The organism is Variovorax sp. 01N425, assembly GCF_056399465.1.
The window spans coordinates 110,492-216,844 of the sequence record NZ_JBFTRJ010000013.1 but is presented as its reverse complement, the minus strand read 5'-3'; the positions used below and the strand labels follow the sequence as shown (position 1 = coordinate 216,844).

The 106,353-nt window shown below is 68.1% G+C and carries 111 protein-coding genes and 4 tRNA genes (1 of these 115 running past the window's edge); 46 read left to right on the top strand and 69 right to left on the bottom strand.

Annotation, left to right across the window (positions count from 1 at the left end; genetic code table 11):
• The first annotated feature begins 220 nt into the window (after positions 1-220).
• Positions 221-892 carry an urease accessory protein UreF gene (locus AC1DSC_RS23450; protein ID WP_369663463.1) on the top strand — a complete coding sequence of 224 codons (672 nt, stop codon included), beginning with the start codon at positions 221-223 and terminating at the stop codon, positions 890-892.
• Positions 893-910: 18 nt separating this feature from the next.
• Entirely contained in the window at positions 911-1,561 is a 651-nt protein-coding gene (ureG, locus tag AC1DSC_RS23445) for an urease accessory protein UreG (RefSeq protein ID WP_015867022.1), read from the top strand.
• A gap of 9 nt (positions 1,562-1,570) precedes the next feature.
• Here ureG and AC1DSC_RS23440 read toward each other — a convergent pair whose 3' ends face one another.
• The 4 genes from AC1DSC_RS23440 to AC1DSC_RS23425 all read right to left on the bottom strand — a co-directional run bounded on the left by AC1DSC_RS23440 (position 1,571) and on the right by AC1DSC_RS23425 (position 4,407).
• Positions 1,571-2,110 (bottom strand): hypothetical protein, encoded by a 540-nt coding sequence (locus tag AC1DSC_RS23440; RefSeq protein ID WP_278877518.1) that lies wholly within the window; start codon positions 2,108-2,110, stop codon positions 1,571-1,573.
• Between the two features lie 140 nt (positions 2,111-2,250).
• The gene (locus AC1DSC_RS23435) at positions 2,251-2,874 is read right to left on the bottom strand and encodes an ATP-binding protein (RefSeq protein ID WP_015867024.1); all 624 of its coding nucleotides are present in this window, start codon (positions 2,872-2,874) and stop codon (positions 2,251-2,253) included.
• Between the two features lie 13 nt (positions 2,875-2,887).
• Positions 2,888-3,172: a hypothetical protein gene (locus AC1DSC_RS23430; protein WP_369663464.1), complete on the bottom strand. Its 285-nt coding sequence runs from the start codon at positions 3,170-3,172 to the stop codon at positions 2,888-2,890.
• Between the two features lie 77 nt (positions 3,173-3,249).
• Positions 3,250-4,407 (bottom strand): porin, encoded by a 1,158-nt coding sequence (locus AC1DSC_RS23425; RefSeq protein WP_278877522.1) that lies wholly within the window; start codon positions 4,405-4,407, stop codon positions 3,250-3,252.
• A 201-nt stretch (positions 4,408-4,608) separates the two neighbouring features.
• Here AC1DSC_RS23425 and AC1DSC_RS23420 point away from each other — a divergent pair, with 201 nt between their 5' ends.
• The 3 genes from AC1DSC_RS23420 (at position 4,609) to AC1DSC_RS23410 (ending at position 8,452) form a co-directional block, all read left to right on the top strand.
• Positions 4,609-5,277, top strand: a complete 669-nt coding sequence (locus AC1DSC_RS23420; RefSeq protein WP_369663465.1) for a nuclease-related domain-containing protein — start codon at positions 4,609-4,611, stop codon at positions 5,275-5,277.
• A 75-nt stretch (positions 5,278-5,352) separates the two neighbouring features.
• Positions 5,353-7,755, top strand: coding sequence for an outer membrane protein assembly factor BamA (gene bamA / locus AC1DSC_RS23415; protein WP_478131930.1), 2,403 nt, complete (start codon positions 5,353-5,355; stop codon positions 7,753-7,755).
• A gap of 16 nt (positions 7,756-7,771) precedes the next feature.
• Positions 7,772-8,452 (top strand): response regulator, encoded by a 681-nt coding sequence (locus AC1DSC_RS23410; protein ID WP_369663466.1) that lies wholly within the window; start codon positions 7,772-7,774, stop codon positions 8,450-8,452.
• On the opposite strand, the gene AC1DSC_RS23405 is transcribed toward AC1DSC_RS23410, so the two are convergent.
• Both AC1DSC_RS23405 and AC1DSC_RS23400 read right to left on the bottom strand, forming a co-directional pair.
• Complete coding sequence (locus tag AC1DSC_RS23405; protein ID WP_369663467.1) at positions 8,413-8,694, bottom strand: hypothetical protein; 282 nt, start codon at positions 8,692-8,694, stop codon at positions 8,413-8,415. The two genes, AC1DSC_RS23410 and AC1DSC_RS23405, sit on opposite strands and share 40 nt — an antisense overlap.
• Positions 8,691-9,026 (bottom strand): hypothetical protein, encoded by a 336-nt coding sequence (locus AC1DSC_RS23400; RefSeq protein ID WP_369663468.1) that lies wholly within the window; start codon positions 9,024-9,026, stop codon positions 8,691-8,693. The genes AC1DSC_RS23405 and AC1DSC_RS23400 overlap by 4 nt, the downstream gene beginning before the upstream one ends.
• A gap of 98 nt (positions 9,027-9,124) precedes the next feature.
• Between AC1DSC_RS23400 and AC1DSC_RS23395 the strand changes: the two genes are divergently transcribed.
• From AC1DSC_RS23395 to AC1DSC_RS23380, 4 genes are all read left to right on the top strand, one after another.
• Positions 9,125-10,714, top strand: coding sequence for an ATP-binding protein (locus AC1DSC_RS23395; RefSeq protein WP_369663469.1), 1,590 nt, complete (start codon positions 9,125-9,127; stop codon positions 10,712-10,714).
• Positions 10,711-11,403: a response regulator gene (locus AC1DSC_RS23390; protein WP_015867033.1), complete on the top strand. Its 693-nt coding sequence runs from the start codon at positions 10,711-10,713 to the stop codon at positions 11,401-11,403. Before AC1DSC_RS23395 ends, AC1DSC_RS23390 begins: the two co-directional genes overlap by 4 nt.
• A gap of 131 nt (positions 11,404-11,534) precedes the next feature.
• Positions 11,535-11,981: a universal stress protein gene (locus tag AC1DSC_RS23385; protein ID WP_015867034.1), complete on the top strand. Its 447-nt coding sequence runs from the start codon at positions 11,535-11,537 to the stop codon at positions 11,979-11,981.
• A gap of 209 nt (positions 11,982-12,190) precedes the next feature.
• Entirely contained in the window at positions 12,191-14,188 is a 1,998-nt protein-coding gene (locus tag AC1DSC_RS23380) for an AsmA family protein (protein ID WP_478131929.1), read from the top strand.
• 38 nt (positions 14,189-14,226) lie between these two features.
• Here AC1DSC_RS23380 and AC1DSC_RS23375 read toward each other — a convergent pair whose 3' ends face one another.
• Genes AC1DSC_RS23375 through AC1DSC_RS23360 form a run of 4 tightly spaced genes read right to left on the bottom strand, consistent with a single transcriptional unit; the run spans position 14,227 to position 15,357 of the window.
• Positions 14,227-14,484 (bottom strand): hypothetical protein, encoded by a 258-nt coding sequence (locus tag AC1DSC_RS23375; RefSeq protein ID WP_018906777.1) that lies wholly within the window; start codon positions 14,482-14,484, stop codon positions 14,227-14,229.
• Positions 14,485-14,512: 28 nt separating this feature from the next.
• Complete coding sequence (locus tag AC1DSC_RS23370) at positions 14,513-14,758, bottom strand: hypothetical protein (protein ID WP_015867037.1); 246 nt, start codon at positions 14,756-14,758, stop codon at positions 14,513-14,515.
• Positions 14,751-15,158, bottom strand: a complete 408-nt coding sequence (locus AC1DSC_RS23365) for a hypothetical protein (protein ID WP_015867038.1) — start codon at positions 15,156-15,158, stop codon at positions 14,751-14,753. The genes AC1DSC_RS23370 and AC1DSC_RS23365 overlap by 8 nt, the downstream gene beginning before the upstream one ends.
• A 58-nt stretch (positions 15,159-15,216) precedes the next feature.
• Positions 15,217-15,357: a hypothetical protein gene (locus AC1DSC_RS23360; protein ID WP_018906775.1), complete on the bottom strand. Its 141-nt coding sequence runs from the start codon at positions 15,355-15,357 to the stop codon at positions 15,217-15,219.
• A gap of 316 nt (positions 15,358-15,673) precedes the next feature.
• Between AC1DSC_RS23360 and AC1DSC_RS23355 the strand changes: the two genes are divergently transcribed.
• Positions 15,674-15,955, top strand: coding sequence for an HU family DNA-binding protein (locus AC1DSC_RS23355; RefSeq protein ID WP_015867040.1), 282 nt, complete (start codon positions 15,674-15,676; stop codon positions 15,953-15,955).
• Between the two features lie 21 nt (positions 15,956-15,976).
• On the opposite strand, the gene AC1DSC_RS23350 is transcribed toward AC1DSC_RS23355, so the two are convergent.
• From AC1DSC_RS23350 to AC1DSC_RS23285, 14 genes are all read right to left on the bottom strand, one after another.
• A complete protein-coding gene (locus AC1DSC_RS23350; protein ID WP_018906774.1) occupies positions 15,977-19,384 on the bottom strand; it encodes an efflux transporter outer membrane subunit in 3,408 nt (1,135 codons plus the stop codon).
• Positions 19,372-20,721: a hypothetical protein gene (locus tag AC1DSC_RS23345; RefSeq protein ID WP_369663472.1), complete on the bottom strand. Its 1,350-nt coding sequence runs from the start codon at positions 20,719-20,721 to the stop codon at positions 19,372-19,374. Before AC1DSC_RS23345 ends, AC1DSC_RS23350 begins: the two co-directional genes overlap by 13 nt.
• Before the next feature lie 43 nt (positions 20,722-20,764).
• Positions 20,765-22,066 (bottom strand): HlyD family secretion protein, encoded by a 1,302-nt coding sequence (locus AC1DSC_RS23340; RefSeq protein ID WP_278877538.1) that lies wholly within the window; start codon positions 22,064-22,066, stop codon positions 20,765-20,767.
• Positions 22,067-22,533: 467 nt separating this feature from the next.
• On the bottom strand, positions 22,534-23,433 hold the full coding sequence (locus AC1DSC_RS23335; RefSeq protein ID WP_436287909.1) for a class I SAM-dependent methyltransferase: 900 nt from the start codon (positions 23,431-23,433) through the stop codon (positions 22,534-22,536).
• Positions 23,434-23,602: 169 nt separating this feature from the next.
• Entirely contained in the window at positions 23,603-24,361 is a 759-nt protein-coding gene (locus AC1DSC_RS23330) for an enoyl-CoA hydratase (protein ID WP_369663474.1), read from the bottom strand.
• Complete coding sequence (locus tag AC1DSC_RS23325) at positions 24,358-25,539, bottom strand: CaiB/BaiF CoA transferase family protein (RefSeq protein ID WP_369663475.1); 1,182 nt, start codon at positions 25,537-25,539, stop codon at positions 24,358-24,360. Before AC1DSC_RS23325 ends, AC1DSC_RS23330 begins: the two co-directional genes overlap by 4 nt.
• Before the next feature lie 4 nt (positions 25,540-25,543).
• Positions 25,544-26,518: a Bug family tripartite tricarboxylate transporter substrate binding protein gene (locus AC1DSC_RS23320; RefSeq protein WP_369663476.1), complete on the bottom strand. Its 975-nt coding sequence runs from the start codon at positions 26,516-26,518 to the stop codon at positions 25,544-25,546.
• Between the two features lie 133 nt (positions 26,519-26,651).
• Positions 26,652-27,545 carry a LysR family transcriptional regulator gene (locus AC1DSC_RS23315; RefSeq protein ID WP_062365593.1) on the bottom strand — a complete coding sequence of 298 codons (894 nt, stop codon included), beginning with the start codon at positions 27,543-27,545 and terminating at the stop codon, positions 26,652-26,654.
• Positions 27,546-27,564: 19 nt separating this feature from the next.
• Complete coding sequence (locus AC1DSC_RS23310; RefSeq protein WP_018906766.1) at positions 27,565-28,272, bottom strand: GntR family transcriptional regulator; 708 nt, start codon at positions 28,270-28,272, stop codon at positions 27,565-27,567.
• Positions 28,273-28,335: 63 nt separating this feature from the next.
• Positions 28,336-29,091 carry an aspartate/glutamate racemase family protein gene (locus AC1DSC_RS23305; protein ID WP_018906765.1) on the bottom strand — a complete coding sequence of 252 codons (756 nt, stop codon included), beginning with the start codon at positions 29,089-29,091 and terminating at the stop codon, positions 28,336-28,338.
• A 22-nt stretch (positions 29,092-29,113) separates the two neighbouring features.
• Positions 29,114-30,541, bottom strand: coding sequence for a dihydropyrimidinase (gene hydA, locus AC1DSC_RS23300; protein WP_018906764.1), 1,428 nt, complete (start codon positions 30,539-30,541; stop codon positions 29,114-29,116).
• Positions 30,542-30,596: 55 nt separating this feature from the next.
• Positions 30,597-31,325, bottom strand: a complete 729-nt coding sequence (locus tag AC1DSC_RS23295; RefSeq protein ID WP_018906763.1) for a maleate cis-trans isomerase family protein — start codon at positions 31,323-31,325, stop codon at positions 30,597-30,599.
• An 8-nt stretch (positions 31,326-31,333) separates the two neighbouring features.
• Entirely contained in the window at positions 31,334-32,536 is a 1,203-nt protein-coding gene (locus AC1DSC_RS23290) for a serine hydrolase domain-containing protein (protein ID WP_369663478.1), read from the bottom strand.
• A 29-nt stretch (positions 32,537-32,565) separates the two neighbouring features.
• A complete protein-coding gene (locus tag AC1DSC_RS23285; protein WP_015867054.1) occupies positions 32,566-33,885 on the bottom strand; it encodes an MFS transporter in 1,320 nt (439 codons plus the stop codon).
• A gap of 570 nt (positions 33,886-34,455) precedes the next feature.
• Between AC1DSC_RS23285 and AC1DSC_RS23280 the strand changes: the two genes are divergently transcribed.
• Together AC1DSC_RS23280 and AC1DSC_RS23275 are read left to right on the top strand one after the other, a co-directional pair.
• Positions 34,456-35,067 carry a hypothetical protein gene (locus tag AC1DSC_RS23280; protein WP_478131928.1) on the top strand — a complete coding sequence of 204 codons (612 nt, stop codon included), beginning with the start codon at positions 34,456-34,458 and terminating at the stop codon, positions 35,065-35,067.
• Positions 35,064-35,369: a hypothetical protein gene (locus AC1DSC_RS23275; protein ID WP_369663481.1), complete on the top strand. Its 306-nt coding sequence runs from the start codon at positions 35,064-35,066 to the stop codon at positions 35,367-35,369. The genes AC1DSC_RS23280 and AC1DSC_RS23275 overlap by 4 nt, the downstream gene beginning before the upstream one ends.
• 69 nt (positions 35,370-35,438) lie before the next feature.
• Here AC1DSC_RS23275 and AC1DSC_RS23270 read toward each other — a convergent pair.
• The 6 genes from AC1DSC_RS23270 to AC1DSC_RS23245 form a co-directional block, all read right to left on the bottom strand.
• Positions 35,439-35,526: transfer RNA gene (locus AC1DSC_RS23270), tRNA-Ser, on the bottom strand.
• 32 nt (positions 35,527-35,558) lie between these two features.
• Positions 35,559-36,818 (bottom strand): radical SAM family heme chaperone HemW, encoded by a 1,260-nt coding sequence (gene hemW / locus AC1DSC_RS23265; protein WP_028256405.1) that lies wholly within the window; start codon positions 36,816-36,818, stop codon positions 35,559-35,561.
• Positions 36,819-36,821: 3 nt separating this feature from the next.
• Positions 36,822-37,421 carry a non-canonical purine NTP pyrophosphatase gene (locus tag AC1DSC_RS23260; protein WP_028256406.1) on the bottom strand — a complete coding sequence of 200 codons (600 nt, stop codon included), beginning with the start codon at positions 37,419-37,421 and terminating at the stop codon, positions 36,822-36,824.
• 17 nt (positions 37,422-37,438) lie between these two features.
• Positions 37,439-38,170: a ribonuclease PH gene (rph, locus tag AC1DSC_RS23255; protein ID WP_015867095.1), complete on the bottom strand. Its 732-nt coding sequence runs from the start codon at positions 38,168-38,170 to the stop codon at positions 37,439-37,441.
• A 64-nt stretch (positions 38,171-38,234) separates the two neighbouring features.
• A complete protein-coding gene (locus tag AC1DSC_RS23250; protein WP_015867096.1) occupies positions 38,235-39,149 on the bottom strand; it encodes a PP2C family protein-serine/threonine phosphatase in 915 nt (304 codons plus the stop codon).
• Complete coding sequence (locus AC1DSC_RS23245) at positions 39,146-40,153, bottom strand: serine/threonine protein kinase (protein ID WP_015867097.1); 1,008 nt, start codon at positions 40,151-40,153, stop codon at positions 39,146-39,148. Before AC1DSC_RS23245 ends, AC1DSC_RS23250 begins: the two co-directional genes overlap by 4 nt.
• Before the next feature lie 91 nt (positions 40,154-40,244).
• Here AC1DSC_RS23245 and AC1DSC_RS23240 point away from each other — a divergent pair, with 91 nt between their 5' ends.
• The 4 genes from AC1DSC_RS23240 (at position 40,245) to AC1DSC_RS23225 (ending at position 44,382) form a co-directional block, all read left to right on the top strand.
• Complete coding sequence (locus AC1DSC_RS23240) at positions 40,245-41,159, top strand: YicC/YloC family endoribonuclease (RefSeq protein WP_027730611.1); 915 nt, start codon at positions 40,245-40,247, stop codon at positions 41,157-41,159.
• Between the two features lie 8 nt (positions 41,160-41,167).
• The gene (gmk, locus tag AC1DSC_RS23235) at positions 41,168-41,788 is read left to right on the top strand and encodes a guanylate kinase (protein WP_015867099.1); all 621 of its coding nucleotides are present in this window, start codon (positions 41,168-41,170) and stop codon (positions 41,786-41,788) included.
• Positions 41,789-41,818: 30 nt separating this feature from the next.
• Positions 41,819-42,022, top strand: coding sequence for a DNA-directed RNA polymerase subunit omega (gene rpoZ, locus AC1DSC_RS23230; RefSeq protein WP_015867100.1), 204 nt, complete (start codon positions 41,819-41,821; stop codon positions 42,020-42,022).
• A gap of 101 nt (positions 42,023-42,123) precedes the next feature.
• Positions 42,124-44,382 (top strand): RelA/SpoT family protein, encoded by a 2,259-nt coding sequence (locus tag AC1DSC_RS23225; protein WP_018907216.1) that lies wholly within the window; start codon positions 42,124-42,126, stop codon positions 44,380-44,382.
• A gap of 16 nt (positions 44,383-44,398) precedes the next feature.
• On the opposite strand, the gene greB is transcribed toward AC1DSC_RS23225, so the two are convergent.
• From greB to cysC, 3 genes are read right to left on the bottom strand one after another with little or no spacing between them, the layout of a single operon-like run.
• Positions 44,399-44,971 (bottom strand): transcription elongation factor GreB, encoded by a 573-nt coding sequence (gene greB, locus AC1DSC_RS23220; RefSeq protein ID WP_319427543.1) that lies wholly within the window; start codon positions 44,969-44,971, stop codon positions 44,399-44,401.
• A 39-nt stretch (positions 44,972-45,010) separates the two neighbouring features.
• Positions 45,011-46,072, bottom strand: a complete 1,062-nt coding sequence (locus tag AC1DSC_RS23215) for a hypothetical protein (RefSeq protein ID WP_369663532.1) — start codon at positions 46,070-46,072, stop codon at positions 45,011-45,013.
• Positions 46,069-46,653 (bottom strand): adenylyl-sulfate kinase, encoded by a 585-nt coding sequence (cysC, locus tag AC1DSC_RS23210; protein WP_436288300.1) that lies wholly within the window; start codon positions 46,651-46,653, stop codon positions 46,069-46,071. Before cysC ends, AC1DSC_RS23215 begins: the two co-directional genes overlap by 4 nt.
• On the opposite strand from cysC, the gene AC1DSC_RS23205 reads away from it, so the two are divergent.
• Complete coding sequence (locus tag AC1DSC_RS23205) at positions 46,583-46,924, top strand: hypothetical protein (RefSeq protein ID WP_478131931.1); 342 nt, start codon at positions 46,583-46,585, stop codon at positions 46,922-46,924. The two genes, cysC and AC1DSC_RS23205, sit on opposite strands and share 71 nt — an antisense overlap.
• Positions 46,925-46,953: 29 nt before the next feature.
• Here AC1DSC_RS23205 and AC1DSC_RS23200 read toward each other — a convergent pair.
• From AC1DSC_RS23200 to hrcA, 3 genes are all read right to left on the bottom strand, one after another.
• Positions 46,954-47,030 (bottom strand) — tRNA-Arg (locus tag AC1DSC_RS23200).
• Between the two features lie 64 nt (positions 47,031-47,094).
• A tRNA-Ile gene (locus AC1DSC_RS23195) sits at positions 47,095-47,171 on the bottom strand.
• Positions 47,172-47,203: 32 nt separating this feature from the next.
• Entirely contained in the window at positions 47,204-48,214 is a 1,011-nt protein-coding gene (gene hrcA, locus AC1DSC_RS23190; protein WP_015867105.1) for a heat-inducible transcriptional repressor HrcA, read from the bottom strand.
• Positions 48,215-48,242: 28 nt separating this feature from the next.
• Here hrcA and AC1DSC_RS23185 point away from each other — a divergent pair, with 28 nt between their 5' ends.
• Genes AC1DSC_RS23185 through rapZ form a run of 3 tightly spaced genes read left to right on the top strand, consistent with a single transcriptional unit; the run spans position 48,243 to position 51,713 of the window.
• The gene (locus tag AC1DSC_RS23185) at positions 48,243-49,154 is read left to right on the top strand and encodes an NAD kinase (protein WP_028256299.1); all 912 of its coding nucleotides are present in this window, start codon (positions 48,243-48,245) and stop codon (positions 49,152-49,154) included.
• Position 49,155: 1 nt separating this feature from the next.
• Complete coding sequence (recN, locus tag AC1DSC_RS23180; RefSeq protein WP_028256298.1) at positions 49,156-50,835, top strand: DNA repair protein RecN; 1,680 nt, start codon at positions 49,156-49,158, stop codon at positions 50,833-50,835.
• The gene (gene rapZ / locus AC1DSC_RS23175; RefSeq protein ID WP_015867108.1) at positions 50,835-51,713 is read left to right on the top strand and encodes an RNase adapter RapZ; all 879 of its coding nucleotides are present in this window, start codon (positions 50,835-50,837) and stop codon (positions 51,711-51,713) included. The genes recN and rapZ overlap by 1 nt, the downstream gene beginning before the upstream one ends.
• Before the next feature lie 15 nt (positions 51,714-51,728).
• Here the strand turns inward: rapZ and mutY are convergent, their stop codons facing one another.
• From mutY to mutM, 3 genes are all read right to left on the bottom strand, one after another.
• Entirely contained in the window at positions 51,729-52,790 is a 1,062-nt protein-coding gene (gene mutY / locus AC1DSC_RS23170) for an A/G-specific adenine glycosylase (protein WP_028256297.1), read from the bottom strand.
• A 7-nt stretch (positions 52,791-52,797) separates the two neighbouring features.
• A complete protein-coding gene (locus AC1DSC_RS23165) occupies positions 52,798-54,762 on the bottom strand; it encodes a dynamin family protein (protein WP_028256296.1) in 1,965 nt (654 codons plus the stop codon).
• Positions 54,763-54,851: 89 nt separating this feature from the next.
• Positions 54,852-55,664 carry a bifunctional DNA-formamidopyrimidine glycosylase/DNA-(apurinic or apyrimidinic site) lyase gene (gene mutM / locus AC1DSC_RS23160; RefSeq protein WP_015867111.1) on the bottom strand — a complete coding sequence of 271 codons (813 nt, stop codon included), beginning with the start codon at positions 55,662-55,664 and terminating at the stop codon, positions 54,852-54,854.
• A 71-nt stretch (positions 55,665-55,735) separates the two neighbouring features.
• On the opposite strand from mutM, the gene AC1DSC_RS23155 reads away from it, so the two are divergent.
• The 8 genes from AC1DSC_RS23155 (at position 55,736) to AC1DSC_RS23120 (ending at position 62,274) form a co-directional block, all read left to right on the top strand.
• Complete coding sequence (locus AC1DSC_RS23155) at positions 55,736-57,586, top strand: tetratricopeptide repeat protein (RefSeq protein ID WP_015867112.1); 1,851 nt, start codon at positions 55,736-55,738, stop codon at positions 57,584-57,586.
• Positions 57,583-58,107 (top strand): lipoprotein insertase outer membrane protein LolB, encoded by a 525-nt coding sequence (locus AC1DSC_RS23150; RefSeq protein WP_015867113.1) that lies wholly within the window; start codon positions 57,583-57,585, stop codon positions 58,105-58,107. The genes AC1DSC_RS23155 and AC1DSC_RS23150 overlap by 4 nt, the downstream gene beginning before the upstream one ends.
• Positions 58,104-58,994, top strand: coding sequence for a 4-(cytidine 5'-diphospho)-2-C-methyl-D-erythritol kinase (gene ispE / locus AC1DSC_RS23145; protein ID WP_015867114.1), 891 nt, complete (start codon positions 58,104-58,106; stop codon positions 58,992-58,994). Before AC1DSC_RS23150 ends, ispE begins: the two co-directional genes overlap by 4 nt.
• Positions 58,995-59,060: 66 nt before the next feature.
• A tRNA-Gln gene (locus AC1DSC_RS23140) sits at positions 59,061-59,137 on the top strand.
• 139 nt (positions 59,138-59,276) lie between these two features.
• A complete protein-coding gene (locus AC1DSC_RS23135; RefSeq protein ID WP_015867115.1) occupies positions 59,277-60,248 on the top strand; it encodes a ribose-phosphate pyrophosphokinase in 972 nt (323 codons plus the stop codon).
• Between the two features lie 96 nt (positions 60,249-60,344).
• Entirely contained in the window at positions 60,345-61,019 is a 675-nt protein-coding gene (locus AC1DSC_RS23130) for a 50S ribosomal protein L25/general stress protein Ctc (protein ID WP_015867116.1), read from the top strand.
• Positions 61,020-61,092: 73 nt separating this feature from the next.
• Entirely contained in the window at positions 61,093-61,725 is a 633-nt protein-coding gene (gene pth, locus AC1DSC_RS23125) for an aminoacyl-tRNA hydrolase (protein ID WP_015867117.1), read from the top strand.
• A gap of 84 nt (positions 61,726-61,809) precedes the next feature.
• Positions 61,810-62,274, top strand: coding sequence for a hypothetical protein (locus AC1DSC_RS23120; RefSeq protein WP_436287911.1), 465 nt, complete (start codon positions 61,810-61,812; stop codon positions 62,272-62,274).
• On the opposite strand, the gene AC1DSC_RS23115 is transcribed toward AC1DSC_RS23120, so the two are convergent.
• Positions 62,260-62,556 carry a YfhL family 4Fe-4S dicluster ferredoxin gene (locus tag AC1DSC_RS23115; RefSeq protein ID WP_028256292.1) on the bottom strand — a complete coding sequence of 99 codons (297 nt, stop codon included), beginning with the start codon at positions 62,554-62,556 and terminating at the stop codon, positions 62,260-62,262. The genes AC1DSC_RS23120 and AC1DSC_RS23115 overlap by 15 nt on opposite strands.
• A 63-nt stretch (positions 62,557-62,619) precedes the next feature.
• On the opposite strand from AC1DSC_RS23115, the gene AC1DSC_RS23110 reads away from it, so the two are divergent.
• The 7 genes from AC1DSC_RS23110 to AC1DSC_RS23080 all read left to right on the top strand — a co-directional run bounded on the left by AC1DSC_RS23110 (position 62,620) and on the right by AC1DSC_RS23080 (position 70,974).
• On the top strand, positions 62,620-63,570 hold the full coding sequence (locus AC1DSC_RS23110; RefSeq protein ID WP_015867120.1) for an ABC transporter permease: 951 nt from the start codon (positions 62,620-62,622) through the stop codon (positions 63,568-63,570).
• Entirely contained in the window at positions 63,567-64,442 is an 876-nt protein-coding gene (locus AC1DSC_RS23105) for an ABC transporter permease (protein ID WP_015867121.1), read from the top strand. Before AC1DSC_RS23110 ends, AC1DSC_RS23105 begins: the two co-directional genes overlap by 4 nt.
• A 5-nt stretch (positions 64,443-64,447) precedes the next feature.
• On the top strand, positions 64,448-65,437 hold the full coding sequence (locus tag AC1DSC_RS23100; RefSeq protein ID WP_028256291.1) for an ABC transporter ATP-binding protein: 990 nt from the start codon (positions 64,448-64,450) through the stop codon (positions 65,435-65,437).
• Positions 65,434-66,264 carry an ATP-binding cassette domain-containing protein gene (locus tag AC1DSC_RS23095; RefSeq protein WP_436287912.1) on the top strand — a complete coding sequence of 277 codons (831 nt, stop codon included), beginning with the start codon at positions 65,434-65,436 and terminating at the stop codon, positions 66,262-66,264. The genes AC1DSC_RS23100 and AC1DSC_RS23095 overlap by 4 nt, the downstream gene beginning before the upstream one ends.
• Positions 66,265-66,373: 109 nt before the next feature.
• The gene (locus AC1DSC_RS23090) at positions 66,374-67,867 is read left to right on the top strand and encodes an ABC transporter substrate-binding protein (protein ID WP_436287913.1); all 1,494 of its coding nucleotides are present in this window, start codon (positions 66,374-66,376) and stop codon (positions 67,865-67,867) included.
• A 204-nt stretch (positions 67,868-68,071) separates the two neighbouring features.
• A complete protein-coding gene (locus AC1DSC_RS23085; protein WP_436287914.1) occupies positions 68,072-69,559 on the top strand; it encodes an ABC transporter substrate-binding protein in 1,488 nt (495 codons plus the stop codon).
• Positions 69,556-70,974, top strand: a complete 1,419-nt coding sequence (locus AC1DSC_RS23080; RefSeq protein ID WP_436287915.1) for an amidase — start codon at positions 69,556-69,558, stop codon at positions 70,972-70,974. Before AC1DSC_RS23085 ends, AC1DSC_RS23080 begins: the two co-directional genes overlap by 4 nt.
• Before the next feature lie 314 nt (positions 70,975-71,288).
• On the opposite strand, the gene AC1DSC_RS23075 is transcribed toward AC1DSC_RS23080, so the two are convergent.
• Together AC1DSC_RS23075 and AC1DSC_RS23070 are read right to left on the bottom strand one after the other, a co-directional pair.
• On the bottom strand, positions 71,289-71,918 hold the full coding sequence (locus AC1DSC_RS23075; RefSeq protein WP_018906731.1) for a YitT family protein: 630 nt from the start codon (positions 71,916-71,918) through the stop codon (positions 71,289-71,291).
• A gap of 37 nt (positions 71,919-71,955) precedes the next feature.
• Complete coding sequence (locus tag AC1DSC_RS23070) at positions 71,956-72,825, bottom strand: LysR family transcriptional regulator (RefSeq protein ID WP_436287916.1); 870 nt, start codon at positions 72,823-72,825, stop codon at positions 71,956-71,958.
• Positions 72,826-72,937: 112 nt separating this feature from the next.
• Here AC1DSC_RS23070 and AC1DSC_RS23065 point away from each other — a divergent pair, with 112 nt between their 5' ends.
• From AC1DSC_RS23065 to AC1DSC_RS23055, 3 genes are all read left to right on the top strand, one after another.
• A complete protein-coding gene (locus AC1DSC_RS23065) occupies positions 72,938-73,336 on the top strand; it encodes a tautomerase family protein (protein ID WP_015867129.1) in 399 nt (132 codons plus the stop codon).
• Between the two features lie 31 nt (positions 73,337-73,367).
• Positions 73,368-74,726, top strand: a complete 1,359-nt coding sequence (locus tag AC1DSC_RS23060; RefSeq protein WP_436287917.1) for a tetratricopeptide repeat protein — start codon at positions 73,368-73,370, stop codon at positions 74,724-74,726.
• A gap of 105 nt (positions 74,727-74,831) precedes the next feature.
• Complete coding sequence (locus AC1DSC_RS23055; protein WP_278879947.1) at positions 74,832-76,427, top strand: N-acyl-D-amino-acid deacylase family protein; 1,596 nt, start codon at positions 74,832-74,834, stop codon at positions 76,425-76,427.
• 6 nt (positions 76,428-76,433) lie between these two features.
• Here AC1DSC_RS23055 and AC1DSC_RS23050 read toward each other — a convergent pair whose 3' ends face one another.
• On the bottom strand, positions 76,434-77,126 hold the full coding sequence (locus AC1DSC_RS23050) for a histidine phosphatase family protein (protein WP_436287919.1): 693 nt from the start codon (positions 77,124-77,126) through the stop codon (positions 76,434-76,436).
• Positions 77,127-77,233: 107 nt separating this feature from the next.
• Here AC1DSC_RS23050 and AC1DSC_RS23045 point away from each other — a divergent pair, with 107 nt between their 5' ends.
• Positions 77,234-77,953, top strand: a complete 720-nt coding sequence (locus AC1DSC_RS23045) for an alpha/beta fold hydrolase (RefSeq protein WP_018906726.1) — start codon at positions 77,234-77,236, stop codon at positions 77,951-77,953.
• Here AC1DSC_RS23045 and pcp read toward each other — a convergent pair.
• From pcp to AC1DSC_RS23010, 7 genes are all read right to left on the bottom strand, one after another.
• Positions 77,941-78,600 (bottom strand): pyroglutamyl-peptidase I, encoded by a 660-nt coding sequence (pcp, locus tag AC1DSC_RS23040; RefSeq protein ID WP_412511789.1) that lies wholly within the window; start codon positions 78,598-78,600, stop codon positions 77,941-77,943. The two genes, AC1DSC_RS23045 and pcp, sit on opposite strands and share 13 nt — an antisense overlap.
• An 8-nt stretch (positions 78,601-78,608) precedes the next feature.
• Positions 78,609-79,349 carry a 5-oxoprolinase subunit PxpA gene (pxpA, locus tag AC1DSC_RS23035; protein ID WP_015867135.1) on the bottom strand — a complete coding sequence of 247 codons (741 nt, stop codon included), beginning with the start codon at positions 79,347-79,349 and terminating at the stop codon, positions 78,609-78,611.
• Positions 79,350-79,419: 70 nt separating this feature from the next.
• On the bottom strand, positions 79,420-80,418 hold the full coding sequence (locus AC1DSC_RS23030) for a 5-oxoprolinase subunit C family protein (RefSeq protein WP_015867136.1): 999 nt from the start codon (positions 80,416-80,418) through the stop codon (positions 79,420-79,422).
• Positions 80,415-81,062 carry a 5-oxoprolinase subunit PxpB gene (gene pxpB, locus AC1DSC_RS23025; RefSeq protein WP_436288301.1) on the bottom strand — a complete coding sequence of 216 codons (648 nt, stop codon included), beginning with the start codon at positions 81,060-81,062 and terminating at the stop codon, positions 80,415-80,417. The genes AC1DSC_RS23030 and pxpB overlap by 4 nt, the downstream gene beginning before the upstream one ends.
• A 10-nt stretch (positions 81,063-81,072) precedes the next feature.
• A complete protein-coding gene (gene coaD, locus AC1DSC_RS23020) occupies positions 81,073-81,576 on the bottom strand; it encodes a pantetheine-phosphate adenylyltransferase (protein WP_015867138.1) in 504 nt (167 codons plus the stop codon).
• Between the two features lie 43 nt (positions 81,577-81,619).
• Complete coding sequence (locus AC1DSC_RS23015) at positions 81,620-82,282, bottom strand: RsmD family RNA methyltransferase (RefSeq protein WP_015867139.1); 663 nt, start codon at positions 82,280-82,282, stop codon at positions 81,620-81,622.
• Positions 82,283-82,309: 27 nt separating this feature from the next.
• The gene (locus AC1DSC_RS23010; RefSeq protein WP_015867140.1) at positions 82,310-82,945 is read right to left on the bottom strand and encodes a LysE/ArgO family amino acid transporter; all 636 of its coding nucleotides are present in this window, start codon (positions 82,943-82,945) and stop codon (positions 82,310-82,312) included.
• Between the two features lie 81 nt (positions 82,946-83,026).
• On the opposite strand from AC1DSC_RS23010, the gene AC1DSC_RS23005 reads away from it, so the two are divergent.
• On the top strand, positions 83,027-83,944 hold the full coding sequence (locus tag AC1DSC_RS23005; RefSeq protein ID WP_436287920.1) for a LysR family transcriptional regulator ArgP: 918 nt from the start codon (positions 83,027-83,029) through the stop codon (positions 83,942-83,944).
• A gap of 11 nt (positions 83,945-83,955) precedes the next feature.
• Here AC1DSC_RS23005 and AC1DSC_RS23000 read toward each other — a convergent pair whose 3' ends face one another.
• Positions 83,956-85,302 (bottom strand): M16 family metallopeptidase, encoded by a 1,347-nt coding sequence (locus AC1DSC_RS23000; protein ID WP_436287921.1) that lies wholly within the window; start codon positions 85,300-85,302, stop codon positions 83,956-83,958.
• Positions 85,303-85,319: 17 nt separating this feature from the next.
• The gene (locus AC1DSC_RS22995; protein WP_436287922.1) at positions 85,320-86,777 is read right to left on the bottom strand and encodes a M16 family metallopeptidase; all 1,458 of its coding nucleotides are present in this window, start codon (positions 86,775-86,777) and stop codon (positions 85,320-85,322) included.
• Positions 86,778-86,806: 29 nt separating this feature from the next.
• On the opposite strand from AC1DSC_RS22995, the gene ftsY reads away from it, so the two are divergent.
• Positions 86,807-88,081 carry a signal recognition particle-docking protein FtsY gene (gene ftsY / locus AC1DSC_RS22990; protein WP_478131927.1) on the top strand — a complete coding sequence of 425 codons (1,275 nt, stop codon included), beginning with the start codon at positions 86,807-86,809 and terminating at the stop codon, positions 88,079-88,081.
• A gap of 24 nt (positions 88,082-88,105) precedes the next feature.
• On the opposite strand, the gene AC1DSC_RS22985 is transcribed toward ftsY, so the two are convergent.
• The 3 genes from AC1DSC_RS22985 to AC1DSC_RS22975 all read right to left on the bottom strand — a co-directional run bounded on the left by AC1DSC_RS22985 (position 88,106) and on the right by AC1DSC_RS22975 (position 91,795).
• Entirely contained in the window at positions 88,106-89,143 is a 1,038-nt protein-coding gene (locus AC1DSC_RS22985) for a hypothetical protein (RefSeq protein ID WP_436287924.1), read from the bottom strand.
• A 149-nt stretch (positions 89,144-89,292) separates the two neighbouring features.
• Positions 89,293-91,071 (bottom strand): hybrid sensor histidine kinase/response regulator, encoded by a 1,779-nt coding sequence (locus AC1DSC_RS22980; protein ID WP_412511795.1) that lies wholly within the window; start codon positions 91,069-91,071, stop codon positions 89,293-89,295.
• A gap of 10 nt (positions 91,072-91,081) precedes the next feature.
• Positions 91,082-91,795, bottom strand: coding sequence for a response regulator (locus AC1DSC_RS22975; protein ID WP_412511796.1), 714 nt, complete (start codon positions 91,793-91,795; stop codon positions 91,082-91,084).
• A gap of 167 nt (positions 91,796-91,962) precedes the next feature.
• Here AC1DSC_RS22975 and AC1DSC_RS22970 point away from each other — a divergent pair, with 167 nt between their 5' ends.
• The gene (locus AC1DSC_RS22970; protein ID WP_018906716.1) at positions 91,963-92,427 is read left to right on the top strand and encodes an Mpo1 family 2-hydroxy fatty acid dioxygenase; all 465 of its coding nucleotides are present in this window, start codon (positions 91,963-91,965) and stop codon (positions 92,425-92,427) included.
• A 147-nt stretch (positions 92,428-92,574) separates the two neighbouring features.
• The gene (gene rpoH, locus AC1DSC_RS22965) at positions 92,575-93,516 is read left to right on the top strand and encodes an RNA polymerase sigma factor RpoH (protein ID WP_018906715.1); all 942 of its coding nucleotides are present in this window, start codon (positions 92,575-92,577) and stop codon (positions 93,514-93,516) included.
• 51 nt (positions 93,517-93,567) lie between these two features.
• Here rpoH and AC1DSC_RS22960 read toward each other — a convergent pair whose 3' ends face one another.
• Genes AC1DSC_RS22960 through AC1DSC_RS22935 form a run of 6 tightly spaced genes read right to left on the bottom strand, consistent with a single transcriptional unit; the run spans position 93,568 to position 98,661 of the window.
• Positions 93,568-94,407 carry a DNA alkylation repair protein gene (locus AC1DSC_RS22960; RefSeq protein ID WP_436287925.1) on the bottom strand — a complete coding sequence of 280 codons (840 nt, stop codon included), beginning with the start codon at positions 94,405-94,407 and terminating at the stop codon, positions 93,568-93,570.
• A 10-nt stretch (positions 94,408-94,417) separates the two neighbouring features.
• Positions 94,418-95,035, bottom strand: coding sequence for an SCO family protein (locus AC1DSC_RS22955; RefSeq protein WP_208856269.1), 618 nt, complete (start codon positions 95,033-95,035; stop codon positions 94,418-94,420).
• A 20-nt stretch (positions 95,036-95,055) separates the two neighbouring features.
• Entirely contained in the window at positions 95,056-95,961 is a 906-nt protein-coding gene (gene cyoE / locus AC1DSC_RS22950) for a heme o synthase (protein WP_015867152.1), read from the bottom strand.
• The gene (locus AC1DSC_RS22945; RefSeq protein WP_278877744.1) at positions 95,958-97,178 is read right to left on the bottom strand and encodes a COX15/CtaA family protein; all 1,221 of its coding nucleotides are present in this window, start codon (positions 97,176-97,178) and stop codon (positions 95,958-95,960) included. The genes cyoE and AC1DSC_RS22945 overlap by 4 nt, the downstream gene beginning before the upstream one ends.
• Before the next feature lie 6 nt (positions 97,179-97,184).
• Entirely contained in the window at positions 97,185-97,868 is a 684-nt protein-coding gene (locus AC1DSC_RS22940) for a hypothetical protein (protein ID WP_018906711.1), read from the bottom strand.
• Positions 97,852-98,661: an SURF1 family protein gene (locus AC1DSC_RS22935; protein ID WP_062365519.1), complete on the bottom strand. Its 810-nt coding sequence runs from the start codon at positions 98,659-98,661 to the stop codon at positions 97,852-97,854. Before AC1DSC_RS22935 ends, AC1DSC_RS22940 begins: the two co-directional genes overlap by 17 nt.
• Positions 98,662-98,697: 36 nt before the next feature.
• On the opposite strand from AC1DSC_RS22935, the gene AC1DSC_RS22930 reads away from it, so the two are divergent.
• Positions 98,698-98,919: a twin transmembrane helix small protein gene (locus tag AC1DSC_RS22930; RefSeq protein WP_015867156.1), complete on the top strand. Its 222-nt coding sequence runs from the start codon at positions 98,698-98,700 to the stop codon at positions 98,917-98,919.
• A gap of 74 nt (positions 98,920-98,993) precedes the next feature.
• Here AC1DSC_RS22930 and AC1DSC_RS22925 read toward each other — a convergent pair whose 3' ends face one another.
• The 8 genes from AC1DSC_RS22925 to AC1DSC_RS22890 form a co-directional block, all read right to left on the bottom strand.
• A complete protein-coding gene (locus AC1DSC_RS22925; protein WP_062365518.1) occupies positions 98,994-99,875 on the bottom strand; it encodes a cytochrome c oxidase subunit 3 in 882 nt (293 codons plus the stop codon).
• A 70-nt stretch (positions 99,876-99,945) separates the two neighbouring features.
• Positions 99,946-100,155, bottom strand: a complete 210-nt coding sequence (locus AC1DSC_RS22920) for a DUF2970 domain-containing protein (RefSeq protein ID WP_015867158.1) — start codon at positions 100,153-100,155, stop codon at positions 99,946-99,948.
• Positions 100,152-100,778, bottom strand: coding sequence for a cytochrome c oxidase assembly protein (locus tag AC1DSC_RS22915; RefSeq protein WP_018906709.1), 627 nt, complete (start codon positions 100,776-100,778; stop codon positions 100,152-100,154). Before AC1DSC_RS22915 ends, AC1DSC_RS22920 begins: the two co-directional genes overlap by 4 nt.
• Positions 100,779-100,806: 28 nt before the next feature.
• A complete protein-coding gene (locus AC1DSC_RS22910) occupies positions 100,807-100,923 on the bottom strand; it encodes a cytochrome oxidase small assembly protein (protein WP_208856271.1) in 117 nt (38 codons plus the stop codon).
• A 31-nt stretch (positions 100,924-100,954) separates the two neighbouring features.
• On the bottom strand, positions 100,955-102,586 hold the full coding sequence (ctaD, locus tag AC1DSC_RS22905) for a cytochrome c oxidase subunit I (RefSeq protein ID WP_015867161.1): 1,632 nt from the start codon (positions 102,584-102,586) through the stop codon (positions 100,955-100,957).
• A 46-nt stretch (positions 102,587-102,632) separates the two neighbouring features.
• Positions 102,633-103,811, bottom strand: a complete 1,179-nt coding sequence (gene coxB, locus AC1DSC_RS22900; RefSeq protein WP_015867162.1) for a cytochrome c oxidase subunit II — start codon at positions 103,809-103,811, stop codon at positions 102,633-102,635.
• A 60-nt stretch (positions 103,812-103,871) separates the two neighbouring features.
• The gene (locus AC1DSC_RS22895; RefSeq protein WP_015867163.1) at positions 103,872-104,348 is read right to left on the bottom strand and encodes a DUF2244 domain-containing protein; all 477 of its coding nucleotides are present in this window, start codon (positions 104,346-104,348) and stop codon (positions 103,872-103,874) included.
• A 168-nt stretch (positions 104,349-104,516) separates the two neighbouring features.
• Positions 104,517-105,431 (bottom strand): class I SAM-dependent methyltransferase, encoded by a 915-nt coding sequence (locus AC1DSC_RS22890; RefSeq protein ID WP_436287927.1) that lies wholly within the window; start codon positions 105,429-105,431, stop codon positions 104,517-104,519.
• Between the two features lie 23 nt (positions 105,432-105,454).
• On the opposite strand from AC1DSC_RS22890, the gene AC1DSC_RS22885 reads away from it, so the two are divergent.
• Positions 105,455-106,171 (top strand): ComF family protein, encoded by a 717-nt coding sequence (locus AC1DSC_RS22885; RefSeq protein ID WP_278877748.1) that lies wholly within the window; start codon positions 105,455-105,457, stop codon positions 106,169-106,171.
• 19 nt (positions 106,172-106,190) lie between these two features.
• Positions 106,191-106,353: the 5' portion of a tRNA (uridine(34)/cytosine(34)/5-carboxymethylaminomethyluridine(34)-2'-O)-methyltransferase TrmL gene (gene trmL, locus AC1DSC_RS22880; protein WP_015867166.1), read on the top strand. Its footprint extends 299 nt past the window's final position; only the first 163 of its 462 coding nucleotides appear in the window; its start codon is at positions 106,191-106,193; its stop codon lies beyond the right edge, outside the window.

Below are 106,353 nucleotides of genomic sequence, written 5' to 3'. Positions count from 1 at the left end.
ATGCGCAGCGGTCGTTGATCAGCGAAGCACAACGAGCGTGCCCAAGTGCACAGGACATCGGGTGCTCCCCGCAGCGAAATAAAGGAGGAGCCGAAGGCGGGGGACATTCGCGGAGGGGAGTACCCGGTGGCCTGTGCACGCGCCCTGAACAACGGCGCCCTGAACAAGAGCGCCAAGAACACAAGCGCCCCCCAACACAACGCGCAGCAAAGAGCTGACCATGCCCGACCCCCACAGCCTCCTGCAGCTCATCTGGCTCGCCTCCCCCGCCCTGCCCGTCGGCGGTTTTTCCTATTCGGAAGGCATCGAGGCGGCCGTCGAATGGGCCGGCATCGATTCGGAGGCCAAGGCCATCGAGTGGCTCTCCGACCAGTTGCACCTGAGCTTCGCGCGCGGCGACCTCGCGCTGGTGGCGCAAGCCATCCCGGCCTGGCGCGCAGGCGACGCAGCGCGCATCCGAGAACTCAACACTTGGGTGATGGCCACCCGCGAATCGGCTGAATTCTTCCTGCAGACCGAACAGATGGGCCGCTCCTTCGTCGAATGGCTCAAGCTGCACCACGACGACACGGCCACCGTTTTTGCCGGCCTGCCCGCGAGCTATCCCGTCGCCTTTGCCTTTGCCGCGAGCCGCACCGGCGCCTCCGTGCACGACGGCTGCCTGGCCTTTGCCTTCGGCTGGGCCGAGAACATGGTGGCCGCGGCGGTCAAGGCCGTGCCGCTCGGCCAGAGCGCGGGCCAGCGCATCCTGGCCCGGCTCGCCAACGAGATTCCCGCCGCCGTCGAGCGCGCCATGCAGCTTGGCGACGACGAGCGCCAGGCCTTTGCGCCCCTCTTGGCCGTGCTGTCGGCACGGCATGAAACACAATACTCGCGCCTCTTTCGAAGCTGACCGAACCGGACAACGCCCATGACCTCCGCCCTGCACCACATTCCCCATCGCACCAAGAAACTGCCGCCGCTGCGCGTGGGCATCGGCGGCCCGGTCGGCTCGGGCAAGACCACACTGCTCGAGATGCTCTGCAAGGCCATGCGCGACAAGTACGACCTCGTCGCCATCACCAACGACATCTACACCAAGGAAGACCAGCGCCTGCTCACCGTGGCCGGCGCCCTGCCCGCCGAACGCATCATGGGCGTGGAGACCGGCGGCTGCCCGCACACCGCCATCCGCGAAGACGCGTCGATCAACCTCGAGGCCATCGACCGCATGCTCGAGGATTTTCCCGATGCCGACGTGGTGTTCGTCGAATCGGGCGGCGACAACCTCGCGGCCACCTTCAGCCCCGAGCTGTCGGACCTGACGATCTACGTGATCGACGTGGCGGCCGGCGAGAAGATTCCGCGCAAGGGCGGCCCCGGCATCACCAAGAGCGACCTGTTCGTCATCAACAAGACCGACCTCGCGCCCTACGTCGGCGCGAACCTCGACGTGATGGAGCAGGACACGCAGCGCATGCGCCGCCAGCGGCCCTACGTGATGACCAACCTCAAGACCCACACCGGCGTGGCCGAGGTGGTGGCGTTCATCGAGAAGCGCGGCATGCTGACCGCAGACTGAGGCACGCCCTCAGAGTTCGCTGCCGTCGCGCAGCTGCCGCGCCTTGTAGACCAGCCGCACGCCCCCGCGGCGCGCATCGCGCACGTGCTGCAGGTACACGTCGGCATCCTCGTGCGTCCACGCCGCGTAGGCACTGCCGGGATCGTTCGAGGCCAGCTCGGCGCCGAAGGCCGCGCGGCCCCATCGGAGCAGTTCGGCAAACGCGGCCGCGCCGCCGTCGGGCACCGCCGATGCGGACGCGAGGTACTCGACGCGCCGCAGCTGCGAATCGGCAAAGAAGAAGGTCGGTTCGAACACCAGCCCCGCCATCGAGACCGGCGCCCCCTGCCAGCCGCCGACCAGGCCGCCCGCGAGCCGCTGCGGCCGCGGCACGCGCTCGATCGTGGGCATTGCGGCCTGCAGCTCGACGGCCGTCATGCCGAGCCGCACGCCGGGCGGCAGCGCCTGCGCATGCAGCGCCCCGGCGGCAAAGACTGCGGCGCTCGCGGCGAGTGCGCGAACGAGAGGACCGAAAAAGAGCGGGGGAACGAGGGATCGCAGCTTCGACATCGGAACAGGAAAGAATCAATTTGCGGCCAGCACAGGCAGCGAGCAAGCCGCAAGTATCGTGCGAGCGAAGGCCCGGCATCCTCGGCCGTGCCGAATGACCCGCATCAACCGCTTTCGCGGCAGTGCGAAGCGCCCGGCACTCAGCCTCCCGCCGACGCCGCCCGCCCGGGCAGCGGCAGCCGCAGCGTCAAGCCCAGCGCGCCGCCCGCGTCCGGCGCCGCATAGATGCGCCCGCCGTGGCGGCTCGCGATGCGCTCGCACACGCGCGCACCGGCATGGCCGACGACCTGCGTCGCCTCGAGAAAACGCGCCAGCGGCGGGCTCGCATCGGAAGCATCGAGATCCCTCCAGTGGATGACGGCCTGGCCGCGTTCCACCCGCGCCGAGACCTGCAGCGTGGCGCCGGGGGACATGACCTTTGCCGCATAACGCGCGATCTTCGAAAGCAGTTCCTCGAGCTCGGCCTCGATGCCGAACACGGGCACCACCTCGTGCGGAACCCGGATGTCGAAGCGGATCGGCCAGCCGGACGCGCCTTCGGAATCTTCAAAACTCCGCAGCGACGCGACAAGCGGCCGCAGGTCCTGCATGCGGCTCTCGCGCATCTTCTGCTCGGCCTCGTGGCGGGCCTCGGCGGCCATTTCGCGCGCTTGCGCGCCGGCCTTGAGGTTGGCAACGAACAGGGAGGCGATGAAGGCCAGCACTGCGGCGAGGCCGAGTGCAACGACGATGGCAATGGCCAGGCCCAGGTTGCTTGAATACATGGCTCGTGCGCCTTCAGCGCCCCTGCGGCGGCCGGAACTCCAGCGCACCGCCAGGGCCGCGTTCGCAGGTTCCCGACAAGCTATCGGCGCGAGGACCCGGAAGCACCGGGCGCGCGCCTTCGGCCTGGCCGTCGCACACGTCCCATGCGGCCATGGGCGGCCCTGGCGGTGCTTCGCCGCGAAAACCCGCGTGCCAGCCGGGCAGCGGACCATGGGGCGGCGGCGGGGGAAGCATGATGCAGCCGGACAAGCCGGCCGCGGCGAGCAGGCCCGCCAAGTGATGATGGATTCTGGTCATTCGAACCTCATGAACAAGTTCACGGGCACATGCGGCGGGGCTGTGCATTGCAAGGCCCCGCCGCACATCGCCTGTCGTCAGAACGCGTGCCGGATGCCGAAGTCGTAGCCCGTGGACGAGCGCGGCAGGCCCGTGTAGCTGACGCCGGCGCTGCCGTAGCCCGTGGTGCTGGCGGCGCTCAGGCTGCCGGTGTAGGCCGCATCGTTGCGGTTGTTCACGCGGGCCACGGTCGCGTACAGGGCCGTGCGCTTCGAGAGGTTGTGCACATAGCCGATGGCCAGCTTCTGCGCGCGCGGATCCTCGCCCGTGATGCCCGCGGCGCCTTCGTCGTAGCGCACGGTCGAGTACGACGCGCGGATCACGCCCGCCCCCACCGGCATGCTCGCGCCGATCAGGTAGCCGTTGTAGCTGTCGTGGCTGTTGCCGACGGCCAGGTCGAACTTGTTCTTCACGTTCGACAGCTCGCCGAACAGCTTGACCGGGCCGAAGTCGTACGACGCGCCGAGGTTGATGGTCTGCACCTTGCGGGTCAGCGAGGTGGTGTCCACCGCAACGTTCTCGCCCACGGCCAGTGCCACGTCGAGCGGCCCGTTCGCATAGCCGAAGCGCCCGCCCGCGTAGCGGCCCGCGCTGCTGCTGGTGGCGGCCGTGAGGTCGGTGGCGCTGGTCCGGGTGTTCTCGTTCAGGCTGTATTGCAGCTGGCCGTAGAAGCCACCGAGGTTGGGCGGCAGGAAGTAGCCGACCATGTTGCTCGCACGCACGTAGTTGGTGTTGTTCAGGCCGGTGCTGCCGCTCACGGTATTGATCACGCTGGCGCCCGAGCCGTTGGTGCCGAACGGATCGAAGACCGTGTCGTTCCAGAAGGTGGCGGTGTAGTCGCGGCCCAGCCGCAGTTCGCCGAAGCCGCCCGACAGGCTCACGGTGGAGCGGCGGTTGAAGGTGGAGATGCCGGTGGCGCCGTCATCGTTGGTGATCGGCGCTTCGAGCCAGAAGCTGGCGGCCAGCCCGCCGCCCAGGTCTTCCGTGCCACGGAAACCGATGCGGCTGGAGTTGTAGCCGGAGTTGGCGAGGCTCCACTTGCTCTGTTTGGAGCTCAAGCCTGTGGCCGCGTCGCGCGAGGTGGCCGACTGGTAGGTCACGCCGGCATCGATGACGCCGAACAACGTGACGGACGATTGGGCAGAGGCCAGGCCGGCAACGGCCAGCGCGGCGAGTGCCGTGAGGGATTTCTTCATACAGGTTTCTCCGGTTTTCAGCAGCTCTTCATCGAGCAGCTGGACGGATGGTCCCGTTCAAATTTGGAGGAATCTGGTCGATGCAGCCGGCTTTGCATCGACTGTTGTTTGTGCGCACGCCCAAGCCCTTCGGCCCTGCAAGGCCTCGTACCAGAAATCTCCCAAATGGCGCGCAATGCTCGGCTTCCGAAGGAGCCCGACATGACCATTGCAATGCAGAACACCATCGCAGCCTCGCTGGGTGTGCAGCAGCTCGCCAGCGCATTCAGCCCGGCCTTTTCCCATTTGCGCATTCTTCGCAACCTGATCATCCCGATGCCCGAGGGCAGCGTGGTGCGCACCGCCATGATCGATGCGGTGCTGGTGTGCGAAACCGGCGTCTACCTGTTCGAGATCAAGGCCTGGCGCAATGCCTTCGTCTACCGCAAGAAATCGGAGGCGGCGCCGCCGCGCTGGTTCCTGCGGCTGCAGGGCTGCAGCCGGGCACGCGAGGTGAAGGACCCCGCCTGGCAGGGCGGCCGCAAGACCACGCAGCTGCGAAGCCTGCTGAGCGACGAGCTGCGGCTGCAGTATTTCGTGCTGCTGCCCTGCGAGGGCGTCGAACTCGAAGGCGTGATGCCCGCCGCCGTGATCACCCAGCAGGACCTGCCCTACATTGCGCGCCTGGTGCGCAACAACGGCCGCACCGCGCGCAGCTATCCGCTGCTGGATGCCGACGCCATCGACCGCACTGCGCAGCGCCTGCTCGACATCCAGGGCAGCCTTTCTCTCGACGACCACATGCAGAACTGCCGAGAAAGAAGCGAGCAGATCTCCACGCGCTGGAACGGCGCGGGCGCTACTGCAACGGCAGGCATCGGGCTGCAGTAGGCGGCGCCTGCGGCACGCCCCCGCGCAGCGCAGGGCATCCCAGATTTCTCCGACTTTGGCGGGGACCATGCGGCGATGAATCCTTCCAAGCCCGCCTGCGTCCTTGCCGCCATGTTTCTCTCGATCGCCTGCGCGCCCGCCTGGGCCGCCGATCCGTTCACCGTCAGGGACATCCGGCTCGAAGGCCTGCAGCGCGTGGAGTCCGGAACGGTGTTTGCCACGCTCGGCATCAAGGCGGGTGACACCTACAGCGACGAGCGCGGCAGCGCAGCCATCCGCTCGCTGTTCGAACTCGGCCTCTTCAAGGACGTGCGCATCGACATCAACGGCAGCGTGCTGGTGGTGATCGTCGAGGAACGCCCGTCGATTGCCGACGTCGACTTCGTCGGCACCAAGGAATTCGACAAGGCCGCGCTCCAGAAGGCACTGCGCAGCGTGGGCCTGGCCGAGGGCCAGCCCTACGACAAGGCGCTGGCCGACCGCGCGGAGCAGGAACTCAAGCGGCAGTACATCAGCCGGAGCCTCTACAGCGCGCAAGTCGTCACCACCGTGACGCCGCTGGAGCGCAACCGCGTCAACCTGACTTTCAGCGTGACCGAGGGCGAGTCCGCGCGCATCAAGGAAGTGCGCGTGGTCGGCAACCAGGCCTTCGGCGAAAGCACCCTGCTCGACCTGTTCGACCAGGACAGCGGCGGCTGGCTGAGCTGGTACACCAAGTCGAACCAGTATTCGCGCAGCAAGTTCAACGGCGACCTGGAGACGCTGCGCTCCTTCTACATCACGCGCGGCTACCTGGAGTTCCGCATCGATTCCACGCAGGTCGCCATCTCGCCGGACCGGGAGACGCTCACGCTCACGGTCAACATCACCGAAGGACAGAAGTTCGCGGTGGCCGGCGTCAAGCTCGCGGGCAACTACCTGGGCCGCGAAGACGAGTTCAAGTCGCTCGTGACGATCCGCCCCGGCCAGCCCTACAACGGCGAAGACGTGAACGCCACCACCCGGGCCTTCACCGACTATTTCGGCAGCTTCGGCTATGCCTTCGCACGCGTCAAGGCAGAGCCGGAGATCGACCGCGACAACAACCGCGTCACGCTGGTGCTGCGGGCCGAACCTTCGCGGCGCGCCTACGTGCGGCGCCTGAACATCGGGGGCAACGCAAGAACGCGCGACGAAGTCATCCGCCGCGAGTTCCGGCAGTACGAGGGCGCCTGGTACGACGGCAACAAGATCAAGCTCTCGCGCGACCGCGTGGACCGGCTCGGCTTCTTCACCGACGTGAACATCGAGACCACCGAGGTGCCGGGCTCGCCCGACCTGGTCGACCTGGCGATCAACGTGACCGAGAAGCCCACCGGTTCGCTGCAGCTCGGCGCGGGCTACTCGTCGACCGACAAGGTGTCGCTGAGCTTCGGCATCACGCAGGAGAACGTGTTCGGCACGGGCAACTACCTGGGCCTGCAGGTCAACACGAGCTCGTACAACCGCACCATCTCCCTTACGGCCACCGACCCGTACTTCACGCCGGGCGGCATCTCGCGCACCTTCAATGTGTTCCACACCACCACCCGCCCCTACTACCAGGCAGACGGCAACTACAAGCTCGCGAGCGATGGCGGCTCGGTGCGCTTCGGGCTGCCGCTCGGGGAGATGGACACGGTCTACCTGGGCATCGGCGTGGAGCGCTACAGCTTCACGCCGGGCACCAACGGCGCCTACACGCTGGTCGACGGCTCCTACGTCTACACCGGCACGCCGCAGGCCTACCTCGACTACTTCCAGTGCACGGGCACGGCGCCAAGCGTGGTGTGCGCATCGAGGAACATGGTGGGCATTCCCGCGACCATCGGCTGGGCGCGCGACGACCGCGACAGCGCGCTGGTGCCCACCACCGGCCGGCTGCAGAGCGCCAACCTGGAGGTGGGCGTGGGCAGCGAGCTGCGCTACCTGAAGAGCACCTACCAGTACCAGCAGTACTTCGCGCTGTCCAAGCAGTACACGCTCGCCCTCAACGGCCAGCTCGGCTATGCCAAGGCGCTGGGCGGCACCACGTACCCCATCTTCAAGAACTTCTATGCGGGCGGGCTCGGTTCGATCTGCGGCTTCGAGCAGAACTCGCTCGGGCCGGTCGATGCGGTCACGGGCGGTGCGCTCGGCGGCACGCGCAAGGCCATCTTCAACATGGAGTTCAGCACGCCCTTCCCGGGCGCGGGCAACGACCGGTCGCTGCGGCTGTACACCTTCTTCGATGCCGGCAACGTGTTTGCCGAGCGCACCGCGAGCATGACCGATGCGCAGTGGAAGGCGCAGAACCGCCTGCGCGCCTCGGCGGGGGTGGGCATCAGCTGGATTTCTCCGCTCGGCCCGCTGCGCCTGGCCTATGCGGTGCCGCTCGTGTACCAGAAGCTCGACGAAGCCAACGGCATTGCGGCGGACCGGACGCAGCGCTTCCAGTTCCAGATCGGCACCTCGTTCTGAAGCGGAGCACCCCTCCATGAGCCGCATCCTGCTGGCCGAAAAAGGCCGCGAGATGGCCGCCGCGCTGTGCGAAGAGCTGCAGCGCGCCGGCCACGACGTGGAGCACATCGCCGATGGCGCCGCGGTGCTCGACCGCATCCTCAGCTCGCCGCCGGCGCTCACGCTGCTCGACACCGCGCTGCCGCGCATCGGCGGCCTCCGGGTGCTGGAGCAGGTGCGCTCGCACAGCGACCATCCGATCATCGTTCTGACGGCCCGCACGCGCGAGGCCGACCGCCTGCGCGGCCTGGACCTGGGCGCCGACGACTACGTGTGCAAGCCCTTCTCGCCGCGCGAAGTGGTGGCGCGCGTGAACACGGTGCTGCGCCGCCATGCGCAGCGCCAGCGCATCGCCATGGCCTCGCCTTCGGTGGCCTTCGGCGGCAGCGCCCACAGCGTGAGGATCGAGGGGCGGCTGCTCGCGCTCACGGGCCGCGAGCTGAACCTGCTGCAGGCGCTGTCACGCGAGCCGGGCCGGGTGTTTTCGCGCTCCGCGCTGCTCGAGGCGGCGTTTGCAGATGCGCTCGACGTGAACGAGCGCGCAGTCGACGGGCACATCAAGAACCTGCGCAGGAAGCTCGCCGCCGCATCGCCCGCGCACGACTGGATCCGCTCGATCTACGGGGTCGGCTTTGCCTTCGAGGAGCGGCCGGCCTGAACGCGAGCGCAGAGCTCGCGCGGCGGCCGGGCGGCGCGGCTGTCGGTGGCCATGATCGGCGCCAGCGTGGAAAGCGCCGAACTGCCCGCGCGGACCCGGCCGGCCGCGACGCATCCGCCGCTCGCCGCCACCACGGCGCCGACCACCAGGCCGCAGGCGGCCAGCAACCCCAGGAGGCGCTCCGCCAGCATGGGCCCGTGGTCTTCCGCAGCCTCGGCGCGGACGTGCCAGACGGCGCTCATATGCGCGGAGGCTCGGTGGCGGTGCCGGTCCCGCCCGATCGGGTGGCGCGTGCTTCCGCCCACACCACCAGCAGCGCCCAGACATGGGCCACCGCCCAGAACAGCGCGGCCAGCAGCAGCAACAGCGCGTCCATCCCCGGATCGGACCAGAGTTCGGTCCAGGACCACGGCGAAGGCGCCGGCGCGCAGTACCCCGGACTCGCCCATGCGAGCGCGGGGGCCACGAGGGCCTGCCAGGCCTTCTTCTTCGGGGAGCATCGGTGCGTGAGCGGGTTCATGGCACGCATCGTGCGGTTCGATTCGGGAGAAATGTGGGAGAGCGGTTCTCCCAATTTCCTCCTCGATTCGCGGCCATGATCGGCCGCTCCTCCATGACGCATTCCCGCCCCGTACGCATGCCGCAGAATGCGGCCATGCCTCCCCCGAGCCCATGCCGCGCCTGACACTTTCCAGGAAGATCTTCCTGGCGCTGGCCGCCTTGCTGATCGTGCTGCTGCTCAGCTTCGCTGGGCTTTCCATCGTGGCGCTGCAGCGCGGCCTCGGCTCCTACGTGGCCGAGATCGAGATCCGGCGCATGGACTGGCTCTCGCAGCTGCTGCTCAAGCACTATGCGGCCAACGGCGACTGGAAGAAGCTGCAGGGCAACGACGATGCCTGGCAGCGCCTGCAGATGGGCCGGCTCGCCGCGGTGCTCGACGGCGCCAGCAATACCGACGAAAGAAAGCTCCCGCCCTGGTACGAGAACCGCGGGCCGGGCGCAAACGGCAGCGGCCCCGAAGGCAACCCCGAGAACGGATCGCGCCCGCCGCCTCCTGCGCCCTCGCCCCAGCTCGAGCTGCTGCCCCGGCGCTTTCCGCCGCCACCGCCGCTGGGCTTCTTTCCCGATCCGCGCGAGGCCGCCGACTCGATCTTCCAGCGCCTGGGCGTGGTCGACGCGCACGGTGCGCACGTGGTCGGCGCCAAGGTCGACCCGGAGAATGCCGCGCGCCTGCCGATCCGCCACGGCCGCTCGGTCGTCGGCTACCTGGTGCTTGCGCCGATGCAGGGCCTGGAGAGCGAGGCCGACCGCGCCTTTCTCGCGCGCCAGTCCGGCGTGATCGCCCTCACCGGCCTGTGCGGGCTGGCCTTTGCGCTGATGCTGTCGTGGCTGCTCGCGCGGCGCTGGTTCCGGCCGATCGACGAGCTCACGCAGGCCGCGCAGCACGTGGCGCGCGGGCGGCTGTCCACGCGCGTGGCCGTGCATGGCTCGGACGAGCTTGCGCTGCTCGGCAAGACCTTCAACGACATGGCGCAGCGCCTGGACACGGTGGAGGCCTCGCGCCGCGCCTGGCTGGCCGATGCGGCCCACGAACTGCGCACGCCGCTGGCCGCCATGCGCGCAGAAATAGAGGCGCTGCAGGACGGCGTGCGCAGCTTCGACGAGCGCACCGCGCTGCGGCTGCATCGGCAGGTGATCCGCCTCGGCCAGCTGGTGGACGACCTGCGCAGCAGCATGCGCGAGCCGCAGAACGACCTGCTCGCGACCACCGTGTTCCCGCTCTCGCTGCTGAAGGAAGCGCTGGACCACACGCGCGACCGGTTCGCTGCGCGCGGCATCGCGGTCGACCGCAGCGCCATCGACCGTGTCTCGGCGCGCGCCCAGCCGATGATCGACGGCGACGCGCACCGGCTGCACCAGGTCTTCATGAACCTGCTGGAGAACACGCTCGCCTACACCGACGCCGGCGGCCGGCTGCGCATCGGCGCCACGGTCGACGGGGCGTGGACGGGCAACAGCCTGACCCTGCAGTTCGACGACAGCGCGCCCGGCGTTCCCGAGGCGGAATTGCCGCGCCTGTTCGACCGGCTGTTCCGCGGCGAGTCGTCGCGCAGCCGCGAGCTCGGCGGCTCCGGGCTCGGCCTGTCGATCTGCCGCGCGGCCATCGAGGCCCATGGCGGCACCATCGATGCCCAGGCTTCGGAGCTCGGCGGACTGCGCGTGACCATCACCCTTCCGCTGTCGAGGAGCGCATCGCCATGACCCGCATCGTCATTGTCGAGGACGAGCTCGACATCGCATCGGTGGTGCAGGATTACCTGCGCCACGCCGGCTACGAGACCACGCATTTCGCCGACGGCCAGAGCGCGCTCGACCACCTCATCGCGACGCCGCCCGAGCTCACGCTGCTCGACATCATGCTGCCGCGTCTCGACGGCATCGAGGTGCTGCGCCGCGCGCGGGAGCACACCAGCCATCCGATCATCATGCTCACCGCGCGCATCGAGGAGGTCGACCGCCTGCTCGGGCTGGAGCTGGGCGCCGACGACTACGTCTGCAAGCCCTTCTCGCCGCGCGAACTGGTGGCGCGCGTGCGCGCCGTGCTGCGGCGCACCGAGCCGCCCGCGGAGCGCGGCCAGGCGCGCCAGGGCATGTCCGGCCTGGTGCTGGACGACGTGCACTGGCGCGCGTCGCTCGAAGGCACGCCGCTCAATCTCACACGCCGCGAGTTCGGGCTGCTGCAGGTGCTGTCGCGGCACCCGGGCCGCATCTTCTCGCGCGCCCGCCTGCTCGAGCTGGCCTACGACGACACCATGGACGTGACGGAGCGCGCCATCGACAGCCACGTGAAGAACCTGCGTCGCAAGCTCGGCGCCGTCACCCCGTCGCACGACTGGATCCGCTCGGTCTACGGCGTGGGGTTTGCGTGGGAGGCGCCGGCCCAGGCCTGAGCGTGCGTGGGCGCTCTCCCGTCGTTTGCGATTAGGGGCCGCAGCCCAGCTTCGTTGCTTGAAGGCCCCCTGCCCGCGAACTAGACTGGAATGCGAAGGCACCCGCAGTGCCGGGGGCCAAGGAGTCGGCCATGTACAAGCGCATCCTCGTCCCCACCGATGGCTCTTCGCTCTCCGAGCAGGCGGTTGCCACTGCCATCGACCTGGCGCTGCTGGCGGGTGCCGAACTGGTGAGCGTCACCGTCGCACACATCCAACCCTACGGCTACTTCGAAGGCTCGATGGTGCTGAACCAGCGCGAGATCGAAGCCTCGCAAGAACAGGTGGAGCAATCCGCGCAGCGCCTGGTCGATGCGGTCAGGAGCGCCGCCATCGCCCGGGGCGTGCGCAGCGCGCAGGCCATCGTCATGAAGTCGAACCAGGTGGCCGAAGCCATCATCGCCACGGCCAAGAACCAGCAGTGCGACCTGATCGTGATGGCCTCGCACGGCCGGCGCAGCCTGGCGCGGCTGCTGATGGGCAGCGAGACGCTGCATGTGCTGACCCACTCGCACATTCCGGTGCTGGTGCTGCGATAGAAGCCTGATCGAAGCAAGCGCGCCCGAAGTGAAATTTTTCACGGCCGGGCACCGGCATCGGTTGCCCCTCGTGAACGCGCCGCTCCTGGTGCGACTCACTCCCTGACTGCCATCCGCAGCGCGCGCAGGGCTGCGGAAGGTACAGTGCCCTGCAATGGCCGCATTGCGCAAGGGCCGTTTCAAGGGAGTGAGTGAAAATGAAATCATCGATGTTTCCCCGCGCCGTGGGCTGGGGCCTGCTTCTGCTGTCGGCCCTGGTGGCGCTGTGCATCGCGGTCCTGTTGAGCTTCGACTGGAACCGCGCCCGGCCCTGGATCAACCAGCGCGTGAGCGAAGCAACCGGCCGCCCGTTCGCGATCCGCGGCGACCTGGCGCTGCAGTGGTCGAGCCCCGAAGCCGAAACAGGCTGGCGCCGCTGGGTGCCCTGGCCGAGGCTGAGCGCACAGGACATCACGCTGGGCAATGCCGACTGGGGCAAGACCGGCCCGCACCTGGCCGAGATCCGGCAGCTGAGCTTCTCGCTGAACCCGCTGCCCCTGCTGAACCACACGATCCGCATCCCCACGCTCGAGCTCGCCGGCCCCGTTCTTTCGCTCGAACGCACCGCGGACGGCAAGAACAACTGGACGCTGGCCGCCGGCGGCGGCGCGGAGCCCTCGAGCTGGAAGCTCGACCTGCAGCGGCTGGTGCTGAGCCAGGGCACGGTGAAGCTGGCCGATGCAACGGCAAGGCTCGATCTCAAGGTCGACATCGACAGCCTGCCCGCGGAAAGCGCCGAAGGCTACGGCATCGGCTGGAAGCTCGGCGGCACCTTCCGCCAGACGCCGGTGCAGGGAAGCGGCAAGGCCGGCGCCGTGCTCTCGCTGCAGCAGGACACCAAGCCCTACCCCTTGCAGGCCGGCGTGCAGGTGGGTGCCACGCGCATCGACATCGCCGGCACGCTGACCAAGCCCGACGCGCTGACCGCACTCGACCTGCGGCTCAAGCTGTCGGGCGCGAGCATGGCGCACCTGTATCCCATTACCGGCATCACGCTGCCCAACACGCCGCCGTTCAGTACCGAAGGCCATCTGGTCGGCAAGCTCGACAAGGCCGGCGGGCGCTGGCTGTACGAGAACTTCAAGGGCCGCGTGGGTGCCAGCGACATTGCGGGCACGCTGGAGTACGTCTCGCAGCAGCCGCGGCCGCTGCTGCGCGGCCAGGTGCAGTCCAACCAGCTGCGGCTGGAAGACCTGGCGCCCTTGATCGGCGCCGATTCGAACGCGAGCAAGGCCAAGCGGGGCGCCCCGGCCGTCCAACCGGCGGGCAAGGTGCTGCCGGTGGAGAAGTTCGATACCGCAAGCTGGGGCAGCATCGATGCGGACGTCAAGTTTGCCGGCCGCAAGATCTTCCACGCGAAGGACCTGCCCATCGACAGCCTGGTGGCGGATCTTCACCTGAAGGACAGCGTGCTCTCGCTCACGCCGTTGAGCTTTGGCGTGGCAGGCGGCACCGTGGCCGCCACGGTCAAGCTCGACGGCCGGCAGGACCCGATCCGCGCCAACCTGCAGCTGTCGGCGCGCCGGCTCCGGATCAAGGAACTCTTCCCGACGCTCGACACCCTGCAGGCCAGCCTGGGCGAAGTCGGCGGCGACGCGGCGCTGTCCGCCTCCGGCAACTCCGTCGCGGCCCTGCTGGGCACTTCGAACGGCGAGGTGAAGGCGCTGGTGAGCAAGGGCACGGTGAGCAAGTTCCTGCTCGAGGCCATGGGACTGAACATCGGCAGCGTGGTGGCGACCCAGCTGTTCGGCGACAGGCAGGTCCAGCTGAACTGCCTGGCGAGCGATTTCAAGGTGACGCAGGGCGTCATGCAGACGCGCTCCTTCGTGCTGGACACGGACGAATCGGTCGTCAACGTGAGCGGGCTCATCGATCTTTCCAAGGAACAGCTCGCGCTGGAGATCCAGCCGCGCAACAAGGCGCTGCGCGTTCTTTCGCTGCGCTCGCCGCTGTACGTGCAGGGCACGTTCAAGAACCCCGACGTCGGCGTCGACAAGGGTGCCGTGGCACTCAAGCTGGGTTCCGCGATTGCGCTGGGTGCAGTGGCGCCCGCTGCCGCGCTGCTGCCGCTCTTGAACATGGGCTCGCAGGAGTTCGCGCAATGCGCGCCGCTGGAGGCAGCCGCGCGCCAGAAGCCGAAGGCTGGCAAGCAGCCCGGGGCACGCTAGCGGCGCCGCGGGCCCGCTGCCCGCGCGGGGCCTGCCTTCTATTTTGAAAGCTTGGCCTGGACCGCACGCTGCGCCAGGCAGGCCTGCGTGGCGCGATGCGTTGCGAGTCCGAAGCAGTGCGCCTCGGCCCGGCGGGCAAGCGCCTCGAGCGATCGGCGTTCCTGCGCCGCCGAGACCTGGAATTCGACCAGCCACTTCATGACCACGGCCATCACGATCAGGAGGCCGACCAGCGCGGCAACCAATGTTCCGCGCCAGTCCTGGATGCGGAAGATCGACGGTGGGGGCTTGCTCATCGTTGTCGTCCGAGTCGGCAGAGGAGCACTAGCGCGGAAGCTCCGGGAAGAGCCACAGGCTCAAGCCAAGAATGACGCCCGCCCCGAGCGACACGACGGCCGCGGTCACGAACAGCGCCGCGGCAACGATGTTCGGCACCCGCATGGCGATGGCCAGGAAGGAAACGGTCGCCAGGGCATACAGGAGCACGGGCAGCAGGGCCAGCCAGGCCGGCCGCCCGGGCGGTGCCGGCGGCTCGTCCGGACTCGGGTCTGCGAGGAACGGACTACGCATGGAATCCCTTGCCGTGGAAGGCGGCGCGCAAATCGGCATCGCTCGCGGGGGAAAGGATCATCTGCGAACGCCATCCGCTGACAGCCGACCGCGACAGCGCCTCCCGCGCATGGGGCAGCTCGGTCGGATGCGCCATGAAGAACACGTGAACGCGCTGGCCGAGCGCGCTCCACGCGTCGGCAATGAGCGCCACGACCGGCGCTGCATCCGCGTGCAGTCCAAGAAGAATGGCATCGAAGCGCCGGCCTTCGCGGGCGGCGTCGATCAGGCCATGAAGATGCGCGAAGGAGGCGTGGTCGAGGCCGATGGCTTTCAGCGAACTGCCGGTGCACAGGCGTTGCAGGGCGTCGGAGTCCACCAGCGCGATCCGGTGCTGGCGGAGCGTGGGTGCAGATGTCATGGAGGTGGCGGCTTGGTGTTCCCGGCCGGGGTCGGGCCTGCGGTCCGGGAACACCGGCTCAGCAGTTGCCCTTCTTGGCTTGCCCAGGAGGGCAGAAGCCGCCCTTGCCCGGGCCTGGCCCCGGGTCCGCCACAACGCAGGCGCTCAGGAGCAAGGTCATCGCAAACGAGAAGATCACGGCGGCGGCGGTTTTTTTCATGCGGACTCCTTGGTTGAAATTGTCTGGCGCTGCTTCAGATGGCGCCCTGGCCGTCAGCGAAGCGGCAAGATATGTGAATTACTAACATTTAGACAGGAAATGCTTCACGATCGGCTTTGGTTTACGTGAGAAACCGTAACCAGCTCTCCGTTCTGCCCAGTACTTCACGAATGCGCGAAGCGGACATCCGTCACAGGTGTGCAGATTTAGAAGCACATCTGCAGGCCCGGGCGGGAATCCGGCCGCCGCATTCGGTCAAACTCGGGTACGACCCTCCGTGGTTTTCACAAATGTTCTATCGAAAGGAATTCCTGTTTTGAACAAGACCGAACTCATCGCCGCCATTGCAGAAGACACCAACCTCAGCAAGGCCGACGCCGGCCGCGCCTTCGACTCGGCGCTCGAACAACTCTCGCGCGCCCTGGTGCGTGGGGAGACGGTGCAGCTGATCGGCTTTGGCACCTTCAGCGTGGCCGACCGTGCCGAGCGCACCGGCCGCAATCCGTCGACCGGCGAGCAGATCACGATCAAGGCGAGCAAGAGCGCGAAATTCGCGGCCGGCAAGGCGCTGAAGGACGCCATCAACCAGGTCGGCTGATCGTCCCCGGGGGGCGGCGGCTCAGGCCTGTGCGCCCTGCCACCCTCCGCCCAGCGCCTTGTAGAGGTTGACCCTGTTCACGGCCTCCTTGAGCTGCAGTTCGATCAGCTGCTGCTGCTCGGCATAGAGCTCGCGCTGGGCGTCCTGGCTCGCGAAGTAGTCTTCCAGGCCGCTGCGAAAGCGCGTGCGCGCAATGTTCGCCACCTTCTCCAGCGCCTGCACGCGGGCCTGCTGCGCTTCCAGCTGCGGGCGCAGGTGGTCGTCGGCGATCAGGGCGTTGGCGGTTTCGCGGAATGCCATCTGCGCGGCACTTTCATAGGACGCCATGGCCGCTGCCAGCCGCTCCTCGTTGGCCGTGATGTTGGCCGAGCGGCGGCCCCAGTCGAACAGCGGCAGCGACACCCCCAGCACCCCGGCCCAGCTGCTGTTGCCGCTGCTCAGCAGCGTCGACAGCTCCCGGCTCACGCCGCCCGCGAGCGCGGTGAGCGAGATGGTCGGCAGCATCGCGGCCTTGGCCGCGCCCACGCCCGAATTGGCCGCCTCGACGCGCGAATAGGCCGCCAGCAGGTCGGGCCGGCGCTGCAGCAGGCTGGACGGCAGGCCGGCCGCCACCTGCGCAGTGGAGCGCTCCGGCCACGGCCGTGCGCTGCCCGTGTCGGGCGACACCGGCTGGCCGACCAGCACGTTCAGCCACTGGAGATCCTGCGCGACGCGCATGCGGAATTCTTCCTGCTTGACGCGGGCGTTCTGCAGCAGCGACTGCGCGCGGTACACGTCCAGCTGCGCCGCACCGCCCGCCGCCTTGGCGCGCCCGATCATGTCGGCATTGGCGGCCAGGCCGGACTCGTTGGCATTGGCCAGCGCGAGCAGGGCGCGGTCGGCGCGCAGCGTGAGGTAGGCATTCGACACCTCTCCCACCAGGTTCATGTGGGCGGCCGCAAAGTCCTTGTTGCCCGCCTCGGCCAGCGAGCCGGTCTGCTGGGTCGCGCTCTGCTGGCGGCCGAAGAAGTCGAGCTCGTACGAGGTCACGCCGGCCTGGATGTCGAAGCTGTTCGATGTCCGGCCGTCGGTCGGAATGTTGCCCAGCGGGCTGAGCGAGCCCTGCGGGGTGGTCTGCGCCCGCTGCGCATGGCCCGACAGGCCGATCTGCGGAAACAGCGAGGCGCGGCTGCCGGCATACACGGCCCGGGCTTCGCGGGCACGCGCGGCATAGGCGCGCAGGTCGCGGTTCTGCGCGAGGGCGGTGGTGATGAGCCCGCGCAGTTCGTCGTCCTGCACGAAGCTGCGCCAGTCGACGGGCTCCGCATTCGGCGCCGTCGTGCCGGCCGGCCATTGCGAAGGCACCGCGAGGTCGGGCTGCTTGAGCGGCGGCGTGAGATTGCATCCGCTCACCACCAGCACCACGCAGGTCGCCAGCACCAGCAGCAGCAGCCGCAGGGACAGGCGCACGAAGCCGGCGCCGGGAGATCCGAAGCCCGCGCTCGCGAGCAAGGCCGAGGCGGCCTTCCATGGCCGCACCTGGACCGCGACGTGGCTCGGCGGCACGTTGAACACGTGGCTCACCAATTGCTCTCGCTGGGCCTCGGTCCCGGCAAAGCGCAGCTCGGCGCCCGCGGCACTCCTGGCGGCCAGGCGGGCCGGAAGCCATCCCACCGGGTCGACGTAGACCTCCAGCGGCTGCCCCACGCGCAGGCGCTTCAGCAGGGCCTTGGCTTCCAGCAGCGCGCCGTCGGCCGCGATGTTGACGAAGCGCGATTCGCCCTCGCCCGCCGCGGTGCGCACCCGGGTGCGCGCACGCCAGGGGAAGCGCTCTTCCTGCTCCGGCCGCGGCAGGTCGACGCAGGCCATGAGCGCGGCCAGGCACAGCAGCAGTGCGATACCGGTCCACACCAGATTGAGCTCGTCGCCAGGCGTGAGCGCCTCGCCGCTCAGCGCGACCGACGCGCCGCCGAGCTGCAGCGCCAGCAGAAGCCCGCCGAACATCGCGACCAGCTTCCAGTGCACGACGGTCTTGGTGCGGTCCAGCCCCTTGTTCGTCACCTTGAAGGGCCGCCCGAAGGGCCGCAGCATGGCGCTGGCCAGCGTGCTGGTGACGGCCATGGCCGCCACCAGCTGGCTCACCTCGCTGAACACGGGCAGGCAGCGCCGGCCGCTGATCCAGTAGCTGTAGGCCCAGAACATGAGGAGCGGCGGCAGCCCGAAGGAGGCAAAGGCCTGCGGCGTGGCATGGAACACCGAGACCCCGGCATACCAGTAGAGCGCCGGCGCCAGCATGACCATGGCCATGAACGGCTTGCCGAGCCAGTGCAGCAGCCCGTGCAGGAAGTGCATCCGCGCCGAGAAACTGAAGCCCCGGCCGCGCAGCGGGCCGTTGGGCAGCAGCGCGAGCTGCACCGTGCCCAGGCACCAGCGGCTGCGCTGGTTGATGTAGTCGATGATGCTCTCGGCCGACAGGCCGTTCGACAGCCGCTCGCCGAGCCAGCGCGTGATGTGGCCGTGGCGCAGCAGCAGGTAGGTGGTGTGGATGTCCTCGCACACGCTGCCCACCGGAAAGCCGCCCGCGGCGGTGATCAGGTCGCGCCGCACGATGAAGGAGGTGCCCACGCAGAAGGCCGAGTCGGCGGCATCCTTGGCCGGCTGCAGCACGTCGAAGAACACGCGCTGCTCGTCCACCCAGCTGTCGGTGGCGCGCAGGTTGTGCTGGATGGGGTCGGCGTTGTAGTAGAACTGCGGCGTCTGCACCAGCCCGACCTTGCGGTCCGCGAACAGGCCCAGCATGCGGTAGACGATCTGGCGCTGCGGCGCGAAGTCGGCGTCGAGCACCAGGATGTAGGGCGCATTGGTCACGCCCGCCGACAGCCGCAGGCCGTTGTTGAGGTTGCCGGCCTTGGCATGGCTGTTGTCGGGCCGGCGCGCGTAGTGCACGCCCTTGCGTTCGCAATACTCGCGCAGCCAGTCGCGACGGGTGTCGTCGAGCACCCACACGTTCAGGTTCGGGTAGTCGATGGCCTGCGCGGCAATGACGGTCTTCTCCAGCACCGCCAGATCCTCGTTGTACGTGCAGATGAACACGTCCACCGCCGGCACCTGCGCACCGCGGCCGCGCAGCAGCGCTTCGCCGCGGTCGGCCAGCTGGTGGTTGTCGCGCCGCCGCACCAGCATGTGGATGGACATCAGCGTGTAGACGATGGCCGTGAGCTCGAAGCACAGGAACACCCAGGCGAACAGGGTCTCGAAGCCGAGGTCCGAAGGCGGCATGGTCGCAACCACGCGCCAGACGGCATAGCGCATCAGCAGCAGCGCGGTCAGCGCGCCGAACAGCACGCGGTGGGAGGTGCGGTCGATCCGCCCCCACGTCATCAGGAGGAGGGCCAGGCCCGCGACGAGTGCGTTGAGCTGGAACTCCGGTGTGGCGATCAGGTGGGACATGGTGACGTAGCTCCTGTTGCGGCGGTTTTGCCGGTGAAGGGGTTGAACCCCGTGGCGGCCAGCGCGATCCAGGCAGTCGCGCCCAAGTGTGGCCAGCGGTAGTAGAAGAAGTCGGCCCCGGTCGAGTCGGGGCCGATGGCCAGCCCCGTCGATATGCGGGCACTGGGGGTGGCGTAGTAAAGGCCGTTGCCGGCGCGCTGCGAGGCCAGCAGCTGCCACAGGGCTTCGGGCGCCGCGCCCTTGCGCGCCACCAGCGTGGCGGCGGCCTGGGCGGTGCCCTCGGTCCAGATGCCGTCGGGGCTGCGCGAGAAGCCGTAGCCTTCGCCGAAGCGATGGTGCTTCTCCACCCAGTCGAGCCCCCGCATCCAGGGGCAGGAACCCTCGGGCGCCGCCAGCAGCGGCCACAGCTGGGCATCCAGGCCGGAGCCATCCGTGGCAATGGTGGCGCCGTCTTCCTTGGTGCCGATGTTGAAGCGCTGCTCCGATGCGTTCCACATGCGGTTGACGAATTCGAGCGCGGTGCGCGCCTGCCGGCGTTCGGCTTCGGCCTCGCCGCCGGCGCTCTTCGCCGCCCAGGCGGCCGCCACCGCGATGTCGATGTTGTGCTCGGTGGATTTCCAGGTCTGGGCGCGCTGCGCGTTGTCCCAGCCGTACCAGCCGCCGTTGTAGCCGTCGGGGGCGTTGCGCGCGCGGGTGCGCTGCTCGATCCAGCCCAGCAGGCGGCGCGCGCCCGCCAGGTAGGCGGGCGAAGGCTCGGCCTCGTTCAGGTTCAGCAGCAGCAAGGCGGCCCAGGCCACGTTGCCGGTGGCCGTGCTCACTTGGTAGGCATCGGCGATCCACTGGTTCTTGGCCGCATCCCAACGCCCCGGCAGCGCGGCCTTTTCCTCGGTCATCGGGCCGGCGCGGTAGGCGTTGCGAACGCGCCCGTCGGCCGTGTTCGGGTCGCGCTCCATCGCGCGCACCACCGCGTCGCCGATGCGCCGGGCCGAGGCTGCGTCGCCGCAGGCCAGGAGCGCGATGCCCGCGAGCGCGTTGTCATAGGTGAAGGCGGCGCCCGCCAATGCAGGTTCCAGCGGCGTGCCCTGCTTCGGGTCGGCGACGCGGTAGCTGGCCAGGAACAGCGGTCCGGAAGCCGCGCCCTTCTGGTCCTCCGCCACCGCGCGCCGCAGCCCCTCGCAGCTTTGCCGCGCCAGCGTTTGCTGGGTGGCGCTGGCGGCTTGCGGGCCGGGCGGCCGGCTCGCAGACGGCTGGGCGAGCGCTGCGGACAGCGGCAAGGCCAGTGCCATCGATGCGGCAAGGCAGGACGCCAGGGGCCGGGAAAACGCGAAGACCGACATGGTTCTGTTCCGATGCATGCAAGGGGTGCATTGGCGCCTGCGCTCAGGACCTGAGGCTGGCCGACACCACCTTGCCGGGCGCGCACATGTTGCTGCCGCCGTCCGGCGGAGCCTCCTGCGGCTCCTTGCCTTCGATGCGGGCCACGGCGTAGATGGAGCCCTGCTCGGCATACGGGAACGGCACGCTGTAGGTGCTCTGCAGCGCATCCGAGGCCACGGGCAGCAGCTGCTCCACGCGCGCCGGCATCGACTTGGCGGAATCGTCGAGCTTCACGTCGAGCACGGAGCCGATGCCCAGCCGCTTGGCCACGCGCGCCGGGAACACCGCCACCACGCCGAGCCGGCTGCAATCGGTCACCCGCACCAGCGAGGCACCTGCCGTGACATACGCGCCTTCGGGTGCGAGCACGGAGTGGACCTGCCCGGCCTGGGACGCCTTGATTTCATAGAAGGAGAGCTTCTCCACCCGGCGGCGCTCCTCTTCCTCGAGGTCGCGGACCTCCTTGAGCTGCTTGAAGATGGCGGTGGCGTCCTGCTGGGCGCGCCCGACGCTGTTGCGCAGCGCCTCGCGGCGGCTGGCGAGCGTCTGGAACAGGTTGCTGCCGCCGGTGCCCACGAAGGCGCCCTGCCCGGCGCTCGCCACCGTCTGGGCCTGGCCCGCGAAGGACTGTTCCGCCACCGCGGCATTGGCGCGCGCCGTGTTCAGCTGCGCCATCGAGGCGTTCATCACCTGCTCGCTGATCGCGCCCTGCTCCAGCAGCGCCTGGTTGGTGCGGACCTTGTTCTCCTGCTCTTCCACCACGCTGTGCGCCACGTCGCGCTGGCGCCGGGCGATCTGCCAGGCCTCCCAGGCCTGCGCCAGCGAGGCCTCGCGGTGCACGCCGGCTTCCTGCCCGACGGACCGCATCTCCTGGTTGTCGGACTTGTACTGGTTGCCGAGCTGGGCCAGCTGGCTTTGCAGCGACAGGCGCTGCGACCTCAGGGTGGTGAGGATTTCCTGGCTCACGGTCGGGTTGCGCACCGTGGCCACGATGGTGCCGGGCTCCACCTTGTCGCGTGCATGCACCACCATCTGCGACACCACGCCGTTGATCGGCGAAGTGATCAGCCCCACCGGCGCCTGCAGGACGGCGCGGGTGGCCTGCGAAGACAGCAGCGGCTGGACCAGCGTGGCAACCATCAGCCACAGCACGAAGGCCAGCAGCGCATAGGCCGCCAGCTTGGGAACGAAGGCGCCCGATTGCCTTCGCCGGCCGTTCCGGCCCAGGGCGCGAGCGCTCGCGGCGCCAGCGATGCGCCGCTGGCGAAGAGAAAAGAGAACCGAATCCGGTTTTGACACACGCATAGCCACCTCTCGTGAGAACCACGTAGCGCCGCCCACAAGCGGCGCGACCAAGATTGAAAGACCGCCCGCAGCAGGCCGACGCCAAGCCACAGGCCCGCGTCCGCATGTTGCGGTGCAATATCAAGGTACGTCGAAACCCTGGTCAGGACTGCTTCGGTGCGAAACAAGATGTGCTGAATTCACATTCCGGCAACACCGGTGGTCGGGTAAAAGTCCTACATTGGCGTCGGATAGCGCGCCATTGACCACAAAAGGCCGCATCAGGCATGCGGACTGATGCGAGGCTCGGGTTTCCCATGGGAAGCCCTCAGCGGGGCACGCCAAAGCGCGGTTCGCCGGGCCCTCCGGCATTTGAACGCGCAGCCGTCCGCAAGTGGGCAAAAGGAAGATTCGGTAACGATACCGATCGTGTCTGCGCCCCGCTCCGGGCGGCTTCGCGGTGCTAACCGGGTGGGAGAAGCTCGGGATCAGCGGTCCGGGACCGCCGCCGCAGCCGCTGCGGGATCGCCGCGGCGCCTTGCCACGCACATCAGCGACAGCGCGCTCGTAGGCGACGAGGGCCGCCGGCCGGACAGCATGTTGCCCAGCCGGTATTTCCATTTCGCCGGTCCCACCACGCCGCGCAGCGCATCGGCGCCGATCTGGTGGTTGTGCGGGTAGACGCGCACCTCGAAGCCCAGCGGCTCCAGCGTCGAATGGAAGAATTCCTTCGTGACCCCGTCGCCCGGCTGGTGATGGACCTCGGTCCGCAGCCCCCACGACTGCTGGCTGCCGGTCTTGTGGAAGCCATGCCCGATCGCCCGGTAGACCCACAGCCGCGCATCCCACATCAGCTTGGCAAGGCCCTTGTAATCCCAGGCGGTGAGCTGCGGATCATGGTCGGTGACCAGGAGGCCATGCGGCTTCACCAGCCGCGCCCCCTCGCGCAGCACGGCGGCCATGTCGTCGCAGTGGTGCAGCGACGCATTGATGGCAACGATGTCCGCCACCTGCGAGCGAAAAGGCGTGTAGGCCGCATCGGCCAGCACCGCCGTGTAGCCCAGCTTGGCCGCCAGCTCCAGCGAACCGGGCGCCACGTCCACGCCGATCAGCAGCCGCGGCTTTCCGCCGAGGGTGGCAAAGATGTTGCCCGGCCCGCAGCCCAGGTCGATGACCACCTTGTCGGTCCAGTCGCCGGCAGCCGCGAGCCACCGGCTCTTGAAATGCGCATCGCGGTGGCAGAAATCCAGATATTCCTGGGCCCACTGCGCATTTCCAAAATAAGTGGCATTGGCGGTAATGGCGTCGGTTTTGCGTTCGAGCCCCGATTCGAAGTAAGCACCCGAGCGTTTCAAGCTCGCGTGCGGCAATAAGATGTCTCCAATCATCTTGAATCCTTCAAAAATCTGGGCGGGTATTGAGACAAGTTATGCTTAAGAATTACATGACTTTCGATTCCACTGTTAGCTTTTTTAATACGTTTACAAGCTGCGTGATTTAAAAACTGACCTGTTGGTTACCCCATTCGGGTGATGTCAGGCATCGATATTCGCCCCGTCATCGGCCAATGAAAGCGGCCACCCCGTCGCGGAATGCCTGGCTGCCATACACCTCCTCGATCAGGTCATCGTCGTCCAGCCGCTGCTCGACGACGATGCGGCGGATGCTCTCCTTCACGGCCTTGTGCGTGACCGGCGACAGCGCCATGAGCCGCGCTGCCAGCGCATGCGCGGCGGCATCGAGTTCGCCCGCCGCGCAGACGGCGTGCACATAGCCGCAGGCCAGCGCTTCCTGTGCCGTCAGGTGGTCGGCCAGCAGCAGCATCCGCTTGACCCGCGGCACGCCCAGGGCGGCCTGCAGCCGCGCGATGTTGCGCGACGACAAGGTGTTGGACAGCGTTCTCGCAATCGGCGCGCCGAAGCGCGACGCCTCGCTGCAGACCCGGAAATCGCAGGCCGTGGCCAGGGCCAGGCCGCCGCCCACGGCCCAGCCGTCGATCACGGCCACGGTGGGTACCGCGATGCGCTCGACCGCGTCGATGACGCGCTCCACGAAGGCTTCGTAGGCGATGCCGTCGCGGCCGCCGCGAAAGCCCTTGAAATGGGCGATGTCCGTGCCCGCGATGAAGGACTTGCCGCCCGCCCCCTTGAACAGCACGCTGCGCACCGCCGGGTTGCGCGCGCACGCGCCGATGCGCTCGAGCAGCGCCTCGTACATCTCCCGCGTCATCGCGTTGTGGCGTTCGGGGCGATGGATCACGATCTCGGCCACGCCCGAGGCGTGAACGCGGAGCTGCACGCATTCAGCTGAACTCACAAGGCCTCCGCCGCGCCGGCTGGCGTGTTGATCTCGGCCAGGATTTCCTCGTTGTGTTCGCCCAGCAATGGCGGATGCCGGCGCACCTGCTGCGGCGTACCCAGCAGCTTGACGGGAAAGCCGATGTTCTTGACCTTGCCCTCGATCGGATGGTCGATCTCCATGCACATGCGGCGGTGCGTGCCGTGCTCGCCCTCGAAGGCCTCCGGGTACGACAGGATGGGGCCGGCCGGGATGCCGGCGGCCAGCATGGCGTCGATCCAGTCGGCGCTGTCGCGCTGGCCGAACTCCCGTTCGAGCGCCTCGATCAGCGCCTCGCGGTGCTTCAGGCGCAGCGACACGCTCGCGTAGTCCGGGTGCGCGGCGAGGTCCGGCCGCCGCAGCAGCTCGCACAGCCGGGTCCAGAGCTTCTGGTTGGTCGCGCCCATCACGAAGTAGCCGTCGCGCGCCTTGACCGCCTGGTAGGGCGCGCTCATCTTGTTGCTGGTGCCCAGCGGCGCCGGCGGCACGCCCGTGCCCCAGTACGCGGACATGTCCCAGACAGAGAAGGCCATGGCCGCGTCGAACAGCGAGGCGTCGATGTGCTGGCCCACGCCCGACTTCTGCGCGCCGATGTAGGCCGCGAGCAGCGCGTAGGTGGCAAACAGCGCGCAGCCGATGTCGGCCACCGGCACGCCGGCCTTGACCGGCTTCTCGCCGGGGTAGCCGGTCACGCTCATCACGCCGGACATGGCCTGCGCCATCAGGTCGAAGCCCGGCCGCTCGGCCCAGGGGCCGCTCTGGCCGAAGCCGGAGATGCTGACGTACACGATCTTCGGGTGGATCTTTTTGATCGACTCGTAGTCGATGCCCAGGCGCTGCACCGCGCCGGGACGGTAGTTCTCGACGATCACATCGGCGGTCCGGGCCAGCTTGTAGAAGGACGCGCGGTCCTCCTCGTTCTTGAGGTCCAGCGTCAGCGAGCGCTTGTTGCGGTTCATGTTCAGGAAGCCCATGCTGTCCGGCCCCTTCATCTTGAAGCCCATGGCGCCGCGGGTCTGGTCGCCGCCCGGCGGCTCGACCTTGATCACGTCGGCGCCCAGGTCGGCCAGCAGCATGCAGGCGAACGGCCCGGCCATGACCTGGCTCACGTCCAGCACCCGGATGCCCTGCAGCGGCAGTTGTCGCGCGTGGTTCATTTTTTCAGCCCTCCTCTGTGACCTTGGCGGTGCGCACCACGTCGCCCCATTTCTTGAACTCGGCAGCCATGAAGGCCGCGAACTTGTCGACCGATCCGCCGCCGTCCTCCACGCCATAGCCGTCGAAGCGCGCCACCACATCGGGCAGCGCCAGCACCTTGTTGATGTCGGCGTTGATCTGCAGGGCCAGGTCCCTGGACATGTCCCTGGGGCCCACCACGCCATACCAGCTGGACACGTCGAAGCCCTTGAAGCCCTGCTCGTCCATGGTCGGCAGCTCCGGAAAGCCCTTGGCGCGCTGCAGGCGCGTCTGCACGATGCCCGCCATGCGCCCGGCCTTGACCTGCGCCGTGGCCGCCGTCATGGTGTCGAAGCTGTAGTCGATCTGGCCGCCGATCAGGTCCGTCTGCATCGGGCCCGAGCCCTTGTAGGGCACGTGGATGCTCTTGACCTCGGCCGCCATGTTGAACATCGCGGCCGCCAGGTGCTGCACCGATCCCGTGCCGGAGGAGCCGAAGCTGATCTTCCCCGGGCTTTGCCTGCACTGCTCGACCACTTCCTTGACCGAGCCGGCGGAGTTCTTCGCGCGGGTCACCAGTATGTGCGGCGTGGCGCCGACCATGGCAATGGGCGCGAAGTCCTTCAGCGGGTCGTAGCTGATGCTCTTGAAGATGTGCGGCGAGATGGCATGCGTGTTGACGTGCGCCATCAGCAGGTTCACGCCCTCGGTGAAGCGGGTGCGCGCAAAGAAGTCCGCGGCCAGCGCGCCGGTGGCGCCGGGCTTGTTCTCGACCACCACCGAGCGGCCCCACAGCTGCGACAGCTGCTGGCCCACGATGCGCGCGAACACGTCGGTGCCGCCGCCGGGCGCCCAGCCCACGTAGATCTTGACGATGCCCTTGGGCAGCTCCGTGGCCGCAAGGGCCCAGGGCGCGGCCAGCGCGCCGGCGCTGGCTGCGATGAAGTCTCGGCGTTTCATGTGTGCGTCCTCTGTCTCTGCTGTAGTAGTGCCGCTACTCTCCCGTAGCGCAGAGGACGTCGCAAGAACGTGGAAGGCATGCCTGACTTCGTGATCCGCGAAGCCAGGGCCGCAGGAACGCTGCTTTCTTCTTCTAGGTGCTGATGCCGATCAGCTGGGCCACCACGTTGCGCAAGGTCTGCTCCTGCGCATGGCCTTCGACACACGACAGCACATAGGCGCGCTGGTGCCAGTCGCCCTCGATCTCGGCCGAGCCCAGGTCGTCTTCCGGATGGAAGCTGCGCAGCACCTCGGGCGGCATCAGGCCCACACCCAGGCCATGGCGCACCAGCGCCAGCATGGTGTCGAAGCCGCTGGTCGAGAAGTTGTTGGGGAACGACCGGCCGCGGCTGCGGTAGGCCCCCTGCAAGGCCGACAGGATCGCCGAGCCCTTGCCGAGGCTCACCACCGGCAGGTCCAGGAAGTCGTCGATGCCCACCGGCCGCTGCGCCGCAAACTGGAAATGCCGGCGGCTGTACACGAGCACCAGCCGGTCCTGCCGGTAGTCGAACTTCGGCAGGTCCAGGAACCCGCTCTTCTTCTCGTAGATGCCGACGTCGATCACCTTGTCGCGCAGCAGCTGCTGCACGATCTTGCTGTTCTCTTCCAGGATCTTCAGCGTGATCTGCGGATAGGCGTCACGCAGCCGGGCGATGTCCTTCGCCAGGAACTGGATGATGGCTGCCTTCGGCGCGCCGATGAGAATGCGCCCGTCCTGCCCGCGCCCCAGCACCTGGGCATCGCCCTCGAGCCGGCCGATGAGGTTGTCGATCTGCCGGATGTGCGCCATCAGCCGGTTGCCGGCCTCGGTGACGAGCACGCCGTGCGCCACCCGCTTGAACAGCCTGGCGCCCAGCTGCGCCTCCAGGTCGCTCACGCGCTTGGAGGCGGCCGCCACCGCCAGGTTCAGCCGGTCGGCAGCCCGGGAAATGCTGCCTTCCTCGGCGATGCACAGGACCAGCTGGACGGTGGTGGAGTCGAGCTTCATGGCGCCGCCGGCCGCACCGTCAGCTGAACACGCTCTCCAGATCGGCTTCTTCCGCGCTGCTGTCCAGCTTCAGGCTCTGCTCGATGTGGTCGAGGTGATGGAGCATCAGCTTCTCGGCGCGCTGGGCGTCGCCGCGATTCACTGCCGCGACGATTTCCTCGTGCTCGTCCGCGCGGCAGCTGGTGGCGGTGGGCGCGTCGTACAGCGAGATGATCAGGCAGGTCAGCGCCGACAGCTCGCGCATCGAGCGCGCCAGCGCGGAGTTGCCTGCCAGCTCGGCCAGCAGCACATGGAATTCGCCCGAGAGGCGCACGATGGCGCGCTTGTCGTCGCGGCTGCGCGCCTCGGCCTCCAGGTCGATGTGGCGGCGCAGGCGCTGGCGCTTGACGTCGTCGAGCGTGCGGACGAGCCGGCGCAGAACGCCCGGCTCGATCAGCCGGCGTGCCTCGAACACGTCCTGCGCCTGCTCGATGGTCGGCTTGGCGACGAAGGCCCCCTTCTGCGGAACCAGCTCGACGATCTGCTCGTGCGCCAGCCGGGCCAGCACTTCGCGCACCTTCGCGCGGCTGGTGGCGAAGATCGCGGCCAGCCGGTCCTCGCCGAGCTTGGTGCCCGGCGCGAGCCGGTGCTCGAGGATCGCCGCCGAGATCTTCTCGGCAATCTCGTCGACGCTGTGCTCGCGGGAGTTGGCGGCACTGGTCTTGCGTACTGAAGCTTTGGTGGACATCGCAGCCGATTCTATCGACGAGCCCTCCCCGCAGCCGGCTGGCGCGCGGCGCCCCCGGCGGCCTCAGGCGCGGCCGGCATCGCGGGCCAGGAGGCGTGACAGTGCATCGGGCAGTCCCTGGTTCGGCTTGACCGGCGGCGGCGCGAAACTGCCCCTGCGCGCCGGCGCGGGCGCCAGCGATGCGAGCGTCTGCGCATGGCAGACGGCGCTGGACACGCCGTCCACCACGGGCACCGGGATCCGGTCCTTGATCGAGCGCGCAAGGCCCGCCAGCGGCGCGCCGGCGATGATGATCACGTCCGCGCCGTCGTCCTCGACGGCCGACATGCACAGGGCCTCGAGACGCTCGCCATGGTCGTCCTGCACGCTGCCGATGTCCTTGAGCGGCCCCTCCAGGCTGCGGATGCTCGCAAGCCGCTCCAGGAGCCCGTTGGCCTGCACGCACTCGCGGTACCAGGCCGTGATGCGGCGCGAGATCGCGATGATGGAGAAGCGCTTGCCCAGCAGGCAGGCGCTCATCAGCGCGGCCTCGGTGAGGCCGACCACGGGAATGTCGAGCGCCTCGCGCAGGCCGTCGATGCCGGGGTCGCCGAAGGCCGCGACCACGATCGCATCGTGCCGCGCGTGGTGCTCCGCGGCCAGCGTGGCGGCCGCATAGGCGCCGATCAGCGACTCGAACCGGGTCTCGATGTAGGCGACGCCGAAGGGCGCCGTCAGCACCTCGATGCGCGTGTCGCCGGCGGCCGCGCGGCGGGCCTCGGCCGCGATCAGGTCCGAGACGCTTTGCGAGGTGTTGGGGTTGATCAGCAGCAGGTTCATGGCAATGTCTCCAGCGTGAGGCTTAGGCGGGTCGACGGGTGGGCAGCAAGGTGGGCCCGGCCCGGCGCAGGAATTCGCCGCGCCCGGCGCGCGGATGGAAGCGCTCGCCGTCCCACACGACTTCGCCGCGCGCCAATGTCAGCGCGGGCCATGCCTTGACGTCGATGCCTTCGTAGGGCGTGTAGTCGACCGCATGATGCAGGTCAGCGTTGCGGATGGCGCGCGGCGTGGTGCCCCAGACCACGAGGTCGGCGTCGGCGCCGACGGCGATCGTGCCCTTGCGCGGATGCAGGCCGTAGGCCTTGGCGGGATTGGTGGAGGTGAGCTCGACGAAGCGGTTGATCGTGATGCGCCCGTCGAGCACGCCGTGCGAGAACAAAAGCGGCAGCCGCGTCTCGATGCCCGGAATGCCGTTGGGAATGTGGCGGAAGGCCACCTCTTCGCCGCCGGGCTTCTTGCCCTCGGGCGCGTCGTAGCGAAACGGCGCGTGGTCCGACGAGAAGATGGTGAACAGCCCGTCGGCGAGGCCGTTCCAGATCACCTGCTGGTTCTCGCGGTTGCGCGGCGGCGGGCTGCAGACGCAGCGCGCGCCCTGGTAGCTGTCGTCGATGCCCAGGTCCTCGGCCGTCAGGAACAGGTACTGCGGGCAGGTCTCGGCAAACACGCTCAGGCCGTGCGCGCGCGCCCAGCGGATCTGCTCGACGGCTTCGCGGCCCGACACGTGCACGATCATGATCGGCACGTCGACCAGCTCCGACAGCGCGATCGCGCGGTGGGTCGCCTCGCGCTCCACCAGCATCGGCCGCGCATGCGCATGGAAGCGCGGCGCGGTGCGGCCGCTGGCTTCGAGCCGCTTGGTCAGCCATTCGATGCAGTCGGCGTTCTCGGCATGGATCATGGCCATCGCGCCGTGCTCCCTGGCCACCGCCAGCACGTCGAGGATCTGGCCGTCGTCCAGCTTCAGGTCGTCGTAGGTCATGTAGATCTTGAACGAGGTGTAGCCCTCGGCGATCAGCTGCGGCAGCTCGTGCTTGAGCACCTCCTCGGTCGGGTCGCTCACGATCAGGTGGAAGGCATGGTCGACGTGGGCACGGCCTTCGGCGCGCTGGTGGTAGTCCTGCACGGCGGCGCGCAGCGACTGGCCCTTGTGCTGCGCCGCGAACGGGATCACCGTGGTGGTGCCGCCGCAGGCCGCGGCGCGGGTGCCGGTGTCGAAGTCGTCGGCCATGCGCACGGGCGGCTCCATCGGCTGGTCGAGGTGGCAGTGGGCATCGACGCCGCCCGGCGTCACGTAGCGGCCGGCGGCGTCGATCTCGCGCCGCCCGGGGGGCAGCGCGAGGCCCAGCTGCACGATGCGGCCGTCGCGGATGCCGATGTCCGAGTCGAAGGTGTCGCTGGCGGTGGCAACGCGGGCGTTGCGCACCACGAGGTCGAGGTCGCGGAAGGTCATGGTCTTTCTTCTGTGAGTCTGTCTGTGTCTTGTCTGCGCGGCTGCGCGAAGGCGTTCAGGCCGGCGGCCCGAACAGCCGGCCCCAGCCCCGCACGGCGCGGGGATCGATGCCGACGGTCTTCAGCGCCCGCCACACCACGGTGGCGACGGAGTCGTAGATCGGGATGCCGAGCTCGCGCTCCATCTCTTCCACCAGCTGCGCGCCGTGCAGGTTGGTGCACATGATGGTGATCGCGTCGGGCCGCTGCTGCGCCACTTCGCGCAGCATGCGGCGCAGCGTGTCGGCATCGACCTCGCTGAATGCGAAGTTCACCGTCAGCCCGAGATGGCGCTCGGCCACGCAGTCGATGCCGATGCCCGCGTAGTTGGCGACGATGCGCCGCTGCACGTCCTCGACATAGGGCGACACCAGGCCGAGCGTGCGCGCGCCCTGCGCAGCCAGCAGCTCGTTGAGCGCCAGCACCGAGGTGCTGGCCGCAATGCCGGTCGCCTCGGTGATGCGGGCGCACAGCGCCTGGTCCTTCTCGAAGCCGAGCCAGCTCGCCGAGGTGCCGCTCCAGCAGATCGTGTCGACGCGCGCGTCGGCCAGCAGCCGCGCGGCCTCGAGGATCTTGCTGTCGTCGAACTGGCTGAGCGAGGCGCCGCGCATCGAGATCTCGGTGACGGTGAAGCGCGAGAAGTGCGCCGACACGCCGGGCACGCCGCTCACCATCGCGCTGGTCAGCGGCTCCAGCGCGGTGTTCGAGGAAGGCGTGAGCACGCCGATGAGTTTGCGTGGGGTCATGGTCGTCTTCAGAGGCGAGGGGTATCGGTCGGGTCGGCCGGTGCGGCCGGCTTTCCCTGGTGGCGCGAGGCCAGGTCGAGCTCGTGCGCCAGGGCCTTGCGGCGGGCGGGCGTCGGCCCGGCATGCGAGGGATTGTCGAGCGCGGGCAGCACGAAGTCATTGACCATCTTGCGGATCGCCAGCACGTTCTTCGACTCGCGCAGGCCGCCTTCGATGGGCAGCATGCTGGTCATCACGACCACCGCGTTGCGCTCGGGCAGCGCCACGATGAACTGGCCCTTGAAGCCCATGGCATGCACTTCGGGCTCGGTGGCGACGATGTCGTTGATCCACCAGAACTGGCCGTACCACGGCGCGGACGACGGCGCGGTCATGGTCCGCATCCAGGCCTGCGACACGATCTGCCGGCCGTTCCAGCGCCCGCCCGAGAGCACCAGCATGCCGAGCTTGGCCATGTCGACCGCGCGCAGCCGCAGGCCCCAGCCGGCCGACACCAGCCCCTTGCCGTCGGCGCGCTCCCAGGCATAGTGCGCCATGCCCATCGGCTTGAAGATCTTCTGCTCAGCAAAGGCCTGCAGCGGCATGCCGGCATCGGCGCCCAGCGTTGCGCTCGCAAGGATCGGGTTGACGTCGGTGTAGTCGAAGGCCTCGCCGGGCGGGCGCCTGGGTGTGGTCTCGGCGGCGAGCTTCAGGCGGTCGGGGGCGCCGTAATAGATCGGGTCGTCGGTCGGCTTGAAGTCGTAGAACAGGCCGGTCGACATCGACATCACGTGCCGCAGCTCGATGGCCTGCTTGTCCGCGAGCGCCGTCTTCAGGTCCGGGCGCGCCTTGGCCAGCACGGGCGCCACCTTCTCGTCGAGGCGGCTGCGGCCTTCGTCGATCAGCACGCCCGCGGCCAGCGCGGTGACGTTCTTGGTGATCGAGTACAGCTCGTAGTTGTGGTCGCGGCCGAGCCCCCAGCTGTAGCGCTCGAAGACCAGTTTGCCGTCCTTGACCACGAGGAAGCTGCGCACGTCGAGATCTTCCTTGCGGATCCACTCGGACAGCCGCACCAGCGGACGCGAATCGACGCCGACGGCCTCGGGCACTGCGGCGGCGATGGCGGGCCCGGCGTCATCGGCCGGGGCCACGGATTGGGCCAGCGCGGCACCGGCCGAGGCCAGGTTCAGGGCCAGCGCGATGGCCGCAAGGCGGACATGGGACATGGACATGGTTGTCTTCTCCTGGAGGGTTGCGTGCCTCAGACCGGCAGCTTCTTGCTGTAGTCGATCAGCATCGTCGAGCAGACGAACAAGCCCGCGCCCGCGGCCGTGAACAGCATCAGCGCCATGAAGTACGAGCCGGTGGCCTGCACGATCAGGCCCACCACGATCGGCACGCCGATGCCCGCCACGTTGCCGCCCAGGTTCATGGTGCCGCCGAGAAAGCCGACCCGGGCGCGCGTGCCGAGGATCGAGGGCACGCACCAGAACAGGCCGCACCAGCGCAGGAAGAACAGCGTCACCGACAGCAGCACGACCACGGCGATCGGGTCCTTGATCTGCGTCACCATGAAGATGGCGATGGTCGCGATGATCGACGAGATGCCGAACAGCGTGCGCAGCACCTTGCTCTGCGAGGCGCCGGCCGCCTGCCACTTGTCGGCCAGCCAGCCGCCGAACATCTCGCCCACGAAGCCCGAGAAGAACATGATGAACACCGCGCCGCCCATCTGCTTGATGTCGAAGCCGTGCACCTTCGACAGGTAGTTGGGCATCCAGGTGAGCAGGCCGTAGAACAGCGCGTTGAAGCACATCCAGCCGAAGAACATGCCCCACACGGAGCGGAAGCGGAAGAAGTCGAGCACCCGTCCGCTCGCGTCCGCCGATTCCTTGGCCGCGTCGGCCGCATGGCTGGCCTCGATGAAGCGCGCCTCGGCCTCGTTCACGCCGGGATGCTGGCGCGGATGGTTGCGGATGTAGCGCCAGGCGAAGTAGCCGGCCAGCACGGTCCCGCCGCCGGCAATGGCGAACGCCATGCGCCAGGAGCCGAGCACGGCGATCAGCCCCGAGATCAGGATCGCGCCGAGCGCGGCGCCCAGCGGCGCGCCGCCATCGAGCAAGGTGGCGCCGCGGCCCCGTTCGGTCTGGGTCATCCAGATGCCGTTGAGCTTGCCGCCCGCAGGGTAGATCGGCGCCTCGGCCGCCCCCAGCCCCAGGCGGGTCAGCAGCAGCGGAACCCAGCCCGTGCAGGCGGCGGCAATCGCCTGGAAGAAGCCCCAGCCCAGCGTCGCGCCAGCGATGACGACGCGCGGACCGAAACGGTCGGCCAGCATGCCGCCGGGAATCTGCATCAGCGCATAGGTCCAGAAGAAGGAGCTGAGCAGCAGGCCCTGCACCGCGGGGCCGATGTCGAATTCCTTGGCGATCAGCGGCATGGCCACCGACAGCGAGGCGCGGTCGATGTAGTTGATCGAGATCAGGAACAACATCATCAGGAAGATCTTCCAGCGCACCTTGGTGGGCTGGTGGGCTGGATTGGCGGTCGCCGCGGGCGCCGATACCGTCGTTGTCGATTGCATTGGTTGTCTCCTTGGAGGCGCACTGCCGCGGGGCCTGGACCCCGGCGCAATGGCGCTTCCCATCGCATGGTTGAAGCACGGCAAGCCGCTGTGCAAAGAGGCCCGTGCGCTCTTCGGCGCATCGGGGCTCCGCGGCCCATCGGCAGGACTGCAGCCGGCGCCGCTGCCGCTCTTCAGGCGTCGAACACAGGCTGTGGAGCGAATCTAAGTTTCGTCGACAGTGTTGTCAACAATGATGTTGATATTTTTATCGACACTATCGTAAACACTTAGAGTGCCCCGACGTGGCGCCCAAGCTGCGACTTGTAGACAGCACAAAACGCGTCACGCGTCCGGACGCAGCAGCCATCACCGAACTCAGCCTGTCAGCAGCCCGCGAAATGCTGCCGTCCTCGGTGCAGAACAGACCGGTGGACTGGTGTGGAGTCGCGCACTTCAGCAGAACACCAGGAAGCGCGCTGATGCGATCAGCAGTTGATCTCTTTGTCGAAAATATTTAAACAATCCACTATTTGCAAACAGAAGAACATTTTAATTAACCAAGGTATTTGCAAAGTTAGATCGTCACCAATGACGCAATATCCATTCGCCAGCCGTCTCGCTATGATGTTGAGTTTCAATCGGGGAGAACTCATGTCCACGGAGACAAATTCAGCAGCGCGCGCTCAACATTCGGAGCCAACCATCACCCTCTATGGCCGCGTTGCGGCAGGATGGCTTGGGAAAGTTAGCTTTCCAGATCCGTACGATCTTCACTTCTCTATCGTCATAGATGACGCATACAGCGGAATCAAAGTAATTGACGGACAACCGTCGATGCTGGAGGCAGGCTATCAGAATTTCTTCCTGATCAAAACAAATCGCTACGACAACGCACTTCCTGCCGAGATAAAAGTCCGCATCCCTTTGGAACCACCGTCGGGCATGTCACAAAGAGAATTTGCCCAGAAAATAATTGATCGATCGCAAAGATTTTCAAGCTATGTGGCCCCGTACTCATTCCCGAAAAATCTGAGAGAATCAGCGATGCGTCCCGGCGAATACAATAGCAGTTCGTACGTCGCAGGATTACTCAGAAGCGTAATGGGATATGTGCCGCTCATTTCCACCCCAGGGTTCCAATCACCAGGGTGGGAAAATCCTCTGCCTCTGCACTACTACAAAGGCGAAGCGATAAGATGAAAATCAGTTGGCTTCTTCCTTTAAACGTGCTTCTGTGGGGCGCGTCGATTCCCGCAATGAATTACGGCGCAATGGCCTTGAGCGAGCATCGAATCGCCAAAGTGCCAGAAGCAGTTTTACCAATTTTCATTTTTGCACTTGTTCTTTGGGCTGGATTTATTTATTGGCGTCTTGTTCCGACGATGCGGAATCCATATCAAAGAATAGTCGTTCTGGTGCTTTTTGTCGGTACGATGTGTTTGGTCGCACTAGGGGCACTTTGGGTGGCGTTCGTGGTTGCAGTTGCAACCTTTGGCTTGTGACGCATCCCAATGCAAAAGTCCCGTCGCATGGACTGCGCGGGACTTTTGGAAACTTGCTCAGATTCATTCTGGCGGAGAGTGTGAGATTCGAACTCACGGACGCTTTCACGTCGGCAGTTTTCAAGACTGCTGGTTTAAACCACTCACCCAACTCTCCGGAACCGTCGATTTTATGCTGACGCCGGCCCGTTACTCGTCGGGCAGGAAGAGCGACTGCAGGTCGCTCAGGAAGTCCAGCCCGCGCTCGGTGGGCCACACGCGATGCAGGTCGCGCGCGATGAGGCCCTTGCGCTCGGCTTCCTCCAGGCCCTTTTGAATGCTGGTCATGGCCAGCCCGGTGCGTTCGCTGAACTGGGGCAGCGTGAAGCCCTCCTTCAGGCGCAGCGCGTTGAGCATGAACTCGAACGGCAAGTCGGCCAGCGCCACTTCGTCACTTTGCGCCACGGCGGCGCCGGTGCGGGCGTTGTTCATGTACAGGCGCGGCTCGCGAAAGCGTACCTGGCGCACGATGCGGTGCGCGAAGCTCAGCTTGCTGTGTGCGCCGGCGCCAATGCCCAGGTAGTCGCCGAACTGCCAGTAGTTGAGGTTGTGCGCGCAGGCGTGGCCGCTGCGCGCATAGGCCGACACTTCGTAGCGCGACATGCCGCTGGCGGCGGTTCGCTCGGTGATGCGGTCGAGCATGGCGTAGGCCAGGTCGTCTTCGGGCAGCGCCGGCGGAAACTTGGCGAACCAGGTGTTGGGTTCGATGGTGAGGTGGTACACCGAGATGTGCGGCGGCGCGAGCGCCAGCGCCTGGGTCAGGTCGGCGTCCAGCCCCTCGAGCGTCTGGCCCGGCAGCGCATATATCAGGTCGAGGTTGAAGGTGTCGAACGCGCTCGCGGCTTCTTCCATGGCGGCAATGGCCTGGGCGCGGTCGTGCACGCGGCCGAGCGCCTTCAGGTGCTCGTCGTTGAAGCTCTGCACGCCCACCGAAAGCCGCGTGACGCCCGCGCTGCGGTAGGCGCGGAAGCGGTTGCGCTCGAAGGTGCCGGGGTTGGCTTCGAGCGTGATCTCGCATTCGGGCGCCAGCTTGAGGCGGGCGCGCACATCGCCGAGCAGGCGGTCGATGGCCTGCGGCGAAAAAAGGCTTGGCGTTCCGCCGCCGATGAAGATGGTGTGGACGGTGCGGCCCCAGATGAGCGGCAGCGCAGCGTCCAGGTCGGCAATGAGCGCGTCGAGGTACGCCGGCTCGGGAATGCCCTCGGCCTCGGCCTCGTTGGTGGCGCGCCACTCGTGCGAGTTGAAGTCGCAGTAGGGGCACTTGCGCAGGCACCAGGGCAGATGGATGTAGAGCGAGAGCGGCGGCAGCGCCGCGAGCTGCAGCGGGCCGGGCCGCATCCAGTGCAGCACGTCGTTGGCCTGCGGTGCGCCCGCGGGCTGTACGGGCTGGATGGGAACGACAGAGGCCATCGCTCAGAACCAGCGTTCGCGCATCAGCGCCAGCATGGCCTTGGCCGCCTGGCCCCTGTGGCTGTTGGCGTTTTTTACCTCGGGCGGCAGCTGGGCAAAGGTCTTGCCGAAGCCGGGCAGGTACATGACAGGATCGAAGCCGAAGCCGTTGTCGCCGATGGGCGCCTTCGTGATTTCACCGACGACCCGACCGACTGCGATGAGCGGCTCGGGGTCGTCGTGCCCGCGCAGCGCAACCAGCGTGCTGACAAGCGCGGCGCGCCGGTTGGCCACGCCGTCGAGCTGCTCGAGCAGCGCCTTGACGTTGTTGGCGTCGCCCTTGGCATAGCCGAACTGCGTGGCATAGAACGCGGTGTCCACGCCCGGCAGGCCGCCGAAGGCGTCGACGCAAATGCCTGCGTCGTCGGCAATGGCCGGCAGGCCGGTCGCGGCGCTGGCATGGCGCGCCTTGGCCAGCGCGTTTTCGACGAAAGTGCGAAACGGCTCCTCGGCCTCGCCCACGCCCAACGCCGACTGGGGCACGAGCGTCACGGCCAGCTCCGCAAACAATTGCTGGAGTTCGGCAAGCTTGCCGGCGTTGTTGGAGGCCAGGACCAGTTTCATCGCCATCGACCGATCGATCACTTCGAAACGAGGGACTGCTGCTGCAGCACGATCAGTTCGCCAATGCCCTTTTCGGCCAGGCCGAGCAGCAGGTTCATCTCCTCGCGCGAGAAGGCCGCGCCCTCGGCGGTGCCCTGCACTTCGACGAAGTGGCCGGCGCCGGTCATCACGACGTTCATGTCGGTATCGCAGGCGGAGTCTTCGGTGTATTCGAGGTCGAGCAGCGGCGTACCGGCAACGATGCCGACCGAAATGGCCGCGACATGGCCCCTGATGGGCGACGCGGGGATCGTGCCGGCGGCCAGCAGCTTGTTGACGGCGTCCTGCGCGGCGACGAAGGCGCCGGTGATGGCCGCCGTGCGGGTGCCGCCATCGGCCTGCAGCACGTCGCAGTCGAGGTGGATGGTGCGCTCGCCCAGCGCGGCCAGGTCGAACACGGCGCGCATCGAGCGGCCGATGAGGCGCTGGATTTCCTGCGTGCGGCCGCTTTGCTTGCCGCGGGCGGCTTCGCGGTCGCTGCGCGTGTGGGTGGCGCGCGGCAGCATGCCGTATTCGGCCGTGACCCAGCCTTCACCGCTGCCGCGCTTGTGCGGCGGCACGCGCTCTTCGACCGAGGCGGTGCACAGCACGCGGGTCTGGCCGAATTCGATGAGCACCGAGCCCTCGGCGTGGATGGTGAAACCGCGGGTGATGCGCACCGGGCGCAGCTGGTCGGCGGCACGGCCGCCGCTTCGTGTGAAAGCAGTCATTTTTTTGTGAGAGGTATGTGGAACAAAAAGCGCAGACGGCCCGCAAGCCGAAGCAGCCAGGCGATCAGGTTTTCTTGGCTGCCGAACGGCGAATGGCTTCGTTGATTTCGGCAATCGAGCGCTCGATGGCGTCTTCGTCGAGGTCGTCGAGCGCGTCGAGTTCGCCGTCCGCGGGCATGCCGGCCTGGATGGTGGAAGCAAAGACGCCGTCGTCGATGGTCTCGGTGGAAACGCCGCGGTCTTCGCCCGTCGAATCGGGCATTTCCCATTCGAGGGCGATGAGCGTGACGTTGTCGCTGTGCGCGCCGCCCTTGCGCAGCGCCATTTCGGCCAGGTCGGGCGCGGCGTCGGACACCGGCTTGTCGGAGGACAGCGTGTGCACGATGACGGCGTCGTCGAGCACGCCCCAGACGCCGTCGGAGCACAGCATGATGCGGTCGCCGCGCTGCAGCTGCAGCGGGGCCGAAATGTCGAACAGCGGCGTGGTCGGCGAGCCCAGGCAGGTGAGCAGCAGGTTGCGGTTGACCGGCATGTCCGCGCCATGCGGACGCGGGCGCTCGGCATGCGAATGGTCGCGCGTGCGGGTCAGCAGGCGGCCGTCGCGCACCACGTAGAGGCGCGAGTCGCCGCAGTGCATCCAGGTGGCCGTGGTGCCCTGGAGCAGCGCCGCGACGACGGTGGTGCGCGGCGTGTCGAGCATGGCCTTGTGGCTCGCGTACCGCATGATCTGCTGGTGCGCCGCCATGGCCGATTCGGCCAGGAAGGCCTTGACGTCCTTGACGGTGGGGCGCGCTTCGCGCTGGTAGAGGGCCGCGATGGTCTGCAGCGCCAGCTGGGCCGCAACCTCGCCCTCGGGGTGGCCGCCCATGCCGTCGGCCAGCACGAAAAGGCCCGACTCCCGCGTGTAGCAGTAGCCCATGCGGTCTTCGTTCTTGAGACGGCCGCCCTTGCGGCTGACCTGGAATACCGAGAATTTCATGCCGGGCGCGTGGTAGGTGCCGCCGCCCTAGGCAGGGCCTTCTTGTCGAAGGAGCGGATGTTGTCAAATGAAAGCCGCACCTTTTCGCCGACGGTGAGCTTGGTATAGCGGCGCTCGCCTTCGCGGCTGAGCTCCTTTTGCAGCGCAAAGACCGACTGCGGACGCGAGAGCGGATCGAGCGACATGCACCATTCGACCACCTCGATGAGATTGTCGGAGTACACGCCGCGCAGGCGCGACAGCGACAGGCTGAGCCGGTCTTTCTCGATGCGGCGCGGGGCGTCGTTGGGCGGATAGCCCTGCATGCAGGCATAGATGCAGGCACCGATGGCGTAGATGTCGGTCCAGGGACCCATCGACGAGTCGCGCCGGTACATCTCGGGCGCGGCAAAGCCGGGGGTGTACATCGGCCGGATGAAGATGCCCTCCTTGCTGAGCACCTCGCGCGCGGCGCCGAAGTCGATCAGCACCGCCCGGTCGTCGTCGGTGACGAAGATGTTGGCGGGCTTGATGTCCAGGTGCAGCATCTTGTACTGGTGCACGATGCGAAGGCCGCGCAGGATCTCGTCGAACAGCGACCGGATGGTCGATTCGCGGAAGACCTTGGGCCTTTTCAGGTCGCGCGCGGTCACCACGAAGTCCTGCAGGGTGGCGCCCTCCAGGTAGTTCATGACCATGTAGACGGTTTCGTTCTCGCGAAAGAAGTTGAGAACGCTGACCACCGAGGCGTGCGAAATCTGCGCGAGCGAGCGCCCTTCCTCGAAAAAGCTCTTGAGGCCGAGCCGGTAGAGCGAGAGCTTTTCGGGCGCCACTTCGGGCGTCAGCTCGCCCGGCCCGCGCGTGGCGAGCGAAGATGGCAGGTATTCCTTGATGGCAACCTGCTGTCCGCTGGGGTCTATGGCGAGGTAGACAACGCCAAAACCGCCTGCGGAAAGCCGGCGAACGATGCGGTAACCGCCAATGACCGTATCGGGCAGCAGGGGCGAAGGCTTGACCTTTGACATAATCCGGGAGTTTCGCCCGAAGGCGATGGTGCGGCAAGCGAACGCCATGCCGACGCCTCGGTGCTTGCAAGCAAAACCATAGTGAGGCGCAATGCCAGTTTACAGCATGACCGGCTATGCCAGTGGCCAGAACGGCCCCGCCGGCAGCCACTCCGAAGCCGAGGCACGGCCTGCCGCCGCGGGCCGTCTCGGGGTCGAAATCCGCTCGGTCAACAGCCGCTTCCTCGACCTCACCTTCAAGTTGCCGGAGGAACTGCGCCAGCATGAAACCGCGCTGCGCGAGCTGCTCACGGGCAAGCTCAAGCGCGGCAAGGTGGAGGTGCGCGCCGCCATCGAGAACACCGCCCAGGCGGGCGTCGTCGAGCCCTCCGTCAAGCTGCTGCAGCGGCTCAACGGCGTGCAGGACGGCATCAAGGCCTGGCTGCCGGGCGCCCGCGAACTGAGCGTGGCCGACGTGCTGCGCCTGGCCGGCGGCGACAGCGCCGCCCGCGGCGACTGGGGCGGCGACCTGCTCGAGGTGGCCGGCAAGGCGCTGGATGCGCTGATGTCGGCCCGCCAGCGCGAAGGCGCGCGGCTCGCCAAGATGCTGGAGGCCCACCTCGCCCAGCTGCGCGCGCTGGTCGAACAGGCCGGTCCGCTGATTCCGCAGCTGGTCGAGCAGCAGCGCGCTCGTTTCCTGGAGCGCTGGCAGGAAGCCATGGGCCTGACCGGCGGCACCCTGCCCGAGGCCGCCCAGGACCGCGCGCTGACCGAGGCCACCGCCTTTGCCATCCGCATCGACGTGGCGGAAGAGCTCACGCGGCTGAATTCGCACCTCGACGAGATCGAGCGGCTGCTCAAGAAGGGCGGCGAAATCGGCAAGCGGCTGGACTTCCTGATCCAGGAGCTGCATCGCGAGGCCAATACACTGGGCTCCAAGTCGGCCGCGCTGGAGCTCACCCGCATCGGCGTGGACATGAAGGTGCTGATCGAGCAGATGCGCGAACAGGTACAGAACATCGAATGAGCGAGCGAATGGACTATCCAGGCAACATCTTTGTCGTGGCGGCACCCAGCGGTGCCGGCAAATCGAGCCTGGTCAAGGCGCTCATGGAGCTGGACACAGCCGTCCAGCCCTCGGTTTCCCACACCACCCGGCCACCGCGCGGGCAGGAAAAGCACGGCCGGGAGTATTTCTTTACCTCGCCCTCCGAATTCGACGCCATGATCGCGGCGGATGGGTTCGTGGAGTGGGCCCACGTGCACGGGCACCGCTACGGCACCTCCAAGAAAGCCATCGAGGAGCGCATCGCCCAGGGGGCCGACGTCATCCTGGAAATCGACTTCCAGGGCGCCATCCAGATCCGCAAGACCTTCGCCAACGCCGTGATGATCTTCATCCTGCCGCCCAGCTGGGAAGAACTGCGCTCCCGGCTGGAGCGGCGCGGCGAAGACAGCGCGGCCGTCATCGAGCTGCGCCTCAAGAATGCCGCCGAAGAGATGGCCCGGGCGGGGGAATTCGACTTCGTTATAATCAACGAGTTATTTGAGCGCGCGCTTTTCGATCTCAAGGCGATCGTCCACGCTCAGCGGCTTCGGTATTCTGCACAGCGCCGCGCACGTGCCGACACATTCGCCGCCCTGAACATCCCCTGATTTCCTGCTCACCGACCGAAAGACTCCATCATGGCCCGCATCACCGTCGAAGATTGCCTGCTTCAGATCCCCAACCGCTTCCAGCTGGTCCTGGCCGCCACCTACCGTGCGCGCATGCTGAGCCAGGGCCATGCACCCAAGATCGAGAGCAAGAACAAGCCCGCCGTCACGGCCCTGCGCGAAATCGCCGAAGGCAAGATCGGCCTGGAAATGCTCAAGAAGGTGCCGGGCTGATCGTTGTTTCTGACGCAGCCCTGCAACGAAAAGGCACCGCAAAGCGGTGCTTTTTTTACGTCTGGACGCGTCCATAGAGCGGTCACGCTAAAGTGGTAGCCATGAGCGCGGTTGCCAAACATCAGTCCCATGCCCCCACGGGGGGCACGCCCAAGCCGAGCCCGGCGGCGCTGAATGCGGCTGCCGCGAGCTTTGCCGCGCTGACCGCCAGGCTCGACTACCTGAGCCCCGAAGACACCGAGCTGGTGCGCCGCGCCTACCGCTTTGCCGACGAAGCCCACCTGGGCCAGCTGCGCAACAGCGGCGAGCCCTACATCACCCACCCCATTGCCGTAGCGGCGCAATGCGCCGAATGGAAGCTCGACGCACAGGCGCTGATGGCCGCCCTGCTGCACGATGCCATCGAGGACTGCGGGGTCACCAAGCCCGAGCTGATCGAGCGCTTCGGCGCGCCGGTGGCCGAGCTGGTCGACGGGCTCACCAAGCTGGACAAGCTGCAGTTCAACACCCGCGAGGAAAACCAGGCCGAGTCGTTCCGCAAGATGCTGCTGGCCATGGCGCGCGACGTGCGCGTGATCCTGGTCAAGCTGGCCGACCGCACGCACAACATGCGCACGCTCGACGATGCGCCGCGCGAGAAATGGGCCCGGATCTCACGCGAAACGCTCGAAATCTACGCGCCCATCGCGCACCGGCTGGGCCTGAACCAAACGTACCGCGAACTGCAGGAACTGTCGTTCCGCCATCTGAAACCGTGGCGCTATGCCACCCTGTCCAAGGCCGTGGCCAAGGCGCGCGGGCGCCGCCGCGACCTGATCCAGAAGGTGCAGCGCGAGGTCGAGACCGCCTTTGCCAACGCCAACATGACGCTGCGCATCGCGGGACGCGAGAAAACGCTCTATTCGATCTACCGCAAGATGGAGGAAAAGCACCTGAGCTTCGCCCAGGTGACCGACATCTACGGCTTTCGCCTGATCGTGCCGAACGTGATCGCCTGCTACACCGGCCTTGGCATCCTGCACCAGATGTACAAGCCGCTGCCGGGCAAGTTCAAGGACCACATCGCGATCGCCAAGCTCAACGGCTACCAGTCGCTGCACACCACGCTGGTGGGTCCGGCCGGCGTGAACGTGGAGTTCCAGCTGCGCACCGAGGCCATGCACGTGGTGGCCGAATCGGGCGTGGCGGCGCACTGGCTCTACAAGGCGGCCGAGCCGAACGCGGCCAGCAACGACCGGCTCGGCACCAAGTGGCTGCAGTCGCTGCTCGACATCCAGGACGAAACCCGCGACGCCGCCGAGTTCTGGGACCACGTCAAGGTCGACCTGTTCCCGGATGCGGTCTACGTCTTCACGCCGAAGAGCCAGATCCTCGCGCTGCCGCGCGGCGCCACGGTGGTCGACTTTGCCTACGCCATCCACAGCAACATCGGCGACCACACCTCCGCGGCACGCATCAACGGCGACCAGGTGCCGCTGCGCACGGAGCTCAAGAACGGGGACGTGGTCGAGGTCATCACCGCGCCCGTGTCCACGCCCAATCCCGCGTGGCTCGGCTTCGTGCGAACCGGCCGGGCGCGCTCCAAGATCCGCCACTACCTGAAGACCCTGGCCCATGCCGAGTCCGAAGGCCTGGGCGAGAAGCTGCTGGCCCAGGCACTGCGCGCCGAAGGCCTCAGCAAGCTGCCGGCCGAGGACGCCGAGCACCAGGCGCTGTGGGAAAAGCTGCTGCGCTTCACCGGCAACCGCACGCGCGCCGAGCTGCTGACCGACATTGGCCTGGGCAAGCGGATTGCCAGCATCGTGGCAAAGCGGCTGGTGGCCATGCTGTCCGAACTCGGCGAGCGGCCCGATGCGCTGCTGCTGAGCCGCGAGCGCTTCATCTCGCACGAGACCATTTCCCAGGGCGCCGTCACGCTGGATGGCAGCGAGAACTCGTCGGTCCGCTTTGCGCTGTGCTGCCGGCCGATTCCGGGCGACGAGATCGTGGGCTATCTCGGCCATGGCGAAGGGCTGGTCGTGCACACCGAGTCCTGCGGCGTGGGCCAGCGCCTGCGCCACAAGGACAGCGAGCGTTTCTTCGCGGTCGAATGGGCGGACGAGCCGACCCGCACCTTCGAAACCGGCGTGGTCATCACGGTGCGCAACGACAAGGGCGTGCTCGCGCGCGTGGCCGCGACCCTGGCCGACGCCGAAGCCGACATCACGCACGTCGAAATGGCCGACGAGACGCCGCAGGATTCGACCGACCTGCGCTTCGTGATTGCGGTGCGCGACCGCACCCACCTGGACAGCGTGCTGCGTGCCGCGCGGCGCACGGCCTCTGTGCTGACCGCCGCAAGGACGGTTCCCGCGCCCTGACCGGCGGGCAGGAAGGCTAGCGCGCCGTGCCCGGCGCCGGATAGCTGACCGACAGCAGCTCGACCTCATGGGCGCCGCCCGGCGTCACGAGCTTCACCACGTCGCCTTCGCGCGACTTGAGCAGCGCGCGGGCAATCGGGGAGATCCAGCTGACCTGCGACTGGGCGCTGTCCGCCTCGTCGATGCCCAGGATCGTCACGCTGCGCTCGTCGCCCGTTTCGTCCACATAGCGCACTGTTGCGCCGAAGAACACCTGGTCGCTGCCGTGATGGACCGACGGATCGGTCACTTCGGCGATTTCGAGCCGCTTGGTGAGAAAGCGGATGCGCCGATCGATTTCCCGCAGCCGCTTCTTGCCGTAGAGATAGTCGCCATTCTCGGAGCGGTCGCCGTTCTTGGCGGCCCAGTGCACGGCTTCGACGACCTTCGGGCGCTCTTCGTCCATCAGCTGAAGCAGTTCGTCGCGCAGGCGGGCATAGCCGGCCGGCGTCATGTAGTTCTTGCTGCCGCTCGGCAGTGCGGGCGCGGTGCTTTCACCGCCGTCGTCGTCACCGTCGCTCTCGGTTTCCTTGGTGAATGCTTTGCTCAACTTGGTAGAACCTCTGGTCTCAAGGAAGGGATGGGCTTTTCACCGTATTTTCAACATTCGCGACAGGGTGCGCAGCGGCGCCGTCACGCGCCACGAGTTCGAGGCCCGAAGTGCCGTGCATTGCGCTTCCAGGTGCGAGGTGCGCAATCTCGCGCGCTCCAGGTCCTGCGCGAGAACGGCCTGGCTGCGCTGGCATTCGGCGAGTTCATGTTGGCGCGCATCGCGTTCGGCGATTGCCTCGCTCAAATGCTGCTGGCAGGCCGTGCGGCCGGCAATGGCTTCGTCCAGTTCGCGCTGCTGCTCAGCGCGGCAAGCCATTGCCTCGTCGAGTTTCCGCTGGAGCACCGCGCACTCGGACACGGCCTTGTCCAGCTCACGCTTGATCGCCACGCGGTCCAGGGTGGCCTGGGAAGGAAATTCGATGCTGCCCGGCGCCTGCGCGGTGTGGGCAGCAAGCTCCCTGCCCACGCGGACCTTCGACGGCACCGCCGTCTCCCGATGGGCCGACAGCGCCCGCTCCCTGTCGAGCTTCGCACCCAGGACCGGATGCAGCTTGTCGTAGAGATACGCCGGGTCCTCCACGAGACGCGGAAAGTCGAGCATCACCAGCGGCACGTCGTGCTTGACCAGCGTGTGCATCAACTCATGAAAGCCCAGCGCAAGAAGGCGTGCTTCGTCGATCGGGTTGAGCGAATAGACGATGCCGCCCGGCGTGGTCCCCCACGACTCCCAGAGCCGGCAATCGTCCGGCAGGCCCTCCATGGCATACCGTGCGCGCAGCTCGTTGACCACGCGGCTGGTGGAGGCTTCCACGATGCTGCGCATCGGAAAGATCACCGCATCGAGCGCGATGGACGGGTCCGCGAGCAGGCGCGTGGCATAGGCATGCAGCCAGGGCGACTTGATGACGTAGGGCAGATCGGGGTTGTCGAAGGGCAGGTCCTCGAGGCCCGCGTTGGCGTCCCCGTTGTAGGTGCTCGCGTCCGGATGCCTTGCAAGATGCGTGTCCAGCCCGCAAGCCGCCAGGTACTGGACGAGGAAGGTCGTGCCGGCGCGCCCCGTGCCGGCAATCATCAGGTGGTTTTTTCTTGCGGGCGTCATTGATGCAGCGTCCGGGTTGGCGCCGTTCCCTCCAGCGAAGCCATGATCTGCTGCACCGCAGCCGAGACATCGCAGCTGGAAGTGTCGACTGTGAGCGCGGGGTTTGCCGGGGCTTCGAAGATGTCGGACACGCCGGTGAAGCGCGCGATCGCGCCCTGCCGCGCTCGCGCATACATCCCCTTGGGGTCGCGCCGCTCGCAGACTTCCAGGGGCGCGTGCACGAAGACCTCGTGGTACGAAGGGCCGACGATCGAGCGCGCGAGATCCCGGAGCGCCTGCAGCGGTGAAACGACGGCAACGATTGCCACCATGCCCTGCTCGTTCAACAGCCGAGCGATGTGGGCAATGCGGCGGATGTTCTCGTGGCGGTCTTCCGCGCTGAAGCCGAGCCCGTGGTTCAGTCCCTTGCGGACCTCGTCGCCATCCAGCCGCACGGCACCCACGCCCCTGGCGCGCAGCAAGGGCTGCAAGGCGGCGGCGATGGTGGACTTTCCCGCGCCGGACAGCCCCGTGAGCCAAATGACGGGCGGCGGCCGCAGTGTTGTTGTCGAAGCAGGACGATCGGCGTCTGGTTTCTGCAACTGTTCTGGCATCGAAAAACAGGTCTGGCCGGGCGCGGCGCCTCAAGGCAGCGGCTCACCCGGCGTGAAGGAAGACGAAGGTTCTCAAGCGGCTCGTTTTCTTCCGGCTCCTCCGGTGAACAACAAGAATGCCTCAACAGCACCCGAAGGTCGAGGGCGATCCGGCGCAGGATCGATTGCATTGAATGGAGCCCGGAGCGGGAACATTGCCCGTGATCTCGTTGAACGGAAAAATATTCCGCAGAGAGCCGCGCAAAAGAAAAAGGGTTAGGACACGTAATGTCCTAACCCTTCAAAGAGTGGTGCGGCTGGCAGGAATTGAACCCACGACCCCTTGGTTCGTAGCCAAGTACTCTATCCAACTGAGCTACAGCCGCACAGCTATCGATTATAGCATCCATTTTTGGCCCCTGGCGGACCAAGCTCAGAAATGAATGCAATTGGTAGGCCGTGATGGGCTTGAACCATCGACCAACGGATTATGAGTCCGCTGCTCTAACCAACTGAGCTAACGGCCCACGAGAGGCCACGATTCTATTCGCGGCGTCGCTCACTTGCGGTGGCTCAACGCATTGCTGACCAGCCGCGAGGTGATGTCCACGATCTGGATCATTCGCTCGTACGGCATGCGGGTGGGGCCGATCACGCCCAGCGTGCCCACCACCTGCCCGTCGACTTCATAGTTGGCGCTGACGATGGAAAGCTCCTCGATCGGCACCACCTGGCTTTCGCCGCCGATGAAGATGCGCACGCCCTCTGCCTTGCTCGACACGTCGAGCAGCCGCATCAGCTGCGCCTTCTGCTCGAACAGCTCGAAGGCACGGCGCAGCTGCCCCATGTCGCTCGAAAAATCGGTGACGGAAAGCAGGTTGCGCTCGCCGGAGATCACCACGTCGTCTTCCTGCGCCTCGGTGAGCACCTCGGAGCTGACCTTGACCGCCGCCTGCATCAGCGCGGCAATTTCGCCGCGCAGTTTTTCGACCTCGGACTGCAGGCGGTCGCGCACCTGCTCGATGGTCAGGCCCGCGTAGTGGGCATTGATGTAGTTCGATGCTTCCACCAGCTGCGACTGCGTGTAATCGGCTTCCGGAAAGATCACGCGGTTCTGCACGTCGCCGTCGGGCGAGACGATGATCACCAGCAGCCGCCGGTCCGAGAGCCGCAGGAACTCGATCTGCTTGAAGACCGAGGCGCGCCGCGGCGTCATGACCACGCCGACGAACTGCGACAGGTTGGACAGCAGGTTGGCCGCGTTGGCAATCACCTTCTGCGGCTGGTCAGGGGGCAGGTGGCTCGGCGCGTTCATGTGCTCGCGCTGGGCGGTGAGCATGGTGTCGACGAACAGCCGGTAGCCGCGCGCGGTGGGAATGCGTCCGGCCGAGGTGTGTGGGCTGGTGATCAGCCCCAAACCCTCGAGGTCGGACATGACGTTTCGGATGGTCGCGGGAGACAGGTCAAGGCCCGGGGCGCGCGACAAAGTCCGCGACCCGACCGGTTGGCCTTCGGCGATATAACGCTCGACCAGCGTCTTGAGGAGCAACTTGGCACGGTCGTCCAGCATTGCAAGATTTTAGTGTTGTAATTTGTAGATGACTTCCCGCTTTCGTCACGTCGCGCTGATCGGCAAATACCAGGCTTCAGGCGCCCGGGCGCAGGCCGATGCCCGCGACGGCGTGATGGAAGATATCGGCGCCTTCCTGGAATCGCAAGGGTGCGAGGTGTTCGTCGAAAAATCGGCGGCCGAGGAGGCCGATGCGGACGCCAGCGTCGGCGGCCGTTACCAGCCGCTCCGCGTCGAGGAAATCGGCCAGCGCTGCGATCTGGGCCTGGTGGTGGGTGGCGACGGAACCATGCTGGGCATCGGCCGGCAACTCGCCTGCTACGGGATTCCGCTGATCGGCATCAACCGCGGCCGGCTCGGTTTCATCACCGACATTCCGCTGGACAACTACCAGGCCACGCTGATTCCCATGCTGGCCGGCGAATACGAGGAAGACCACCGCAGCCTCATGCATGCGCAGGTCATGCGCGACGGCGCCTCGGTCTTCGATGCGCTGGCAATGAACGACGTGGTGGTCAATCGCGGCGCCACCTCGGGCATGGTCGAGCTGCGCGTTTCGGTGGGCCGGCATTTCGTGGCCAACCAGCGCGCCGACGGCCTGATCATCGCTTCGCCCACGGGTTCGACGGCCTATGCGCTCTCGGCCGGCGGGCCGCTGCTGCATCCGGCGGTGCCGGGCTGGGTGCTGGTGCCCATTGCACCGCACACGCTGTCGAACCGCCCCGTGCTGCTGCCCGATGCCGACGAGATCGTGATCGAACTGGTGGCGGGGCGCGACGCCAGCGCCAATTTCGACATGCAGTCGCTGGCCTCGCTCGCGATCGGCGATCGCGTGGTGGTGCGCCGCTCCGACTTCCGCGTGCGCTTCCTGCACCCGCGCGGCTGGAGCTATTTCGACACGCTGCGCAAGAAACTTCACTGGAACGAAGGGGGCTCCTGAAATGGCGCTGCGACGCATCGCATTGCGCGACTTCGTGATCGTGCGATCACTCGAACTCGACCTGTCGGCAGGCTTCACGGTATTGACCGGCGAGACCGGCGCGGGCAAGTCGATACTGATCGATGCGCTCCAGCTGGCGCTCGGCAACCGGGCCGACGCGGGCGCGGTGCGCGAAGGCGCCGAACGGCTCGACGTCAGCGCCGAATTCGACGCCGACCCGGCACTCGCGGCCTGGCTCGACGAGGGCGGCTTCGAAAACGGCGACGCCCTGCTGCTGCGCCGCACCGTCGACCTGCAGGGCCGCAGCCGCGGCTGGATCAACGGCAGCCCGGCCACCGCCACCCAGCTGCGCGAACTCGGCGACCGCCTGCTCGACATCCACGGCCAGCATGCGTGGCAGAGCCTCACGCGCCCCGAGGCCGTGCGCGGCCTGCTCGACGCCTACGCCGGCGTGCGCACCGATGCGCTGGACGCGGCCTGGCAGCACTGGCGCCAAGCGCTTTCCGCGCTCGACCATGCGCGCTCGGCGCAAGACTCGCTGCTGCGCGAACGCGAGCGGCTGCAGTGGCAGATCGCCGAAGTCATGAAGCTGGCGCCGGCCGAAGGCGAGTGGGAAGAGCTTTCGACCCAGCACGCGCGAGTCTCCAATGCGCAGGCACTCATCGATGCGGCGCAGGGCGCGAGCCAGGCGCTCGAAGACGACGACAGCGGCGCGCTCGCCGCCCTGTCGCGCGCCGTCACCCTGCTGCAGAACTGCGAGCACATCGAGCCCGAATTCCGCGCCCTCGGCGAAGTGCTGGCCTCCAGTGTCGCCCAGGCTTCCGATGCCGCCCACACGCTGCACGGCTACCTGCGCGACGCCGAGGCCGATCCGCAGCGGCTGGCCGAACTCGACGAGCGCATGGGGCTGTGGATGTCGCTCGCGCGCCGCTACAAGCGCACGCCGGACGACCTGCCGGCGCTCTTGGCCGGCTGGCAGGCCGAGCTGCAGGCGCTCGATGCGCAGAGCGATCTCGCAGGCCTGGAGCGCGCCGAACAAGGCGCGCAGCAGGCCTACATGAAGGAAGCCAAGGCGCTCGCCAAGGCGCGTAAGCTGGCCGCCCCGCGGCTGGCCGAGGCGGTCACGCAGGCGATGCAGGGGCTCGGCATGCAGGGCGGGCGCTTCGAGGTCGAGCTGCTGCCGCTGGCGCAGCCGGGCCGCGCGGGTCTCGAAGACGTCGCCTTTCTCGTGAGCGGCCATCCCGGAAGCACGCCGCGCCCCATCGGCAAGGTGGCTTCGGGCGGCGAGCTCTCGCGCATCGCACTGGCCATTGCGGTCACCACCAGCCAGCTCGGCGCCGCGCAGACGCTGATCTTCGACGAGGTCGATGCCGGCGTCGGCGGGGCCGTGGCCGAGACCGTGGGCCGGCTCATGAAGCAGCTCGGGCGCGATCGCCAGGTGCTGGCGGTCACCCACCTGCCGCAGGTCGCGGCCTGCGCCGACCACCACCTGGTGGTGGCCAAGCGCCAGACGGCGGCAGCCGGCCAGGACGGCCCGCGCACCGAAAGCGGCGTCTCGCGGCTCGACGACGACACCCGCGCCCGCGAAATCGCCCGCATGCTCGGCGGCGAGAAGCTTTCGCAGACTTCGCTGGCGCACGCCCGCGAAATGCTGGGCCACAAGACTTCGGCGGCGCTGTGATGGACCTCGACCTGGTGCTCATCACCGGCATGTCGGGTTCGGGCAAGTCGGTGGCGCTGCATGCGCTGGAAGACGCCGGCTACTACTGCGTCGACAACCTGCCGCCCGAACTGCTGACGGCCTTCATCGCGCTGCAGCACGAGCAGCAGGCCACGCGCGTGGCCATTGCGATGGACGTGCGCAGCGGCGTGTCGCTGCCAATCGTTCCGCAGCAGCTCGAAGCCCTGCGGCAGGACGGCGTTTCGCTGCGCTCGCTTTTCCTCGACGCGACCACCGACGCACTGCTGCGGCGCTATTCGGAAACCCGCCGGCGCCATCCGCTGTCGCGCCAGGAGGGCCGCAACGACGTGCCCGAACAGGAGCGCGTGCTGGTGCAGGCCATCGAGCTCGAGCGCGAGCTGCTGGCCGACCTGCGCGACGGCGCCGACGTGATCGACACCAGCCTCATTCGGCCGGCCCAGCTGCAGAGCTACATCAAGGCGCTGATCTCGGCGCCGCAGAGCAGCGCATTGACGCTGGTGTTCGAGTCCTTCGCCTTCAAGCGCGGCGTGCCGCTGGATGCCGACTACGTGTTCGATGTGCGCATGCTGCCCAATCCGCACTACGTGCCCGCGCTGCGGCCGCTCACGGGCCGCGATGCGCCGGTGGTCGAATGGCTGCGCGAGCACGACGACGTTGCGCGCATGTACGACGACATCGAGCAGTTCCTCTCGCGCTGGCTCGACGCGCTGGCGCGGGACCATCGCAGCTACGTGACCGTGGCCATCGGCTGCACGGGCGGCCAGCACCGCTCGGTGTTCCTGGTCGAGCAGCTCGCGCGCGCGTTCGGAACGCGCTGGGTCGCGCTCAAGCGGCACCGCGAGCTCGACGCAGGCTGAGTTCGCTCCGTCCGGCTAACCCGCGCTGCTCTCGAGCAGCTTGCGCATCGGCGCCGGCAATCCCAGCCGACCCCACTCCTGCGCATCCACCCAGCGCGCCGCATCGCCTTGCGGCTGGCTGCCCTGCAGCAGCACCGGGTGCAGGTGCAGGTCCTTGTGGGTCAGCACATGCACGAAAGGCGGCAGGTCCTGCACGCCCGCCAGCGCCGCCGGCGGCAGCGCGGCCAGCAACTCTTCTCGGCTATCGAACACGGGCAGGCAGTAGAGCCCGGCCCAGATGCCCTTGGCCGGCCGCTTCTCGAGCCAGACGCGGCCTTGCGCATCGCGCGCGAGCAGCGCCCAGAGCGACTGGGCGCTGCGCTTGAGCTTGCGCGTCTTGATCGGATAGCGCTCGGGCTGGCCCTCGCGCAGCCCCACGCATGTCTTGTTCAGCGGACAGATCATGCAGCTCGGCTTGCGCGGCAGGCAGACCGTGGCGCCCAGGTCCATCACGCCTTGCGTGTAGCTCGCGATCGCTTCCTTCTGCTCGGCCGGCGGCAGCAGCTGGGTGGCCTGGTCCCACAGTGCGCGTTCCTGCGCCGACGAAGACATGTCGCCGCCAAATCCGAGCACGCGCGTCAGCACGCGCTTGACGTTGCCGTCGAGAATCGCGACCCGCTCTCCGAAGCAGAAGGCCGCGATCGCCGCCGAGGTGGAGCGGCCGATGCCGGGCAGGGTCTCGAGCTCGGCGGCCGTGCGCGGAAACTCGCCGCCGAAGCGCGCCACCACCTCCTGCGCGCAGCGGTGCATGTTGCGGGCGCGGCTGTAGTAGCCCAGGCCGCTCCAGAGCCCGAAGACCTCGTCCTCGGTGCCGTCGGCCAGCGCCCGCACGGTCGGAAAGCGTTCGAGAAAGCGCGCGAAGTACCCGAGCACGGTCGAGACCTGGGTCTGTTGGAGCATGACTTCCGACAGCCACACGCGGTACGGATCCCGCGTGTTCTGCCACGGCAGCGCGCTGCGCCCGTGGCTGCGCTGCCAGGCCACGACGCGCTCGGCAAAATCGGCCGGCGCCTGCGGCTGCACGGCCGCAGTCGGCACCGGACGATCAGGCCGCCGCACGCAGCTCGCCGACGGCGGCAGCGGCTGCCGGCCTTCCCTGTTGCGCGATGGCCGAGGTGAATTCATGGAGCCGAAGATGCAGCTCGGCCAGGCTGCTTTCCTGCTGGGCCAGCTCGAGCAGGCGTTCGTCGAGGTTGCCTGCCGCATTCTGGATGCGCTCGATCGCCTCGATGCGCTTGCTGAAATTGCGGCGCCGCTCCTTGAGCTGCGCATCGATCTGGGCGCTGGCACCCTTGCTCCAGCGTTCGACCTCGGTCATGGCCGCTTCGTTGACCAGCCGCAGGCGGCTTGCGAGCGCGCGCACCAGCTTGTCGCAGAAGTCCGCCTGCGCGAGCTTCAGCAGGTTGCCCACGCCCAGGTAGTGGATGTGGCTGCGCTCGATCTGGCTGAGCTCCTGCTCGAAGCTCGTCAGGTCGGGCTCGGCGGGCGCCTGAAGCGTGAAGCCCTGCTCCGCGTTGAGCTGGCGGAAGGTGGCGTGCAGCATCGACTGGATCTCGGCCGTCGTGGCCTGCACTTCACGCAGGTTGTTGCGCAGCGAGTCGAAGGTCTCGCCGTACACCTTGCGCACGTTGAACTTGACGCCCGGGCGCTTGAGCGCGGCCGAAAGCCGCACCATGTCTTCCTTGAGCGCGGTGCGGCCGAGCACGGCATACACCTCGCGCAGCAGCTTGCCCTGCACCGAACGCAGCGCGAGGATGCGCGTGTTGCTGCCCTCGAACTCGGTCTGTTCCTGGTCGATGCGCGCGCGCATGTGCCGAATGACCGACACGTTCTTGCCGCGCAATCCCTGCAGCTCGAGCGCCTGCTCCGACAGGTCGCGCTGGCGCACTTTCAGGATGCGCTCGGCCTCGGTGCGCAACGCGACCATGCCGGCGTCCACCGCGAGCCGCAGCATGGTTTCGCGCTTGCCGAGCACGCCTTCGGCGAGCAGCGCCTCGAAAGCCGGCAGCCGGCTGGCGTCGAGCAGCCGCGCATCGCGCTGGATCTTTGCCTGCAGGCCCTTCTGCGCCGACACCGGCAGCACCTGCACCAGCGGCACCTCGAGGAACTTGGCCGCAACCTCGCGCTGGCGTTCGATCTGGAGCTCGATCTGCGCGGGCGTGCTCAGCGAGTCCCACATGGTGTCGATCTTGTTGAGCACCACGAAGCGCGTGTCGCTGCCTTCGCTTTCGGTGACCAGGTGCTCGCGCCAGATCGACAGATCTGAACGCGTCACGCCCGTTTCTGCGCCCAGGATGAAGACCACGGCATGCGCCTGCGGGATCAGGCTCACCGTGAGCTCGGGCTCGGCGCCGATGGCGTTCAGGCCCGGGGTATCGAGGATCACCAGCCCCTGCTCCAGCAGCGGATGCGGCATGTTCAGGATGGCATGGCGCCAGCGCGGAATCTCGACCCGGCCTTCGGCGTCCTGCACGGGGTTGTCGTCGGGCGTCTCCTCGTTCCAGAAGCCCAGCGCGTGCGCCTCGTCCTTGCTGACCCAGCGCACTTCGGCCACCTTGCTCATGGCCTGCGCCAGCTGGTCGGCATCGGCCACGTCGATCGCAATTTCGGTCCAGCGCCCGGCCTTTTCGCGCCAGTGCGTGAGCGAATGGGGTTCCAGGCGGGTCTCGATCGGCAGCAGCCGCAGCTTCGGCGACAGCGCGGCGTCGTAGCCCAGCTCGGTCGGGCACATCGTGGTGCGCCCGGCGCTGGCCGGCATGATGCGCCGACCGTAGGCCGCGAAGAAGATCGCGTTGATGAGCTCCGACTTGCCGCGCGAGAACTCCGCCACGAAGGCCACCATGACCTTGCTGGTGCGGATCTGCAGCTCGAGGCCGCGCAGGCGCTCGGCCACCGCCTGGTCGAGCAGCTCGTTCTCGGTCAGCCAGCGGGACAGCCACTGCAGGCGGTGCGCGAAATTGCTCCGCCAGGCACCGTGCTGATCGAGTTGTTGATTGAAAGAGCGGCTCAAGGGGAATATGTAAGAAAGAACTTACAAATATAGCATTGCAAACTGGGAAGCAGGCGATTGCAGGATATGCCAACCCGGCGGCTAAGACACTATTTTTGACAATTCGGGCAATAGTAAGTGGAACGCTGCCCTTGGCGCAGCAGCCGGATCGGCGTTGCGCAGACCCGACAGGGCTCGCCGGCCCGGCCGTAGACCGTGGCTTCGAGCTGGAAATAGCCGCTCTGCCCCTCCACGTTGGAAAAGTCGCGCAGCGTGCTGCCGCCCTTCTCGACCGCCCTGGCCAGGATTTCGCGCACGGCCGCATGGAGCCGGGCTGCCCTCGGCCGGCTGATGCGCGCAGCCGAAAGCGTGGGCCGGATGCCGGCCAGGAACAAGGCCTCCGACGCATAGATGTTTCCAACGCCCACCACCACATCACCCGCGAGCAGCACCTGCTTCACCGCCGCCTTGCGCTTGCGAAGGCCGGCGTGGAACGCGTCCAGGTCGAAAGCATCGCCCAGCGGCTCCATGCCGAGGCCGCCGAGCAGCTTGATGGCCCAGGGCGCCGCCTCGTCCTCCACGTAGACCACGGCGCCGAAGCGGCGCGGATCGTTCAGCCGCAGCGTGCCGAGTTCGGTCACCAGATCGAAGTGGTCGTGAACGCCCGGCGCAGGCAGCGCCGCATCGAAGCGCAGGCTGCCCGACATGCCCAGGTGCAGCAGCAGGAGGCCGCGGTCCAGGTCGATCAGCAGGTACTTTCCGCGCCGGCGCACCTGCAGCACGCGGCGCCCGACCAGCGCCTCGGGCATCACCATGAGTGCCCAGCGCAAGGGTTTGCCGATGCGGACCGCATCGATGCGTGCACCGGCAATGCGCTCGGCAAAACCGCGCCGCGTCACTTCGACTTCGGGAAGCTCAGGCATGAAATAAAAACTCCGGGCTGCGACGAAGCCCCACGCGGTGCTCGCTCAAAAGCTTGGATTATTATGGTTCGATGATTCCATCGCTCCGCCGACACCGCCTTGCGGCGGCCGCGTCCTTCGTCGTGTTGCTGGCTTGCGCCGCGCATGCGCAAAGCTCCGATCCCGCCGCGCCCAGGAGCCCGGCACCCATCATCGAACGGCCGGCACCCTCCCGCCCCGGCACCAAGCCGGCGCCGGCCGCTGCCGCAGCCGCCGCGAAGCCGGCCGGCGACCCCGAGGCCCAGCGCTCCGCACTGACGGCCGAGCTGTTCTACGAAATCCTGATGGGCGAGATGACCGCGCGCTCCGGCGATCCCGGGTCGGGCTACGCGCTGGTGCTCGATGCAGCCCGGCGGCTGCGCGATGGCAAGCTGTTCCAGCGCGCGGTCGAGATCGCGCTGCAGTCGCGCTCCGGCGACGCGGCGCTCGCAGCCTCGCGCGCATGGCAGGAAACGCTGCCCAACTCGCGTGATGCACGGCGCATCGAGCTGCAGATACTGATCGCGCTCAACCGCATCGGCGAAACGGTGGAGCCGCTGCGGGCCGAGATCGCGGCCACGCCGCAGATCGAGAAGCCGCTGCTGATGGCGGTGATCGCGCGCAACTACTCGCGCGCCTCAGACAAGAAGCAGGCCGCCTCGGTGGTCGAGCAGGCGCTGGCCGACGAACTCAAGAGCCCGGCCACCGGTGCGCTGGCCTGGGCCACCATCGGCCGCATGCGCCTGAATGCCGGCGACACCTCGGGCGCACTGGACGCCGCGTTCAAGGGCCAGCAGATGGACCCCGCCTCCGATGCTCCGGCCGCACTTGCGCTCGAGATGATCGACCCCGGCCAGCCGCTCGCGGAGCCGATCGTCACGCGCTACCTGGCCAACAACCCGAAGGCGCCGCCCGACCTGCGCATCGCCTACGCGCGCGTGCTGGTCGAGAACCGCCGCTATGCGGATTCCACCGCGCAGCTGCAGGCGCTCACCGCGGCCCGGCCCGAACTGGCCGAGCCCTGGCTGCTGCTCGGCAGCCTGCAGGCGCAGGCCCGGCAGGACGCGGCAGCCGAAACCTCGCTCAAGCGCTACATCGACTTGGCGGCCAACCAGAAGGACCCGGACGACCGCCAGCGCGGCACCACCCAGGCCTACCTCGTGCTCTCGCAGCTGGCGGAGCGCCGCAAGGACTTCACGGCCGCGGAGCGCTGGCTCGCACGCGTCGACGGCACCGACGAGCTCGTGGTCGCGCAGACGCGCCGCGCGGGCCTGCTGGCGCGCCAGGGCAAGCTGCCGCAGGCGCGCGAACTCGTGCGCGGCCTGCCCGAGCGTGCGCCCGAGGACAAGAAGCAGAAATTCCTCGCCGAAGTGCAGCTGCTGCGCGATGCCAAGCAGTACCAGGCGGCCTACGACATGCTGGCGCAGGCTTCTGCCGCCGCCCCGAACGACAGCGACCTGGTCTACGACCAGGCCATGGTGGCCGAAAAGCTCAACCGCCTCGACGAGATGGAGCGGCTGCTGCGCAGGCTGATCGAGCTCAAGCCCGAGAACCAGAACGCCTACAACGCGCTCGGCTACTCCTTTGCCGATCGCAAGATCCGCCTCGACGAGGCCCGCACGCTGATCCAGAAGGCCGTGCAGCTGGCGCCGGAAGACCCCTTCATCGCGGACAGCCTGGGCTGGGTGGAATTCCGGCTGGGCAACACGACCGAGGCCATCCGCATCCTCGAGACGGCCTACAAGACCCGGCCCGATCCGGAGATCGGCGCGCATTTCGGCGAGGTGCTCTGGGCCACCGGCCAGAAGGACCGCGCGGTCACGATCTGGAAGGAAGCCCTGCTGAGCGACGCCGAGAACGAGACCCTGCAGGAAACGCTCAAGCGCCTGCGGGTCAAGCCGTGAGCGTGCCCGCCCCCCGGCTGGCCGATGGCGGCCGCCGCGCCCTCCTGCTCGCGGGCGGGGCCGCGCTGCTCTCGATGGCCGGCTGCGCCCAGCTGGCGGGCGGCCCCTCCGCGCCCCGAAGCGCGGACAGCTGGAGCGGCCGCATGTCGCTGCGCATCGACAGCCAGCCGGTGCAGACCTTCTCGGCATTGTTCGAATTGCGCGGTTCTCCCGAAGCGGGCGAGCTCTCGCTCACCAGCCCGATCGGCAGCACCCTGGCCCAACTGCACTGGTCGCCCGGCCAGGCCCTGCTCAAGAACGGCAGCGAGGTGCGGCGCTTCGAATCTGTCGATGCCTTGATCGAGGCCGCCACCGGCGCGGCCATACCGGTCGGCGCGCTGTTCGGCTGGCTCGCGGGCCGCAACGAGCCCGTACCCGGCTGGCGGCCCGACCTCGCGCAGGTCGCGAACGGCCGACTGCAGGCCACCCGCGAGTCTCCCGGCCCCACGGCGGACCTGCGCATCGTGTTCGAGCGGTCATGAAGGCGATCTACGACCTTCCCGCACCGGCCAAGCTCAACCTCTTCCTGCACATCACCGGCCGGCGCGAAGACGGCTACCACCTGCTGCAGTCGGTCTTCATGCTGATCGACTGGTGCGACACGCTGCACGTCGAACTGCGCAGCGACGGCCAGCTCAGCCGCGAAGACCTCACGACCGAACTGCCGCCCGACGACCTCGTGCTGCGCGCGGCGCGGGCGCTGCAGGCGCATGCGGCGCCCGGCCAGGGCGCCCACATCGGCATCGCCAAGCAGGTGCCGGCGCAGGCCGGCATGGGCGGCGGCTCCTCGGACGCCGCCACCTGCCTCCTGGCGCTGAACCGCCTGTGGGGGCTGGACCTGCCGCTCTCGCGCCTGGCCGAGATCGGCGTGCAACTCGGCGCCGACGTGCCGTTCTTCCTGGGCGGGCGCAATGCCTGGGTCGAGGGAATCGGCGAGAAAATCAGGCCCGTGGACATCCCTTCCGCACGGTTCGTGGTGGCCAAGCCACCCCAGGGACTCGACACCAAGCTAATTTTTTCTGCGCCCGACCTTCAACGCGCCACTCCTGTTGCTATAATCTCGGGCTTTGCTGCAGATAGCGAACAGCTTGAAGCCCCAAACCCCGAAAGCAGCGCTTTCAAGGTTTTCGACTTCGGCCACAACGACCTGCAGCCGGTTGCCCAGCGGCTTTGCCCCGCGGTCACCGACGCCATCGAATGGCTCGGCGCCCAAGGATTGAAAGCCCGGATGACCGGCTCCGGAAGTTCGGTTTTCGCGAAAATGCCGCAAGGGCCGCAGGAAGCGGAACTGGCAAAAGCCCCACCGGGCTGGCAGGTTCGCCAATGCAGCAACCTGGCCGTTCATCCACTTTGGGGATGGGCGACCTGAAGATAATCGGATCGTCATGGGTCCGATGCGACATATCGGTTTGTGGCGAAAGCCATCGACCCGTGTAGGGGAGTCGCCAAGCTGGTTAAGGCACTGGATTTTGATTCCAGCATGCAAAGGTTCGAATCCTTTCTCCCCTGCCAAATTTTCAAACTGCGGCCCACCGGCCGCAGTGCTTCTTTTGCAGCATGCCCGCTGCAATAATCGACAGCCCTCGGGCTGCCACGACTCGAACTCTTTGGCGGCTTCCTAAAAGCCAATTCGCACTGCCGGGACGCGCTCATGCAGGCTAATCACCCTGATTTCATGGTTTTCACCGGCAATGCCAATCCTGGCCTTGCCGCAGAAATCGCGCAGAACCTCGGGACCTCGCTGGGTGCCGCGCGCGTTGGACGCTTCTCCGACGGCGAAGTCACCGTCGAGATCAACCAGAACGTCCGGGCGCGCGATGTGTTCGTGGTGCAGTCGACCTGCGCACCGACCAACGAGAACCTGATGGAACTGCTGATCATGGTCGACGCGCTCAAGCGCGCCTCGGCCGAGCGGATCAGCGCGGTGATTCCCTACTACGGCTATGCCCGCCAGGACCGCCGCCCGCGTTCGAGCCGCGTGCCGATCTCGGCCAAGGTGGTGGCCAACCTGCTCGAAACCGTGGGCGTCGAGCGCGTGCTCACGATGGACCTGCACGCCGACCAGATCCAGGGCTTCTTCGACATTCCGGTCGACAACATCTATGCGTCGCCGGTGCTGCTGGGCGACCTGCGCCAGAAGAACTACGAAGACCTGATCGTGGTCTCGCCCGACGTCGGCGGCGTGGTGCGCGCCCGCGCACTGGCCAAGCAGCTGAACTGCGACCTCGCCATCATCGACAAGCGCCGCCCCAAGGCCAACGTGAGCGAGGTCATGAACGTGATCGGCGAAATCGACGGCCGCAACTGCGTGATCATGGACGACATGATCGACACCGCCGGCACGCTGGTGAAGGCGGCCGAAGTGCTCAAGGAGCGCGGTGCGAAAAGCGTCTACGCCTATTGCACGCACCCGATCTTCTCGGGCCCGGCCATCGAGCGCATCACCCACTCCGCGCTCGACGAAGTGGTCGTGACCAACACCATTCCCCTTTCCGACGGCGCCCTGGCGTGCGGAAAGGTCCGACAGCTCTCCGTGGCACCGCTGATCGCCGAAACGATCCAGCGCATTGCCAAGGGCGAGTCGGTGATGAGTTTGTTCTCGGACCAGGACAACCTGTTCTGATCTGGGCAAAAAGCGGGCGCCACCTTCCTTTTCTGGAATGGCGCCCTTGTTGAACCGGAGTCGCACTGGTCGCGGTGGACTCTCACAGGAGTTGTTATGAAATTCGTCGCTTTTGAGCGCGCCAAGCAGGGCACGGGTGCGAGCCGCCGTCTCCGCATCTCGGGCAAGACGCCCGGTATCGTCTACGGTGGTGAAGGCAAGCCCCAGCTGATCGAGCTCGATCACAATGCGCTGTGGCACGCCCTCAAGAAGGAAGCCTTCCACTCGTCGATCCTCGAAATGGAACTCGGCGGCGCCACCAGCAAGGTGCTGCTGCGCGACGTGCAGTACCACCCGTTCCGCCAGCTGGTGCAGCACATCGACTTCCAGCGCGTGGACGCCAAGACCCGCATGCACATGAAGGTGCCGCTTCACTACAAGGGTGAAGAAGAGTCCGACGCCGTCAAGCTCGACCACAACCTCGTGACGCACGTCATGACCGAACTCGAAGTCAGCTGCCTGCCGGCCGACCTCCCCGAGTTCATCGAAGTGGACCTCTCGGGCCTCAAGAAGAACGCCACGCTGCACGTCAACGACATCAAGCTGCCCAAGGGCGTGAAGTTCGTGAGCCACGGCAAGCTGAACCCGGTCATCGTGTCGGCCGTGCCGCCGCTGGTCTCCGAAGAGCCGGCACCCGCCGCCGAAGGCGCAGCACCTGCCGAAGGCGCAGCAGCAGCAGCAGCCGGTGGCAAGCCTGCCGCCAAGACGGCAAAGCCCGCCGCGAAGAAGTAATTTCCCTCGCTTCCCTGCAGAAGGCCCGCCGCGTGCGGGCCTTCTGCTTTTTGGGCGGCGAGATAATTCCCTCATGATCAAGCTGTTTGTCGGCCTCGGGAATCCGGGGCCTGAATACGAAGCCACCCGGCACAACGCCGGCTTCTGGTGGATCGACGCCCTGGCGCGCGACTGGAAGCTCAACCTCGTGCCCGAGCGCAGCTACCACGGCCTTGCGGCACGCACGAACATCGGCGGGCAGAGCGTCTGGCTGCTGGAGCCGCAGACCTTCATGAACCTGTCGGGCAAGTCGGTGGGCGCGCTCGCGCGCTTCTTCAAGATCGCGCCCGAGGAAATCCTCGTGGTGCACGACGAGCTCGACGTGGTGCCCGGCCAGGCCAAGCTCAAGTTCGGCGGCAGCCACGCGGGCCACAACGGCCTGCGCGACATCCATGCGCAACTGGGCACCGGCGACTACTGGCGCCTGCGCCTGGGCATCGGACACCCCGGCGTGAAGTCGGAGGTCATCAACTGGGTGCTCAAGAAGCCGCTCAAGGAGCAGCGCGAAGCCATCGAGGACGCCATCGTGCGCACGCTGCACGCGGCGCCCGCGCTGGTGGCGGGCGAAATGGAAAAGGCCACCTTGATCATCCACACGAGCAAACCGCCCCGGCCCAAACCGCCGCGGCGGGAGCCCGGCGACGGAGGCACGCCCGCCACCGCCTAGTCAGCCGGCCAAAGAGAGAGCGCGGGAAAGAAGAGAAAAGGGAGAGAAAAAGAAATGAAAAATAGAACCAGGACCAGGAAAGCAATGGGTGCCGCCTTGCTTCTGGCGGCCTGCGGCACTTTCTGGATGCCCGCCGCGGCACAGGGAAAGTCCGCGACCTACCGCTGCGGCAACACCTACACCGACCGCCCCTGCGAAGGCGGCAAGCAGCTCGCGCTGGACGACGCGCGCACCGAGGCGGACCGCCGCGCCGCAGAGGCCGCCACGCGCCGCGCCGAGCAGCGCGCCGACCAGCTCGAGCGCATCCGCCTGTCGCAGGAAAGGGAAGCCTACGAGCGCAGCCGCCGCTCGGCGCACGACGCCCGGCAGGCCGCCATGGCCGAACGCCGGCTCGCGGCTTCCGAACAGCTCGCGCGGGCACGCGCCCAAAAACTCGGCGCCGAACCCCGCAAGTCGAGCCCGCGCTTCAGCGGTGCGGCCGACGACGGGCCCGCCGCAGCGCAAGGCGGAAGCCGCAGGAAAAAGCGCAACGGTTCAAGCGCCGGCTGAGGGCGCAGGCGGCTCGGCAGCCGCGGCCTTTGCCTTGGCCGCGGCGAGCCGCTCGAACTTCTGCCAGAGCGTCTCGCGGCTTTCCACGTGAGCCGGGTTGATCGGGATGCACGCCACCGGGCACACCTGCACGCACTGCGGCTCGTCGAAGTGGCCGACGCATTCGGTGCACTTGTGCGGGTCGATCTCGTAGAACTCCGCGCCCATGTAGATCGCATCGTTCGGGCACTCGGGCTCGCAGACATCGCAGTTGATGCATTCGTCGGTGATCATGAGAGCCATGCCCCGATTATCGCGAACAAGGCACGGTTGTTGCACGAGTCGGGTTATGCTGCGCCCCGCCCCATGAGTCTGTTCATTTTCAAGCGCCTCGCCACGCTGATCGCCACGTTGATCGGCGCCTCGGTCATCGTCTTCCTCGTTCTCGAGATCCTGCCCGGCAATGCCGCGCAGATGCTCATGGGGCCCGACGCCGCGCCCGAGGCGGTGGCCGCGCTGGCCACCAAGCTCGGCCTCGACCAGCCGGCCTGGACGCGCTACTGGCACTGGATCGCGGGCCTTCTGACCGGCAACCTGGGCGACAGCTACGCCTACAGCTCGCCGGTGCTCGACCTCATCCTCGAACGGCTGGCGCTCACCGTGCCGCTCGCGCTGCTCGCGATGGCCTTCACCACGGTGCTCGCGCTGCTGGTGGGCGTGACCGCCGCCGCGCGCCACAACAAGCTCGGCGACGTGGGCCTGATGGGTCTCACCCAGGTGGGCATCGCCATTCCCAATTTCTGGTTCGCGATCCTGCTGATCCTGGTGTTCTCGGTGCAGCTGCAGTGGTTCTCGGCCGGCGGCTTCGAGGGCTGGGGCGAAGGCATCTTCGCGGGCCTCAAGTCGCTGCTGCTGCCGGCCCTGTCGCTGGCGGTGGTGCAGGCCGCGATCCTCGCGCGCATCACGCGCTCGGCGGTGCTCGAGGTGATGCGCGAAGACTTCGTGCGCACCGCGCGCGCCAAGGGCGTTTCGCAGCGCGCGGTGCTCTGGACCCATGTGCTGCGCAACGCGATGATCCCGGTGGTCACCGTGATGGGCATGCAGTTTTCCGAGCTGCTGGCCGGCACCATCGTGGTGGAGAACGTGTTCTACCTGCCGGGCCTGGGCCGGCTGATCTTCCAGGCCATCAGCAACCGCGACCTGATCGTGGTGCGCAATTGCGTGATGCTGCTCGCGGCCCTGGTGGTCATCGTGAACTTCGTGGTCGACGTGCTCTATGCCGTGATCGATCCGCGCATCAAGGCAAGCGACATATGAGCACCACCACCATTCCGAGCGCGGCCGCGCTCAAGGTGCCTGGGTTCTGGCGCCGCGCGCTCCGGCACCGCAGCTTCGTGCTCGGCGGCGTGCTGACGCTGCTCCTGCTGCTGGCCGCCGCCCTCTCGCTGGTGTGGACGCCCTGGTCGCCCTACGAGATGGACATGGCCAGCAAGCTCAAGCCGCCCTCGGGCGCGCACTGGCTGGGCACCGACACCTTCGGGCGCGACGTGGCCTCGCTGCTGCTGGTGGGGGCGCGCGCGTCCATCCTGGTGGGCGTGATCGCGGTGGGCATCGGCCTTGTCGTGGGCACCGCGCTGGGCCTGCTCGCCGCGGCGCGGCGCGGCTGGGTCGAGGAAGCGATCATGCGGCTCACCGATTTCTCGCTCGCGTTTCCGGCCATCCTGTCGGCCATCATGATGACGGCGGTGTTCGGCGCCGGCATCGTCAACGCGATCATCGCGATCGGCATCTACAACATCCCGACCTTTGCACGCATCACGCGCGCCTCGGCCAATGCCATCTGGTCGCGCGAATACGTGGCCGCCGCGCGGGCCTGCGGCAAGGGCTCGTTCGCCATCACGATGCAGCACGTGCTGCCCAACATCTCGGCCGTGCTGATCGTGCAGATCACGATCCGCTTCGCCATTGCCATCCTGGCCGAGGCCGCCCTTTCCTACCTTGGCCTGGGCACGCAGCCACCGCAGCCCTCGTGGGGCCGCATGCTGAGCGAGGCGCAGACCATGATGTTCCAGTCGCCGCTGCTCGCGGTGTTTCCGGGCATGGCCATTGCCATGGCGGTGCTCGGCCTCAACCTGCTCGGCGACGGGCTGCGCGACCTGCTCGACCCGCGCCTTGCGCGCGCCCGCTAAGCGATATGCCACTGCTCGAAGTCAAAGACCTGCACGTCGAACTGCAAACGCAGCGCGGCCCCGCCGAGGCCGTGCGCGGCATCGGCTTCACGCTGGAGCGCGGCGAAACGCTGGGCATCGTGGGCGAATCGGGCTGCGGCAAGTCGATCACGGTGATGTCGCTGATGGGCCTGTTGCCATCGACCGCCAAGGTCAGGGGCAGCATCCGCTTCGACGGCACCGAGCTCGTCGGCCTCGGCGAAAAGGCCATGTGCCAGATCCGCGGCAACCGCATCGGCATGATCTTCCAGGAGCCGATGACGGCGCTGAACCCGGTGCACACCATTGCGCGCCAGGTCGGCGAACCGCTGCGGCTGCACCGCGGGCTCACGGGCGCCGACGCGCGCAAGGAAGTGCTGGCGCTGCTCGATCGCGTGGGCATTCCCGATGCGGCTTCGCGGCTCGATGCCTATCCGCACCAGTTCTCGGGCGGGCAGCGCCAGCGCATCGGCATTGCCATGGCGCTGGCCTGCGGCCCCGACCTGCTGATTGCCGACGAGCCCACCACCGCGCTGGACGTCACCATCCAGAAGCAGATCCTCGAACTGATCCAGGGCCTGGTCGCGGAGCGCGGCATGGCGCTGATCCTGATCTCGCACGACCTGGGCGTGATCGCCCAGAGCGTCTCGAAGATGCTGGTGATGTACGGCGGCAGCGTGGTCGAGAGCGGCCCGACTGACACCGTGTTTGCCGAGCGCGCGCATCCCTACACGCAGGGCCTGTTTGCGGCGCGGCCGGCGCTTGGCGCGCCGCGCGGCATTCGCCTGGCCACCATCCGGGGCAGCGTGCCCGAGCTGGTCGACCTGCCGCCGGGCTGCCCCTTCGCGGGCCGCTGCAAGTACACGGTCGACGCCTGCCACACGATGCGGCCGCTGCCGACCGTGCTGCGGCACGCGCATGCGGTGCGCTGCATCCGGCTCGAGGAAATTGCGGCGGAAGGCGCGCTCGAATCATGAACCAACCCGCCAGCACGCAGCCCCTGCTCGAGGTGACGGACCTCGTGCGCCACTACGCGCTGCCGCGCGAAAAGCTCTTCGGGCCGCCGCCGCTCGTGAGGGCGCTCAACGGCGTGAGCTTCAGCGTCGCGGCCGGCCGCAGCCTGGGCATCGTCGGCGAATCGGGCTCGGGCAAGTCGACCATCGCGCGCCTGGTGATGGCGCTCGACATGCCCACCTCGGGCAGCGTGCGCATGCTGGGCCGCGACCTGCACCGGCTGCCCAGGCGCGAGCTGCGCGCGGCGCGGCGCGATTTCCAGATGGTGTTCCAGGACCCGTATGGCTCGCTCGATCCGCGCCAGACGGTGGCGCGCATCGTCGCCGAGCCGCTCGAAGCGCTGGCCGAAACCAGCCGCGCGATTCAGCGCGAGCGCGCCTCCGAGGCGCTGGCCGCCGTGGGCCTGCGCACCACCGACATGGACAAGTACCCGCACGAATTCTCGGGCGGGCAGCGCCAGCGCATCGCGATTGCGCGCGCGCTCATCACGCGGCCCAAGCTCATCGTGGCCGACGAGCCCGTGAGCGCGCTCGACGTGTCGGTGCAGGCGCAGGTGCTCAATCTCATGCAGGACCTGCAGCAGCAGTTCGGCGTGAGCTACCTGCTCATCAGCCACGACCTCGCGGTGGTGAACCACCTGTGCGACGAGGTCTGCGTGGTGTGGAAAGGCAAGATCGTCGAGCAGGGCCCGCCCGGCGAGCTCTTTCGCAATGCGCAGCACCCCTACACGCGCACGCTGCTCGACGCGGTGCCGCGCACGCCCGCCGGGGGCACGCTGCTGGCGGCCTGACATCGAGGCTTCGCGGACTGGTCCTAGGATAGGAGCGTCATAAGCATCTGGTTGCGCGGCCGCCTGCCTGCGCGCAAGATGCCTGCCCTTGTTCCGAGGACACCGCTTCATGCTCAAACGACGCACCCTGCTCGCCACCGGCGCCGCCGCCCTGGCTCCTCTCGCGCTGCCGGCGACCGCCTTCGCGCAGAGAAAGAAGGACGCGCTGGTGCTGGCGCTCACGCTCGAACCTACAGGGCTCGACCCCACGGCCAAGGCTGGCGCCGAGATTGCGGAGGTGGTGCTCTACAACGTCTTCGAGACGCTCACCAGGATCAATTCCGATGGCAGCGTTTCGCCCCTGCTGGCCGAGCGCTGGGAAATCTCGCCCGACCTCAGGACCTACACCTTCCAGCTGCGGCGCGGCGTGAAGTTCCACAACGGCGAGCCCTTCGACGCGAACACCGTCAAGTTCTCGTTCGACCGCGCCGCCGCGGCCAACAGCACCAACAAGGACAAGCGCACCTTCACCAACATCGCCGCGCAGGTGGTGGACGCGCACACGGTGGTGCTGATCAGCAAGGAGATCGAGCCCGAACTGCTCTTCCTGCTGGGCCAGGCCTCGGCCATCATGGTCGAGCCCAGGACGGTGGAGACGAACGCCGTCAAGCCCGTGGGCACCGGCCCCTACCGGCTCGACAGCTGGGCCAAGGGATCGGCCATCGTGCTCGCCAAGTGGGAGGGCTGGCGCAATGCCGATGCGGTGCAGATCCGCAAGGCGAGCTTCCGCTTCATCTCCGAGCCGGCCGCGCAGACGACGGCGCTGCTCTCGGGCGACGTCGACCTGTTCCCGCACGCGTCGGTCTCGCGCAGCCTGCCGCAGTTCCAGAACGACAAGCGCTTCCAGGTGCTGTTCAATGCCTCGCGCGGCAAGACCATCCTGGCCATCAACAACAGGCGCAAGCCGCTCGATGACGTGCGCGTGCGCCGCGCCATTGCCGCGGCCATCGACCGCAAGGCGGTGATCGAGGCCGCCGCGGACGGCCGCGGCGTGCCCATCGGCAGCCACTACGTGCCGGGCGCGCCGGGCTATGTCGACACCACGGGCATCAACCCCTACAACGTCGAGAAGGCGAAGCAGCTGCTGGCCGAGGCGGGCGTGAAGACGCCGCTCGAACTCGACCTGGTGCTGCCGCCTCCGCCCTATGCGCGGCAGGGCGGCGAGCTCATTGCCGCGCAGCTGGCCAAGGTGGGCATCGTCGCCAAGGTCCAGAACGTCGAGTGGGCGCAGTGGATCAGCGGCACCTACGGCAACAGGAACTACGACCTCTCGCTGATCCTTCACGTGGAGCCCTTCGACCTCGTGAACTACACCAAGCCCGAGTACTACTGGGGCTACCAGTCGGCCAGGTTCAACGAGCTGTTCGACAAGGCGCGCAACAGCGCGCGCACCGCCGACCGGCTGCGCTACCTGGGCGATGCGCAGCGCCTGCTGGCCGAGGACGCGGCCAATGTCTTCCTCTACCAGCCGCAGTTCATCACGGTGGCGGCGCGCGGCTTGCGCGGGCTCTGGAAGGACACGCCGATCTTCGTCAACGACATCGCCGCCCTCTCCTGGAGCTGAGCCCGGCATCCGGGAACGTCCCGAGGAAATAGCGCCTGCGCGGACCAGCGCCGAAGCCTGCGCTGCGAGAGAATGGCTCGCTGCCCGCGCGTGGCATCTTTCGTGCTGCGTGTCCTTCCTTCGTGCCGCCGCGCCTCCATTCGGGGCGCGCCGCGCATGGGAAGCAGCCATTCGCATCCATCGTTTTTCCGGAGATCACAACGTATGTTGAACCGTCGCACCCTCCTTGCCACCGCCGGCGCCACCGTGGCGCTGGCCTCTCCCATCGCCGGCATGGCGCAGGGGCGGAAGGACGCCATCGTGATCGGCATGGCGCTCGAGCCGCCGGGCCTGGACCCGACCGCCGGCGCCGCGGCCGCCATCGCGGAGGTGGTGCACTACAACATCCTGGAGACGCTCACCAAGATCAACGCCGACGGCAGCGTCACGCCGCTCCTGGCCGAGAGCTGGGAAATCTCGCCCGACCTGAAGACCTACACCTTCAAGCTGCGGCGCGGCGTCAAGTACCAGAACGGCGAGCCCTTCAATGCCGCCGCGGTGAAATTCTCCTTCGACCGTGCCGGCGGCGAGAAGAGCACCAACAAGGACAAGCGCACCTTCGCGAACCTGAGCACGCAGGTGGTCGACGACTACACCGTGGTGGTCATCAACAAGGAAATCGACCCCGACCTGCCCTTCGTGCTGGGCCAGGCCACGGCCGTGATCGTCGAGCCCAAGAGCGCCGACGGCAACGCCACCAAGCCGGTCGGCACCGGCCCCTACAAGCTCGACAACTGGGCCAAGGGCTCGTCGATCACGCTGAGCAAGTGGGAGGGCTTCCGCAGCCCGGCCACGGCCAGGATCAACAAGGTCACCTTCCGCTTCATTTCCGACACGGCCGCGCAGGCCGCCGCGCTGATGGCCGGCGACGTCGACGTGTTCACGCGCATCGGCACGCGCGCGGTGCCGCAGTTCAAGATGAACCCGCAGTTCCAGGTGATCCTGGCCGGCTCGCGCGCCAAGACCATCCTGTCGATCAACAACAGGAAGAAGCCGCTGGACGATGTGCGCGTGCGCCGCGCCATCCTCGCGGCCATCGACCGCAAGGCCGTGATCGAAGGCGCGGCCGACGGCTTCGGCGTGCCGATCGGCAGCCACTACGTGCCGGGCGCCGCGGGCTATGTCGACACCACGGGCATCAACCCCTTCGACCTCGAGAAGGCCAAGAAGCTGATGGCCGAGGCCGGCGTGAAGACGCCGCTCGAACTCACCATGACGCTGCCACCGCCGCCCTACGCACGCCAGGGCGGCGAGGTGATCGTGGCGCAGCTCGCCAAGATCGGCATCACGGTCAAGGTGCAGAACGTGGAGTGGGCGCAGTGGCTCAGCGGCACCTACGGCAACAAGGACTACGACCTGTCGATCATCTCGCACGTCGAGCCCTTCGACCTCGGCAATTACGCCAAGCCCGACTACTACTGGGGCTACCAGTCGAAGGCCTTCAACGCGCTGTTCGACAAGATCAAGACCACGGCCAATGCGGCCGAGCGCAACAAGCTGCTCGGCGAAGCGCAGAAGATGCTGGCGGTCGATGCGGCCAACGGCTTCCTCTACCAGCCGCAGTTCCCCACCATCGCGAAGAAGAACGTGAAGGGCCTCTGGAAGGAGAACCCGATCTTCGTGAACGACCTCTCGGCGCTGTCATGGGGATGAGTGCCGACGTGTCATCTTCTTCTTCGCTGAACGAGCTTTCCGCCCAGGAACTCTCCGCCGCCTACCGCGACAGGCGCCTGTCGCCGGTCGAAGTCACGCAAGCCGTCATCGCGCAGATCGAGCGCTGCGAGCCCAGGCTGCAGGCCACCTGGCTCTTCAGGCCCGAAGCCGCGCTCGAGCAGGCACGCGCTTCGGAAGCACGCTGGCAGCGCGGCGACGCGCTCGGCCCGCTGGACGGCGTGCCGGCCACCATCAAGGAGAACATCGCGACCCGCGGCGATCCGATGCCGGCCGGCACGGCCGCCGTCGACCTGAAGCCCGCGGCCGCCGATGCACCGCCCGCCGCGCGCCTGAAGGAGGCCGGCGCGGTGATCGTGAGCAAGACCACCATGCCGGACTACGGCATGCTGTCTTCGGGGCTATCGAGCTTCCACACGCTGGCGCGCAACCCGTGGGACCTGAGCCGGACCCCCGGCGGCTCGAGCGCCGGCGCCGGTGCCGCGGCCGCCGCGGGCTACGGCCCGCTGCACATCGGCACCGACATCGGCGGGTCGCTGCGGCTGCCCGCGAGCTGGTGCGGCATCTTCACGCTCAAGCCGAGCCTGGGCCGCATCCCGATCGACCCGCCCTACATGGGCCGCGCGGCCGGCCCGATGACGCGCAGCGTCGGCGATGCGGCGCTGATGATGCAGGTGCTTTCAAAGCCCGATGCCCGCGACAGCATGAGCCTGCCGCCGCAGCACATCGACTGGGAGAGCTTCGACGTATCGCCCGACCACCTGCGCGGATTGCGCATCGGGCTGCTGCTGGACGCGGGTTGCGGCCTGGCGGTCGAGCCCGAGATCCAGGCGGCGGTCGAGCATGCGGCGCGTCTGTTCGAAAAGGCCGGCGCCATCGTCGAACCGATGCAGCCGTTCATGTCGCAAGCCATGCTCGACGGCATGGACCACCTGTGGCGCATGCGATCGCTGGTGGACATGAAGGCGTTGCGCCCCGACCAGCGCGCCAAGGTGCTGCCCTACATCCGCGAATGGGCCGAGAGCGCGGCCGAGTTCAGCGGCGAGCATGTGTTCCGCGGCTTCAGCCAGTTCCATGCGACGCGCGTGGCCACGGTGCAGGCCTGCGCGCGCTTCGACTACGTGATCTCGCCGGTGTCGCCGAACATGCCGGCGGCCGCGGAGGCGCCTTCGCCGACCAACGATCCGCTGCGGCCGCTGGAGCACATCGGATTCACGGTGCCGTTCAACATGTCGGAGCAGCCGGCGTCGTCGGTGAACTGCGGGTACTCGGCGAGCGGGCTGCCGATCGGGCTGCAGATCGCAGGGCAGCGCTTCGACGACCTCGGCGTGCTGCGCGTGTCGCGCGCGTTCGAGCAGATTCGGGAGCCTCAGCGGCCCTGGCCTGTGGCGCCTTGAACGATGGGACAGCCGCTGCTGTTCAGGGCGCGCTCCCGCCGACGGGGTACCTTGCTCCGCGAATGTCCTCCGGCCTTCGGCCTCCCCCTTGATTTCGCTGCGCAAGGCACCCCATCAGCGGGAGCGTTATACGGAGCAGTCGTTGATCAGCTGTGCACCCAGAGCGCGCCTTGTGCCCAGGGCATCGGGTGCTCCCCGCAGCGAAATAAAGGAGGAGCCGAAGGCGGGGGACATTCGCGGAGGGGAGTACCCGGTGGCCTGGGCACGCGCCCTGAAAAACAACAGCGCTCGAACAAAACAGCAGCAACAAGAAATCAAGTCGCAGCGTAGCGCCCCGGCTTGTGGTTGATCCACAGAAAAAGCCCCATCACCACCGCAGCCAGCACCGACCATCCCACGCGCTGCGGCGGAATCACGAACAGCGCGAGCAGCACCACCGTGCAGTCGATGCCGATCTGCACCTTGCCCGCGGGCCAGCCGCGCTTTTCCTGCAGGTACAGCGTCAGCACCGTCGCGCCACCCAGGCTCGCACGATGCCGCGCGAGGAACAGGCATCCTGTGCCCAGCAGCAGGCCGCCGAGCACCGCTGCGAAGGCCGGGTGCAGCGAATCGATCGAGATGTAGCGCGGCGCCCAGTCGGTCATCACCGACAGCAGCGCGATCGCCGAAAACGTCTTGACCGTGAACGCCCGCCCCATGTGGCGCCACGCAAACCAGTAGAACGGCAGGTTCACCAGGAAGAACACCTTGCCGAAGCTCACGCCCGTGGCGTAGTGCAAGAGGAATGCGACACCGGCCGTGCCGCCCGTGAGCAGCCCCGCCTGGCCGAACAGCATCATGGCAATGGCGACGAACAGGGTGCCCGAAAAGATGGCCTGCGCGTCGTCGAAACGCGAGTGGCGCAGCAGTTCCGGCTGCGTGGCGGGTTGTTGTGGCGCATCCATGGCGGGCCTGACGCAAATCCCGCGCCACCTGGCGGCCTCAGACCAGGTGGGTGGCCAGCATCTCCCGCGCCCGCGTCACGAATTCGGTCTCTCCGCGGCGCGCGGGCAGGAACTGGAACGCGACCCGGGGCAGCGCCGGCAGGCCATGCGGCGCTGCCAGCCGGGCGACCCCTTCGCACACCGCCGATTCGTTCAGGCAGGCCACCCCCAGCCCCGCGGCCAGCGCCGACTGCAATCCCGCCACGCCCGACGCCACGTGCGCCAGCACATACGGCACGCGCCGCCGCCGCAACAGCGCCACCGTGTACTGGTGCAACGAGCAGGTGTCCGGCAAGGCCAGCAGCCGCACCGGCTCGCCGCGCGCGAGCCGCATGCCGGCCGCGCCGAGCCACGCGAGCGATTCGCGCCGGATCACCGGAGCCTTTGCGCCTGGCTCGGGCGATGGCGATGTCCCGGCGATGTTCATCGCGAGCCCCACGTCGAAATCGCCGTGCGCATAGGCGGCCCGCAGCGCGTCGCTCTTCATGATGCTCACGTGCAGCCGCACCTGCGGATAGCTCTCGCCAAGACGCCCCAGCAGCCGCGTGAGATCGCCGGGGCGAAAGTAGTCGGTCACGGCGAGCCGCAGTTCGCCCTGCAGCGTCTCGCCATGCAGATCGCGGAACGCCTCGTCGCTGAGCGCGAGGATGCGGCGCGCATAGGCCAGGAGCCGCGTGCCGGCCTCGGTCGGCGCCACGCCGGCCTTGCTGCGCGTGAGCAGCGACTGCCCTGCCCGCTCCTCGAGCTTGCGGATCTGCTCGCTGACCGACGATTGCGACAGGAAGACGCGCGGCGCCGCGGCCGTGAGGCTGCCGGCATCGATCACCGCGGCCAGGGTGCGAAGCTGTTCCAGGTCGAAGGTCTGCATGGTTCATCCATCCGTTTATTCGATGGATTCCATCATATCTTCCCGCTTTTCCGATGCCTTTGAAGTTCCCACAATAGCCCCATCGTTCACTCATTCCTTCATGGAGTTCCCTATGCCGCACATCGTTGTCCACCTCTCGGGCGAGCCCGACGCCCAGCTCACGCGCAAGACGGTCGACGTGGTCGCCGAACTGACCCAGAGCGTGCTCGGCAAGCAGCTGCCGGTGATCGCCGTCACGGTGCAGTACATCGCCGCCGACACCTGGTTCATCGGCGGGCAGTCGCTGGCCTCGCTCGGCAAGTCGGCCTTCCACCTCGACATCAGCATCACGGACGAGACCAACACCAAGGCGGAGAAGGCGCGCTACCTGCGCGAGGTGCATGCCGCCATGGCGCGGCTGCGGCCCGACCTGCACGAGGTTTCGTACATCCACGTGATCGACGCCCGCGGCGCGGCCTATGGCTACGGCGGAAAGACGCAGGAGTACCGCCACCAGCAAGCGGGCGTTTGAAGCCTGCGGCAGGGCATGGCACCATCGGGCCATGCCCCGCGCCACCCTGCACGCCGACAGCTTCGGCAACCCGCTCACGCTCGACGATGCGGCCAGCCTGCCGCTGGTCGAAGACTTCGTCATGGGCTTCGTGTCGACCGAGGCGCGCGCGGTCAACCTGCTGGCCCTGGCCGACAGCGACGCGAGCCCGATGGTGCAGGCCTACTGCGCAACGCTGCACCTCTTCGCCGAATCGCGCGATGCCGCGGCCAATGCGCGGCCCTTTCTTGCCAAGGCGCGCGCCGCAGCCGAACGCGCCACACCGCGCGAACGGCGCTACATCGCGGCCATCGAGGCCTGGGCCGAGGGCGACATCGCCAAGGCCATCGCCCTGCACGCCGAGCAGGCGCGGGAGCATCCGCGCGACCTCGTGTCGGTGAAGCTCGGGCAATACCACTGCTTCAACACCGGCGACTGCCCGGGCATGCTGCGGCTCGCGCTCTCCGCGCTGCCGGCCGCGTCCGACGTGCCCTATGTGCATGGCATGGCCGCCTTCGGCTACGAGCAGTGCCACCTGATGCGCGAGGCCGAGGCCAGCGCGCGCCGCGCCATCGGCATGTGCCGCAAGGAGCCGTGGGCGCACCATGCGCTGGCGCATGTGATGCTCACCGAGGGCCGGCTCAGCGAAGGCCTGGCCTTCATGCAGGGCGTGAGCGACACCTGGAGCGGCCTCAACTCGTTCATGGTCACGCACAACTGGTGGCACGTGGCGCTGTTCCTGATCGAGCTCGGCCGCGACGGCGAAGCGCTCGCGCTCTACGACCGCGAGGTGTGGGGCGTGGTGAAGGACTACTCGCAGGACCAGATCGGCGCCGTCTCGCTGCTGGCGCGCTTCGAGCTCGCGGGCATCGGCGTGGGTGCGCGTTGGGACGACGTGGCGAGCCACCTGCTGCAGCGCACGGCCGACCACGTGCTGCCCTTCCTCGACCTGCAGTACCTGTATGGCCTGGCGCGCGCCGGGCGGCCCGAAGCGGACGCGCTGCTGCGCAACATCGAAGCCCATGCGGCGCGCGCGCCGCTCTCCACGCGCGCCGCCTGGCAGAGCGTGTGCGTGCCGGCCGCGCGCGGGCTCGTTGCCCATGCGCGCGGCGATTTCGCCGCCGCCATCGAAGGACTCGGCAGCGCCCTGCCGCGCCTGGTCGAGATCGGCGGCAGCCATGCGCAGCGCGACTTCTTCGAGCAGGTGTACCTCGATGCGCTCGTGCGCACCGGCGGCCAGGCCGCGCTCGCGGGTGCCCAGGGCATCCTGCAGCAGCAGCTCAACGGCCAGCCCGAATCGCTGCGCCTGCGGCGCCAGGCCGGCGAGGTCTATGCGCGGCTCGGCCTCGGGCAGCTCGCCTCCCGTCCTTGAGAAAGGCCATGCCTTCCGGTCATGGGAGTTGGCGCAAAAGGAATTAACGGACACGCGGGGGCGACTTCTAAACTGCCCGCTCCACATCGCTCGGGTTCCTTTCCCATGCAGAAACCAGTTGTCGTGCTCGCCATCTCCGCGGCCTTGGCAGGCCTCTCGTCCGCAGCCCCAGCTGCGACCGATGCCCCCGTCGAACTCGACCTGCTGCTGCGCGGCGGCACCGTCTACACGGGCGATTCGGACGAGCCGGTGGTGGGCGACGTCGGCATCGTGGGCGACCGCATCGTCTTCGCGGGCCGGAAGGCGCCGCCGCAGTTCAGCGCGCGGCGAACCATCGACGCGGCCGGCCTCGTCGTGGCACCGGGCTTTATCGATGCGCACACCCACGCCGATGCCGACCTGCATTCCACCGATCCGCGCAAGCGCCTGAACATTCCCTTTCTCACGCAGGGCGTGACCACCGCGGTCATCGGCAATGACGGCTTCGGCGGCTTCAACATCGCCGCGCAGGCGCAGCGCCTGCGATCGGCGCCCGTTGGAACCAACGTCGCCATGTACGCGGGCTTCGGCCCCTTGCGCATCGACCAGCTCGGCGAAGCCAATCGCACGCTGACGCCCGAGCAGCTCGACGCCATGCGGCGGCACCTGAGCCGGGCCATGTGCGACGGCGCGCTGGGGCTTTCGACCGGGCTTTTCTATCCGCCGCAGAATTTCTCGAAGACCGAGGAAGTGATCGAGCTCGCGAAGGTCGCGGCCCGCCATGGCGGCCTCTACGACAGCCACATCCGCGACGAGTCGATGTACAACATCGGGCTCAAGGGTTCCATCGAGGAAGTGATCCGCATCGGCCGCGAAGCCCGCCTGCCGGTGCATGTGGCGCACATCAAGGCACTGGGCGTGGACGTGCAGGGCCAGAGCGGCGACATCATCCGCCGCATCGAGAAGGAGCGTGCCGCCGGCCTCGACATCACGGCCGACCACTACCCGTGGACGGCATCGAGCACGCGTTTCTCGGCCGCGCTCGTGCCGCCCTGGGCGGTCGACGGCGGGCGCGCGGCGATGCTCAAGCGCTTCGACGACCCGGCCGTGCAGGAGCGCCTGCGCACCGGCATGCGCGAGAACCTGCGCCTGCGCGGCGGTCCGGAGACCATCCTGTTTTCGGCCGGCAGCACCAAGTACGTGGGCAAGACGCTGGCCGACGTGGCCAAGGCCTCGGGTGCCGACCCGGTGGATGCCGCCATCGCCGTGCTGCGGGACGGCGACCTGATGATCGCCTCCTTCAACCAGAGCGACGACGACGTGCGCGCGTTCATGAAGCGGCCATGGGTCATGACCTCCTCCGATTCCTCGCTGGGCCATCCGCGCGCCTACGGCACCTTCGCGCGCAAGTACGACCAGTACGTGGTGAAGGAGCACACGATCTCGCTGGGCCAGTTCATCCGCAGCAGCTCGTCGCTGACCGCGGACACGCTGGGGCTGGAACAGCGCGGGCACCTGCGGCCGGGCTACTACGCCGACGTGGTCGTGTTCGACCCCGCGCGCTATGCCGCCAAGGCCACCTACACGCAGCCGACGCTGCTGTCGGAGGGCGTGGTCACGGTACTGGTGAACGGCCGCCTCGCGGTGGATGCCGGCAAGCCCACGGGCGTGGGCGCGGGCCAGCCGCTGCTGCGCACGCCGAAGGCCGGCAGCTGCACCTGACGCGGCTCAGCTCTTCTTCAGATGCCGCCGCTGGTCGTAGGTCGGCTGCGGCGGCAGGTCGGCCAGATGCCGCGTGTCGGCCCAGTCGACGATCTCGATCACGTCGGGCATGGCCGGGTCGGCAATGCGGATGCGGTTGAAGCCCGCGTTGGGAATGTCGCTCTGGCGCGGCCCGCTGAGGCTGAGCCCGCGCGCGGTGCGCCACACCATGTCGAGCACGCCGCCGTGCGTGACCACCACCAGCCGCTGCCCCCGGTGCGCAGCCGCCAGCGCGCCGATGGCCGCGACGATGCGCGTGTGGAATTCGCGCGCCGTTTCGCCTTCGGGCATGGCGTGGTCCTCGCGGAACTCCAGCCATTGCTCCCAGGCTCGCGGATGCAGCGCCTGGATCTCGTCGGCCCGCATGCCTTCGACAATGCCGAAATACTGCTCGCGCAAGCCCACCGACGTGACCACCGGCAGCGACAGCTGCTGCGCGGCCGGCGCGGCGGTCTGCTGCGCGCGCATGAGGTCGCTGCTGATGATGTGCTGCGCGGTGTCGCCCGCCAGCCGCAGCCCGAGGCGGCGCGCCTGCTCGTGGCCGATGTCGTTGAGCGGCACGTCGGCATGCCCCTGGAAGCGCAGCTCGCGGTTCCAGGCGGTTTCGCCGTGGCGGATCAGGATGAGTTCGGTCGCGGAGTCGGGTGAAGGCGTGGGCATGGACGCCCATTCTCCACTGCGTGCGTGACGCTCGGGACCTGGGTGGCGGCATCTGTTGCAGCGCCGCCACCTGCAGCTCGAACGGCGCCGCACTCGCCGCGCCGGCGATGGCGCAAAATCCGGCCATGCCCCACCTTGTCCTGCTGCCCGGCCTTGCCTGCGACGAGCGCATCTGGGAGGCCCAGCTTCCCGCGCTCGAGCCCCTGTTCGAAACGCGCGTGACCGATGCCCACATGCGGCACGACACCATCGAAGCCATGGCCGCGGCCGTGCTGCGCGAGAACCCCGGCCCGCTCCTGCTCTGCGGTGCGTCGATGGGTGGCATGGTCGCGATGGAAGCCGCGCGGCAGGCGCCCGAACGCATCGCGGGGCTCGCGCTGCTGGGCACCAACGCACGGCCCGAGGCGCCCGAGATGTACGAGCTGCGCGAAAGCGCCATCGAACTGTTCGAACGCGGCGAACTGCGCGACGTGATCGAGCCGAACGTGGTGTTCGCCTTCCACCCCGCGCAGGCCGCCGACGAGGCGCTGGTGCAGCGCTATGTCGAGATCGTGCTGGACGCCGGCACGCAGCAGCTCATCACGCAGAACCGCGCGGTGATGCGGCGCCCCGACGCGCGCACCCACCTGCCCTCGCTGCGTGCGCCGGTGCTGCTGGTGTGCGGCGACACGGACCGGCTGACCCCGCCCGACTGCACGCGCGAGATCGCGGCGCTGGTGCCGCATGCCGAAGTGGTGTGGGTGCCGCAATGCGGCCACATGCTGACGATGGAGCAGCCCGCTTCCGTGAATGCGGCGCTGCTCGGCTGGCTCGCTCAGTGGAGCTGACCGCCGGTTTCGGCCACGTCCTTTTCAACGGCCAGCGCGGTCGCCACCGCGATGCGCAGCGCCTCGACCATGGTGGCCAGCGACATGCTCGGCGCGCCGGGAAAACGCGCCGCCTGCTCGGGCAGGTAGGGAATGTGGATGAAGCCGCCGCGCAGCCCGGCCACCGGATGCGTGGCGATGCGGTGCATCAGGCCGTAGAAGATGTGGTTGCAGACGAAAGTGCCGGCCGTGTTCGAGACCGACGCCGGAATGCCTGCCGCACGCAGGTCGCGCACCATGGCTTTGATGGGCAGCGTCGAGAAATACGCCGCGGGCGCGCCGGGCACCACGGGCAGGTCGATCGGCTGTCGGCCCGCGTTATCGGCGATGCGGCCGTCGTCGATGTTGATGGCCACGCGCTCGGGCGTGATCTCGGCGCGGCCGCCGGCCTGGCCGATGCACAGCACCAGCCGGGGCTGCAGTTCGTCCATCGCACTTGCCAGCGCCTCGATGGCCTGGCCGAACACGCAGGGCATCTGGCGCGCATGCACGGTGGCACGGCCGCACTGCCAGCCGTCGAGCGCGCGCACGGCCTCCCATGACGGGTTGAGCGCTTCGCGGTCGAACGGATCGAAGCCGGTCAGAAGGACGTTGGTTCGCTGCGCCATGGCTTGAATCAGGCCATCGCGCGAACCGCGATGCCCTCTTGCTGCAGGCGCTCGCGAATGCGGCGCGCAAAGGCCAGCGCGTGGGCGCCATCGCCATGCAGGCACACGGTCTGGGCATTGACCGGCACGATGCTGCCGTCGATCGCCTTCACCTTGCGGTCGCGCACCAGCGAGAGCGTCTGGGCGAGGGACTGCTCCTCGTCCTCGATCAGCGCGCCGGGCTGGCTGCGCGGCACCAGGCTGCCGTCGGGCATGTAGCCGCGGTCGGCAAAAACCTCTTCGACCGGCGTGAGGCCGGCACGGCGCGCGGCGTCGATCATGCCGCTGCCCGCAAGGCCGAAGAAGCGGAGCGAGGGATCGAAGCGCCGCACCGCTTCGCAGAGCGCGTCGGCGAGTTCGGGCTCCTTCACGGCTTGGTTGTAGAGCTGGCCGTGCGCCTTCACGTGCGAGAGCTGGCCGCCCTCGGCCTTGGCGATCGCGGCCAGCGCGCCGACCTGGTAGAGCACGTTGGCCACGATCTCGTCGGGCGGCAGGTGCATGGTGCTGCGGCCGAAGTTCTCGCGGTCCGGAAAGCTCGGATGGGCGCCGATGGCCACGCCGTGCGCGATGGCCCAGCGCACGCACTGCCGCATGGTCTTGGCGTCGCCCGCATGCCAGCCGCAGGCGATGTTGGCCGAGCTCACGAGGCCGAGCAGCGCTTCGTCGCTGCCGGCGCCTTCGCCGAGGTCGGCATTCAGGTCGATTTGCATGGGGTGGGTTCCTTCTTCAAGACAGGCCGGCACGCCGGGCCAGCCGGCGCGCCTGCGCTGCTCGCACAGTCTATGCCGGTCTCGTCCAGCCCGCTGCCGCCAGCCCTTGCGCGACCTGCGCAAGATAGCGCTGCTGCCCGGCCCAGGCCTCGAGCGCCGCGGCCATGTCGACCTGCACCAGCCGCAGCCGGCCGTCCAGCGGCGCCTGCGCGAGCTTCCACAGGTCGGCGCGGATCACCACGCCGATGCGCGGATAGCCGCCGGTGGTCTGCGCGTCGCCCATCAGGATGATCGGCTGGCCCGAGGGCGGCACCTGGATCGTGCCGGGAATGACGCCCGACGAGAGCATGTCGGCACTGCGCCGGCGCTTGAGCTCGGCGCCCGCGAGCCGGCTTCCCATGCGGTTGCTCTGCGCGGTGATGCGCCAGCGCTCGCTCCACAGCAGCGCCTGCGAGGCCACGGTGAACTGGTCGAATTCGGGGCCGGGCAAGACGCGCAGGGCGATGGCCGAATCGCTTTCCTCGGGGCCCCAGTCCGGACCGCGCAGGCCGAACGGGCGCCGCGCGAGCCGGGCGGCATCGAGCGCCGTGGCGCCCAGCGGAAGCCGGTCGCCCTTGCGCAATGCGCGCCCCTGGTGGCCGCCGAAGCCGGCCTTGAGGTCGGTGCTGCGCGAGCCGAGCACCGGCGGCACGTCGATGCCGCCCGCCACCGCGAGCCAGCTGCGCAAGCCGGCCTTCTTGGCGCCGGCCGCGTTGGCGCCCGCGAGCTTGAGCGTTTGCCCCGCCGCGACAGGCACGCTCCAGCAGGGCCAGAGCGGCGCGCCGTCGAGCCGGGCGCCGAAGCCGTCGCCCACCAGCGCGATGCGCGTGGCCGTCTCGAAGCGGATCTCGCAGCCGCCCATGGTGAGCTCGAGGCCGGCTGCACCGTCGGCATTGCCGACCAGCCGGTTCGCCAGTGTGAGCGCCAGCACGTCGAGCGCGCCGCCGGGGCAGATGCCGAGCTGGCGGTGCCCGTGCCGCCCCAGGTCCTGCACCGAGGCCAGCATGCCGGGCTTGTGCACCAGCATCATGTCTGCACGCTTTCGACGACGAAGCGCACGTGGTCGCCCGGACGCAGCAGGGTGGGCGGCTCGGCCGATGGATCGAAGAGCTCGAGCGAGGTGCGGCCGATCAGCTGCCAGCCGCCCGGCGACACCAGCGGATAGATGCCGGTCTGCTCGCCGCCGATGCCCACCGAGCGCGCAGGCACCGCCGTGCGCGGCTCGGCGCGGCGCGGCGTGGCAAGCTCGGGCGGCAGCCCGCCCATGAAGGCGAAGCCGGGCAGGAAGCCCAGCAGGTAGACCACGTAGTCGGCCGCGCTGTGGCGCCGCACCACTTCGGCCGGCGTGAGCCCGGTGTGCGCCGCGACATCGGCAAGATCTGGGCCGTGCTCGCCGCCATAGGCCACCGGAATCTCCACCCTGCGGCCTTCGATCGCCGTGGCCGACAGCCGCGGCCAGGCCTCGTTCACGCGCGACATCAGCGCCTCGATATCGATCGCGGTCGGATCGAAGGTCAGCGTGAGGTTGTTCATGCCCGGCAGCACCTCGCCCACGCCGGCCCATTGCTGCACCTCGGCGCCCAGCGCCCAGATCTGCCGCTGCTGCGCCAGCGTGGCGGGCGGCGGCAGTTCGCAAAGCAGCGCCGCATCGCCCAGCGGATGCAGGCGCGGCAAGGGAAGCCGGCTACTCACGGCCCAGGCTGCGCACCTTGGCTGCGAGCTGCTTCTCCACATCGGGCGAGACGAACTTGTGGACCTCGCCGCCGAGCATGGCGATCTCGCGCACGAAGGTGCTCGAGATGAACTGGTACTTGTCGCTGGGCGTGAGGAATACGGTTTCGACGTCGGGCATCAGCGAGCGGTTCATGCCCGCGAGCTGGAATTCGTAGTCGAAGTCGGTCACGGCGCGCAGGCCGCGCACCATGGCCTTGCCGCCGCGCGCCACCACGAAGTCGCGCAGCAGGCCCGAGAAGCTCTCGACCGTGACCTGGTCGCTGTAGGGCTTCACGGCCTCGCGCGCCATCTCGATGCGCTCCTGCAGGCTGAACAGCGCCTTCTTGTGATGGCCCGCCGCCACCGCGACGATGACCTTGGAGAAGAGCTGGGTTGCACGCCGCACCACGTCCTCGTGGCCGAGGGTGATGGGATCGAAAGTGCCGGGATAAACCGCGATCACGTTGCTGGCCATGGTTGCTTCTTCCTCATGCAGCCGGTGCGGCTTGTTCGGCGGATTATGCAGTCCCGTTTGCGGCCTGCCGCAGCAAGTGAGCGTGCACCGCCCCTGCCTTGAGGTAACGAAAACCAACAAGGCCGAGCGCGGCCAGCTCCTCGTCGCTCCAGCGGCGCGGTGCCTCCAGGTAGACGGCGCCCCCGCTTTTCATGGCGCGCGCGGCGGCCCGCAGCGCGGGTTCGTAGAGGGCGATGCTCTCGAAAGGCGGATCGAGAAAGACCGCATCCAGGCTGCCCGCGGGCGCACGCTCGAGCGCGGTGAGCCCGCTGCCGCGCTCGATGCGCACGGCCTCGGCCGAGAGCTTGGCCTTGGCGGCCTGCAGCTGGGCCGCCAGCGCGGCGTCCTGCTCGCAGAGCAGCACGCTCGCGGCACCGCGCGACGCGGCCTCCAGGCCGAGCGCGCCGGTGCCCGCGAAGGCATCGATGCAATGCCAGCCCGGCAGTTCGCCGCCGCCGGCGCCCGCGATGCTCGCGAGCCAGTTGAACAGCGTCTCGCGCACGCGGTCGGGCGTGGGGCGCAGGCCCGGCTTGTCGGCCACCGGAAGGCGGCTGCGCTTCCATTGGCCGCCGATGATGCGCACTTCGTGCGGCAGCGATTTCGATCGCGGCGGTGGCGGTGGTGTCGAGGGGGAGCGCCTGGCGGCTGCGGCTTTCTTCTGGGGCATGCGGCAAGCTTAACGCCGCATCCGGGCTCAGGCCCCGAGCAAGGCCCGCCGCGCCAGCAACGCGGCAAGCAGCAGCATCGTGCCGCCGATCAGCGCGTCGAGCATCTGCCAGGCGCGCGGCCGCGCAAACACCGGCGCCAGCCAGCGCGCACCGAAGCCCAGCGCCGAGAACCACAGCGCGCTCGCGATCGCCGACCCGGCGACGAACCAGGCCTTGAGCGCGCCGCCGTACTGGGCGCCGGTGCTGCCCACGAGCAGCACGGTGTCGAGATAGACATGCGGGTTCAGCAGGGTGAAGCCCGCCGCCTGCGCCAGCACCGCGGTGCGCGAGAGCGACACGCCCTGCGCCTTTGCCTGCAGTGCGCCGGGCTGCCGGGCCCGCCACAGCGCGCGCAGCCCGTAGGCACCCAGGAACAGCGCACCGAGGCCGGCGAGGGCGGTGGCCACCGCCGGCCGCCCTTTCAGTGCCTGCGCCATGCCAGCCACGCCGGCGGTGATCAGGAGGGCATCGCTCGCCGCACAGAACAGCACCACGGCGCTCACATGCTCGCGCCGCAGCCCCTGGCGCAGCACATAGGCGTTCTGCGCGCCGATGGCGACGATGAGCACCAGGCTCATCAGGAACCCGTTGACGAATGCGGCAGAGATTTGTTCGATCACCATGGCGCCAGCTTGCCGCTTCGGCTGCATTAATTCAAACTAAACTTGCTAAGCCATATTCAGTTTTCCTAATTCACGCGAACCATGCTCGACTACGCCGCCCTCAATGCATTGGCCGCGGTGGTGCGCGAAGGCAGCTTCGAGCGCGCGGCCCGCGCCCTCCACGTCACGCCTTCGGCCGTCTCGCAGCGCGTGAAGCTGCTCGAGGAGCGCACGGGCGGCGCGCTGCTGGTGCGCGGCCAGCCCTGCATCGCGACGGAAGCCGGGCAGCAGCTGTGCCGGCACATCGAACGCGTGGGCATGCTGGAACACGAGCTGCGCGAGGCGCTGCCGGCACTCGGCATGGGCGGCCGAAGCGGCGAGGGAGCCGAGCGGGTCACGGTGCGCGTGGCGGTGAACGCCGACAGCCTGGCCAGCTGGTTCATGGCCGCTGCTGCAGCCTTTGCAAGGCAGGAAGAATCCGCCCTGCTCGACCTGACCGTGGACGACCAGGACCACACCGCCGAGCGCCTGCGCAGCGGCGCGGTGCTGGCGGCCGTCACCGCGCTCGCGCAACCGGTGGCCGGCTGCAACAGCGAAGCGCTGGGCGCCATGCACTACGTGGCCGCCGCAAGCCCGGAGTTCGTCGAGCGGTACTTCGCCAAGGGCGTGGGTGCGCGCACCCTGGCCCATGCGCCGAGCCTGGTGTTCGACCGCAAGGACCGGCTGCAGGCACGCTGGGTGCGGCGCATCTGCCACCGCAGCATCGAGACGCCGCGGCACTGGCTGCCATCGGCCCAGGGTTTCGTCGAAGCGGCGCGCGCCGGCATGGGCTGGGGGATGCTGCCGGCCAGCATGGCGGTCGACGCGATGCGCGCGGGAGCATTGGTGGAGCTGGTGCCTGGCTCGGCGCTGCAGGTGCCGCTCTACTGGCAGCAGGCGCGCGCCGCGCCGCAGCTGCTCGAGCGGCTCAAGGCCGCAGTGCGCGCGGCCGCCGCAAGCGGCGCGCACGCCCTGCGCTGAACAACGCGGCCCTATTTTCCGCCCACCACCACCGTCACCATGCGTTCGGGCTGCAGCTTGCGCGCGAAGGCAGCCCGGACGTCGGCCGCCGTGACCGCATCCATGCGCGCGGTCCAGGTGTCGAGATAGTCGAGCGGCAGGTCGTGCCAGGCGATGTTGGCCACATTGCCGATGAGCTTGCGGTTGCTGTCCAGCAGCAGCGGGAAGCCGCCGATCAGGTTGTCCTTGGCGGCCTTGAGTTCGGCGGCGGTCGGGCCTTCGGCCACGAACCTGGCGAGCACGTCGCGCGAGACCTTCACCGCTTCCTCGGCCTGATCGGGGCGCGTCTGGAAACCGACGCGGAAGGCGCCGGCGTCCAGCCCCGGCGCGAAGCCGCTGTAGACGCTGTAGGCCAGGCCGCGCTTCTCGCGCACTTCGTTGGTCAGCCGCGAGACAAAACCGCCGCCGCCCAGCACGTAGTTGCCGAGCGTGAGCGCGAAATGGTCCGGATCCTTGCGCGGATAGCCGGGCTGGCCGATCAGCACGTGGGCCTGGGCCGAAGCGAAGGGAATGCGCTCGTCCTTGGGCGCGGTGAGCGCGGCCACCGGCGCAATCGCCGGGAGCGGCGTGCACGCCTCGGGCCCCGGCAGCCGGGAGAGCAGCGCGGTGGCCATGGCCTCGGCCTCGGCGCGGGTCACGGCGCCCACGATGCTGAGCTTGGCCCGGCACGGCGCGATCAGCTCCTGGTAGCGCTGCCGCATGGCGGCGGTGTCGATGCGCGCGAGCGTGGCCTCGGTGACTTCCTGGCCGTAGGGATGGCCGCCGTAGACGGCCTTCGCGAAGGCGCGGCCTGCGATGGTTGCCGGCTTGGTGTTGGCTTCCTTCAGCGAGGCATTGATGCGCTCCCGCTCGCGCTGCCAGATGTCGTCGGGAAAGGCCGGCTCGCCGATCTCGCGCGAGGCCAGCGCCACCACCTTGGCGCGCAGCGCCGGGTCGGACAAGGTGCGCAGCGAGTAGCTGGCGCGGTCGGTGCCGGCGCTGGTGCCGAACTCGGCGCCCAGGTCGGCCCAGGCCTCGCCGAGCGCGTTCTCGTCGAGCGCCGGCTCGCCGTTCTTGCCGGCGCGCACGCCCTTCTCGACCATGGTCGCGGTCGCGCTGGCCAGGCCGGCTTGGCCGGCCGGATCGCGCCGGCTGCCGGCATCGAAATCGATCTGCACGTCGACGATAGGCAGCGCCTGGGTCGACACCAGGTAGATCTTGGCGCCGCTCGCGAGCGTCCAGTGCTCGATCGGCAGCGCGGCCTGTGCGGCGTTCAGGCCGGCGAAGGCCGTGGCGGCCGCGAACAGCGCGGAGCGCAGGATTTTTGTCATGGGGGTCATTGAAGAATCCGGGCCTTTCAGCGCAGTTCGCCCTGCGGGGCGGCAAAACCGCGGCCGCGCGGCCTGGCTTCGAGCGGCAAGGGGCGCAGCGTGGCCACTGTGAGCTGGTCGTCGCCGAAGTACTTGGCGGCCACGGCCTGCACCTGGGCCGGCGTCACGGCCTGCAGCTTCGCGACGATGCGCGCGCTGGTGTCCAGCGGCAGTCCCTGCACCCAGTTGCTGCCGAGCTCGCGGGCCTGCGCCATCACGGAGTCGCGCTTGTAGGTTTCGCTGGCCACCCACTGTGTCTTGACGCGCGCGAGTTCGGCTTCGCTCACGCCCTCCTTCGCGACGCGCGCCACCTGGGCGCGCAGCGCCGCCTCCACCGCTTCGGCGCTCTTGCCGTGGGCCGGCACGCCCACCAGCGTGAACAGCTGCGGCCCGCGGCCGGCCAGGCCCGAGTAGGCGCTGGCCGAATCGGCCACGCGGTCGGGGCCCTGGGTCAGCGCACGGTCGAGCCGCGCGCCCGTGTAGCCGTCGAGCACGGCCGACAGCACTTCGAGCGCCCACACGTCGCTGTCCGCGGCATCGATGCTTTCCAGCTGCGGAATGCGGAACGCGAGCGACACATAGGCCTGCTCGGCCGGCGCCTTGAACTCGATGCGGCGGATGCCGCGCTGCACGGGCTCGGTGCGCGGCTTGCGCGCAGGCACGGCGCGCGCGGGAATGCTGCCGTAGTACTTCTCGGCCAGCGCACGCACCTGGGCCACGTCGACATCGCCCACCACCACCACGGCGGCGTTGGCGGGCACGTACCAGTGGCGGAAGAAGGCGCGCGCGTCGTCGGGCGTCATCGCGTCGAGGTCGCTCATCCAGCCGACCACGGGGCGGTGGTAGGGCGAGGCCGTGAACACGGCCGCGTTCTGCTGCTCGCCGAGCAATGCGCGCGGCTGGTCTTCGGTGCGCAGGCGCCGTTCTTCCTTGACCACCTCGATCTCGCGCTTGAACTCGTCGTCGGACCACTGGTTGTTGGCGAAGCGGTCCGATTCGAGTTTCATGACCTGCTCCAGGCTGGCCACGGGAATCTGCTGGTAGTAGCCCGTGTAGTCGCGCGTGGTGAAGGCGTTCTCCTGGCCGCCCAGCGCCGCCACGCGGCGCGAGAACTCGCCGGGCTTGATGTCCTTGGTGCCCTTGAACATCATGTGTTCGAGCACGTGGGCCACGCCCGAGGTGCCGTCGACCTCGTCCACCGAGCCCACGCGCACCCAGAGCATCTGCACCGCGGTGGGCGCGCGCCGGTCGGGCTGCACCAGCAGCGTCATGCCGTTGGCCAGGGTGAATTGCCGGGGTGCGGATGCGGCCGCGGCGGCAGCGTCGGAGGGGGCGGCGGTGGGAACCGGTGTGGGCTGGGCCTGCGCAGGCATGGCCCACAGCGCGCAAAGCGCCATTGCCAGCACCGCACCGGACGCAGCACGGCGTGGCGAGGGGTGTTTCATAGAATGGGTCGGATTGTAAAAAGCTCCCGATGTTCAGTTTCTTCAAGAAAAAACCGCCTGCCGAATCCCCGGCCGCGCCGGCGCCCTCACCGGCCGCCGAGCCGGCCCCTGCGCCCGAACCCGCGCCTGCGCCCGCTGCCGCACCCGCGCGCTCGGTGTTCTCTCCGTCGAGCTGGTTCGGTTCGAAGCCTGCCGCGGAGGAAGCGGCGCCTCCGCCTGCAGCGCCCCCGGTGGCGCCTCGTCCGCCGCCACCCACGGTTGCGCCACCCGCCGCACCCGTGCCTGCACCTGCACCTGCACCTGCACCTGCACCTGCACCTGCACCTGCACCTGCACCTGCACCTGCGCCGGTGCCGGTGCCCGCTCCCGCTCCCGCCGTCCTCACCGAAGCCGCCATGCCCGCCGAGCGCAAGGGCTGGTTCGACAAGCTCAAGACCGGCCTGCGCAAGACCGGCACCGGCATCCAGGCCGTGTTCGTCAACGCGCAGATCGACGAAGCGCTGTACGAGGAGCTCGAATCGGCTCTGCTGATGGCCGACGCCGGCGTCAAGGCCACCGAATACCTGCTCGACGACCTGCGCGGCCGCGTCAAACGCCAGATGGCGACCGATGCGGCGCAAGTGAAGCGGCTGCTGGCCGATGCCATCACCGACCTGCTCCAGCCGCTCGAGAAGCCGCTGGTGATCGGCCAGTTCACGCCGACGGTGATCATGGTGGCGGGCGTCAACGGCGCCGGCAAGACCACCTCGATCGGCAAGCTCACCAAGCACCTGGCCAGCGAAGGCGCCTCGGTGCTGCTGGCCGCGGCCGACACCTTCCGCGCGGCGGCGCGCGAGCAGCTGCTGGTCTGGGCCGACCGCAACACGGTCGAGATCGTGAGCCAGGAAGGCGGCGACCCGTCGGCCGTGAGCTTCGACGCGGTCACGGCCGGCAAGGCGCGCGGCAAGGACGTGGTGCTGGTCGACACCGCCGGCCGGCTGCCGACGCAGCTGCACCTGATGGACGAGCTCAAGAAGATCAAGCGCGTCGTCACCAAGGCCGACGCCACCGCGCCGCACGAGGTGCTGCTGGTGATCGACGGCAACACCGGGCAGAACGCCCTGGCGCAGGTCCGGGCCTTCGACGAGACGCTGGGCCTCACCGGCCTGGTGGTGACCAAGCTCGACGGCACGGCCAAGGGCGGCGTGCTCTGCGCCATTGCGCGCGAGCGGCCGATCCCGGTCTACTTCATCGGCGTGGGCGAGAAGCTGGAAGACCTCGAGACCTTCAACGCGCGCGAGTTCGCGCTGGCGCTGCTGGGCTGACGCGCCGGCAGCGGCCGCCCGCCCTCAAAAACCGAAGAGCGAGCGGGTGTCGCAGAGAAAGCCGCTGCAGCTGGCAGGCTTGACGTAGAGCGTCCTGATCTGGCCGCTCGGCAGGCCGTAGTCGCCCACCAGCGCATTGCCCTTGGCGCCCTCGGCGTTCGCCTGCACGATGTAGTCCGCGCTGTTGGCCGCGGGCTGCAGGCTCTGGTAGCTGAACGTGGCCGCTTGCGACAGGTCTTTCTCGTAGAGCAGTTTCAGGCCGTCCGAGAAGACGTAGCCGGTCTTGAACCGGAAGCCCTGGGCGCCCTTCGCCTCGAACTGGGCCAGGAAGTCGGAGTCGCTGCCGGGCTGGTCCAGCGCTTCATAGCCGTAGGTGGCATTGCCTTGCGCGTCCTTTTGGAAGACCAGCACCGTGGCTCCGCCGATCATGTACGCGCCGCCGACGCTGTAGTAGCCGCTGCCGCCCTGCGCATTGATCAGCGACAGGTAGGCGGCGCTGTCGGCGGGTGCCGCCTGCACGGCATAGGTGTAGGTCGATGCCGAGCCGTTGTCCTTGCGGTAGAGCGTGCGGATCTGGCCGCCGACCACGTATGGCCCGCCCCACTTGAAACCCCGGGCGCCCTGGGCGTTGAGTTGGGCCTGCAGGTCCGCCGTGGAGCCGGTGTCCGGCAGCAGTTCGAAGGCGTAGGTGGTGCCGGCATCCTTCACGTAGGCCTCGACGACCTCCGTGCTGGTCGGGCTCGTGGGGAAGGCCAGGCCGCTGAAGAAGCGGAAGGCCCTGGCGCCCTGGGCATTGAGTTGGTCGAGAAACGCCGAAGCGTCGGCGGCGGGCGGCAGCGCCTCGTACATGAAGGTGCGGGTGGCCGGGGCGGGTGCCGGGGCCGGGGCCGGGGCGGGTGCCGGAGCGGGTGCCGGGGCCGGCGCGGGTGCAGGAGGCGGCGGAACCCCGTTGCCCCAGCCAACCGGCAGGCCACCACCGCCTCCTCCACCCCCGCCGCCGCATGCCGCGAGGGCCAGCATGGTGGTGGTTGCGATTGCTACCGCTGCAAACTTGAATCTCATTCGGAATCCTCCCTGATCGATGTGTGTGTGCGACCCAGGGAAGGTACGTCCGGGGGGCTGACGGCCACCAGTGCCGAAAGTCATGACATCGCCGGCTAACGCCCCGGCAATTACCAGCCACACATTCGAAAGTATTCGATTCCGGGCCGCTAAGCGCTTGCCGCTCGGGCCATCATCCGGAACAGCGAATCGGCGGCCACCGGCTTGAACAGCACCGGAATCCCGGATTCCCGCACGCGCTGCAGCCTGTCGGGAGAGGTTTCGCCGGTGATCAGCAGCAAGGGAATCGTGGGCCCGCCCTGCCGCCGGCCGCTCAGGCGCAGGCCCACATCCAGCCCATCGACGCCATCGGCCAGCCGGTAGTCGCACATCAGCAGGTCGAAAGGCCGCCTTTCGCTGCTCGCCTGCTGCAAGGCGGCGGCGGCGGCGGCTTCGTCCGCGACGGCGAGCGCGTCGATCGAATGCGAGCGCAGCAGGCCCGTCATGGCTTCGCGGATTTCGGATTCGTCGTCCAGCAGCAGCACCCGCGCGGGCAGTGCCGGGGCCGCTCGCCCGGGCCGTTTTTCCTGCCGCGGCGCCGCAGCCTCGGGCAGGAAAGGTCCGGCCAGCGCGCCCGCCTGCGGCGCGACGGCCGGCAGCACGACGCGGAAATGGGTGCCGCGACCGAGCCGCGAATGCATCTGCACCGGATGGCCCAGCAGGTGCGAGAGCCGCTGCACGATCGACAGGCCGATGCCCAGCCCGCGCGAGCGGTCGCGCCCCGGATTGTCGACCTGGTAGAACTCCTCGAAGATCCGGCTCGACTGCTCGGGCGCAATGCCGATGCCGGTGTCGCGCACCTCGATCCACACCAACTCCCCGCGCTCGCGGGCCGTCACCGTCACTCCGCCGCGCGCGGTGTACTTGAGGGCGTTGTCCAGCAGGTTGGACAGCATCCGGTGCAGCAGCTGGGGGTCGCTGCGCACCCACAGCCCGCTGGCGCGCACACGCAGCTGCAGCTGCTTTTGCTCGGCCTGGGCCGAGAAGGTGTGGTTGAGCGGCAGGAACAGGGCATCGAGCTGGACGGCCTGGCGCACGGGCGTGACCACGCCGGCGTCCAGCCGCGAGATGTCCAGCATGATGTCGAGCGAGGCGCCCAGGGCATTGACGGCGCGCATCAGGCGCTGCGCGTTGAGCTCCTCCGGACGGCCGCGCAACTCGTTCTCGAGCGCGGCGCCGAACAGCGCAATGGCATGCAGCGGCTGGCGCAGGTCATGGCTGGCGCTGGCCAGGAAGCGGGTCTTTTCCCGGCTGGCGCGCTCGGTGGCGGCAATCTGCTCTTCCAGCCGCACGGCCAGGGCTTCCTTCTCGAAGCGCAGGACCAGCGAATCCGCCAGCAGCCTGTGCTCCTGCACGCCGACGCGCAGCATGAGAAACAGGTAGATCGAGGCGAAGGCCGCGAGAAAGAGATGGATGGAGTCGCGCTGCCACGCCAGCGCAACGATCAGCCCGCCCATCATGGGCAGCGTGTGGCCGAACAGCGCTGCCTGGAGCGGCCGCAGCGACTGCACGGCCCGGGCGCAGTTGCCCATCATCACCACCATCAGCGCGGCAGTGACCGGCAGGTTGCCCGCGGGCACGAAGATCCACGGCGCCAGCGCATCGGCAAACCCGAGCAGGGTCACGATGCGGGTGATCCTGCGCGCCCACCAGGCGCTGTCCGCCGCCGGGACCGACGGATTCCAGCGCGGCGTGAAATACATGCACAGGTACAGCGTCAGGTGCAGCACGACGAAGGGCAGCACCATCGGGTCGCCCAGCTGCAGGTACATGAACGCACCGAGCACCAGCACGAAGACGACGCGGGCCAGGAAAGTGGCGTTGTAGTTGAAATAGACCGACGCCACGTGCTCGCGCAGCACGCGCTGGTTCAGCGGCGTGTCAGCCATGCGCGGCGGCTCAACGCAGGCTGCTGATCAGCTGCGCACGCGAACGCACGCCGAACAGCAGCAGGATGGTCGATACGTGGTTCTTCACCGTGCCTTCGCTCAGGTTCGCGAGCTGGGCGATCTCCTTGTTCGCCTTGCCGTCGAGCACCCATTGCAACACCTGCATCTGGCGCGGCGTGAGCTCCTGCCAGGCGCTGGCCCGGGCCGATTCGGCGTAGCCGCCGGGCGCCTTCGGCACGGCGGCGGAAGGGGAAGCTTCAGACGCGTCGGGCTCGAGCAGGCCGCAGGCGCGGATGAATCCCACCACCTCCTTCAGGTCCGCCGACTTCGGAAGAAAGGCGCTCGCGCCCAGCGCCACCGCGCCCTGCGCCAGCGAGGTGTTGCCGGTGCCCGACAGCACCACGATGCGGGCGGACGGGTGGCGCAGGCGGAATTCCGCGAGGCCGCTCAGGCCGTGGGTGTCGGGCAGCGCCAGATCCAGCAGCACAAGGCGGATCGACTCGCGGTGCCTGTCGTACAGCGCCAGCGCCTCGGCCGCACTGGCGGCCTCGAAGACCTCGATGCTCGCCCCGGAGGAAGCGGTCTGTGCCTCGATCAGCGCGCGCACGCCGAGCCGCAGCAGGTCGTGGTCGTCCACCACCAGGATCGCGCCGGGCGGGTGCGCCAGGATGCCGCCCTCCAGGGTCGGCGGCGGCGGTTTGGAGGAAGATTCGAGCGAAGGCACGCGGTCAATCTTAGCGACGCGCCCGGCGCGCAACAGTGCACTAAGTCATGGGGTAGCCGCCGTTCCGGGGCATCGCTTGCTCTTGTTTTAATAGCACTTGCCATCCCCTGCGCGCGGGAGCACCATGCGCTACCCGCCGCACCGAACGGCGTTTGGAGACAACAACCATGATGCACACCGCCGATGCCCCGCTGGCAGCGGGCGAGCGCAAGATCGACCGGCTGCTGGCCCACTATGGCGAAAGCCACCGCCACCCGGCCAACGAGCTGATTCACTTCGCCGCGATCCCGGCCATCATGCTGAGCCTGGTCGGCCTGCTGTTTGCGCTGCACCCGTGGGCCGCCTACCTCTTCGTGGCGGCCAGCCTGGTCTACTACGCCACATTGCGCTCCCCCGCGTTCCTGCTCACCATGCTGGCTGGCACGGCCCTGGTGCTGGCACTGGTCCATGCGATGGGGAGCCTTGTACTGCCGGTTTCCGCCGCCATCTTCGTGGTGGCCTGGATCTTCCAGTTCATCGGCCACAAGATCGAAGGCAGGAAACCTTCTTTCTTCGAAGACATCCAATATCTTTGGGTGGGGCCGCTGTTCGTACTTTCGAAGCTGTTTTTGCGCCTCGGTATCCGCTGGTGATTCCCCGGGTCGGACGCCGCCGCAGGCCGGATCGCCGTCCGGCTGACAGCTTTGGCTATCGGTGCGATAGAAACTTAGGGGGAACCCTTGGTTTAGCACTCCCTCTAATCGAGTGCTAATATGGCCAATACAAAGGAGTTTCCCCTGATGACCACGCTGTCTGGAGCCTCTGCCAACCAGCTCGCCGTCGCCAATCCATGGTCGATGGTGCCGCCGCTGGGCAACCTGGATGCTTATATTTCGGCCGCCAACCGCCTGCCGATGCTCACGCTCGAAGAAGAGCAGGGCTTCGCACGCCGCTTGCGCGACCACAACGACCTCGAAGCGGCCGGTGCGCTGATCCTCTCGCACCTGCGCCTCGTGGTGTCCATTTCGCGCCAATACCTGGGCTATGGCCTGCCTCACGGCGACCTGATCCAGGAAGGCAATGTCGGCCTCATGAAGGCCGTGAAGCGCTTCGACCCCGACCAGGGCGTGCGGCTCGTGAGCTACGCCATGCACTGGATCAAGGCCGAGATCCACGAGTACATCCTGAAGAACTGGCGCATGGTCAAGGTCGCGACGACCAAGGCCCAGCGCAAGCTGTTCTTCAACCTGCGCTCGATGAAGCAGGGCTTCAAGGCCGACTCGGCCGCGGCCGACAACGGCACGCACCGCGACACGCTGAGCCCCGACGAGGTGTCGCAGATGGCGACCCGGCTCAACGTCAAGCCTGAAGAAGTGCTGGAAATGGAAACCCGCCTGTCGGGCGGCGACGTGCTGCTCGATCCGGGTCCGTCGGACGACGGCGACGAGGCCTTTGGCCCGATTGCCTACTTGGCCGACGCCACGCAGGAGCCGACCGCCCTGCTCGAGTCGCAGCAGCGCGACCGGCTTTCGAGCGACGGCATCGCCACGGCGCTCGAAGCGCTGGACGAGCGCAGCCGCCGCATCGTCGAAGAGCGCTGGCTCAAGGTCAACGACGACGGTTCGGGCGGCATGACGCTGCACGACCTGGCGGCGGTGTACGGCGTGAGCGCCGAGCGCATTCGCCAGATCGAAGTCGCGGCCATGAAGAAGATGAAGAAGGCGCTGGCCGACTACGCCTGAGCCCCGTCGCCGCGTTTCACCCGAACAAGCCCGGCCGCGTGCCGGGCTTTTTCATGCCTGCTTGGCCAGCGTGCGCAGCGCCCGCCTGGCGATGTAGCGGGTGGCGGGCGTGTCCGATTCGGCCACCCAGCGCGCGCAGAGCCGGTCGACCCACTCGGGCTGGGTCTTGCTCGCATCGTTGAGCCAGTTGGCCACCGAGTTCTGCACATAGCGGCTGGCATCGGCCCGCAGCGGCGCGAGGAGCGGCAGCGCGCGCCAGGGCTCGGCCTTGAGCGCGTCGATCTGCGCGCACCAGACGCCGCGCGGGCGCGTGAGCTCGCTGGCAAAGCGGCGGATGTTCGGATCGGCATCGGCCGTCCACGGCTGCAGCAGCGCGAGCGACTCGTCGAGCGAGGCGATGACCGCGTCGCGCACTGCCATCCAGGCGATTTCCCGCACGCCGAAGTGCGGATCGGCGGCAAAACGCCGCACCGCCTCCAGCTGCGCCGCCAGCGGCAGGCCCGAAAGCGTGACCCACTGCGCGGCCCAGCAGCGCGCGACGTCGCTCGCGTGCGTGGCCAGCCGGTGGGCGACGGCGTCGCGCTCGGCATGCAGCGCCGCCAGGTCGTAGAGCGCGCGGGCAATGTGGCCGTGCCGCTGCATCGGCTTGAATGCGCCGAGCATGGCGATGGTGTCGGCCAGCCGCTCGCTGGCCGGATCGAGCCCGATGTGGGCCGCCACGCTGCGCGCGAGCCGCGGCAGCTCGAGCGCCAAGAATTCGTTGAGGTTGACGGTCTCGAGCAGCCCGTCGTTGAGCGCGCGCAGCACCTCGGGCGGAATGAGTGCGATGCGGAAGGCGCCCCGGCGCGCCTTCAGGTGCGCGACGGAGGCCAAGGCAAGGGCGGCGTCCATGGGCGCGCGGTCAGGACTTGAGCAGCGCCTTCACGTCCGACACCATCGGCGCCACGCCGGCGCCATAGCGCGCGTAGAGCCGCAGCCGGCCGTCGGTGTCGTAGACGAAGCTGGCGGCCGAATGGTCCATCGAGTAGCTCGTGGGAGTCTTGCCCTCGACCTTCTTGAAGTAGACCTTGAAGTCCTTGGCGACCTGGGCGAGCTGGTCGGCCGTGGGAATCAGCGCGACGAAGCCCGGGTCGAACGCGCCCATGTAGGCCTTGAGCACCTCGGGCGTGTCGCGCGCCGGGTCGACCGTGACGAACAGCACCTGCAGCTTGTCGCCATCGCTGCCGAGCTGCTGCTTGACCTGCGCCATCTCGGTCATGGTGGTGGGGCAGACGTCGGGGCACTGCGCGTAGCCGAAGAACAGCACGACCACCTTGCCCTTGAAGTCGGCCAGCGTGCGCAGCTTGCCGTCGGCATCCTTGAGCGAGAAGTCGCGGGCGTAGTCGGCGCCGGTGATGTCGACCGCATTGAAGCTGGGCTTGGCTTCGCTGCAGGCCGAAAGACCGAGGCCCAGGGTGGCGGCCATGCCAGCCCATCCCGCACCGCCGGCAATCAGTTTCAGGGCATTTCGCTTGTTCATGGGCACGGGCATTCGGTCAATCAGCGGAGGTAATGGTCGACGAGCAGTGCCGCGAACAGCACGCTCAAATGGATCAGCGAGAACCGGAAGGTCTTGCGCGCCAGCGCATCGGAGTAGTTGCGCCAGAGGGCGAAGGCATAGCCCGTGAAGCCGATGCTCACGCCCACCGCCACCGCCAGGTAGAGCCAGCCGCTCATGCCGTAGATGAAAGGCATCAGGCAGGCCGCGAACAAGATGAAGGTGTAGAGCAGCACCTGCAGCCGCGTGAACTCGTTGCCGTGCGTGACGGGCAGCATCGGCAGGCCGGCCTTGCGGTAGTCCTCGACGCGGTAGAGCGCCAGCGCCCAGAAGTGCGGCGGCGTCCACAGGAAGATGATCAGGAACAGGATCAGCGCCTCGGGGCCCACGTCGCCGGTCATCGCGGCCCAGCCCAGCACCGGCGGCATCGCGCCCGAGGCGCCGCCGATCACGATGTTCTGCGGCGTCAGCGGCTTGAGGATCACGGTGTAGATCACCGCGTAGCCGACGAAGGTGGCAAAGGTCAGCCACATGGTGAGCGGATTGACCTGGAACCAGAGCAGCGCCGAGCCGGCCGCGCACAGCAGCGCCGAGAACACCAGCGCCTGCAGGTCGCTGAGCTGCCCGCGCGCCGTGGGGCGCCAGGCGGTGCGCTTCATCTTGGCGTCGATGCCCTTCTCGACCAGGCAGTTGAACGCCGCCGCCGCACCCGCCACCAGCCAGATGCCGATGCAGGCCAGCACGGCGCGCTGCACGTCGGCCCACGAGGGCAGCCCGGGCACGGCCAGCACCATGCCGATGAGGGCGCAGAAAACGATCAGCTGCACCACGCGCGGCTTGGTCAGCGCATAGAACTGGCGCAGCACGTTGGCGGTGCTTGTCTGCTGCACGGAAATCGGCGTGCTCACGCGGCGGCCTCCCTCTGGTTGTTGTGTGGGGCGCCGGGCGCCTTGTCTGTCTCGTGTGCGATCGCGGCCACGGCCCCGCGGCGGCTCTCGCACAGCGCCCATGTCAGCACCACGGCCAGCGCGGCGGCGCCCCCGGTGTGCAGGACCGCGGCGACCAGCGGCCAGCCGAGCAGCACGTTGCCGAGGCCCGTGGCCAGCTGCAGCAGCGCGAGCCCCGCGAGCCAGCGCGCCTGCGGCCGCAGCGGCGGCGTGCGGCGCAGCTGCCACGCGAGCACGCCCAGCGCGGCGAACACGGCGTAGGCCATCAGCCGATGCACGTAGTGGATGGCGGTGAGCGCGGAAAAATCGAGCGGCACGCCGCTGCCGGTCACGCCCAGGTGGCGCCAGATCTCGAAGCCCTGGGCAAAATTCATCGGCGGCCACCAGCTGCCCTGGCAGGTCGGGAACTGGGTGCAGGCCAGCACCGCATAGTTGGTGCTGACCCAGCCGCCGAGCGCGATCTGCAGCAGCAGCAGGGCCGAGGTGGCGATCAGCCCGCTGCGCAGCGCAGGCGACACCGGCGTGGGCAGGCGGTCGGCGGCGGCCTGCCGGTAGCGCACCGCCTGGATGCACAGCAGCACCAGCAGCACCACGGCGCCCAGCAGATGCAGCGTGACGATCGCTGGAAAGAGCTTCCAGGTGACCGTGAGCGCGCCGAATGCGCCCTGCAGGCAGACCCAGGCCAGCGTGAGCGCGGGCCACCAGGCGCTGAGCGTGGCGTGCTCGCCGTCCGCCGGCGCGGGCGGCATGCGGCGCTGGCGCCGCCGCACGGCCCAGGTGGCGCCCGCCAGCGCGAGGATCAGCACACCGACGCCGGTGGCCAGGTAGCGGTGCACCATCTCGACCCAGGCCTTGCTGTGCGTGACCGGGCCGGTCGGCTGGGCCGACTGCGCCATGGCGATCTCGTGGCGCGCGCCCACCGGGCTCGCGTTGCCGTAGCAGCCCGGCCAGTCGGGACACCCCAGGCCCGAATCGGTGAGCCGGGTGAAGGCGCCGAACAGCGTGAGGTCGAAGGTGAGGAACAGCGTCAGCACGGTGAGCGCATGCAGCCGGCGCGCCGGACCGGCGCCCGCGTTGCGGCGCCACACCCACACCAGCGGGCCGAGCGCGATCAGCACGCCGGCAGCCATCAGCCAGGCGACGGGGGTGAGGTCGTAGAGCGAGCCGGTGTCCATCATGCGGTGCTAGCGGCCGGGCTCGTCCCAGGAGGCGGAGGCGCGCAGCAGGCGGTCGAGGTCGCGCTTGGCGCGGCTCGCGCCCGCGGCGTCCATGCGGGCCGGAAATCGCATCATCCAGTTGCCCATCGGATCGACCACGTACAGGTGCTCGGCCAGCCCATGGCCCGATGCTGGCGCGAGCCATTGGGCCAATTGCTGGGCCGGCACGCGCAGCACGGTGGCGCCGCGCAGGCCGTTGTCCAGCCGCGCCGGAACGGGCGCCGCATCGCTCACGAGCCAGACGCGGTCGAGCCGGTCCTTCTCGCGGCCCAGGCTCTCGCGCAGCTGGCGCTGCAGGTAGAGCTGCTGTTCGCAGAGCGCGTCGCAGGCCGCATCGGCCACCGCCACCAGCAGCCACTGGCCCTTGAGCGTGGCCAGGTCGACCGGCGCGCCGCTGCGGTCCGTGGTGGCGAGCACAGGCAGCGTGCGCTGCGGATCGATGAGCTCGCCGTAGACGCTGCGCCCCTCGGGCCGGATCACGTAGTAGGTGAAGTACGACGCGATGACGGGCGCGGCGCACATCAGCATCACGGCAATCATCTTCCAGCGCCCGGCCACCGTGCGGCGGCCCTCGGCACCGTCGAGCGCCTGGTTGGGCGACGGCATCGAGTGCACCGTCAGGCCCAGCGGTTCGTCAGAGGCTGCGTTCATCGCGTGCGCGGCGCCTCGAGCGGCGGTAGGGGGAAATGATTTGGAACCAGACATAGAGGATGACCACGAGGGCCGAAAGCCCGAACCACTGGAATGCATAGCCGTAGTGCTTCTCCAGACCCAGAGCGGGGGCCGGCCAGTCGCGCTGCAACCCCTCGGAAGCGGGGCCGGCCTGCTGCAGCGACACGTCGGTTCGCAGCGGCAGCTTGGTTTCGGCGCGGAACGCTTCCAGGTCGAGATTCTGCCGGATGGGCGAAGACCCCGCGGATTCCGGTGCCGAGGCGGCCGCGGCCGGCTTGCCGAGCTCGAACAAGTGGCCCGGCGGCGGCTCGATCAGGCCCGTGACCTCGACGATGCCCGGCGGCGTCTCGACCGCGCCCAGCTGCGTGCGGTCGTTGAAGTTGCGCTGCACCCAGCCGCGCTGGATCATCACGGCCTGGTCGCTGCCTTCCAGGGCGAACGGCGTCAGCACGTAGAAGCCCGGCACGCCATGCATCTGCCGGTTGTCCAGGTAGACCGTCTGTGGCGTCAGCCAGAGGCCGCGCAGCCGCACCGGCCGGTGCAGCTCGCCGGCCGGCGCCTCGAGCGCCAGGAACTCGGCCTGGGCCAGCGGCGGCTTCTGCTTCTGGGCCTCGATCTCGGCCTGCAGCGCCTCTTTCTGTGCGGCGCGCGACAGCTGCCAGCGGCCCAGCGACACCGTGGCGCAAAGGGCCAGCACGGCGGCCAGCGTGACCAGCAGGAAGCGGCCCCGCCTGGGCCTCTGGCGGGCGGAATGAAGGGGTTCCGGCGTCACTGGAGTGGATGAGGCGTGCGGCCGATAATCGGGGTCATGAAATATTTCGTCGCCCTGGTTTTCGTGGGCATCTTCGCGAGCCTTGCCTTTGCGCTCTTCTACATGCTGAAAGACGGGCGCAACGGGCGCGCCAAGAGCGGCGGCATGGCGCGCGCCCTCACCTTTCGGATCGGCCTGTCGGTGTTTTTGTTCCTCTGCATGCTGCTGGCCTGGAAATTCGGCTACATCCAGCCCACCGGGCTCCCGCTCGGCAAGTAGATGGTGCTCGTTCCACGAGAACCATGAAAAAGGCGCCTTCCGGCGCCTTTTTTTCTGCATGCCGCGGGGGTCGCTCAAAGCCAGTACACCAGCATGTAGAGGCCGAGCCACACCACGTCGACGAAGTGCCAGTACCAGGCCGCGCCCTCGAAGCCGAAATGGCGCTCCGGCGTGAAGTGGCCCTTCTGCAGGCGCAGCGTGATGAACAGCAGCATCAGCATGCCGATGAACACGTGCAGGCCGTGGAAGCCGGTCAGCATGAAGAAGGTCGAGCCGTAGGCGCCGGAGCTGAGCTTGAGGTTCAGCTCGGTGTACAGGTGGTGGTACTCGTAGCCCTGCACGCCCAGGAACAGCACGCCGAGCAGCACGGTGAGCCACATGAAGCGGATGGTCTGGGCACGATGGCCGGCACGCAGCGCGTGGTGGGCAATGGTGAGCGTCACGCCCGAGCTCAGCAGCAGCGCGGTGTTGATCGTGGGCAGCCAGAACGGGCCGACGGTCTGGAAGGGCTCGACGATGTCGGCCGGCGAACCGGTGGCGCCGGCTGCAACGCTGGGCCACACGGCCTTGAAGTCGGGCCAGAGCAGCGCGTTGTCCAGGCTGCCGAGCGCCGGCAGCGAATGGGTGCGGGTCCACCACAGCGCGGTGAAGAAGGCACCGAAGAACATCACTTCGGAGAAGATGAACCAGCTCATGCTCCAGCGGAACGAGAGGTCGATCTTGTGGCCGTACTGGCCGCTTTCGCTTTCGCCGATGGCGGTGCGGAACCACACGAACAGCGTGGCGAGCCACCCGACCATGCCCGCCAGCAGGGACCAGGCGCCCCACTGGTGGCCGTTGATCCATTGGGCCGCGCCGAGAATCACGAAGAACAGGCCGGTCGCGGCCATGACCGGAAAGGCCGATGGCCCCGGCACGAAGTAGTAGGGCGTGGCGCCGTGGGTGGTTGAACTCATATCAGCTCCTGGCTTTCTTTCTTCTCTCGATTCGATGGGTTCTGGATGTCGTGGGCCATGCGGACCGGTCTCAGGGCGCAACCACGTAGCGCACCAGCAGCACCAGGCCGACGATGAAAACGATGACCGCTGCAAAGGCCACCGCGATGATGTGCAGCGGGTTCAGCTTGGCCAGATCGTCCTGGTAGGCGCTTTTCTTGCGCACCCCGAAGAACGACCAGCACACGGCCTTCACCGTGTCCCACAGCGTGGCCTTGGGCGGCGTGTTCGGTGCGGTCACGAACGGGGCTCATGGGCAGCATTCGAAACAGCGGCCACCGGGGCCGCGGGCGTCTTGCCGCCGACTTCGAAGAACGTGTAGGACAGCGTGATGGTCTTCACGTCCCTGGAGATCTTCGGGTCGATCACGAAGGCGACGGGCCACTGCTTCTTCTCACCCGGGTCGAGCGTGTACTGGTTGAAGCAGAAGCACTCGAGCTTGTTGAAGTACGGCGCGGCCTGCTGCGGCGCATAGCTCGGGATGGCCTGCGCCGCCATGCGGCGGTTCTGCACGTTCTGGAATTCGTAGACCACGGTGTTGAGCTGGCCGGGGTGCACCTGAATCGTCCGCTCGGCGGGCTTGAAGTCCCAGAGGGCACCGCGCACGTTGGAGTCGAACTCGACCGTGATGGTGCGCGTGGTGTCGACCTGCGTGTTGTCGGGCACGCGCACGTTCTTGCCGCCGCTTGCGCCCCCCGGCACCTCGAGTTCGCTGAGCGCGAGGATGTTGATGCCGGTCATTTCGCAGATGGCGCGGTACAGCGGCACCAGGGCATAGCCGAACGCGAACATGCCGCAGGCCACCACGGCCAGCTTGCCGACCATGCGGACATTGGCGCGCTTGATGCGTTGACCGAGGCTCATGATGCGGGCGGCTCCCTTGGCTCGTGCTTCAGCGTCCGCTGAACCAGATCATGCGGACCAGGAATCCGAGAAAGAACAGCACGGCGATGGAGGCCAGCGTGAGCCCCATGCGGCGGTTGTTCCTTTTCTGTTCGGGCGTGGTCATCGTGGTCATGCAAGCCGGCGGCCGGTGCGGTTCAGCCGATCACCTTGGTGGCGGTCGCATCGAGCTTGGGCGGGTTCTCGAAGGTGTGGAAGGGCGCCGGCGACGGCACTTCCCACTCGAGGCCTTCAGCCGCTTCCCAGGGCTTCTGCGCTGCCTTCTCGCCCTTGCCGAGCATGGTCGGCAGCACGATGAAGAAGAAGAAGTACACCTGCGCCAGACCGAAGGCGAACGCACCCACCGAAGCCACCGCGTTGAAGTCGGCGAACTGCATCGGGTAGTCGGCATAGCGGCGCGGCATGCCCGCAAGGCCGAGGAAGTGCATCGGGAAGAAGGTGACGTTGAACGAGATCAGCGACCACCAGAAGTGGATCTTGCCGCGCGTTTCGTTGTACATCACGCCGGTCCACTTGGGCGCCCAGTAGTAGTAGCCCGCGAACATGGCATAGAGCGAGCCGGCCACCAGCACGTAGTGGAAGTGGGCCACCACGTAGTAGGTGTCCTGCAGCTGGATGTCGATCGGGGCGATGGCCAGGATGAGGCCGGTGAAGCCGCCCATCGTGAACACGAAGATGAAGCCCACCGCGAACAGCATCGGGGTCTCGAAGGTCATCGAGCCCTGCCACATGGTGGCGATCCAGTTGAAGATCTTCACGGCCGTGGGCACCGCGATCAGCATGGTCGCGTACATGAAGAACAGCTGGCCCGTGACAGGCATGCCGGTCGTGAACATGTGGTGCGCCCAGACGATGAACGACAGGATCGCGATCGACGAGGTGGCGTACACCATGGAGGCGTAGCCGAACAGCCGCTTGCGCGAGAACGCCGGCACGATCTGGCTGATGATGCCGAAGGCCGGCAAGATCATGATGTAGACCTCGGGGTGGCCGAAGAACCAGAAGATGTGCTGGTACATCACCGGGTCGCCGCCGCCGGCGGGGTTGAAGAAGCTGGTGCCGAAGTGGCGGTCGGTCAGCGTCATGGTGATGGCGCCTGCGAGCACGGGCATCACGGCGATCAGCAGGTAGGCGGTGATGAGCCAGGTCCAGCAGAACATCGGCATCTTCATGAGCGTCATGCCGGGGGCGCGCATGTTCAGGATGGTGACGATGATGTTGATCGAGCCCATGATCGACGAAGCGCCCATGATGTGCATCGCGAAGATGCCGGCGTCCATCGAGGGGCCCATCTGCAGCGTGAGCGGCGCGTAGAGCGTCCAGCCCGCGGCGGGCGCGCCGCCGGGCATGAAGAACGAGCCCACGAGCATCAGCGCGGCGGGGATCAGCAGCCAGAAGCTGAAGTTGTTCATGCGCGCGAACGCCATGTCGGATGCGCCGATCTGCAGCGGGATCATCCAGTTCGCGAAGCCGACGAAGGCCGGCATGATGGCGCCGAACACCATGATCAGGCCGTGCATGGTGGTGAACTGGTTGAACAGCTCGGGGTTCACCAGCTGCAGGCCGGGCTGGAACAACTCGGCGCGGATCAGGAGCGCAAGCACGCCGCCCACCATCAGCATGGTGAAGCTGAACAGCAGGTAGAGCGTGCCGATATCCTTGTGGTTGGTGGCGAACACCCAGCGGCGCCAGCCGGTGGGCGCTGCGTGGTGCTCGTCGTGTGCGTGGCCGTCGTGGGCGTGACCGTGGGGGTCGAGGACTGCACTCATTTCGTTGTTCCTTGCAATTTCTTCGTCGCGGGGCGCTTGGACGCGGTCACTTGCCGCGCAGGGCCAGAACTTCGGCCGGCTGCACCAGCTGGCCCGTCTTGTTCGACCAGCTGTTCTTGGTGTAGGTGGCAACGGCCGCGAGGTCGGTGTCGCTCAGCTGCTTCCAGGAGGGCATCGCGCCATTGTTCTGGCCATTGAGCAGCACCGTGAGCTGCACCTTGTGGTCGGTGTCGAGCACCTTGGGGCTGGCGTCCAGCGGCTTGATCGGGCCGGCGCCCTTGCCGTTGGCCTGGTGGCAGGCCGCGCAGTTGGCTGCATAGACCTTCTCGCCGCGCGCCAACATGTCGGGCAGGGTCCAGACCTTGCTCGGATCGTCGAGCTTGGCCGCGGCTTCCTTGCGCTTGCCATCGACCCAGGCCGTGTAGTCGGCGGCCGAGACCACCTTCACGTGGATCGGCATGTAGGCGTGTTCCTTGCCGCAGAGTTCCTGGCACTGGCCGTAGTAGTCGCCCACGGTCTCGGCGCGGAACCAAGTGTCGCGCACGAAGCCGGGAACCGCGTCCTGCTTGATGCCCAGCTGGGGCACGGCAAACGCGTGGATCACGTCGTTGGCGGTGGTGATGATGCGCACCTTCTTCTGGACCGGCACCACCATCGGGTTGTCGACCTTGAAGAGGTAGTCGTCGGGCATGGCGCCCTTGGCACCGGCGTCGGACATGGCGCGCTGCGAGCTGTCGAGCGTGGAGATGAAGGCCAGGCCCTCGCCTTCGCCGTTCAGGTAGTCGTAGCCCCACTTCCACTGGTAGCCGGTGGTCTTGATGGTGAGGTCGGCGTTGGTGGTGTCCTTCTGGGCCACCAGCACCTTGGTGGCGGGCAGCGCCATCACGATCACGATGATGAAGGGCACGATGGTCCAGATGACCTCGACCACCACCGATTCATGGAAGTTGGCCGCCTTGTGGCCGACCGACTTGCGGTGCTTCCATATCGAATAGAACATGACCGCGAACACGGCAACGAAGATGACCGTGCACAGGATCATCATCACCGTGTGCAGGAAATGCTGTTCCTGCGCAATCTTGGTGACGCCCAGCGGAAGATTCAGCTGGCGCACCGAGGGGCCGCCGGGCAGATCGTTGACTGCGTGCGCCGCGCCGCTGAAAGCCGCGCCGGCCGCCAGCAACAGATTCGCCGGCCTGTACTTATTGCGCCAAATGCTCTTCATCGTGTTCACGTTTCTTCAATTTTTTTCAACAAACCCAACCGTGCAGCGCCGCGCGAGCCCTCAGGCGCCACGCAACGCCATGCGAATCTCGCGCGCCAATGCGGCTCGCAACTCCGGGCGTACATAGCGCCCCACCCTGACCGATCGACCCTGACCCGAGACCTCGATCAGCGAACGATCGCTGGCCTGCGGTTCGATCCGCACCTGGTGCGGCAGAAATTCCGTGCGCTCGTAGTCACCACCGTTCTCGAGCTCCACCACCAGCCGGCCGCCCTGCAGCGCAATCCGTTCTCCATCGGTTGCGTGCCGTGCGTACAGCATGAACGCGAAACCCACCGCGGCCAGTTCGAGCCAGGCAAAAGGCAGAACCAGCGGCGCACCGAGCATCCAGAAGACCGCGCCGATACCGAGCGATACCACGCACAGCGAGGCGTAGAGCCAGCCCAGCTGGCTCGGCGTCACCGAGCAATTGCGCTTCAGGAACCAGTGGATGTTCTGGCCTGAAACGGTGGCAAAACGAAACACGGAATTCGACACGGGCGAGTTCAGCAAATCGGTGCGTCGACGGCTGCCCAACCCCTTGTCTCCACAGGATCGGACAGACCTCGTTCGCGGAACACTACCCGCGAGTTTCACGCAACGGCGGATTGTAGCGGGTAGACACAGGCGCCCGGTCGCGGATGCGCGGCTGGCCGGGCGCGCCGCTCAGGCGCCCGGCCGCCCGCGCTGCAGCATCGAGCGCATCTCGCGCAGCGACACCGCGCTCTCGGCCGAAAGCGCCACGCGCGGCGCGGGCTTGAAGGCATGGCCGTAGATGACCTCGAAGGTCAGTGCGATGCGCCCGCCGCCCTCCTGCGCCGGCGCCAGTTCGGGCAATGCGTGCTTGAGCGCCTGGTGCCATGCCTTGCCGCGAAGCGCCGGGAAGCGCGCCGGATGCAGGTTGCGCCCGAGCGTGCGCAGCTCGGCCAGTGCCGCTTCGGGCGTGGCCCAGGTGAGCACGATGCGTTCCATGTCCATCACCGGCTCGGCGAAGCCGGCATGCACCAGCATGTCGCCCCAGTCGTGCATGTCGGTGTATTCGTGGCCCGCGGCCGGCCAGCCCAGGCGCGCGTGCAGCGCCCGCAGCTCGCGCACCGTGTCGGGGCCCAGGCACGAGAACATCAGGAAGCCGTCGGTCGCCACCAGCCGGTGCCAGCGCGCGATGAGCGCCTCGGGGTCGGCCGCCATGTGCAGCGACATGTTGGCCCAGAGCAGGTCCACGCCGTCTTCCGACGGTGCGTCGAAGCGCAGCTTGCTGCCCTGCCAGCGTCGCGCGCTCCACCAGGGCGCGGCCAGCGCCTCGCCGGCCGCGGCGGCCAGGTTTGCTTCGGGTTCGATCACGAAGCAGGCGGCTTCGCGGTAGCGCCGGGCCACCAGCTCGTGCGCCTCGAGGCCGCCGCGCAGTGGCGCCCAGTCGGCCCAGGTGCGCGGCTGCGCCTTGATCCATTGCAGCCGGTCTTCCATGCGGCGGCCGATTTCCTCGTGCAGCCAGGGCGAGCCGTCGGCAGGCGCGAGCCGGCTCCAGCGCGCGGCCGCCGTGGGATCGATGGTCGGCGGTCTTCTTGCGGGGTCGGTGGCCATGGGGCCGTGAGTATATTGAGCCCATGTTCAGCCGTTGGGCCGACCGGCCTTTGACCTCTCTGCTCGCACGGCTGCCCAGCCAGTGCGAGGTGTGCCGCGCCTGGCCGTCGCGCCGCATCTGCGATGCCTGCGTGGCGCGCTTCGCGCCGCCGGCCGCGCGCTGCGGCAGCTGCGCCCTGCCGGTGCCCGAGGGCGTGGCGCGGTGCAGCGAATGCATGCGCGATCCGCCGCCGCTCGATGCCTGCTTTGCAGCCTGCGCCTATGCGTGGCCCTGGCCCGATTGCATCGCTCAATTCAAGTTCCACGGCGAAGCCGGCTGGGCCGGGCCGCTCGCCACGCTGATGCGCAGCGTGCCGTGGGTGGAGCCGGCGCTGGAGCAATGCGACCGGGTGCTGCCCATGCCGATGGCGCCGGCCCGGCTGCGCGAGCGCGGCTTCAACCAGGCGCTCGAACTGGCGCGCCGGCTCGCGCCCGCCAAGACCGACGCGGCGCTGCTGCTGCGTACCCGCGAGACGCCCGCGCAGAGCGGCCTCGCGCGCGCCGAGCGCCTTGGCAACCTGCGCGGCGCCTTCGCGGTGGAGCCCTTGCGCGCCCACGAGCTGCAAGGCCGGCGCGTGGTGCTGGTCGACGACGTGATGACCAGCGGCGCCTCGCTGTTCGCGGCCGCCGCGGCGCTGCGGCTGGCGGGCGCGGCGCATGTCACGGCCCTGGTGTTCGCGCGCACCGATCCGCCGCATTGAGCACCGCGACAATCGGCGCATGTTCCATATCGTCCTGGTCCAGCCCGAAATCCCGCCGAACACGGGCAACGTGATCCGCCTTGCCGCCAACACCGGCTGCACGCTCCACCTGGTCGAGCCGCTGGGTTTCTCGATGGACGACCGCCTGCTGCGCCGCGCCGGGCTCGACTATCACGAATACG

Bases quoted from the DNA above. Each gene is read 5' to 3' on its own strand.
- AC1DSC_RS23450 (WP_369663463.1), top strand. From the start codon at position 221: ATGCCCGACCCCCACAGCCTCCTGCAGCTCATCTGGCTCGCCTCCCCC.
- ureG (WP_015867022.1), top strand. From the start codon at position 911: ATGACCTCCGCCCTGCACCACATTCCCCATCGCACCAAGAAACTGCCG.
- AC1DSC_RS23440 (WP_278877518.1), bottom strand. From the start codon at position 2,110: ATGTCGAAGCTGCGATCCCTCGTTCCCCCGCTCTTTTTCGGTCCTCTC.
- AC1DSC_RS23435 (WP_015867024.1), bottom strand. From the start codon at position 2,874: ATGTATTCAAGCAACCTGGGCCTGGCCATTGCCATCGTCGTTGCACTC.
- AC1DSC_RS23430 (WP_369663464.1), bottom strand. From the start codon at position 3,172: ATGACCAGAATCCATCATCACTTGGCGGGCCTGCTCGCCGCGGCCGGC.
- AC1DSC_RS23425 (WP_278877522.1), bottom strand. From the start codon at position 4,407: ATGAAGAAATCCCTCACGGCACTCGCCGCGCTGGCCGTTGCCGGCCTG.
- AC1DSC_RS23420 (WP_369663465.1), top strand. From the start codon at position 4,609: ATGACCATTGCAATGCAGAACACCATCGCAGCCTCGCTGGGTGTGCAG.
- bamA (WP_478131930.1), top strand. From the start codon at position 5,353: ATGAATCCTTCCAAGCCCGCCTGCGTCCTTGCCGCCATGTTTCTCTCG.
- AC1DSC_RS23410 (WP_369663466.1), top strand. From the start codon at position 7,772: ATGAGCCGCATCCTGCTGGCCGAAAAAGGCCGCGAGATGGCCGCCGCG.
- AC1DSC_RS23405 (WP_369663467.1), bottom strand. From the start codon at position 8,694: ATGAGCGCCGTCTGGCACGTCCGCGCCGAGGCTGCGGAAGACCACGGG.
- AC1DSC_RS23395 (WP_369663469.1), top strand. From the start codon at position 9,125: ATGCCGCGCCTGACACTTTCCAGGAAGATCTTCCTGGCGCTGGCCGCC.
- AC1DSC_RS23390 (WP_015867033.1), top strand. From the start codon at position 10,711: ATGACCCGCATCGTCATTGTCGAGGACGAGCTCGACATCGCATCGGTG.
- AC1DSC_RS23385 (WP_015867034.1), top strand. From the start codon at position 11,535: ATGTACAAGCGCATCCTCGTCCCCACCGATGGCTCTTCGCTCTCCGAG.
- AC1DSC_RS23380 (WP_478131929.1), top strand. From the start codon at position 12,191: ATGTTTCCCCGCGCCGTGGGCTGGGGCCTGCTTCTGCTGTCGGCCCTG.
- AC1DSC_RS23375 (WP_018906777.1), bottom strand. From the start codon at position 14,484: ATGAGCAAGCCCCCACCGTCGATCTTCCGCATCCAGGACTGGCGCGGA.
- AC1DSC_RS23370 (WP_015867037.1), bottom strand. From the start codon at position 14,758: ATGCGTAGTCCGTTCCTCGCAGACCCGAGTCCGGACGAGCCGCCGGCA.
- AC1DSC_RS23365 (WP_015867038.1), bottom strand. From the start codon at position 15,158: ATGACATCTGCACCCACGCTCCGCCAGCACCGGATCGCGCTGGTGGAC.
- AC1DSC_RS23360 (WP_018906775.1), bottom strand. From the start codon at position 15,357: ATGAAAAAAACCGCCGCCGCCGTGATCTTCTCGTTTGCGATGACCTTG.
- AC1DSC_RS23350 (WP_018906774.1), bottom strand. From the start codon at position 19,384: ATGTCCCACCTGATCGCCACACCGGAGTTCCAGCTCAACGCACTCGTC.
- AC1DSC_RS23345 (WP_369663472.1), bottom strand. From the start codon at position 20,721: ATGTCGGTCTTCGCGTTTTCCCGGCCCCTGGCGTCCTGCCTTGCCGCA.
- AC1DSC_RS23340 (WP_278877538.1), bottom strand. From the start codon at position 22,066: ATGCGTGTGTCAAAACCGGATTCGGTTCTCTTTTCTCTTCGCCAGCGG.
- AC1DSC_RS23335 (WP_436287909.1), bottom strand. From the start codon at position 23,433: ATGATTGGAGACATCTTATTGCCGCACGCGAGCTTGAAACGCTCGGGT.
- AC1DSC_RS23325 (WP_369663475.1), bottom strand. From the start codon at position 25,539: ATGAACCACGCGCGACAACTGCCGCTGCAGGGCATCCGGGTGCTGGAC.
- AC1DSC_RS23320 (WP_369663476.1), bottom strand. From the start codon at position 26,518: ATGAAACGCCGAGACTTCATCGCAGCCAGCGCCGGCGCGCTGGCCGCG.
- AC1DSC_RS23315 (WP_062365593.1), bottom strand. From the start codon at position 27,545: ATGAAGCTCGACTCCACCACCGTCCAGCTGGTCCTGTGCATCGCCGAG.
- AC1DSC_RS23310 (WP_018906766.1), bottom strand. From the start codon at position 28,272: ATGTCCACCAAAGCTTCAGTACGCAAGACCAGTGCCGCCAACTCCCGC.
- AC1DSC_RS23305 (WP_018906765.1), bottom strand. From the start codon at position 29,091: ATGAACCTGCTGCTGATCAACCCCAACACCTCGCAAAGCGTCTCGGAC.
- hydA (WP_018906764.1), bottom strand. From the start codon at position 30,541: ATGACCTTCCGCGACCTCGACCTCGTGGTGCGCAACGCCCGCGTTGCC.
- AC1DSC_RS23295 (WP_018906763.1), bottom strand. From the start codon at position 31,325: ATGACCCCACGCAAACTCATCGGCGTGCTCACGCCTTCCTCGAACACC.
- AC1DSC_RS23290 (WP_369663478.1), bottom strand. From the start codon at position 32,536: ATGTCCATGTCCCATGTCCGCCTTGCGGCCATCGCGCTGGCCCTGAAC.
- AC1DSC_RS23285 (WP_015867054.1), bottom strand. From the start codon at position 33,885: ATGCAATCGACAACGACGGTATCGGCGCCCGCGGCGACCGCCAATCCA.
- AC1DSC_RS23280 (WP_478131928.1), top strand. From the start codon at position 34,456: ATGACGCAATATCCATTCGCCAGCCGTCTCGCTATGATGTTGAGTTTC.
- AC1DSC_RS23275 (WP_369663481.1), top strand. From the start codon at position 35,064: ATGAAAATCAGTTGGCTTCTTCCTTTAAACGTGCTTCTGTGGGGCGCG.
- hemW (WP_028256405.1), bottom strand. From the start codon at position 36,818: ATGGCCTCTGTCGTTCCCATCCAGCCCGTACAGCCCGCGGGCGCACCG.
- AC1DSC_RS23260 (WP_028256406.1), bottom strand. From the start codon at position 37,421: ATGAAACTGGTCCTGGCCTCCAACAACGCCGGCAAGCTTGCCGAACTC.
- rph (WP_015867095.1), bottom strand. From the start codon at position 38,170: ATGACTGCTTTCACACGAAGCGGCGGCCGTGCCGCCGACCAGCTGCGC.
- AC1DSC_RS23250 (WP_015867096.1), bottom strand. From the start codon at position 39,149: ATGAAATTCTCGGTATTCCAGGTCAGCCGCAAGGGCGGCCGTCTCAAG.
- AC1DSC_RS23245 (WP_015867097.1), bottom strand. From the start codon at position 40,153: ATGTCAAAGGTCAAGCCTTCGCCCCTGCTGCCCGATACGGTCATTGGC.
- AC1DSC_RS23240 (WP_027730611.1), top strand. From the start codon at position 40,245: ATGCCAGTTTACAGCATGACCGGCTATGCCAGTGGCCAGAACGGCCCC.
- gmk (WP_015867099.1), top strand. From the start codon at position 41,168: ATGGACTATCCAGGCAACATCTTTGTCGTGGCGGCACCCAGCGGTGCC.
- rpoZ (WP_015867100.1), top strand. From the start codon at position 41,819: ATGGCCCGCATCACCGTCGAAGATTGCCTGCTTCAGATCCCCAACCGC.
- AC1DSC_RS23225 (WP_018907216.1), top strand. From the start codon at position 42,124: ATGAGCGCGGTTGCCAAACATCAGTCCCATGCCCCCACGGGGGGCACG.
- AC1DSC_RS23215 (WP_369663532.1), bottom strand. From the start codon at position 46,072: ATGACGCCCGCAAGAAAAAACCACCTGATGATTGCCGGCACGGGGCGC.
- hrcA (WP_015867105.1), bottom strand. From the start codon at position 48,214: ATGCTGGACGACCGTGCCAAGTTGCTCCTCAAGACGCTGGTCGAGCGT.
- AC1DSC_RS23185 (WP_028256299.1), top strand. From the start codon at position 48,243: ATGACTTCCCGCTTTCGTCACGTCGCGCTGATCGGCAAATACCAGGCT.
- recN (WP_028256298.1), top strand. From the start codon at position 49,156: ATGGCGCTGCGACGCATCGCATTGCGCGACTTCGTGATCGTGCGATCA.
- rapZ (WP_015867108.1), top strand. From the start codon at position 50,835: ATGGACCTCGACCTGGTGCTCATCACCGGCATGTCGGGTTCGGGCAAG.
- mutM (WP_015867111.1), bottom strand. From the start codon at position 55,664: ATGCCTGAGCTTCCCGAAGTCGAAGTGACGCGGCGCGGTTTTGCCGAG.
- AC1DSC_RS23155 (WP_015867112.1), top strand. From the start codon at position 55,736: ATGATTCCATCGCTCCGCCGACACCGCCTTGCGGCGGCCGCGTCCTTC.
- ispE (WP_015867114.1), top strand. From the start codon at position 58,104: ATGAAGGCGATCTACGACCTTCCCGCACCGGCCAAGCTCAACCTCTTC.
- AC1DSC_RS23135 (WP_015867115.1), top strand. From the start codon at position 59,277: ATGCAGGCTAATCACCCTGATTTCATGGTTTTCACCGGCAATGCCAAT.
- AC1DSC_RS23130 (WP_015867116.1), top strand. From the start codon at position 60,345: ATGAAATTCGTCGCTTTTGAGCGCGCCAAGCAGGGCACGGGTGCGAGC.
- pth (WP_015867117.1), top strand. From the start codon at position 61,093: ATGATCAAGCTGTTTGTCGGCCTCGGGAATCCGGGGCCTGAATACGAA.
- AC1DSC_RS23120 (WP_436287911.1), top strand. From the start codon at position 61,810: ATGGGTGCCGCCTTGCTTCTGGCGGCCTGCGGCACTTTCTGGATGCCC.
- AC1DSC_RS23115 (WP_028256292.1), bottom strand. From the start codon at position 62,556: ATGGCTCTCATGATCACCGACGAATGCATCAACTGCGATGTCTGCGAG.
- AC1DSC_RS23110 (WP_015867120.1), top strand. From the start codon at position 62,620: ATGAGTCTGTTCATTTTCAAGCGCCTCGCCACGCTGATCGCCACGTTG.
- AC1DSC_RS23105 (WP_015867121.1), top strand. From the start codon at position 63,567: ATGAGCACCACCACCATTCCGAGCGCGGCCGCGCTCAAGGTGCCTGGG.
- AC1DSC_RS23100 (WP_028256291.1), top strand. From the start codon at position 64,448: ATGCCACTGCTCGAAGTCAAAGACCTGCACGTCGAACTGCAAACGCAG.
- AC1DSC_RS23095 (WP_436287912.1), top strand. From the start codon at position 65,434: ATGAACCAACCCGCCAGCACGCAGCCCCTGCTCGAGGTGACGGACCTC.
- AC1DSC_RS23090 (WP_436287913.1), top strand. From the start codon at position 66,374: ATGCTCAAACGACGCACCCTGCTCGCCACCGGCGCCGCCGCCCTGGCT.
- AC1DSC_RS23085 (WP_436287914.1), top strand. From the start codon at position 68,072: ATGTTGAACCGTCGCACCCTCCTTGCCACCGCCGGCGCCACCGTGGCG.
- AC1DSC_RS23080 (WP_436287915.1), top strand. From the start codon at position 69,556: ATGAGTGCCGACGTGTCATCTTCTTCTTCGCTGAACGAGCTTTCCGCC.
- AC1DSC_RS23075 (WP_018906731.1), bottom strand. From the start codon at position 71,918: ATGGATGCGCCACAACAACCCGCCACGCAGCCGGAACTGCTGCGCCAC.
- AC1DSC_RS23070 (WP_436287916.1), bottom strand. From the start codon at position 72,825: ATGCAGACCTTCGACCTGGAACAGCTTCGCACCCTGGCCGCGGTGATC.
- AC1DSC_RS23065 (WP_015867129.1), top strand. From the start codon at position 72,938: ATGCCGCACATCGTTGTCCACCTCTCGGGCGAGCCCGACGCCCAGCTC.
- AC1DSC_RS23060 (WP_436287917.1), top strand. From the start codon at position 73,368: ATGCCCCGCGCCACCCTGCACGCCGACAGCTTCGGCAACCCGCTCACG.
- AC1DSC_RS23055 (WP_278879947.1), top strand. From the start codon at position 74,832: ATGCAGAAACCAGTTGTCGTGCTCGCCATCTCCGCGGCCTTGGCAGGC.
- AC1DSC_RS23050 (WP_436287919.1), bottom strand. From the start codon at position 77,126: ATGCCCACGCCTTCACCCGACTCCGCGACCGAACTCATCCTGATCCGC.
- AC1DSC_RS23045 (WP_018906726.1), top strand. From the start codon at position 77,234: ATGGCGCAAAATCCGGCCATGCCCCACCTTGTCCTGCTGCCCGGCCTT.
- pcp (WP_412511789.1), bottom strand. From the start codon at position 78,600: ATGGCGCAGCGAACCAACGTCCTTCTGACCGGCTTCGATCCGTTCGAC.
- pxpA (WP_015867135.1), bottom strand. From the start codon at position 79,349: ATGCAAATCGACCTGAATGCCGACCTCGGCGAAGGCGCCGGCAGCGAC.
- AC1DSC_RS23030 (WP_015867136.1), bottom strand. From the start codon at position 80,418: ATGATGCTGGTGCACAAGCCCGGCATGCTGGCCTCGGTGCAGGACCTG.
- coaD (WP_015867138.1), bottom strand. From the start codon at position 81,576: ATGGCCAGCAACGTGATCGCGGTTTATCCCGGCACTTTCGATCCCATC.
- AC1DSC_RS23015 (WP_015867139.1), bottom strand. From the start codon at position 82,282: ATGCCCCAGAAGAAAGCCGCAGCCGCCAGGCGCTCCCCCTCGACACCA.
- AC1DSC_RS23010 (WP_015867140.1), bottom strand. From the start codon at position 82,945: ATGGTGATCGAACAAATCTCTGCCGCATTCGTCAACGGGTTCCTGATG.
- AC1DSC_RS23005 (WP_436287920.1), top strand. From the start codon at position 83,027: ATGCTCGACTACGCCGCCCTCAATGCATTGGCCGCGGTGGTGCGCGAA.
- AC1DSC_RS23000 (WP_436287921.1), bottom strand. From the start codon at position 85,302: ATGACCCCCATGACAAAAATCCTGCGCTCCGCGCTGTTCGCGGCCGCC.
- AC1DSC_RS22995 (WP_436287922.1), bottom strand. From the start codon at position 86,777: ATGAAACACCCCTCGCCACGCCGTGCTGCGTCCGGTGCGGTGCTGGCA.
- ftsY (WP_478131927.1), top strand. From the start codon at position 86,807: ATGTTCAGTTTCTTCAAGAAAAAACCGCCTGCCGAATCCCCGGCCGCG.
- AC1DSC_RS22985 (WP_436287924.1), bottom strand. From the start codon at position 89,143: ATGAGATTCAAGTTTGCAGCGGTAGCAATCGCAACCACCACCATGCTG.
- AC1DSC_RS22980 (WP_412511795.1), bottom strand. From the start codon at position 91,071: ATGGCTGACACGCCGCTGAACCAGCGCGTGCTGCGCGAGCACGTGGCG.
- AC1DSC_RS22970 (WP_018906716.1), top strand. From the start codon at position 91,963: ATGATGCACACCGCCGATGCCCCGCTGGCAGCGGGCGAGCGCAAGATC.
- rpoH (WP_018906715.1), top strand. From the start codon at position 92,575: ATGACCACGCTGTCTGGAGCCTCTGCCAACCAGCTCGCCGTCGCCAAT.
- AC1DSC_RS22960 (WP_436287925.1), bottom strand. From the start codon at position 94,407: ATGGACGCCGCCCTTGCCTTGGCCTCCGTCGCGCACCTGAAGGCGCGC.
- AC1DSC_RS22955 (WP_208856269.1), bottom strand. From the start codon at position 95,035: ATGAACAAGCGAAATGCCCTGAAACTGATTGCCGGCGGTGCGGGATGG.
- AC1DSC_RS22945 (WP_278877744.1), bottom strand. From the start codon at position 97,178: ATGATGGACACCGGCTCGCTCTACGACCTCACCCCCGTCGCCTGGCTG.
- AC1DSC_RS22940 (WP_018906711.1), bottom strand. From the start codon at position 97,868: ATGAACGCAGCCTCTGACGAACCGCTGGGCCTGACGGTGCACTCGATG.
- AC1DSC_RS22930 (WP_015867156.1), top strand. From the start codon at position 98,698: ATGAAATATTTCGTCGCCCTGGTTTTCGTGGGCATCTTCGCGAGCCTT.
- AC1DSC_RS22925 (WP_062365518.1), bottom strand. From the start codon at position 99,875: ATGAGTTCAACCACCCACGGCGCCACGCCCTACTACTTCGTGCCGGGG.
- AC1DSC_RS22915 (WP_018906709.1), bottom strand. From the start codon at position 100,778: ATGAGCCTCGGTCAACGCATCAAGCGCGCCAATGTCCGCATGGTCGGC.
- AC1DSC_RS22910 (WP_208856271.1), bottom strand. From the start codon at position 100,923: ATGACCACGCCCGAACAGAAAAGGAACAACCGCCGCATGGGGCTCACG.
- ctaD (WP_015867161.1), bottom strand. From the start codon at position 102,586: ATGAGTGCAGTCCTCGACCCCCACGGTCACGCCCACGACGGCCACGCA.
- coxB (WP_015867162.1), bottom strand. From the start codon at position 103,811: ATGAAGAGCATTTGGCGCAATAAGTACAGGCCGGCGAATCTGTTGCTG.
- AC1DSC_RS22890 (WP_436287927.1), bottom strand. From the start codon at position 105,431: ATGGCCACCGACCCCGCAAGAAGACCGCCGACCATCGATCCCACGGCG.
- AC1DSC_RS22885 (WP_278877748.1), top strand. From the start codon at position 105,455: ATGTTCAGCCGTTGGGCCGACCGGCCTTTGACCTCTCTGCTCGCACGG.